The sequence below is a fragment of the Paenibacillus sp. FSL R7-0048 genome, assembly GCF_038004505.1.
Lineage (GTDB): Bacteria > Bacillota > Bacilli > Paenibacillales > Paenibacillaceae > Paenibacillus_AQ > Paenibacillus_AQ odorifer.
On record NZ_JBBORF010000001.1, the window covers coordinates 1,730,144 to 1,845,486 of the forward strand.

Consider the following 115,343-nt stretch of genomic DNA (forward strand, 5'->3'; position numbering starts at 1 on the left):
CCTCAGCACCTAGTGCTCCAAGATCTTCTTCGGTTCCCTTAATGTTGTCGAGCGCAGGGATGAATTGGAATTCCTTAGTGATATATTTTTTTCCGGTCTCGGAGGTGACGAGCCAATTCAGGAAGACCTTGGCCTCCTCCTTAACGGGAGAGTTTTTATTGATAACCCAATTGCTGGGTACGCCTACATAAAGCTTGTCGTTGTCTTCGGGAGTGTCGTCAATGGGCATGGGCAGGATGCCAAGGTTTAGATTGGGATCGATGCCGTCGATCTGCCCTTGTGTCCAGTTACCCTGCTGCATCATCGCAGCTTCGCCGCTCGCTAGCATAGTGACTTGTGTATTATAGTCGGTTGAGAGCGGGTTCTTATTGCCGTACTCAACAGTAAGGTCAAGTAGATCGATCCACTTGGAGAAAATAGGGTCTCCGGCGAAGGTTTTGGAACCGTCTGTAAGTCCGGCGATGAATGCCTCTGGATCAGGCTGCTGGGCGAAAGGCACGTTTACATTATGATTGCCAAGCACGAACCATTCTTGGTAACCATTCGCAAAAGGTGTGATGCCTGCCGCTTTTAACTTCTCGGAGGCTTCGCGTAGAGCGGTTAGCGTCAATGGCTTCTCAGTGATTCCGGCTTTTTTAAATAGATCCTTATTATAGATAAAGCCGTATCCTTCCAGATTCATCGGCATCCCATACAGCTTGCCATCTATAGTCATTTGTTCTGCTGCGAGTGGCTTTACATCCTTGGCCCAAGCTTCGCCGCTCAGATCCTCCAGATATTCCAGCCACATATCACGTTCATTGTTGCCGCCGATGGTAAAGATATCCGGTTCATCTCCGGAAGAGAATTTGGCACGCAACGAGGCGCCATAATCGGTCCCGCCACCCACGCTTTGCACCTCAAGCTTAATATCGGGATGTTCTTTCTCGAATTCGGTCTTGAGCGAAGCCAGCGCTTCAGATATTTCAACCTTGAACTGGTAGATGTGTACGGTTTTGACTCCATCTGCATTGTCGCTGCTGCGTCCGCAACCGGCTGTCAGGGCAGCCAGCAGCAGGGAGCATGCGAGGAGAATTCCACGTTTTGTTCTCATATTCATTCATCCTCTCTGGCTGAAAGCAACATGTATCATTAGCCCTTCACGGAGCCCTGGGCAATGCCTTCAATAATATATTTTTGCATCACTAGGAAAAAGATGACCACCGGCGTAATCCCGAGTACAAGTCCTGGAAGCGCCAAATCCCACTGCTTCGTATATTGTCCGAAAAAGCTATAAGTGGCAATAGGGATGGTGCGAAGCACCGGATCCTGCAGAATAAGCGATGGCATCAAGTAATCATTCCAGATCCACAGGGTATTCAGTATGATGACGGTGACGATAATCGGCTGCATAAGCGGAAGTACAATCCGGAAAAAGGTACCATAAGGACTGCTGCCATCTACTCTTGAGGCCTCCTCGATATCGAGAGGTACCGATTTAACGAAGCCGTGGAATAGAAAAACAGTCATCGGGGCGCCAAACCCAAGATATGCTAAAATCAAACCGGCGGTTGAATCCATGACGCCCAAACCGCTGACGACCTGCACCAGCGGGATCATGATAGATTGAAATGGGATAACCATGGCGGCTACTAATGCAATATAGAGCACACGGTTATACAAGCTGTTGTTGCGGACCATTTTGTAAGCGCACATAGAGCAGAGGAACGCTAGCAGAATATTACTAATCACCGTGATGATAAAAGAGTTCAGGAAGGCGCGAGGGAAATTGGTAGCTTTCCAAGCTTCCGCGTAGTTGCTCCACTGGAGTGCGGAAGGCAGCGCAGCAGAGTCAGAAAGTATTTCACTATAGCTTTTCACTGAGTTAGCCAGTAAAAAGTAAAAGGGCACTAAAAATAGAAGTCCCAGCAGGATTACAATCACTTCGATGAGAAGCAGGGGGACATTAAATTTCTTGGCGGTAGTCTCCATTACAGCTCCACCTCTCTTTTCTTGGTTGCTCTAACCTGTAGTAGGGAGATCACGGCCACGATGACGAAGAAAACCATCGCTTTAGCCGAGCCCATTCCGAACCGGCTGATGGTATAGGCTTCATTGTAAATATTCAAGGCTACAGATTCGGTAGCTTTAAAGGGTCCACCTTTGGTCAGCGACAGGTTGAGGTCAAACAGCTTAAAGGACCAGGAGATAGATAGAAATAGACAAACAGTTACAGCAGGCATGACCAGTGGAAGAGTGACATGGCGCAAGGCCTGAAAACGTCCGGCTCCATCCACTTTGGACGCTTCAATTAGGCTTTGGGGAACATTGTTGATAGCAGAGATGTAGATCACCATCAGATATCCCGCATTTTGCCAGACAAATACGATAACAATCGCCCAGAATGCTGTTCCTCCGGTGCCTAGCCAGGGAAGATTAAAGAAGGACCAGCCGGTGGCCTGCCCGATAGAGGAGAATCCTCTGACAAAAATAAACTGCCAAATAAACCCGAGCAAAAGTCCGCCAATCACATGCGGTACAAAAAATACAGTTCTCAGGACATTACGTGTGAACAGTTTGCGCGTCAGCACATAAGCGAGTGCGAAGCCAAGCAGATTGGTCAGCACTAGACCGAAGAAAGTGAACTTCGCCGTGAACCAGAATGAATTAAGAAAGGAAGGATCCTTGGTGAAAATATGTAGATAGTTCCGTAGTCCGGTCCACTCGACATGCCGCGAGATTCCGTTCCAGCTGGTAAATGAATAATAGAGTCCCAAAAAGAAAGGAATCAGCACAATAATAAAGAAAAACAAGGAAGTTGGCCCGACAAAAATAAACTGCTGCATCAGGCGTGATCTTTTTCTATGGTCCATCGTTCCTCACCCCTTTTGTTAATTTAAACTTTTCATTCTATAACCGAATTGGTGATTAACCGAAACAAAAAGTAATATTACTAACCGAGTATTCTTAACCAGTTGCGGCATCGGGAGAGGCCACAAAGCCTTTGATAACGCCGAAAGTGTGCGATTTGGAGAAAAGAGAGGCCACAAAGCCTTTGATAACGCCGAAAGTGTGCGATTTGGAGAAAAGAGAGGCAAAAATGCCCATGATAGCGCCGAAAGTGTGCGGTTTGGAGAAAAGAGAGGCAAAAATGCCCTTGATAGCGCCGAAAGTGTGCGATTTGGAGGAAAGAGAGGCAAAAATGCCTTTGATAGCGCCGAAAGTGTGCGATTTGGAGGAAAGAGAGGCAAAAATGCCTTTGATAGCGCCGAAAGTGTGCGATTTGGAAGAAAGAGAGGCAAAAATGCCTTTGATAGCGCCGAAAGTGTGCGATTTGGAGAAAAGAGAGGTAAAAATGCCTTTGATAGCGCCGAAGTCGGCTGAGCTTTCTCTGGATAATTTTCATTGGCCCGGAGCGATTTCTTTACGGGCTTGACAGCCTTTTCAAAGAATCGGTATGGTGGACTTGTCAGAGAAATGGGAGGTAGGGTACATGTCAGGATGGCTGGGGAATCATTTTGTTACGCAGATTGGAATTTTGGTGAATGATGTTGAAAAGGTAAGCACGGCTTATGCGGAGTTTTTTGGACTGGAAAAGCCCGAAATTATCGTTACAGATACAGAAGATCAGGCGCAGACTCGGTATAATGGCGAGGCGACGGTGGCGCGGGGGAAGTTGGCTTTTTTTGATATGGGCCCCCTGCAGCTTGAACTGATTGAGCCAGACCAGCAGCCCAGCACATGGCGTGATTATTTGAATGAACATGGTGAGGGACCTCATCATATTGCTTTTGTGGTTGAAGGAATGAAGGAGAAGATTATGCTGCTCGAAGGCAAAGGGTTCCCACTCCAGCAAAAGGGCGAGTATACCGGGGGGCGTTATGCTTATATGGACACGTTCAAGGAGTTAAAGGTGATTGTGGAGCTGCTGGAGAACGATAAAGATAAAGGAGAGGATGTATAGTGAATATTCTAATTACTGGTGCCGGACGTGGACTAGGTTATGAGCTGGCGGCTGAGGCATTGAAGCGGGGGCATGGAGTCATTGCCGGGGTTCGCCGTCCCGATCAGGAACAAACAGCACTATCTCAGCTCGCTGCGACCTACGGGGAGAAGCTGACTGTGGCCCAGCTGGACGTGACGGATGAAGAAGGAATCGCGGCACTTGCTGCAAATCTGCAAGGACAAGGCCGGACGCTTGGTGCCATTATCAATAATGCGGCCGTACTGACTGCAAGGGACACACAGATTGAAGAGCTGGATTTCCAAGATATGCTTACCACGATGGATATTAATCTTTATGGACCGATGCGAGTGGTTAAGCATTTCTTGCCGCTACTCACTGAACCCGAGCTTTCGATCATCAACATATCGTCGGAAGCAGGCAGCATTACTAATGCTTATTCCGGAGACTATCCTTATTCCATCTCCAAAACGGCACTTAATATGTTCTCACAGCAGCTGCATGTATATTTAAAAGAACGCGGGGTACAAGTACTCGGCGTACATCCCGGCTGGATGCATACGGATATGGGCGGGGCAGAGGCGCCAACGAATCCAACCCAAAGTGCTGAGGGCATCATGGACTTGATCGAGAAGCGGACTATACCGGAAGGTCAATTCATGTTTGTAGACTATACGGGTAAGGATATGAAGATTTAATAATGAGTGTTCTAACTAAAAGAGGTAACTCAATAGCCATTCATGGCTTCTGAGTTACCTCTTTTTGATTTTCTATATGCTTATTTATTTCTTAATCAATAAATAAGCGAAATAAGGTACGCCGATCAACGCTACCATGATCCCAGCCGGGATGCCATCAGGGGAGACGAGATTGCGGCCAACGGTGTCCGCGATCAGAAGCAACCAGCCACCCAGCAATACTGCGACGGGAATAAACATCTGATTGCGCGGACCGACCAACGATTTCGCAATATGTGGTGCCATCAATCCGATAAAAGCGATTCCACCTGTTACGGATACCGCGGAGGCGGCAGCTGCGACGGCGACAAGAATCAGGACGATACGTTCGCGCTCCAGATTCAGACCGACACCAATGGCTGATACCTCACTTAGACTGAGCAGATTGAGTCGCAGCGATTTGTACAGGGTAAAGGGAACTAGCAGCAATAACCAAGGCAGTAAAGCCCAGATGAAGGGCCAATCTGTACCCCAAATATTCCCGGCAATCCATTTTGCGATAAAATCAACTTTGGCACGATCTGCGGATGAAATGATTACGATCATAACTCCCGACAGCGCTAGGGAAAATCCGACCCCGACCAAAACTAGCCGAATAGGATCAAGCCCTCTAGTCCGACTATATGAAAAAAGATAAATTAATGCTGCCGTAATTATAGCCCCTATAAAAGCAACCAGCGGCAACGCATAAATGAAGGTTCCAACGCTAACCGGGAAATAGAGAAAAAATACAGCGACAGCCACACCTGCCCCGGAGTTAATCCCAATAATACCGGGGTCTGCTAGATCGTTTCGGGTAACACTTTGCAGAATCGACCCAGATAAGGCCAAGGCCATTCCTGCCAGTAGCGTAATTAGAATACGTGGCAGTCTCACAGAAAATAATACAAAGTCCTCTTTAAAGGTTCCATGACCGAAGAGAACGGGAAGCAGCCTGTCAAAAGACAGGGAAGAGTAGCCGATTCCCATACTGGCAATAGCCGTAAGCAGGATCAGTCCGGTGCATACCCACAGGATAAGACGTTGTTTTCGTACTGGAGCAGAGGAAATCATGAGAGTGTTTGACCTCCTTTACGAACAACGAACAAAAAGAAAGGCAGTCCTAGCATAGCCACGACAGCAACTATCGGCGTTTCATAAGGGGCATGGATTGTACGTCCAATGGTATCTGCAAGTAGCATGAAGGATGCCCCAGTGAATACTGAAATCGGCAGAATATAGCGGTAGTCGGTGCCGACTATTTTGCGGACAATATGCGGAATCATTAGCCCTACAAAAGCCATGTCCCCAATTAGAGCGACCGATGCGCCAGTCAGCAGAATAATGAGCGTGAACAGAATCCCTTTAACCAAAACAAGGTTTTGTCCTAATCCGATCGCTACCTCGTCACTCAAGCTAAGAATAGTCAGCTGGTTAGAAAATATTAATGCCACCACGATCCCGATGAGGATCACAGGTGCAATGGCCTGAAGCTGGCCCCAAGTTGTGCCGATAAGCCCACCGGCAGTCCACATGGATACATCTTTGGATATCTTGAAGGCAATGCTGACACCACTTGCGATAGCATATAGGAATGCAGATACCGCAGCACCAGCGAGTACGATACGGATCGGAGACAAGCCACCTTGGCGCACGGAGCCGAGAATAAGAACCAGAACGGCTCCCAGAGCAGCGCCGAAGAAGCAAGCAATCATGGTGCCAAAATAGTTCAGCCCCGGCATAAATACGAAGGTAAGCGCCAGTGCCATATTAGCTCCTGAAGTTAACCCCAGCAGGCCGGGATCGGCTAACGGATTGCGCGTAACGCCTTGCATAATAGCACCGGATACGGCAAAGGCGGCGCCGATCAGCATGGCGGCCAGTTCACGCGGCAGCCTGATCTCACGAAGAATGAGGACATTGTCTGCCGTTGAACTTGAAGTGATGGCAAGCCACAGATCATGGAGGGTGGTTTCTTTAGCCCCGAATAACATCGCGATCACGAGGCAAATAACCATTACCAGCACGCTACCAAGCAGCTTATAAAAGAATGGAATGGAAGTTTGCTTCGTAGTCATCTTTATTATTTTCCTAGAAAGCTTTTTTCAAAGAATTCCAGTTGATATTCTAAGCTAAGCGGATCGTTAAAATAGAATGCTTTGGCATCAGCTTCGTAAACATGATTATTTTTGACAGCAGGGATGCTTTTGTAGATTTCTGTATCCTGGAAGGAATTATCTTCATCCGCATTTTTACTAAAAATAACGTAATCGCCTAGATAATCCTTCAGCACTTCTGTTGAGAGGGCCACGTAACCATCTGTTTTGGTGCCTTCCTTTACTGTCTCCGGCATACCGAGCTTGAAGTCCCCATAGAGGAGTTCAGTTCCGCGGCCAAAGTTATACCCGTATACATACAATTGCTTATTGAAGGTTTCAATGACAGAGACAGTTGCATCCTCGCCGATCTTCGCTCTGATTTCCTCACCCGCTTTTTTGGTGCGGGCACTAAAGTCATCTACCCAAGCTTGGGCTTCTTTTTCTTTGTTCACCAATTTGCCGACTTCCAGCTGTTGGGTTAAGTAATCAACTTTATTATAAGTATAAGTAACCGTTGGTGCGATTTGCTTGAATTTATCGATGTTCTTAATATCGGAGAGACCGATAATCAGATCCGGCTGCAGCTCAATGATCTTCTCCAGACTTTCATCACTTACAGCTTCTACATCTTTCAATTGCTCTTCAAAGCGAGGATTGGTTTTGGACATTTCATCTACGCCTACAACAGGTACACCTAGAGCCATAACATTACCTGTTAAAAATCGAGTGAGGACAACGACACGCTGAGGATGTGTCGGAACTTCAACAGGTCCATTTTCCGATTCATAAGTAAAAGTCGCACTTTCTGACTCCGCAGCAGGAGCCGAGGATGGGCTGTTTGTAGGACTAACCTCATTCTTCGCCTGATTTCCCCCACAAGCACTAAGGGTAAGCCCTAAAATAAGTACAAACGGAATAAATATCTTTCTCATTTAAATAATTCTCCCCTTTTAATGACTATGTTTCCGTGAATAATTCCATTATTTAATGAATCCCAGGCTGCGCCATAGATTGATTATGAGAATCATTCGCATTTGTAATCATTATAGGGATCACTTATGTGCCTAACCATGCCTTTTTGTTGGAAAAAAGACTTGGACTATTATTGGCCTTCGAATAATGCAACCGCACGTCCAAGCTGCAAACGAATGGAAACTGGATTATAAGGCACCCATTCATCCAGATTAAGCAGATGGATCTTCTTGTTCTGTACAGCAGAAAGCTGGTTCCAATAAGAGGAGTGGAAGATTTCTTCACTGTGTGCAGTGGAGCCTTTTGCGTCTGGAAATACAGTGACTAACAATCGGTCACCGGCATAAGCCTCCAGCTCAGAGACGTCAATCACAAGGGAATGAAACTGGTCGCCGAGTTTATTTATTTGATCCTCAATCAAGGCAGGAGCCTTGAGACCTAGCGATTGATAGATCACATACCCAACATTTCTTGCCCCGTATACGAATAGTCCATCTGGTTTAATGACCAGAAGGGTTACAATCTCGTTAGCCACCGCGCTTTGCTGCACCACGGCCCGAGCTTCCAGCTCCTCTTGTTCAAAATCGTCCAGCCACTGCTCAGCACGTTCGCTACGGTGAATGGCACGGCCGATCAAGCGCAAGTGGTCTTTCCATCCTAGTTCCTGCCAAGAGATTTTAACAATAGGAGCGACCGCCCGCAGCTGCTCAGCGTTCAAGCCGAATTCTTCCAGATGTTGTGTGGCTGCAATAAGCAATTCAATGTTTGCTTCCAGTAATAACGCTTTTATCTGCTCAGCCGAGCTGTTCGTATGGATGAATTTCATAGACTGTGGTGGTTCCTGATCAGAAAGATTTAAATACTCGCTGCTCTCTGAAATGGTAACTGTAGGTTCCAGGCCAAGCAGCAGCAAATGACTGGCATAGGGAGTGAGCATCACCGCTACACGTTGGAAAGGGATAAGATTGTAGCCTGAAGGAGATGCGCCGGTCTGCTGCTTAAAGCGCCGACTAAGATAAAACTCATCCTTGTAGCCCACCTTTAAAGCAATTTCTCTTAGTGTGCTTGAACTATTAAGCAGTAGTTCCTTCGCTCTGTGAACTCTCAACCTGGACAGATATTCATTAGGGGTAAAGCCCGTGAATTGTTTGAATAGCGTTGAATAATGTGAACCGCTCACACCCGCAATTGCAGCTAATTGTTCACGTGATATTTTTTCGCTGAAGTGATTCTCTAAGTATGTGATACTGCGTTCCATTGAGGGCTGCTCACTCACTTCAAATCTTGTTTCCTGCTGCTCCAGCAATTGAAGAAGGATCTGATGGAACAGGATCTGGTTCTGTACATGACGTATTTCACGATCTGGCAACCGGTGAAGATACAATTCCTTCATATTAGATACAATGGCTGGTTCATGAGGAAACAACAGCATATTTGAATTGGATGTCAGTTGGCTTGTCCGCGTCATAGCACTGGAGGGCAGTGCTCGTGTCTGTTCTTGAATCCGGATTGAAAGCTTATAAGCATGAAGCGGCTGCTGGCGATTTGTAATTAGAGAGGCGTAAGTATTCTCGGGGAGAAGGACGACAATGCCTTCCATTAGCTCATAAGTCTGATGATTGACCTCAAGCATACCCTTGCCAGCAGCAATAGCTAGTAGGACGGTTGAATGCTCATGAATCTGAAGTCTTGGCAGATTTGAGGTTCCATACATCGACTGAATACTATCAGCGGTATATAAAGGGAAATGGGACTCCGCCCATTCTGGGACTACGTTATTCAAATCTTAAGCCTCCGTTACCTATAATTCTATGAATGGTATTATATTCTTCACTTCTATGGGACTAATTATAACATCTCTCGTTTGGGACAAGCCGCATAAATGACCACAAAGTAGAAGAGAAACTAATCTCCTAGATGAATCCATTGGTCCAAGAGTCCCTAAGGTCAAGCGAATATAAATACTACTATGATCCTTCATCCATTTTAAAAGAGGTGAATCTAAGATGAAAAGACAGGTGAAACCTAGTAGGAAAAGAAGACCTGCCTCCAGACTGCAGCCTAAACGTAGTTTAATTCTTAAAGCAAAAGCGCAAATCATTAACTTTGCGGTTATTGGTGATAGTCATGTGGGGTATGGAAACAGCTCAAGCATTTTTAGTAATCTTTTGCCTAAAGCTGTGAATAACGGGAATAAGAGATTTGTTATTTTTGGAGGAGATAATACGCAAGCGGGAGCTAATCATGGAAATAATGCGAATGCTTACTACAAGGACTTCAAGGATACGGTAACAAGCACGCTTGGGAGTATTCCTTATAAAGCATCTATAGGAAATTGGGAGGCAAGCACACAGTCCTTATTCACACAATATTTAGGTGCTGTTGAAGGTCAAATGAATTTTCCGGGTACGCAGGGGAAGGTCAAGTATGTATGGCTTAATTGTGCGCTTGGACGGTTTACTCCGGGTAGTATAAATTTGTTGAGAAATTTAGATGATAGTTTTTATTATATTATAGATTTTCATTGGCCTCTCAAAGTAAGTGGGATTACGGTGGACCCAACCCATGTATTAAGCGCATCGGAGACGAATAAGTTTTTTTCATCCATTCCTACAAAAGTGAGAGATAAGGTGTTAGCTATTTTTACGCATCATGGACATCTGTTTTACCGAAAGCTTAGTAATATATATCCCGGTTACAACAAAACTAAATTTTTCGTATGTGGATGTTCTGGGGAATATAAATGCAAAACAAATGGTGATCGGGGTTATTACAATGCCACATTATCCATCAACGGGACAACATTTAATGTAGATGCTTTTAAGGTAGCGGTAATTTAGTGAAAACTAAGCTGAAGCTGATTTTCGGGAGAAACCGGGGTCAGCTTTAGTTTTTTTAGCAAATAGTTAATAGAAACTCAACAATCCAGTCACAGGATAATAGTAAGCTAGCAGGATTATTTAATATATTTGTATAATAGTTTATATATGTATTAAATGAATCATATTGGAGGGCTACCGATGAGAGGGTTAGTATTTAATTCTTTAGAACAGGCGGGTGTCTCGGCTTTTGGTGTGGAGCGTATTCGTACAGCAGCCGCACAAATGGTTGAAGACAATATCACACCTGCGCAAGTTATTGTTGCTGCGAGAAAGGGGACGCTGCTGGTCCATCAAGCGAATGGAAAATTCGGACCTGAAGCAGACGCAGCAGATTTAACAGCGGATGCTATATTTCCACTCTGTTCCATCACAAAACTATTTACTGCAACCGCTATTATGATGTTAGTGGAACAAGGGAAAGTGGGCCTAAATAGGCCGGTTTCTGATTACATCCCCGAATTTACAGGGGAGAACAAAACAAAAGTATGCGTACATCATTTGTTGACACATACCTCTGGAATTGAGGTTAATGGCGGTTATGATGCACCACTAAGCCACGAGCCAGGTACTGTGATGTCTTACTGTGGATATGGTTATGAGCTGTTGGGTGAAATTATACGGCGAGTTAGTGGACAAGCTTATGATGTATTCGTAAAGGAAACCATTTTTAAACCGCTTGGAATGGAAAATACATATTATCGTGTGCCAATGGAAGTGCGGAACAGAGTAGTTAGACGTGCCCCTGAGGCAGCATGCGCGGAATGGGTAGACAGCGAATACAATTTGAATTCTGTATCTGCGGGGGGCGGCGCTTACTCAACGGCTATGGATTTGGCTGTTTTTGGCCAGATGTTCCTTAACGGCGGAATTTATAACGGAGTACGATTGCTTAGTCCGGTAACAGTAAAAGAAATGACCCGCAATCAAATTCCGGGCGTATCCTCACAATATAGAGACGAAGTTTTCCCTGAAGCATACTGGGGGTACGGATGGGCGATTAATGGCACGAAGCGTGACGGTGGAGATCTGCTCTCTGCAGATGCCTATTCACACTGGGGAGCGGCAGGTCCTTTCCTCTGTGTGGATCCGATTTATCAGACAGTGACGGTTCATTTATCCGTAGAGCTGGATCACCAGAAGCCATTTAAAAATATGTATGTTGATTACTTCAACAATACTGTTCTTGCAGCAATCACAGAGCTGTGATGTCGGCTGCTATTTTCATATCCATTTTGAATTTTTGTTGTGTCTACTTTTCTTAAAGTGTGTTTTCCCTATTTGTTCTAAATTGTTTAGGGGTGATTCCGGTATATTTCTTAAACACTTTGGTAAAGTAGCTCTGATCATTAAAATGTAGGCGTGAGGCGATGTCCGATAAGCTTATCTCTGGAACTTCTATTAGTCGTTTTGCCTCTTCAATCCGCTCCAATTGAATAAAATCGCTGATGGTGATGCCGGTCTCCTGCTTAAATAATAGGGAGAGATAACTTCTATTTAATCCTGCAACCTCAGCCAGTCTATCTAAGGAAAGTTCCTCATATAGGTGATTGAAAATATAGTTCTGACAGAGAGCCACGGTGCGCGACAGTTTCGCCATCCGGCTCTCTTTGACATGGTCTGCGAAATCGCAAAGGGCATTAAGAACGGCATGATCTACAGCGGGAATATCTTTTAGTTCTTCGATATGCTGGATATGAAAGTCGCTTAGGGTATAAGAAATTTCCCAGTACAGCCCTCCATCTATAGCTGCACGTGTAGCGAGTGTAATACAAGAGATTGCCAGATTCTTTTTGTTACGTAATTGGCTCCTTTTAGAGAGAAGCCCGTAACTCTCTTCAGAGAACGAAGCTTGAACGCGTAGCAGCTCAGTTTTATTGCCTTTTTTGACATAGTGAAAGAGATTTTTTTCTAGCATAGGCTCGTGGTGCAGCCACGTATTCTCACGGCGATAAGAAATATCCAAATCCAAACTGCCTGAGGGCAGTTGTTTATAGGCAAGAATGCGGGAGTCCAGCAGCAGTTCGCTAAGGGTCAAGGTTTTTCCAGTAACGAGCGAGTATAGCAGCATAGCGGTATGGTATAGTCTCATTTTATTTAACACGGTCAGGCTGCGGTAATATTTAAGCCATAGCTCCTGAAACTTAAGCGGAACTTCATGATCGCGCATCAGACTTGCCACGTTATCCTCCGTAGGTTGAGCATACAATGAAGGGCCAATCACAATGCTTCCCCCGTTACTGTTGTCTGAGGGTAGATGGAGAATAATGTAATTCTCCAGAAAATTTGTGGTACGAACGATTGGTACGGTAGAAGTCGGTCCATTGCCATTAGAGTTGTTCTCACGATTAGAAGATTTAGTAATTTCAGAAAGTGGCTCATTAAGGTTATGAACCCAAGGGGCGCATTCGAATGAGGAAGGCATAGCAAATTCAATTTCCCGATTGGCGTCGAGCAGGAACACGGGAATTTGCTGTGACTCATACATCACTTTACAGATATACTGGACTCTTTCCTTATCCTCCAAATGATCTAACATTTTATGACCTCCTCGCCCAACAATAATACCAAAAACACGATAATAATGCCATAAATCAAGCATGAAGTATATTAAAATGGGGATAGTATACATTCAGAGGAGGCATTTTTATGAAAACCAAAATTCATGAACTCATATCACAATTGACCCTTGAGGAGAAAGCGGGACTCTGTTCAGGGCTTGATTTCTGGCATACCAAGGGGATTGAACGACTCGGAATCCCTTCTTTGATGGTAACGGACGGACCCCATGGTTTACGCAAGCAAAAAGAGAGTGCCGATCACCTCGGGCTTCATAACAGTGTTCCCGCAACTTGTTTTCCTTCAGCAGCAGGGTTGGCTTCTTCGTGGGATCGGGAACTTATTGAGCGAGTGGGGAAGGCGCTTGGTAAGGAGTGCCAGGCAGAAAACGTTGCGGATCTGTTGGGACCGGGGACGAATATTAAACGCTCTCCACTGAACGGTCGTAACTTTGAATATTTCTCGGAAGACCCGTATCTCTCTGCGGAGATGGGGGGGAATCATATCAAAGGTGTGCAAAGCGAAGGAGTCGGAACCTCGCTTAAGCATTTTGCCGCCAATAATCAGGAACACCGGAGAATGTCGGTAGATGCCGTTATTGATGAACGGACGCTGCGGGAGATTTATCTGGCTAGCTTTGAAGGTGCAGTTAAGAACAGTCAACCTTGGAGCGTAATGTGTTCTTACAACCGGGTTAACGGTGAATACGCTTCTGAGAGTGAAACGCTTCTAACGCGGATTCTTAGAGATGAATGGGGTTTCGAAGGATTTGTAGTTTCGGATTGGGGTGCGGTCAATGAGCGGGTGAAGGCGCTGCAAGCAGGGCTGGAGCTGGAAATGCCGTCAACGGGAGGACTTGGCGATGCCAAGATTGTCGCAGCGGTGAAAAGTGGGGAACTAGCTGAAGAAACGTTAGACCTTGCGGTGGAGCGGCTGCTCACTTTTATTTTTAAGGCGGTAGACAACCGTAAAGATAATAGTTCATTTAATGCTGAAGAGCATCACCAACTGGCACGGAAAGTGGCGCGGGAAAGCATGGTGCTTCTTAGAAATGAGGAGGAAGTTCTACCCTTATCTAAACAAGGTACTATTGCGATCATTGGGGAATTTGCTAAAAATCCGCGTTATCAAGGTGGGGGAAGCTCGCATGTGAATCCAACTCAATTGGATGATGCTTTTGAAGAGATGAGAGGTCTTGCGGGGTCTGCCGAGCTGCTATATGCCCAAGGATATGAACTGGAGCATGATGAGATTAATGAGGTTTTGCTGCAAGAGGCACGAGAAACAGCGGCAAAAGGTGATGTAGCGGTGTTGTTCCTTGGACTGCCGGATAATTATGAGTCAGAGGGTTATGATCGCAGCCACTTGTCTCTTCCAGAGAGCCATAAAGCGCTGATCGATGTGGTGGCTGAGGTGCAGATTAATATCGTTGTTGTACTCAGTAATGGCTCACCTGTAGAGATGCCTTGGATTCATAAAACAAAAGGAGTCCTTGAGGGTTATCTAGGTGGGCAGGCGTTTGGGGGGGCCGTAGCAGATTTACTGTTTGGAGAGGTCAGCCCAAGCGGTAAACTGGCAGAGACGTTCCCCATGAAGCTGAGCGACAATCCATCCTTTCTTAATTTCCCGGGGGAAGGGGATAAGGTAGAGTATAAGGAAGGTTTGTTCGTAGGTTATCGTTATTATGATAAAAAAGAGATAAAACCGCTGTTTCCTTTCGGCTTTGGTCTCAGCTACACAGAGTTTCAATATAGTAATTTAACAATTTCCAAGAGCAGCATAAAGGACACCGAGACTGTTCAGGTTAAGGCTACCGTTAAAAATACGGGCACTCGCGCAGGAAAAGAAATCGTTCAGCTCTATGTTAGTGATGTGGAGAGCAGCGTGATCCGTCCACTGAAGGAACTAAAAGGCTTCAAGAAGCTAGAGCTTCAGCCTGAAGAAGAGCAGGAGGTAACCTTTGAGTTAGATAAACGCTCCTTTGCTTATTACAACGTTAACATTGGTGATTGGCATGTGGAAAGTGGAAATTTTGAAATTGCTATTGGCTCATCATCGCGGGATATTCGTCTGACAACTTGTATCGGAGTAGAATCGACCATTCCGCTTACGATGCGTTATCATCGGAATAGTACTATTGGTGATTTGCTGGATAATCCACGGACAGCGGAAAAAGTGAAGAAATTCAGCAGTGTTTTTGGCTTAGAAGGTGCGATGGATGATAACCCGGAAATGTACATGGCGATGATGAAATATATGCCGCTGCGGGCAATGATCGGTTTCGGCCAAGGGAAATACACGGAAGAAGATTTAGCCAAGGATCTGCAAGAATTTAATACATTGGCTACTAAGTAGAAGTAAGCCAGTGGCACATATTAGTCCTATCTAATATGTGCCACTGGCCTTATTTGTGTAAATTTCTTGTCTGGATACCGTTACCCATTAACTCGATAGGTGTGCCTCAACGTTTCCTTGAAGGAAATCCGTAATCTTTAGCGCGCCACGCTACTAGCAGCGCAAGAATCAATAGTATAAACATTACCCACGGGAAGGAGCGGACACCAAGTGTTTCAATAAGAATTCCGCCTATCACTCCGCCACCGCCAATAGCTAGGTTCCATGCCGTCACCAGCATCGATTGGGCCACATCTGCACTTTCGCCAGCGGTTTCGGCAACGGCTGTCTGTAGCAAAGTAGCTGCTCCTCCGAACGTCAACCCCCATACACCAACCACTAAATAGATCACTATGGGCTGGCTGCTACTAATGCCTAGTACAATGGATGACAAGGCAAAAGCAGCTAGGCTGATCAGAACCAATGGACGCAGTTTGCGGTCGATCAAAATACCGATGACCCAGATGCCAACAAGCGCTGTAATGCCGAAAACAAGCAACACCAAGTCAACCCGCTGGGTTAGCCCGGCCTGAGTAAGATAGGGGGCAATATAGGTATACAAGATGTTGTGTGCTAGTACCCATACCAGAACGACAAACAATACCGGCCGTACCCCCGGAATAACAAAAACCTTGTAGAGAGGGAGCCGTTTTTCAGGGGCTTCTCCTGGATAGTCCGGTAGCTTCCAAAATACCCAAGCGATCAGCATGAGAGCTAATAGCGACATGAACCCGAAGATAGAGCGCCAGCCTACAAGGGTGCCAAGAAGGGTTCCAGCAGGGACACCGAGTGCCAGAGCGAGAGGTGTGCCAACCATCGCTACCGCCATTGCTCGTCCCTTGAGTGACTCCGGCACCATGCGCCGGGCGTAACCTGCTATCATGCCCCATAAGACTCCAGCGGATACGCCGGCGAAGAACCGAGCTGTTAGCGTAAGTATATAATTGGAAGAAAAAGTGGTGACGGTGTTGAATATGAGAAAACCAAGGATGCACATTAGTAGCAGTGGTCGCCGCCGCCATCCACGCGTCACGGTAGTTAAGGGAATCGCGGCCAACAGGGAACCAAGAGCATACAAAGTGACAAGTTGACCGGCAAGGGCCTCGGAGACACCAAGCCCCTCACCTATTTGGAGCAACAAGCCTGCCGGAATCGTTTCGGTAAGAATACAGATAAACCCCGTCATAGCTAAGGCGAGTAATCCAGCCCATGGCAGACGTTCAGAAGAGGGAGTGCTGGGGGCACTTTGTGTGGCAGAAGATGTGTTTTGGCTCATAGAGAAGCCCCTCTCTTATATAATTTTAGCAAACTCAATGATATAGACGACGAATAGGGTCTACTGGACAGAGAGCCTAGGCTGGTTCATTCCGGACCCAGGCTTCTTGTGTTCATGCTCTATTTATTACGTCTATCATAAATGGCATCACAAAGGTCTACAGTAAACTGACCCGACATGCCTTCCAATGCGGTATTAGTGAAAGCGACGACACTGAGGCGTTGCTTGGGATCTACGAACCACGAATGACCATAAGTCCCCCCCATGCGCCAAGTACCCGGAGATTCTGGAGTGTCTGCGGCGACAGGATCCTTTAGTACCGTGATGCCTAGGCCAAAGCCTCGTCCTGGCCAGAAGGCCATTGGCAGATCACCGATCTGGTTGGTCGTCATATCGTGAACCAGTGACTCCGGTAGCAGCGGCGCTCCGCCCTTACGTAATGTTTCCAGCAGTTGCAAAAAATCTCCGGCGCTGCCGACCATGCCAGCTCCTCCAGAAGGATAGGCAGTAGTGTCAAGTGCTCGGCTAGGGGCAAGCAGGAACCCAGCCGTTCCCTCCACAAAGGCAATACTGTCAGGATCAAGTAAGGGCCGTGGCTCTGGAGTATCATTGGCATAGGAAGTGGCCAGCCGTTCTCGATCGACTGCAATAAAACCCGTGTCGCTCATGCCAAGCGGCTTGGTCACGAGTGAATGTACAGCCTCACTGAGCGGTGTTTCTGTGACCTTTGCAATTACTGCTCCCAGCACATCTGTCGCGATGGAATATTTCCACTCGGTACCTGGCGTATAAAGGAGGGGGACAGAGGCAAGACGGCGCAGGTTCTCTTCCAATGTGATGCCGGACTGATCCATACCATCTGATACCCCTGCTGACTGATAGGAACCCTTCTCTTCTTGGAAAAATCGGTAAGACAGGCCCGCGGTGTGCGTCATCAAATGACGAATCGTCAAGGAAGCGAACTCGCCATTCTGCAAACGCGGCTGAAACTCTGGAAGCCAACGATCAACGCGGTCGTCCAGTTGTAGACGACCTTGCGCAACTAATACTAGGGCTGCCGTTGAAACGATAGGTTTAGTAACTGAAGCGAGCCGGAATAAGGCATCTTCTCGCATAAGTCGGCCTAGCTCGCGGTCGGCAAAACCGGCAGCACGGCTATAAACCAGTTCCCCATCTAACGCCATTTTAATGACAGCACCGACCAAGCGCTTGTCAGCGAGGGTTCGATCGATTACTCTATCGATGCGACCTGATAAACATTCTGTAATTATTTTATTTGAATCCAATATACTCAACGGTCTTCATCCCTTCGGAATAGTTAAAGCCAAGAACACTTTACTATTGTAGGGTTATTATATATAACAAGTTATCTTGATTACATAAGGCAACTAAGCTAAATTAGCTTTATAACGGTTAATTACAATCTAGTTAATATAGAAAACCTTAATTTTAAAGGAGGCGATTTTGATGGACCATGTTGATAAGCAAATTCTTTTCCATCTTCAAAATCAAGCAAGAATTTCTATGACAGAGCTGGGGAAATGTGTCGGGTTATCGCAACCTGCGGTTACGGAGAGAGTTAGGCGTATGGAGGAAAAAGGCATCATCAGCGAATATCGCACCATAATTTCTCCTGAAAAGATTGGGAAACAAGCAGCTGCCTACATGTTATTTCATTCTAGGGATTGTAATGCATTCCTTGATTTCTGCCGCTCAAGTCCTGATGTCGTCGAATGTTACCGTATAAGTGGGGAACACAACTACTTATTGAAGGTAGTAACCGACTCTACACGAGCCCTCGAGGAGTTCGGAAATCAATGTGATAAATACGGTACTTACACGATTCTGATCGTGATGTCATCACCAATCGATCATAAATTTCTTATACCCTCGCTTGAAGAAGCAAGCCTAAACTTGCTGAGTTAGATTTTAAACATAATCCGTTAGCCTGTCGTAACAAGAAAAAAAGACTCTTCTATATAAATAGAGGAGTCTTTTTGGTTTAGATATTGTAATAAAAATGATTGCAGCTGCTCCTTTTTCGTAGATACATCATGGACTTTCTATCTTATAAGTCTGGCGGTATTTTAGTGGAGAAAGCCCGGTGATTTCCTTAAATACCCGACCAAAGTGAGTCATATTATCAAATCCAACATTTTCAGCTATCTTGGCTACTTTAAAGGCAGTATTGATTAACAAGGCACGAGCTTCCTGGTGGCGATAAATATAAATAAGCAGCTCAAACATAAGTGTTTTTAAATAGAATTCATAGCCGGGAGGTTGCTTCGTAAATTCAGAGACCCTTTTATTGAATAGTTTCTCGATAAAGTTTTGTTCAGAACCATGAACCTGAACGGGTGGGAGATCAGTTCGAAGAAGTCCGGAAAAACCTGCAGGCCATTGGCTATCGGGAATGGGCTACCTTCGATAAATGGGTTAGAACAATGGTTAGTCTAGACCAACTATAAAATGAATTAAGTAGCTAAGCTAATGCAGCATCGCCTAGTTTCCAACGGCAGGTCATTATCAGCTTCTCACCCTCCAGTTCGGCTGTCAGCGTGCCACCCATTTTATTCATTAGACTTTTGGCGATGGAGAGTCCCAGCCCGGAAGCTTGAGAAGATCGGGTACGGTCTGCGGTATAGAATCGGTCAAATAAGAGGTTAATATCGCTTCCGACTAGTTCCTTCGCATCGTTTACAATTGTTAAGTCAGCTGTTTCCTGCTGTCGTTCGAAACGGATTTCTACATACCCGGTCGCATGTTTGACCGTATTGACAAGTAAATTTTCGACAACTCTCCGCACAGCGGATTCATCGGCGTATACGGATACATCTTCTTCAGGTAGCCGTATATCCGGTGTAATATTGCGTTCGTTGAAAGAATCGTAAAATCCGACCAGAATTTCCGAGAGCAGGGCCGTCATCCCAAGCTTTTCCGTATGTAGAGGATAATCTAGCGATTCGATCAAGGAAAGCTCAAAAAAATCATTCAGCAGCGCCTGCAGCCGTTTCGTCCGATTTTTAACGATGGCAACATATTCAAGCTTTTCATCAGGGGTAATAGACTCATCCTCCAACAGTTGAATATAACCGAAGATGGAGGTGAGGGGTGTACGGATATCATGTGAAATATTCGCCACAGCCTGACGGAATTCTTGTTCGACACGTTTTCGCTGGGCGTCCGCTTCGACGATTAAATCAGATTGACGATTGATTTGTCCTGCAAGCGCCTCAAGCTTCTGGTCGAATAGAGCCACATCAATTTTTTTACCGGTTGCTCGCTCATTGTAGGTATGCAATTGCCCTGTTATCCGCCCTAGCTCTCGCCTTAACATTAATAAACGGAAAAGCAGGAGAGCTCCTGCCACAAACAATATGATTGTCAGAATAAGCAACACTCTCCTGCACCCCCCATTTGCTATTTGATCTCTTTTCGGTGGAATACGAGAATACCGAGTACCCCGGAAACGGCTATTGTCAACAACGGCACGAGTAGAAGTGCTGGCCAATCTCCACTGTCGATACTGGGCTTACCGATATCGCTCACCCGTTTGAAGATGGAATAATCGTACAAATTACTAAAGAAAGAGATCTTCGAACCTATACTAGCCAAAACTGTATCGATCATAAGGAAGAAAATCATTGAGAAGCCGATAGTTTTGCCGCTGTCGGTTAGGATTACGGTGAACAGCGCCCCGATGGCTGCGTAACCAGCCGTGTACAATAACGTTAGCCCGAGGGCTCGCGGTATAAAAAGTGTAGTGCTTCCTTCCGGCAGATGACCGAAACCCGAAAGCAGCGTGACTTCGACTGTGCTGACAATAGGAAAGACGAGCGAAATCGCCATGGCTCCAACTGCGAATACGATTAGTTTTGCTGCGAACAGCCGCCCTCTGGTGTTGCCCGAAGAGGCGATCGTCTTCATGACCCCTGTGGAATATTCGTTAGAGATAAAGAATCCAGCCAGAATGGCTACGCCGAATTTAATAATGTAGGCATTGCTTGAAATAAAGGTAGTCAGAAATTCAGCGCCGGTGATCTGAGGTTCCCCATTGGACCGATGATCAAAATAATATAGCAAAGGGTACGCAAGCGAGAGGACGGAAAGTGCCAATAGAAAAGTCCAAAATGATCTATTCTTACGGAGCTTGAAAAACTCCACTCTGATCAGATTATACATTTGGGTTCCCCCCAATCCGCTTTGTAAAATAACTTTCCAAGTCTTCACCCATAGGCATAAACTTCTCGATCTCGAGGCCCGCAGAGAATAAAGCAGTTGATACTTTGCCTGGCTGCTCAATACGGCTATACAACTTGATGGTTCCATCCTGCATCACTTCGAAATCGGCCGTACCCAGCTCGTTCTGAATGACGGCTGTTGCTTTGCCCGGATCATCCACTTTGATAAATAAATACTGCTGACATTTCTCGTTTAATTCCTCCACAGTGAGTTGTTCAAGCAACTGACCGTGATGAATAATGCCATAATGACTTGCCATTAAATGCAGCTCACTTAGAATATGACTTGAGATCATTATCGTAATGCCTAGCTCACGGTTTAGTCGCTTGAGCAGTTCGCGCATTTCGACGACACCCATCGGATCCAACCCATTAGTTGGCTCGTCCAGAATCAGAAATTCTGGATCTCCCAGTAAGGCGATGGCAAGACCTAACCGCTGCTTCATTCCAAGTGAGAAATTTTTGGCTTTCTTCTTTCCGGCGCCCTGCAGTCCAACTTGCTCTAGCATTCTAGGAACACAATCTTTGCCGGGAATACCACGTAGAATCCGGTTTGCTTCTAAATTTTCACTCGCAGTCATATGGGGGAATAAAGCGGGGCTCTCGATAATCGAGCCGATTCGCTTACGAGCCTGGATCAGGGCTTGCTCTTCACTGGCTCCGAACAGCTCGATCGTCCCCTCAGTCGGAAAAGCAAGTCCGGTCACAATCCGGATTAATGTTGATTTTCCGGCTCCATTTTGTCCAATAAAACCATAAATAGAGCCTTTACGGATTGACAAATTGACTTTGTCCAGCGCTGTATGGCCCTTGAACTTTTTGGATAGCTGATTTGTTTTTAATACATACTCGTACATCTCGTCTTGGCCTCCTTTTCGTGATAGACCAAGTATAGAATTGAAAACATAAGAAGAGCTAAAGCCAAATCTTAAGAATGTCTTAAGGCTTGAGCCGATAACCTATGCCCCATACCGTCTCGATAAATTCGCTTCCTGGTGCGGCCTTGGTTAGCTTGCTGCGCAAATTGCTCATATGGACATTGACCGTATTATCGTCCCCGTAATATGGCTCGTGCCAGACTCTTTCATACAAATTCGCTTTCGTAAACACCTTTTTGGGGGCTGACAAAAGTAACGAGAGAATTTCAAACTCTAGAGCTGTGAGCGTCAGTTCCACACCATTTGCCGTAATCGACATCGCCTCTCGATGAAGTACAAGACCCTGATGCTGGAGCACGTTAGGCAAAGCCGATTGCGTAATCCGCGAATACAAACGCAGATGAGAATCGATCCGTGCAGAGACTTCCTCAACGTCGAAGGGTTTCGTAATGAAATCATCCGCCCCCGCCCGCAGGGCAGACACCTTGGTCTGGGGCTCACCCTTGGCAGAAATGATAATTACCGACATATCATCCCGCCCGGCAATCTTCTCAAGTAGTTCCTCACCCGACATGCCTGGCAGCATCAGATCCAGTAGCAGCATGCTCCATTGACGTTGCTCCAGATAGAGAAGTGCCTCCGTTCCCGAGTAAGCAGGTTGGGGAATATAGCCGCTTTTCTTGATAATGTTGCACAGCAATCGGTTGATGTCGCTGTCGTCCTCAGCAACAAGAATATGTATCGGGTTATTCATTTAATCTCCTTTTTTTACCTGAAATAGGTCGTTGTTCGGATGAATGCCTATTAAATAGGATAGCAGGTTTTAGATTCTGTATCCAGATCCAGCCAATTTCTGCATTTTGGTTATTCAGATCTATATCACCGATTCTCGTGAGTTCATTTTTATATAAGAAAGAGACTCTTCTATTTAAATAGAGGAGTCCCTTTGCGATGTTAAGGTATTTAGATAAATAGATTATGACCCGACTGATCGGCTTGGCCGAGGTAATAACCAACGCCGCCGATTCCGACACCGTCAATCAGTTCTTCACGAGTGATGCCCATAAGATCCATGGACATTTGGCAGGCGACGATTTCCACACCTTGGTCGATAGCCATCTGAATCAATTCCTCCAAGGAAGAGATATTTTTGCTCTTCATTAGAGAGCGGATCATCTTCGAGCCCATGCCCATCATGTTCATATTTGAAAGCGTCAGCTTCCGGCTGCCGCGTGGCATCATGGCACCGAACATTTTACCGATGAAGTTCTTGTTCACAGCCACCTTTTCATCCTTGCGGATAATATTGAGGCCCCAGAAGGTAAAGAACATTGTGACTTTTTTGCCGCTGGATGCTGCTCCGTTGGCAATGATGAAGGAAGCGATCGCTTTATCCAAATCCCCGCTAAAAACAACCATTGTGCTTGCATTGCTAGTTTGAATTACTTGTGCGCCTGCTCCGGTTGGTGCTGATGCTGAAGTCTCGATAACTCCTTTGCGCAGATAAGCTTCGATCATGCCAGTAGGCAGCTTTGTTAGCTGCAAAAGCGTATTGTTGGACATACGAGCCCAAGCCTTGATATCCTCATAAAATCCGGGATCGGAAGCAGTGACCTTCAGGACTTGCCCGTCCAAGAGCGGGTCCATGCTCATTTTAACTTGGATTAGCGGCCCTGGGCAGCACAGTCCGCAGGCATCAAGCACGGAATCAGGTGTTGTGAAAGCTGTAGCGTTAACGGTTGGTGTAACTGTGCCAGTTCCAGTCTCTGTCCCAGTTCCAGTTCCAGTTCCAGTCTCCGTCATTGCTCCCGTTGCTGCGATTTCTTTACTGGCTGCTGGTGTACCAACGTTTGGCGTCAAGTTATCTTTTTTTTTAGGCGTAAATTGGCTCATCTGATAGGTTTTATAACCGCCGGTCAGGTTTTTCACACGGTAACCTTTTTGCTGTAAAATCCGGGAAGCGGTGTAGCCTCTGAGTCCAACTTGGCAATACACCCAAATTTCTTTACTAGAGTCAAGCTCGCTTAGCCGACCACGCAGATCATCCACAGGGATGTTAATGGACCCTTCAATATGACCATTAGCATGTTCGATTTCCGAACGTACGTCAACTAAAATGGTATTGTTTTTGTCACGACCTTCTAAATCCTTAGGGACGAATACCGTAGTCAAACCATGCAAAATATTTTCAGCGGCAAATCCAGCCATATTCACCGGATCTTTAGCGGAAGAATAAGGAGGGGCATAAGATAGCTCCAACTCCGTCAAATCAGTGACCGTACCTCTAAAACGAATAACTGTAGCGATATCGTCGATACGTTTGTCTACACCACTGTAACCTACAGCTTGTGCTCCTAGCACCGTACCTTTTGGATCAAAAATCAGTTTCATAGATATCGGGGTTGCCCCTGGATAATAGGTTGCGTGTGAGCTTGGATGTATATAAATCACGTGATACGGCAGACCCAAACGTTGTAATGTTTTTTCGTTATTTCCGGTAGAAGCACCTGTGACTCCAAAAACCTTTATAATAGAAGTCCCTTGTGATCCTTTGTAAGTTGTGCCGAGACCACTGACGTTGTCCGCAGCAATCCGCCCTTGCTTATTGGCAGGACCAGCTAGTGGAATAGCGGTTTTTGTTCCGTTTACGAAATCAACCACCTCAACCGCGTCACCTACAGCGAACACTTGATCCAGATTAGTCTCCATCCGCTCATTGACTAAAATATGGCCGCGGGGACCGAATTCTAAGCCACTGTCCTTCAGAAAAGAGGTATCCGGAGAAACGCCGATAGCCAGCAGAACCATATCACTTTGCAGTACAGTGCCACTTGCTAATTGCACCTGTATTTGTTCTCCCACCTCAGCAAACCCTTGGACCATATCGGAAAAAATAAGATTAACACCATGCTCGTCGAGTTCTTTTGCCAAAATAGAAGACATTTCAGTATCGAATGGAGCTAATATTTGTGGTCCTGCTTCAATTAAGGAAACTTCCAGACCAGCTTCTCTAAGGTTCTCAGCCATTTCCACACCGATAAATCCACCACCGATCACCACGGCCGAACGTGTGCCTTCCGCAGCGACTTTAGCTTTGACTTTGTCAGTGTCGGGAATGTTACGCAACATGTGTATTTGGGAACTCTCGATACCGGGCAGATTCGGACGAATCGGTTTAGCACCTGGCGATAAAATAAGCGCATCATAGCTCTCTTCATAGGAGCCTTTTTCTATGCTTTCTACTCGCACTTTTTTGTTCACGGGGTCGATAGACACGACTTCACTTTGAATCCGGACATCGATGTTAAAACGTTTATGCATCGCCTCCGGTGTCTGCACCAGCAGCTTGGAGCGGTCCTGAATGGACCCGCCGATATAATAAGGAAGTCCGCAATTGGCAAAAGAAATGTACGGATCACGCTCAAACATTACAATATGCGCATCTTCATCTAATCTCCGAAGTCGGGCGGCTGCTGACGCGCCTCCTGCAACACCGCCAACAATTAATACTTTTTTACTCATGATGACTTATTCCTCCCCTAAAAATAACTGAATCAGATGTTTGATTTTTTCGTCTTTAACAGAATAGTTAATCTCCAGCCCATTACGTTCGGTTTCAACGATGCCTAGTGATCTAAGCTTCTGTAAATGCTGGGACACCGTAGATTGTGGAAGATCGAGGCAGTCCTGCATGAAGCTCACGTTGCAGCTGCCCTTTTCCAGAAGTCCTTTAATGATGCACAAGCGCACGGGATGAGCTATAGCCTTTAAGGTTTCGGCGGTTTGGTTATAGGCTTTGAAATTTTTGTCCATGGTAACGAACACCTCACTTTACAATATCCTTATATCGTAATATTATGATATAGTGATATGAAAATCAAGTTATTTTTATAAAGGTGAAGGAGAGATGCTCAATGTCTTTTAAAATTTCAAAGGAAATTACCCCACAGCAAGTGGCGGAACGCTTGAAGAATGGCGAAACTCTTACCATGTTGGATATACGCGAACCCGCCGAATGGGTGGAGGGACATGTAATGGGTGCTAAACATATTCCGCTTGGACAGCTATTGATGCGCACAGATGAACTGGATTCTCATGGCGAGATAATTGTGATGTGCTTAAGTGGTGGCCGTAGTGGACTGGCTTGTGAGCTGCTGAGTGAAAAGGGGTATAACGTTGTGAACATGACGGGTGGATTAGGCGCTTGGACGGATGATTTTTTGGTACGGGAGTAATGATATGAGCATGATGGTTCGGATCCTACTGAGTATTTTAATTGTCTTTAGTATTGTGAGGTTTTTGCGTTATGCTTGGCCTGTTCGTTCACTTACTTATATAGAAGTTCGTGAGGTTCGCGAATTAGCGGATCAATCATTGGCTATGAAAATGCTCGATGTCAGGGATGCCGTTGATTACCAGAAGGACAGTATCCGTGGTTCGATAAATATTTCGCTGGGGCGGTTACCCTATGTCTGGCAGCACTGTCTATCTCCGGGCGACTCGGTTCTAATTCTTGCAGGAAGTTACTACAAAAGAAATAAAGCCGCGAGAATTCTTTATAAGCAGGGATTTCGTAAGCTATATGCGGTAAATGGTGATTTGTTAGGGAACAAAAGAACGCTCTCCGACATTTCTGTGAAAGGTTGTTGTGAAGGATAATGGATAATGGATTTAAGGTCATTGATTTCCCGTCTCGGATTGAAGCTGGGGTGTCGAAGTCAGGGTGACGATGGAATGATCTCTTTTGATGCCTATGGGCAAGGCGCTCGGGCTGCACGTTTGCTAGGTGAGGGAAGGCAGTGAAGAGGGAGCAATATGTCACTCTAGTTGAGCCGCTATATTAATGTTGCTAAGTCGCAATCCAGTCAGCCTCATCTCGAACTCAGTTTTAATTGCATTTTGTGCAGTTAAACTTCAGTAGTTTTAGGAAAAGTAACAATTAACTGCACTTTGTACATCTAAATTTGATCATTTACGCTTAACTACCTAATGTTTCCTTTTTTAGTTGTAGAAAGTACAACTAAATGGACTTTTAGGGGGATAAGAGTTAAATAGTTGCATGAAATACAATTAAATAGAAAAAGCACAGGTCGATAGCCAGTGAATAGTGGAGAATGGGAGACGATTTCGGACAATTTCAAAAAGGTAGGTCGAATAATATTATTCGAGCGGAACTTAGTCAAACCGAGATTACTTTAACGGAACTACTATACAAAACCTACCTATATTGAGCTAAATCTAGTCGTCTAACTCAAATGTAGTTTACTTAACCAAGATTGCTCTTACTGAGTTAATTCTAACTGAACTGTAGTGATCTAACTCTAGCTGAACTAACTTTAGTGATCTGACTCTAAATGAACTTACTGTAATGAGCTAACTGTAACTGAACTTACTTTAATGCGACTCACTTTAACCAATGTGATTTTTTAATAGGTAAGCATATTTAGCTCGAGTACTATCGTTGAATGTAGAGTGTCATTGACAGCATAAGAAGGCGAATACTATACTTCTGAGTAATAGGACGAAGCACGTCCCGCATCCATAATTGGGTGCGGGATTTTTTTATGCCAAGGAGGAGGGGGACGTTATGGGATTTACGGAAGAACATCGTAAGTGGGTGGAAGATCATATTAGTCGAAGAACGGGAGAAAGACGGGGGAGATTGGAGCGGGGACATGGGCATGGTGAGCGAATGTTTGCGGAGAAGGTTTGGTGGCCAATGATGGGTCATTTTAATGATCTTCATCCTGAATATGAAGTGTTGGATTGGCGGGGATGGCCTTATTTTGTTGATTTTGCGTGGAAGCCTGGGCAGGTTAAGTTTGTTTTTGAGGTAAAAGGGTACGGCCCACATGTGCAAAACACAGATCGGACGCGTTATCGGCAGGAATTGAATCGAGAGACTTATCTACAAATCGCGGGATATCGGGTAGTGGCGATACCATATGATGATCTGGAAGCGAGTCCTGAGAATACTATTTTTTTGTTGAGATCATTACTGATGCCGTACCTCGCTTTAAGGACAGAAGAGAAGGAGGCGTTTAGTCGACTGGAGCGTGATATTTTGCAAATTGCGGTGCGTTCGAACGGGGACATTCGGCCTGTTGATTTGGTGAGAGAGCTTGGCATTGATCTGCGTACAGTTAGGAAATGTATGAGGTCACTTTGTGAGAAAGGTAAGTTTAAGCCGATAGTTTCCCAGGTGAGTGGGAGGGTTTGTCGCTATGAATATGTACATTCACTTAACGATATTCAGCTGTGGTGAATAAACGGTATAAATCCCGTAGATTGTGTGCGTGGAGTGGGAATCGAGTAAATGTGCGGTATAAATCCCGCAGATTGGAGGCGTGCAGCGAGAATAGGGCAAATGAACGGTATAAATCCCGTAGATTGTGGGCGTGGAGCGAGAAGTGAGCAAATGAACGGTATAAATCCCGCAGATTGTGGGTGGGGAGCGGGAATAGGGCAAATGAACGGTATAAATCCCGTAGATTGGAGGCGTGCAGCGAGAAATGGGCAAATGAACGGTATAAATCCCGTAGATTGTGGGTGGGGAGCGGGAATCGAGCAAATGTGCGGTATAAATCCCGTAGATTGTGTGCGTGGAGCGGGAATTGGGCAAATGAACGGTATAAATCCCGCAGATTGGAGGCGAATAATGAGCAAACCCATGCACTCACACTCACATCTTCCCCCTAAATCTCTAATTATGACCTGATTTCTATTTAGATTGTTAAGGTGTTGCGGAGGAGGGGAATCTTCTATGATTAGATGGATAGGACGTATGGGTGTTTTTTCGAAGGATTGTCCTCGAGAATGAATGAAACCGCTATCAACAAGAGACGAAGGAGCGATTTTGATGGGAACAGATATAGCTAGATATCCATTTCAACAGATTGATTTACCTTTAAATGAGCGAGTGCAGGATCTGATCTCCAGATTAACACTTGATGAAAAAGTAAGCCTGATGCCTCAGTATCAAGCTGCCATAGAGCGTTTGGGTGTTGGGGCCTACAAGCATGGTACGGAAGCGGCGCACGGGATTTCTTGGCTTGGAAAAGCGACTTCTTTTCCTCAGCCGAGCGGACTGGCTTGTACTTGGAATCCAGAGCTGCTGAAGGAGATTGGTTCGGCCATCGGAGATGAAGCTAGAGCCTTTTACAAAAAGAATCCAACGGTGAACGGTCTGACATTATGGGCGCCAACGGTGGATATGGAACGTGACCCGCGTTGGGGAAGAACCGAGGAAGCTTACGGCGAAGATCCAGAGTTGACCGGACGCCTCAGCACATCACTTGTGCAGGGAATCCAAGGTGATCACCCGGTCTATTTGAAGGCGGTAGCAACGCTGAAGCATTTCCTCGGCAACAATAATGAGATTGAACGCGGGAACTGCTCCGCGAGCATCGATCCGAGAAATATGCGGGAGTATTATTTGGAAGCGTTTAAGCCTGCTTTTCAAGAAGGTGGCGCACAGTCCATGATGACCGCTTATAACTCGGTGAATGGCGTGCCTGTTATTCTTCATCCGGCAGTAATGGATGTGGTCAAAGGCGAATGGGAAATGGATGGCTTTATCGTAAGCGATGCCGGCGATCTTTTTGGGATTGTGAAGGATCACAAGTATTATGAATCTTTTGCACAATCGATGGCTGAATCTATCAAAAATGGAATTGACAGCGTAACAGAAGAAACCGCAGAGACAATCAAGGTTCTTCACGAAGCACTAGACCAAGGCCTCTTAGCAGAGGAAGATTTGGATCGTGCGCTTGCCAACACTTTCAGAGTTCGTTTCCGTCTGGGAGAGTTTGATCCGGCTGAAGGGAACCCATACGCAGCGATCGACGATTCCGTTGTACTTAGCAAAAAACATACCGCACTCTCCTTGGAAGCAGCGAAACAATCGATAGTATTGTTGAAGAATGACCAAGGTACATTGCCATTGAGCAAAAGCAGTCTGAGCAAATTGGCGATTATTGGTCCACTTGGTGATGAAGCCTTTAGAGACTGGTATTCTGGCACATTACCTTATGGAGTGACTCCGCTGCAGGGGGTTAGCAAAAAGCTGCCTGGTAAACACGTTACTTTTGAGAGTGGCGCAGATCAGATCATTCTTACTTCAGCTGCAAACGGCCAAGCCATTGGAATCACAGGTGAGGACGGAAGACTGGCTGTACAGCATGACATAGCAGCGCACGGGGAATTGTTCCAACATACAGCCTGGGGCTGGACTAGCAATACTCTGAAGTCGACAAGTCGCGGTCAGTATGTAACTTTAAGCGAAGCAGAGACTCTTACAGCATCTGCTGAGGAAATTTACGGCTGGTTTGTAAAAGAATCGATTAACATCGTTCCGGAAAGCGAAGATACGGTATCTTTGCGGACCTGGAATGATAAAATGATCTCGGTGAATCCGGAAGATGGAACGCTGCAGGCGGCAGATCAGGATGCCAATGCGCAAGCACGTCTTTTCAAAAAGAACATCGTAACTAACGGCATAGAGGCTGCAGTAGAAGCTGCCAAGGCGGCTGAAATCGCTGTGGTTTTTGTGGGCAACCATCCACTCCTTAACGGAAAAGAAGAAATCGACAGACCGGATATTGTGCTTCCAGAGGAGCAAGAGCGACTGGTCAAGGCTGTCTATGCAGCGAACCCGAATACAGTTGTAGTCATTGTCGGCAGTTACCCGATAACTTCCACTTGGATTGACGAGAACATCCCGGCTGTATTGTATACCTCCCACAGTGGACAAGAGCTGGGCAATGCGGTGGCAGAAGTTCTTTTCGGCGATTACAGTCCTTCCGGCAAGCTGAACATGACTTGGTTCCGTTCTGTAGAACAGCTGCCTGAGCTGATGGATTATGATATTATCAAAGGCAAAAGAACATATATGTACTTTGACGGAGAGCCACTGTATGCGTTTGGACACGGCTTAAGTTATGCCCAAATTTCCTACAGCAACCTAAGCCTAAGCGCTAAGGAGCTGCAAGCGAATGAGACGCTGAAAATTTCTGTTCAAGTAGAGAATACAGGCGTTGTTGATGGGGACGAAGTGGTGCAGCTATATGTGCAAGCTCTGAATTCCCGGGTCAAACGTCCGATTAAACAGTTGAAGGGTTTTGAAAAAGTAAACCTAACCGCAGGTCAATCGCAAACCCTAGAGTTTACGTTACCGGTTGCCGAGCTGGCATTCTGGGATGTTACCCGTGAGCAATATTGCGTGGAAAATGGAGAGTACATGGTTCTGATCGGCCGTTCATCTGCTGATATCCAATTATCCGCTCACCTATCAGTTCAAGGGGACGTTATTCCGTCGCGTAATCTGTATATCAATACCAAAGCAGAGAATTACGATGACTACGAAGGCGTATATCTGGACGAGTGCAAAGCAGGCGGTGCTTCCATACATCCGGTAAAAGATGGCGCTTGGATCGCTTTTAAAGATGTATTGTTCGAGCAAGGGGCAGGAGCTTTTGAAGCCTTGGTATCCTCTGCAAAAGGTGGCACCCTTGAGATCAGAACGGGCAGCCCAGCAGGGAAGCTGGTTGGATCTGTGACTGTACTGTCGGGTGGCGTGTTGCAGCAGTGGAACACACTTACTGGTGAAGTGTCCGTGGAATCTGAAACTACCGATGTTTATCTCATTTTTAATGGTGAGGTACTGCTTAGCCGTTTTCAATTTAATCAATAAGATAAGCTAGAACGCGCTTAATTTCTTCGGATGGAGTGGTGGTGCCTGTATGGATTGTTTGGGTTGTCGAATCGCTAACGGGATTGAGGCTAACGTAAACGTAGTATACGAGAATGAATTTGTAACTTGTGTGCTCGACATTGCTCCATTTAACGAAGGACATCTCCTAATTCTCCCTAAAAAGCATTATTGGGATCTCGAAGATATCGATTCAGAAACATCTTATGCGATTATGGACGCTTCAAAGAAGCTATCAGTCGTCCTGAAGGTTTTGTTTGAACCTGCTGGCATCAGCATTTGCCAAAATGGCGGGAAGTTTAACGACCTGACTCACTATCATATGCATCTTATCCCTAGATACGAAGGAGATGGCTTCGCTTGGAGCGAACCAATCCATCCGCACGGTGCCGAAAAGTTATTAAGCCAAACTCAAGCTAAAATTCTCAGTATCATAAATGAGCATTAAAAAAAGGGCATTCCTGAAGGATCAGGGATGTCCTTTTCTTTTCGTTTCTTTTCAATTAATCACAACCGCCCCCGCCAGCATCTCCACCCCCACCGAAGTCTCCACCGCCACTATGTCCGCCGTCTCCACCCCAGCTATGCCCCCCGCTGTCAGGTCCAGAATGGTGATGCGAGTGATCTCCGTGGTGATTATGGTGGTGGTTAGAATGATTAGAGTGGTTAGAGTGGTTTGGATCCAGCAGATCCGGATGACTGGCAGCCATAAAAGACATGTTGGCGGCATCATGTTGCCTATTTCTATCAAAGGTACTTTTGTTTGAGCTCGAGCCATTACGTATTACGGCTTGTATAATAATAAATACAGCAACACCTACAAATAGTATCCCAAAAACCATAACGAACCGCTCCTTTCAACTCCAAAAATTAGTTACTAGCTGCTTTCGTCAAAAACTCAAGATTTCTGTAAAAAATACTCCCATAATTCCAGCCCAGATAAGGCTCGGGAATTTCTATATGGTTCACATTCACATTCATGTCTTCGCGTATCAATGATTCGCTAATATGGATTATATCATTTATATACCGTTTTATTTGCTGTAGATAATGTTTTTGAGTAACGGGCCCATGACCGGGAACAATTATGTTCACATCTAAGCGCTCGACATAAGTAAGTGCCTCCAACCAGGATAAGGGATTACCGTCTACTACTAATGGATGATTATCAACTGCGACAATATCTCCAACAAAAGCTAAAGAATCGGATGGAGAAAATAGAATAGAATCGCATTCCGTATGGGCAGTACCCACCGATAGGAGTTCAACGGTCCTTGCCGAGCCATGTATAGTCATTTTGCGGTCATAAGTTAGTTGGGGAAGGGTTACTTCAAGCGTTAGTATAGACTCTTTGGTTTCTTGTAAATAACCTATTTGCGAAAGGAGCTCTCGTTGTTTGGAATCGTTCAGTTCGAGCTCGAGAGATGTATTAAGCTTCGTAAGATCTTCTTCAAGATTAGGAAGCAGTTTCTTCATTCGGGCAAGCCAGTCTGGTTGAGTTTTTATCATGAGCTCTCTAGTTCTACTGGAGGATATGATTACTTCATCCGAGAAGAATTGGTTCCCTCTAACGTGGTCTCCATGCCAATGGCTGTTGACGATGTATTTGATAGGTTTATTAAAATAATACAGAGCGGCATCCCTAAGATCTTTGCCAGCTTGTGGAGTGTTGAATGTATCAAAGATTAATGTGTAATCACCCATATCTATCAAACCGGCATTACTCATGGCTCCGCCTTGCTCCTTCGCTTCAAGGCAATAAATGCCTTCCACTAGAGGGACGCAGTTAAAATGTCTGGAAAGAAACATGAATTACCCTCTTTTCCTAGATAATCGAATGAAATTTATATCTATTTTATAATTTTATGGAATTTTATACTATGATTTAATTACGCTCGGAATAGAAAAGGTTGCTTTTATACGCCCGATTTGCTACCATACGATGTAACTTAATCATTTATTTGTTTTCTAGGGTTCCGCAGCGGGTGCACAGCTGGTCTGGTCCGAGGGAAAACGCACGAACATTAAGTTTGTGTCTACACGGAGGGATAAAAGCCCGGGAGGTATCGCCATTTGGCGATGACCTTCCGGGCTTATTTGTTTGTCCGTGGGCAATCATAAGTTATGGAGAATTGAAGGAGGGCTTGAAATGAAAAAGAATTCAGAGTGGCTGAAGGTAGTTGGCGCTGCGATTTTCGAAGTCATGTGGGTCATAGGTTTAAAGCATGCTTCAAGCGTATGGGAGTGGCTGATTACAGTTGTAGCCATAATCATAAGTTTCTATGTCATTATTTCAGCAAGCAGTAAATTACCGGTGGGTACCGTATATTCTGTATTTGTTGGGCTGGGGACGGCAGGAACAGTCATTGCGGACATGGTTTTATTCGGTGAACCCTTCAAGCTAATGAAGCTGGTACTGGTGGTTATTTTGCTGGCAGGAGTTATAGGTCTGAAAATGGTAACTAACGAAACCAAAGATATCAAAGAAACTGAAATAAAGGGGGAGTCTTAAATGGCATGGGCATTTTTGGTTGTTGCAGGATTGTTTGAAATGTTCGGAGTGGCTATGATCAACAGGTTGAATAAATACCGGAATCTGCAGTCGTTTTTGCTGCTCTTCCTTGGTTTTGGAGGAAGTTTTCTTTTTCTATCATTTGCAATGAAAAGTTTGCCTATGGGCACAGCTTATGCGGTATGGACGGGGATCGGTGCATCCGGTGGAGCAATTTTGGGGATGCTTTTATATGGGGAGGCCAAAGACTGGCGGCGGGTTATCTGTATTTTTATGATACTGGGAGCGGCAGTGGGGCTGAAGTTGATAGCGTAGTTAGCAATCAATTTGTTACTTTTTCTCTCCTAAAGGATTTCTCCTAAAGGAAAGATAAGTTATAAATTAGACACGATTCAGATGTTTCGAAAGGGTCATAAAGGTCGTATAAAGTAAGTATACAATTTATCGGTAAGGAGATTTTTACAATGACTAAGGATTCAATCGAGCATTTGGCTGAAATTGTGAAAGTGAACCGAGCTAACCGCATGCTGCTTCCAGACGGTACCTCTGTGCCTAGAATAGGACAGGGAACTTGGAATATGGGTGATGATGCTTCCCGTAGAGAGGAAGAAATTGCTGCTCTTAGATTAGGCGTGGAATTAGGCATGGATTTGATAGATACGGCGGAGATGTATGGGGAAGGAAACTCAGAGCTTTTAGTAGGTGACGCTATTAAAGGAATTCGGGATGACGTTTTTCTGGTATCCAAAGTATACCCACATAATGCCGGCAACGAGAATCTTATTCGCAGCTGTGAAGAAAGCTTGCAACGACTGAATACGGATCATCTGGATCTCTATTTACTGCACTGGAGGGGAGATATTCCGCTTGAAGTGACTGTGGAAGGCATGGAGAAACTGGTCTCTCAAGGTAAAATAGCAAGATGGGGTGTATCGAACCTCGATGTTGACGATATGAAAGAGCTGCTTAGTATAGCTGGGGGAACTCACTGTGCTATGAATCAGGTGCTGTATCATTTAGGGTCGAGAGGCATCGAAGCTGAATTGCTGCCATGGCAGAAAAGTCACCGCATGCCCGTAATGGCGTACTCTCCGCTTGCACAAGCAGGCGCGCTCCGCAAAGGGGTTATCGAGAGTGAGGCAGTTCAGGAAATTGCCCGTGTTCATAACGCAACCCCACTACAAATTATGTTAGCTTGGACGATTCGCGAGGAGGAGATCATTACGATTCCGAAAGCTTCTTCACGTGAGCATGTAATTGAGAATGCTGCTGCAGGTTTAATTACGCTGAGTGAAGAAGAAAGATGGAAGCTGGATGAGGCTTTCCCGATACCTTCGTGGAAAGTGCCGCTGGATATGAGTTGATATAGCTGTCTGAGAATTGTCAAAGAGCTCGCCGTTGAGGCGGGCTTTTTTTATATGAAAAGAGATAGGGGGAGTCTCTATAGGACACAGATGATCTTAAACGCAGAATTATGCCACTTTTGGAGGAATATCGGACACCATAGTCGCTATTAGCATAAATGACACCGATTATGAGCCCATTTCTCTGGAATAGTGTCACTGAGGTCCGCAACTTTACTCAAAAGGCTCTAAATTAGCAAATAGCGTCATCTGAGTCCGGAAGCAACGTTGTGAGCGTAAGCAATAAACAACGTGGGTTCGTAAGCATCATGGGTCCGTCGTAGTACCTATAGCGGGATCAGCGGGCAACGGGGTTCATGAGCATAAGCACAATTGGTTTTTAAAAGTAATATCGGGGTTTGTAAACACCACTGGGGCGCAAGTGGCACAGGTCCGTAAGCCCCGGCCCAAAAAAGAGCAGCAATCCTTCAAAAAGGATCGCTGCTCTTTTAAAAATAAGAACTTAGCTGTTCTCAATAATCGTTTGCAGTGTAGTGTGGTCGAGGCCTTCTACCAGTTTAACTAACAGCTCTTTAGCAGCTTCGTAGTCATCGCTATGAATAACTGATGAAGCAGTATGAATGTAGCGGGAGCATATTCCGATGACTGCGGAAGGAACGCCGATGCCACTTACATGAACCTGACCTGCATCTGTCCCACCTTGGGAGACAAAATACTGGTATTTGATCTTGTGAGTATCCGCTGTGTCTTGTACATATTCGATTAAGCCGCGATGTGTAACCATCGTAGGATCATAAATGCGCAGGAGAGCGCCTTTTCCCAAATGGCCAAAGGCTTGGCTATCCCCGGTCATATCGGCAGCAGCGCTCGCATCCAAGCCGAAGAAAATGTCTGGGGACAGAAGATTAGCGGCTGTACGTGCTCCACGAAGTCCGACTTCCTCTTGTACAGTAGCACCAGCATAAACAGTATTAGGCAGCTTTTTGCCGTGTAATGACTTAACCAGCTCAATGGCGAGACCTACACCGTAACGGTTATCCCACGCTTTAGCCATGATTTTTTTAGGGTTGGCAAGCGGGGTGAACGGACAGATCGGCAGTATTTGTTGACCTGGTCTGACGCCAAAGCTTTCCGCTTCTTCACGGCTGTCTGCACCGATATCAATATACATTTTGCTAATTTCGCCCGTCTTGCCGCGTTCTTCTGCGCTTAGTAGGTGGATAGGCGTGCTGCCAACAACACCGGTCAATGTGCCTTTTGGTGTAATGATTTGGAGACGCTGGGAAGCAACAGCAGAAGCAAGCCATCCGCCTAGCGGTTGAAAACGAATCATCCCGGTGTTAGTAATTCCGGTGACCATAAAGCCCACTTCGTCAAAATGTCCAGCGACCATAATTTTTGGCCCGTTTTCCTCACCGCGCAATACGCCGAACAGACTTCCGAGACGATCCTGCACGAACTCTTCGGTATAAGGTGTCATAGCATCCTTGACGTAAGCGCGGAGTTCGCGCTCAAAGCCCGGGGCTGCAGGGAATTCGGTAAGTGTTTTGAATAGATCCAATGTTTCTTGATTCATTTGAAATCACTCCTTTATTAAAATATAAGGACGTATAAGCTTTGCGTTATACATCATCCTTATAGTTCTACGAGAAACGGTTGCCATCCAAAATGGACGACAACGTTATTTCTTCCTGCCACTTAGTATGAACATTGTGAGCTCACTTGTCCATGCTAAAGAGACAAATGAACACCCGGTGAACGCTCCGCGAATACAATGCAATAGGGGCTCTGGTGGCAGGAGCTTTAGAAAGGATGCGAAGGAAATGAGGGTAGCAGGTAGTGTACCCAAAAGAAGGGTGCAGGGAGGATACTCCAAAAGAAACCTAAAGGTTAGCGGAGCGCGCAGACGTTACTGGCGCCACAACTCTCTGGAAAAGGAAGCAGTGCTTATTCTTGTGCTGTTCTTGCTGCTGATAGTTGTGTTACTGTATTTTTCCTGAATTGGAGGGACATAACGAAGCGGGGTATGGCAAACAATAAGGAAAACTTCTAAGCGAAGAAACAACTTGAGGGGCTCAAAGTGAGTACTACTATTATGCTTGTCAGCCCCCTTCGCCTAACTTTCAGGAGGTGCCCTCAATGCCGGCGAAAACGAAAAAATCGGGTGTCAAGCTGAAGCTTGATACCCTGACCCCGCAAGATTACGAGAAATTGTCCAAGCCCTTTGTACCCGCTAGGCCCGTATTCAAAAACTGTGTGCGAGCATTTCTTGCTGGCGGCCTAATCTGTGTAATTGGACAAGGGATTCAGGAGGCTTATATGGCAATATTCGATATGACCTCCAAAGAAGCCGCAAGTCCAACTGTAGCGACGATGATTTTACTTTCTGTAATCCTGACCAGCTTTGGCGTGTATGACAAACTGGCGCAATGGGCCGGTGCAGGAACTGCGGTTCCGGTTACTGGTTTTGCGAACAGTATGTGCTCAGCAGCTCTTGAACATCGTGCGGAAGGACTTGTGCTGGGTGTGGGCGGCAATATGTTCAAGCTGGCGGGTTCAGTCATCGTATTTGGTGCCGTTGCTGCTTTCATAATTGGTATCGTCTATCTCTTTTTAGGCGTTGGCGGAGGTGCACATACATGAAACAGCTTGGCAGTCAGACTTGGGAGTTCACGAGCCGTCCCGTTATTTTAGGCTCTTCCGCTGTAGTGGGTCCTGAAGAGGGAGAGGGTCCATTAACGTCAGATTTTGATTTTATATTTGATTCCTTGGAAATGGGTGAAAAAACATGGGAAAAGGCTGAGCGGGCTCTTTTCGAAAAAGCCTCCCTATTGGCACTGATTAATGCAAACCTGGATAAGGAGAAGCTGGAGTTTTTTGTTGGCGGAGATTTGATGAACCAGATTATCAGCAGCTCCTTCGCGGCAAGAAAATTAGGTGTGCCTTATCTTGGAATTTTTGGTGCTTGCTCCACTTCTATGGAGAGCCTTGCAATTGCCTCTATGATCGTTGATTCCGGAGGCAGCAAATACGTGCTCGCGGGAACATCCAGCCATAACTGTACGGTGGAGAAGCAATTTCGTTATCCTACCGAATACGGTTCACAGAAGCCGCCAACGGCGCAATATACGGTCACAGGCTCGGGCTGTGCTGTAGTAGGTCAGAATGATGGGACTGGCAACAATCCGGTAGTGGTCTCGGCTACCCTTGGACGAATAATGGATCTCGGTTTGACAGATCCTTTTAATATGGGAACAGCGATGGCACCGGCGGCGGCGGATACGATCACTGCGCATTTTCGGGATACAGGACTATCCCCCGGGCATTATGACTTAATTGTTACAGGTGATCTTGCATCTGTAGGCTTGCCCATTGCGAAAACCTTATTAGCTAAAGAAGGGATTCCAATGGAGCAAACAACCTTTGATGATTGCGGTTTGCTTATCTACGATTTGGAGAAACAGAAGTATGTGATCGCCGGAGGAAGTGGTTGCGGGTGTTCCGCGGTAGTGACTTATGGTCATATACTCAAGCGTATTAAAAAAGGTGAACTAAAACGGGTGCTGATTGTGGCAACTGGAGCCTTATTATCCCCATTGTCATACCAGCAGGGAGAGAGCATTCCGTGTGTGGCTCATGCTGTTGCTATAGAAAGTGGAGGTGGAGTTTAATGATGATTTACTTATGGGCTTTTCTGATCGGAGGAGCCATTTGCGTTATAGGCCAGCTGATGTTTGATGTATTGAAGCTGACACCTGCACATACGATGAGTACATTAGTTGTAGCCGGAGCGATTGCTGATGCTTTTGGCATCTATGATCCACTTGTGAAATTTGCGGGTGCGGGCGCAACCATTCCAATCACAAGCTTCGGTAACTCTTTGGTCCATGGAGCATTGACAGAGCTGGAAAGGGATGGCTGGATCGGTGTAGTTACAGGGATTTTTGATATCACGAGCGCAGGGATTTCGTCAGCGATTGTGTTCTCTTTCCTGGCTGCATTGGTTGTTCGGCCTAAAGGATAATGGGATTTTAGCGCTTTAGATTAGAACCTGCGGGACATTTTGTCCTGCGGGTTTTTGGTTTGTTTACACTTCGTAAGCTTCAACAATGTACTTTGGGTCCCCTAATCATGTAAAATATAAATATTACTGCTTATTCTGACCTAGGAGGATCATATATGCCCGTTCGTCAAGAATCAATGCACATCATGAATGCTGTCCGTAATAATCTAGAATCCTGCATACTTGGAAAATCATTTGAAATACAATTGCTGCTAACAGCGCTGCTTGCCGGTGGTCATGTTCTGATCGAGGATGTACCGGGAACAGGAAAGACCCAGCTTATTCGCGCACTTTCCAGATCAATGTCCGGAGAGTATCGCCGGATACAATGTAATCCGGATATTCTTCCGAGTGATATTACCGGTGTATCTGTGTATCATCCGAGAGATGAGATGTTTCATTTCCGCCCAGGTCCAGTGATGACGAATATCCTGCTGGCCGATGAAATTAACCGAGCCACCACAAAGACACAATCCGCCCTTCTGGAAGTGATGGAGGAACGAAATGTAACCGTAGATGGGGAGACCTATCCGCTGCCGCATCCATTTATGTTGTGCGCCACCCAGAATCCGATAGATTTTGAGGGAACCTACACGCTGCCGGAAGCTCAGTTGGATCGGTTTATGCTAAGAATTAGTCTTGGTTATCCTGATGCAGCAACCGAAAAAAATCTATTGCTGAGCCATCAAGAAGGTCAACCGGTGGACAGGCTTACGGCTGTCACTAGTATGGAGCAGATCGCTAGTATTCAGGAGGAAATTCGTGAGATTTATATGAGTGATCCTGTACTGAATTACTTGTTAGATATTGTGCGCCAGACAAGAGAGCATCCGCTTGTATTGCTCGGTGCAAGTCCACGAGCTTCGTTATCGTTTATGCTGGCTTGTAAAGCTTATGCTTTCTTACAGGGAAGAGATTATGTGCTTCCAGATGACGTAAAGGTGCTTACTCCATTTGCCTTGGGTCATCGTATATTGCTGCGTCCAGAGTCGCGCCTAGATAATGTTAGCGTAGATTCACTGCTTCAAAAGCTTCTGCAGAGCATTCAAGTGCCTGTTACGATGAGGCAATAATATGAGACGTTATTTGTCTACGGTGGCAGCTCGCATTCAGCCTACTAAGTTCGCCAGCATCCTTGTAATTTGGAGTATTACTCTCTTATATGTACTATTTCAGGGCGGTAAAACTGCATTTATGTTGTTTATTATGGTCTCTGTACTTATTGCATATCTGATTGCTGGAGGTTTGGGAGGCGTTCGGCGGGCTAAGGGTGTTCGCAGTTTTTATGCCGAACAGGATAAGGGAGATTTGCTCTCTGCCGGTGGGTATCTTCGTGTAGGTCTGAAGGTCACAATCCCGGGGATTTTGCCTTTACCTTATGTAGTTGTTAGGGAAGTTCTGAAACGGCATAATGGCGAATCCTGGGTATTTGAGGAAAGCCTGATTCCCAGCCTCAGAGGACTTGGGGAACTGCGGTTTCAGACACCAGTTCTCGAACGGGGCACTTATACATTTTCAGATACGGATATCATCAGCCAAGATATTTTTGGCCTTGTTGAGCATAAAGGTACTTTTCTGGCTGAAGGCCAGTTTCAGGTGTTGCCTCGTGCAATCTATGTTCCGCGGTGGCAGTTATATGAAAGAAAATCCCGTCTTTCTGGGCCACAGACCTCTGTTGTTCAATCACGACGTGAGACTACCCAAATTAACGGTGTACGCGACTACGTATATGGCGACCGCCTAACACGCATTCATTGGAATGCAACGGCAAAGACAGGCTCGTGGAAGTCCAAAGAGTTCGAGCATGAGTCGATTCCCAAGACCATTCTAGTTCTGGACGGCTCTGCTTCTGCTTATACGAATTCGAATCAATTTGAACTCGCAGTCTCCGTCGCAGCCTCACTACTTGGATTCGGCATTCGAGAGCGAATTGGGATCGGTCTTTGCTGTTTGGATAAGACCACGAAGGTATTTGCACCTGTTGAAGGTGCTGCTGAGCGTCAGAAAATGATTCAATATTTGATCGATCTTAACGCCGAAGGGCACGGTCCACTCATATCCCGTTTGGAAAAAGGTTACCGTATGTTCCCTAAAGGCTCATACTTCGTGCTAATTAGTCCTCAACGTGGTCAGCCTGTACTGGATGCACTACGTTGGGCTGACAGCAGAGGGATGACTCCGTCGCACATTCATATAGGGAATTTATCAGAAACGAATAGCAGCACAGATTGGACAGACGTTCTAAGATCACGGGGGATTACAGGCTACAGCATTAGCTCACTGCAAGAGCTTCCCATAGTATTAGGAGGGGAAGTCTGATATGAGAAACTGGTGGAATCAGATGAAATTCTCCTGGCACCGTTCTTTAGGTCTATTGTGGCTTTTAATTATAGCCCACCAGTGGGTCTCTTATACGGAACCTATCTGGTTAAGACAGACAACTGCTGTTGTGTGGGCTGCATTAATAACGATCACTGTTATTGAAATCATAATTCCTGTAAAAGTTCAGATAAGGCTCTTTATTGAAGCGGCAGCTATTATTTATATCGTTTATCGGATACTTATCAATTATGGTATATACGTTGCTGATCCTTGGGCAACAACCCTCCCGGACAGACTGCAGGATATTGCAGTTCATATGGTGCCCTATATCTGGTTTGCTCTCGGAGCCTCAGCCCTGCTGCTGTTGTCGTCTTGGTGGGCATCCTCAAAAAGACGTATTTTATGGTTTATAGGAATGAACATAGTGGCCTTGGCTGCCTTGGATTCCTTTACATCTATTGTTTTGTGGCAGGAAGTAGCCTGGACGGTATTTGCGGGGATGGGCTGGCTGGTCAGCCAGCATCTGAGAAGCTTCCAGCTTCAATATCCGCGTGGTTGGGTGCATCTGCTGAAATATCCCACGAAAATAGTCATTAATATTGCCATCGTCTTCTCTTTGGTCATCCTAATTGGAGTGAATATGCCTGGGGTAAGGCCTACCCTAACCGATCCTTATACCGCTTGGCAAGAATGGAATGGGATTGGGAAGTCTTCTGGGAAGGGCACAGTTGGGACCACGAAATCTGAGATGGGTTCTGTCTCCCCTACTAACAATACTTCGTCAGGCTACAGTCTGAATGATGATCAACTAGGTGGCGGCTTTACCTTCGATTATACACCGGTGATGACAGTAGTTTCTGATTTGCGTATTTATATGCGGGGAGAAACGCGCAGATTATATTCCGGAAGAGGTTGGGTCGATAGAGACCGGTTAAATCGGGGACCTCTAGAAGCGGTGGATGTAGGTGAAGCTTTAGAGAGCAGTGTGGGTTCTAAAGTAAATACACGAACACTGAAACAAACAGTAACCGTGCTTAATAATAATGAATTTCCCGTACTATTTGGCACTTATTCAGTATCTTCGGTGGATTCTTTAAATGGGGAAAAAGTTGGAGATGGACTCTCCTGGAGAAGCCGAGACAGCGAGCTGATCTGGGATGTGGATGGGAAAAAACTCGCTTATCCGTCTACTTTTGAGGTGACGTCTGAGGTTCCTGTAATTCCTGTTCAAGAATTGACAACAAAGACGTATGAGGAGCTATATAAAGGGAACGATTTGGAGAAAATGTTTCTTCAACTGCCTAACGATTTTCCTAAAAGAGTCAGGGAGCTGGCTGAGGAAATCACGGCTGAAGGAAAAACGCCGTATGAAAAAACAGCGCTTTTGCAACAATACTTACAACAAACCTTTCCATATACCAATAATCCAGATATATCACGTGTCACAAGCAACGATTTTGTAGAAGGGTTTTTGTTTGAGTTAAAGGAAGGTTACTGTGATTATTATTCTACGGCACTGGTTACTATGGCGCGCTCTCTGAACATCCCTGCACGATGGGTTAAGGGGTACGCACCTGGGGAACAGCCAGAAATCCCAATGAATCCGGCACAACAGCAATCCGGCACAGTGAATAATAACTATACAATTACCAATGCGGATTCCCACTCTTGGGCTGAGGTTTATTTTGGTGATTATGGTTGGATTCCAGTTGAAGCTACACCTGGATTTAATATTCCGCTTCTAACTCAGAGTGAGCAAACCCCTGAAGTCGAGCCAGAAGATCAAGAAGAGCAGGCAGAACCTACACCAGCGCCTGTGAATAATGCACAAGAAGATCAAGGGTTTCATGTAGGTCTATGGGTTGTTGTGGCAGCTGTAGTGGTTTTGCTGTCCTGGGCGATTTTTATAGTTTGGCATAGACGCTTTAAGCTTCGCTTCTTCATGCAGCAGCTGCGCAATGGCCGGCCTTTAACGCCAGATCAGAAAGTAGTGGCGGAAACTGAGCGTTGGGTAAGGTATTTGCATCGCAAGGGAATGCTAAAAGAAGAACACGAAACTTTACGTGAAGCCGTAGATCGCTGGAGTGGAGAACGGCCGGCAGTGGCTGATCATCTATACTCACTACTAACAATGTTCGAAAAGGCGAAATATAGCCCTGAGGTTATTGAAGACAAAGACTGGCAGAGCGTGTATACTGAAGCTTTGTGGGTGCGGAGAAAAATGAGATCCAAGAAATAACACTTTGCGTGAAAGTATAGCTACAGATTTATTTGCGATGCGCAAGGAGTATGTTATAGTTTTTTGTATGAAATCGAGGTGAACGTATTGTTTGAAATGTTAGTTCCCAAACTCCGGGTGAATACGGTATTCGATATTGCTCTGGACGAGCTGTATAGACAGGGATATCGCGGAATCATCACGGATCTGGATAACACACTGGTCGGTGCCAAAGCGCCTGTGGCTACTCCGGAGCTGTTGTTATGGTTCGAAAAGGTGAAGGAACTGGGCTTTAAGCTCATCATCGTATCTAACAATAACATGGAACGGGTGTCCCGCTTTGCAACACCGCTTAATATTGAATTTGTGCACCAGGCTCGTAAACCGAGTAATGCTCCTTTTCTCAAAGCGATGAAGCAGATGGAGCTGCCCCCTGAACAAACGATTGTGGTGGGAGACCAAATGCTTACTGATGTATACGGCGGCAATCGCCTTGGCCTGTATACTGTTTTGGTACTGCCAATCTCCGTCAAGGACGAGGGGTTCGGCACAAGGTTTAATCGCCGGGTAGAGCGGGTTGCTCTGACACGGCTTCGCAAAAAAGGATTGTGGCACGAGGAGGATAAATAGTAATGAACGAACAAAGCGAAACACAGCGTCCTGAGAAGTGCAGCGGTTGCGGCATCAAGCTTCAGACGGAACATAAGGATCAACCAGGATACCTTCCGGAGGTTGCACTTGAACGTGACCCGGTGATTTGCCAACGCTGTTTCCGGATTAAAAATTATAATGAGGCTTCATCTGTTTCGGTGAATCAGGATGAATTTCTTCGCCTGCTGAGTGGAGTAGGAGAGAAGAATGCGCTTGTTATTCATATTGTCGATATCTTCGATTTCGAAGGCAGTCTGATTTCCGGCCTGCAGCGGTTTGTTGGCAATAACCCTGTTATTCTTGCAGTGAATAAATGTGACTTGCTGCCGAAGGTTACAAACTGGAACAAGTTGCGTAACTGGATGCAGCAGCGCTGTAAAGAGGAAGGCTTGCGGACGGCTGAAATCGTACTTTGCAGTGCGAAACGCAATCAAGGTTTTGACCGTTTGCTGGAAGCCGTAACGGAGTTGCGCGGTCAACGCGACGTATATGTAGTAGGTGCTACCAATGTGGGCAAATCCACGCTTATTAATCGTCTGATTTCGGACTATAGCGATTTAGAGCAGGAGTTAACGACTTCACGTTACCCTGGCACAACACTCGATACAGTCAAAATTCCATTGGATGACGGCCACTACATTATAGATACTCCAGGGATTGTGTATCCTTGGCGTTATAGTGAATTAGTTGAGCGTCAGGATCTGGATGCAGTTATGCCTGCCAATCCTTTGAAGCCGACAGTCTATCAGTTGAACGAAGGACAGACTCTTTTCTTCGGTGGATTGGGACGTTTTGATTTCGTACAAGGCCCGCATCAATCCTTCACTTGCTTTATTAGTGGTACTTTAAAAATCCATCGCACGAAGCTGGAACGCGCAGATTCCCTCTATCAGGATCATCGCGGTGAAATGCTGTCTCCACCGGGAAGTGACCGGATGGACAAGCTGCCACCTTGGCAGCGGCATGAGTTCCGGATTAACCGGGGCAGCAGAACCGATCTGTATATTTCGGGTCTGGGCTGGATTAAGGTTAATGGGACTGAAGGTGCAGTTGTGGCCATTCATGTTCCGCGTGGTGTGAAGGTGCTTACCCGCCCTTCGATGATTTAACGAGGGAGGATAATCTATTGTCTACAACTGCAGTCGAAGGCTACAATAGCGGTAATATTCTACTCGGTGTAATGGGAGATCCTATTATACAATCCAAATCTCCAATTATGCATGAAGCAGCGCTGCAAGCGCTGGGAATTCCGGGTGCTTATGTACCGCTTCACATCCTCCCGGAGAAGCTGGGCGATGCGGTGCAAGCGATCCGTACGCTTGGTTTCCGTGGAGTGAATGTGACGATTCCGCATAAGGTTGCGGTGATGCAATATTTGGATGTATTAGATGAGAGTGCAGTTACCGTTGGTGCAGTCAATACGATTGTTAATGATAACGGAGTGCTCACCGGATATAATACGGATGGGATCGGTTATGTGCGTTCGCTCAAAGCGGAAGCTATTTCTGATTTGTCTGGTGTGAAGATTATGGTTATCGGGGCCGGTGGAGCAGCAAGAGGAATTGTTGCCGCACTACTTCAGGAGAAGCCTTCTTCAATCATTATTGCTAATCGCAGTGTTGATAAGGCAGAGGACTTGGCGTCAAAGTGCCGGAGCAAAGGGAATGTCATCGGGATTAGCATGAACGAAGTAGCAGAAATGCTAAGTGGTGTAGACGTGCTGATCAATACTACCTCCGTAGGTATGTATCCTCATATGGATGAGACACCGATAGATCCTGGACTGCTTCGTGAAGGAATGGTCGTAAGCGATCTGATTTATAATCCGCTGCGCACGCGGCTATTGTTGGAAGGACTCGAACGGGGCTGTACGATTCATGGAGGCCTTGGTATGTTTGTCTATCAGGGAGCTTATGCTCTGGAGTATTGGACAGGGAAGCCTGCACCTACGGAAATCATGCGGCAGACTATTCTCGATTGTTTGGGTGGAAATGAGTAAGAAATGGATTCATCAAGTTAGGGTAATAATAGGTAATAATATATGTTAATTAAGGAGTTATTCATTTATGTTAACTGGTAAACAAACACGGTATCTTCGTTCATTGGCGCATCATCTCGATCCTATTTTTCAAGTGGGCAAAGGTGGAGTAAACGATCACCTCGTACGCCATATTGAAGAAGCTATTGAGAAGCGCGAGCTTATGAAGATTAGTATACTGAGCAATAATATTGAGAATCCCAAGGAAATCGGTGCTGCTCTGGCTGAACAATCGGGTTCTGAGCTTGTGCAAGTGATCGGTAAAACTGTCGTTCTATACAAAGAATCACGTGATAACAAAACCATTGAGCTGCCGCGTTAATAGCTGTAAGTATACCTTACCGAGGAGGTTGTCCTCTTGAAAGTTGGAATTATGGGAGGTACCTTTGATCCTCTTCATATCGGTCATATGATGGCAGCGGAAGCCGCAAGAGATACTTATGGTCTGCAAGAGGTATGGTTTATGCCTTCACATATCCCGCCTCATAAACATGAGGCGGGTGTATCTGGAGAAGACCGACTAGCCATGGTGCAGGAAGCGGTGAAGAATCACGAAGCTTTTTGCACATTAGATTGGGAAGTTGTCAGAGGTGGCGTCTCCTATACCTATGAGACCATAAGACGTCTGCAAGAGGAGTATCCGCATTTCGATCTTTATTTCATCATTGGAGCGGATATGGTTCAGTATTTGCCGAAATGGAACGAGATTGAAGAACTGGTGCAGCGGCTTACATTTATTGGTGTGGGTCGTCCGGGGACACCTCTTGATCTAGATGCATTGCCAGACTTTATAGCAAAAAAGGTATTGCTTGCAGATATGCCACTGGTTGATATTTCGTCAACGATGTTAAGAGAACGGGCGGCAGCAGGTAAATCTATTCGTTATATGGTTCCAGAGGCAGTGTTCGATTATGTTCAAAGGAGTGGATTGTATGGCATACAGCCGCGAAGCACTGATTGAAGCGGTCTCCGCACAGATGCCTGATAAGCGCTGGAAGCATACACTCGGCGTGATGGAGACATCTATTCAACTGGCGAAGCAATATGGTGCTGACCCTGAGCGTGCAGAGACAGCAGCAATTCTGCATGATGTGGCTAAGTATTGGCCGGTTGAGCGTATGAAGGAGATCATTGAACAAAATCAATTAAATTTGGATCTTCTGGTGTATGACAAGCAGATGTGGCATTCGGAAGTAGGCGCCTTTGTAGCTGAGAAAGACTATGGGATTACGGATCCTGATATTATCAATGCGATTCGTTTCCATACCTCAGGCCGTGAAGACATGAGTTTACTTGAAAAGATCGTCTGCCTAGCTGACTACATCGAGCCTGGGCGTGATTTTCCCGGGGTTGATAAGATACGCGAGAAGGCACAAGTAAGTTTGGAAGAAGGATTAGTCGCTGGGTTCGATTCTACGATTAGTTTGTTACTGGAGAAACGCCGGGTGATTTTCCCCTTAACGGTACTGGCGCGTAATGATTTAGTTAGAATATTGGAGGATAAAATATGAGTGTACAACCAAGCAAGCTGTTAGAACTGGCCCTTAAGGCTGTTGAAGATAAAAAAGCAATGAACGTCGTGGCACTAGATCTACGTAATGTTTCACCAATCAGTGATTACTTTATCGTATGTCACGGTAACTCGGATATTCAGGTACAGGCGATCGCTACCGAAGTCCGTAAAGTGGTTCATGAAGCAGGCGGAGTGATCAAAGGGATTGAAGGCATGGATTCAGCACGCTGGGTGCTGATGGATCTTGGCGATGTTATCGTTCATATATTCCACCGCGATGAGCGTGAATATTACAATATCGAGCGTCTGTGGTCCGATGCCAAGGTTGTGGAGACTGTATGAGCCTGATTGCAGGAACTACGGTTACACTTCATGTAGAGCGGGAAGTTTCCCCATACGGATTTTTTCTGAATGCTGGAGACCAGGATGTTATGCTGCATTATACGGAGCTGACAGAGAAGGTAAAAGCCGGCGATAAAGTTGAAGTTTTCATTTTCTTTGATACCGAGGACCGTCTTGCGGCAACGATGAAAAAACCATTTCTGACGCTGGGCGAGATGGCGTTATTGGAAGTGGCTGATATTCATCCGCGTCTGGGCTGCTTTTTGGAGATGGGCCTTGGACGTCAGCTGTTGCTGCCTATCCGTGAGCTTCCAGAGCTTCCAGAGCTGCGTCCGCAGGTGGGGGACTATGTGTTTGCGATCATGGAGCATGATAAACAGGGGCGTCTACGTGCCAAGCTGGCCGGAGAACAGGAGCTTGCTCCTCTAGCTCTGCCTGCACCTGAATCTTGGATGGGACAGACTGTAACAGCCCGAGTGTATAAGCCGCTGCAAATGGGTACTTTTGTACTTGTGGATGCGGGTGTGCTAGGCTTTGGGATTATCGGTATGGTCCATTCATCGGAGCGGAGCCGTCTGCTGCGTCTTGGTGAGCAGTTTGAAGCACGTGTCTCTCATATCCGTGAGGATGGACGTGTTAACCTTTCTATGGGTCTTCGTAAAGAAGTGGGGATGGATGTAGATTCCGCCGCACTTTTGGAGTTCTTAAATGCTCGTCCAGGTGGAGCGATGCCTTATTCGGATGCTACGCCGCCAGATATTATCAAACAACGGTTCGGAATCAGTAAATCCGCCTTCAAGCGTGCACTTGGGAAGCTGATGAAGGAAGGCCATATTACTCAAAAAGAGAACTGGACGTATCTTGTTGCTAAGGATAATGAAGAAGGAACAACCGAAGGGCAAGAAGAAACGACGGATTAAGCTTACGATTCAATAGACGGAATTTATAAAATGTTGTTATAGAAAGCGGTGTAATTGTGTCTTCCTATGGGAAATTTGCTTATGTATACGATGAGCTTATGGCAGATATGCCGTATCCAGATTGGATATCCTTTGCTGAAGCCGCATGGAGTAAATACGGCAAACCGTTAACTGTAGCCGAGCTTGGCTGCGGAACAGGAAGTATTACAATTCCTTTGGCGGGTTCAGGATATCATATGACTGGAATCGATTTATCTTCTGACATGCTCTCAGTGGCACAGCGCAAAATGGAGGAGCATCCCCAGGGACGGCGCTTTTTGCGCGAAGGCAGTGTTCGTTGGATTAGACAAAACATGAAGGAATGGGAGCTTCCGGAGCTGGTGGATTCTGTGATTTCCTTTTGTGATTGTCTGAATTATGTGTTGGAAGAGGATGACATCAGCGCTGTTTTTGCCAGTACCTATGCAGGGTTAAAGCAAGGCGGAACCTTCCTGTTCGATGTGCATCATCCAAACACACTAATTCGTTATGAAGAAGAACAGCCCTTTATTCTGGACGAGCCATCTGTTTCTTATATTTGGACTTGTGAGATGGATGTTCCACGCCGCGAAATTGAACATCATCTGTCCATTTTTGCCCGTGAAGACGGACATAGCGATCGCTATCGCCGATTCGAAGAGACCCATATTCAGCGCGCCTACGATCCTAACTGGATGAAGGAAGAGCTGCTTAAGGCTGGGTTTAGTGATGTGAAGATCTACGCCGATTTCGAGTGGGTAGAGGCAGAAGATGATGCTGAACGATTATTTTATGTAGCTATAAAATAATTATTCAAAATGTTAAGAGGGGCTGTCCCATAAGCTATGAAAATAGCTGCTGGGACAGCCCCTTTTTTTGACTTTAGCTTATTGCTGGGGGAAGCGAGTGGAATGCTGCTGTTGGAAGCACCTAGGTTGACGCTGCCGGAAACAAGTAGGTTGCCGCTATTGAATGCTCATGCATTGCCGCTTTGCGGAAGCGTGTAGGTTCCCGCAATCGAATTCTCATGCATTACCGCTTTGCGGAAGCGTGTAGGTTCCCGCTATCGAATGCTCATATATTGCCCATTGCGGAAGCGTGTGGGTTGCCGCTATCGAATGCTCATGCATTATCTTTTACGGAAGCGTAGGTTCTCGCTCTCGAATGCTCATGCATTACCGCTGTCGTAAACATGTAGGTTTTCACTACCCAACACTCATGCATGCACAACTACCATCAGATATACGTATTAGTAGTAGCGATCGGACCCAGCAGACCTTATACGCAGCATTTTCCAATATTTTGGGTGCTATCGGACTCCATTGCAGCTATTGGCTTGAAAAACGTCCAATATTGGTCATTTTCCAATGGATAGCGTCACTGGAGTCCGAAAACATGCTCCAAGAGCTAAAAATATGCAAATAACGTCATCTGGGTCCGTAAGCCACGTAAGCCGCGTAAGCCAGTAAGCCGCGTAAGCCGCTAAGCCGCGTAAGTCACGTAAGCCGCGTAAGCCACGTAAGTCACGTAAGCCGCGTAAGTCACGTAAGCCGCGTAAGTCACGTAAGCCTCGTAAGACACGTAAGCCACGTGAGATGATGGAGACAAGGTTGGAGCAACCAGCCAGCGCCCCAAACATAAACAGCGCTTCTCTCATATCAGGAGAAGCGCTGTTTTTTTATGACGTCATCCGTTGGAGCAGCTTGTAATTGCGCCAACATAAGAAATACAAAATAAACCGGGCAGTGTTCATACCACCCGGCATCTTCCAATCCTTACCGATGCTCAAACAGATCAATGGCACCCAATACGACATGAGCCAGACCAAATCCAAGTACGCCTGTTGCTGCCATCTTATACTTGCTTCCAAGAAAAGCGGCGCTAGAAGCGGTTACGACGGTTCCAAGAACAGCGGGAATTAGACCTTCACGCATTCGAAACACTCCTTCTCGGTGGTTTGGGAGACAAAGTTATTATGGTTCAATATCGAAAAAATATACGAAGCACAAAAAGACCCTAAATCAGCGTTAGCTGAATCTAGGGTCTTTTTATTTAAGCAGGGTTGTTACTCTGCTATTATAACAGCGTTACGAGGGAGGCCCTCTCCAACTTCATGTACATCATACAACACACGTGCCAGTAGGTCCTGGCTATAATTGCCGAAATGTTTTCCGTAAATCGTGAGTCCACGTTTGTTTGTAGGTTTGTCGGTTACTGCGATACGGAAAGTGAGTTCACTCTTGTAATCCAATTGGATATCATCAAGGGTCACGTCAGAAATCCGACAGCCATCAATAAAGCTGCCTTCATTATTGATACGGATCAGCTTCAGCATACCGTATTGGTTTAGGTGCGGAGGCCACCAATCGGGGTTAAATGTTCCCCGGGTATCTCCGAAATCGCCAGGGCTAGTCCAGAATCCGATTTCAATTCCATTTAAATAGAAATAAAGGTCGGACGGATAGTTATCGTTAGACCCAGGAGCTTCAGAGCCGATCTCCATCGAGAACTGAATTTCGCGGAACGTTTGGTTGGCTTTAAGGTAGTTCGGAATTCTATATTCGAGGAACCCTTCAGCCATCCAAATAATTTCGGATTCAATTCGCTGCGGATCTGCAAAATAACGCGGCTCGTCGAAATCCCCGATGATGCTGTCTTTGGTAGCCAGTCCACAAGTTGGAACAGCCTGATAGTTGCTGTAATGACCTACTTGAATTTCTACTTCGTAAAGATTATCAACATCCTTGCTGCGAAGGTCAACAATAAGCTTGTCCTTATTTAAATAGCAGACCTTTTGAATACCGTGCTTACCCACTGATGTGTTTATCTCAATGAGACCGCTTTCTTCTAACTTTTTAATATGCATGGTGATGGCGCCGTTGCTGAGGTTCAGTTTCTTGGCAATTTCATTCAGGTTCAAGGCTTGATTGGTGGCAAGGAGCTCTAAAATGAGAATTCTGATTTCTGAGCTTAGTGCCTTAAAAATTTCTAATCCACTCATTAAATCTTTAATATAGATCATTTTATCAATACCTTCTTCCGATTACGTCATAAATTATACTATTTTATAAAATTATAAACTAATAAGGCATATAAATAAAGTATACTTCCTTATTTTGTAGAATGTACGAATATAAGAGGGATTTTTGGCATGATTTTTATTTGATTTAGTAAAATTTAAACATATAAAGAATTAATCTAAAGAAAAAGGCTGTTATTTCGCCCTAATTCATTTATTTCGAGTTTAATTTCATATAAATATAAAAAGGTTTATAGAAATATATTTACAAGGCTTTTTATATATGTTATTTTATATTGTAAGCGAATACATATTTTTTCATTTTAAATTTAATATTTATTGCTGTTCAATCTGTTGCTATTTCTGAGGTGATAATTTAATGGTAAAAAAAACATCAGATCTTGTCTTTCCAAGTTCCCCGGGGAACATGCCAATGTATGATCTATCAGTGATTGATATCGAGTCTTTATGGACGATTCACAACACACATGATCCAGGCATTATTAAAACAGATGAGGGTTACTATGTTTTTTCTACCGACATAAGAGTCGGAGGAGAATTACGTCCAGGCGTAATGGTTCGGAAATCACAGGATCTTATCCATTGGGAATGGGTTCATTATGCGCTGCCGGGAATTCCCCAAGTTGCGAAGGAATGGGCAGGGGCTACTAATTTATGGGCACCCGATGTGGTGAAATACGGTGAACAGTATCGAATGTATTACTCGGCCTCATCTTTCGGAAGTAGACAATCACTAATCGGACTTCAAACTTCAGCTTCTATTGAGGGACCTTGGACCGATGAAGGTGTAGTGATTCAGACGCGTGCTGAAGATTCACTGAATGCGATTGATGCCAATGTGCTTACGGATGCAGATGGGCGAATGTGGATGGTGTATGGTTCTTTTTTTGGTGGAATTCATATCATTGAGCTGAATGCGGAAACGGGCAAACCGAAGCAAGAAGGTTTTGGTACGCTGATCGCTAAACGGGATAACACCATTAAAGATGGAGCAGTTGAAGGACCGTACGTAGTGTATAACGAGCAATTCAAAAAATACTATTTGTTCGTCTCCTATGACTCTCTGTTTGAGGATTATAACGTTCGTGTCGCTCGTGCAGATACTATTACCGGCCCATATGTGGATTATAACGGACGAGATATGACTGATAGTGCGCATCAACCCCGATATGAGGTCGGCAATAAAATACTGGGTGGCTATCGCTTTGGACAAGATCCAGGTTGGATTGCTCCCGGCCATAACTCAGTTCTTCATGAGGATGGCAGCTATTATATAGTTCATCATGCACGTGGTGAAATCGATAAACATTGGTCCTATTTACAGATTCGTCGAATTCTGTGGACAGAGGATGGTTGGCCTGTTGTATCTCCAGAACGGTATGCGGGTGAAGTGGAACAGGATATTCCAGAACAGCTAATCGCAGGACAGTGGGAATGGATTGTAATGGACCCCTCAGCGGATGGCCAGATTCAGTCTGCCGTCATAAGTCTATCCTCTGACTTTAAGCTGGAAGGTGCGAATGGAAAGGGAAGCTGGTCTTTTGATGGATGCAGAGTCCTGACCTTGGTCTGGAATGATGTTGTCGAGGGTAGAGGCCGGATAGAGAAGGTGCAATTGCTTCCGTCATGGGATTGGGAGAAAGAAACTCAGACCCTTGTATTTACTGGATTAAATGAAAATGGAATTTCCATCTGGGGTAAGCAAAAGAATGGAGAAGAGAATAGATGACTACGATCAAGCTACATGCAGGTAAAGGAATTAATAAAATCAGCAAATATCTATATGGTCATTTTGCCGAGCATTTGGGCAGATGTATCTATGACGGGATCTATGTGGGGGAAGATTCACCGATTCCGAACACCAAGGGCTTCCGCAATGACATCCTAGCAGCACTCAAAAAAGTTAATATTCCTGTCCTTCGTTGGCCGGGGGGCTGTTTTGCCGATGAGTATCATTGGAAGGATGGCGTCGGTCCAAAAGAAACCCGTAAGCGGATGGTGAATACGCACTGGGGCGGTGTCGTCGAGAATAATCATTTTGGGACGCATGAGTTTTTTGAATTATGTGAGTTGCTGGATTGTGAACCGTATATCTGCGGGAATGTTGGCAGTGGCACTGTTCAGGAGATGTCGGAGTGGGTTGAATATATGACCTTTGAAGGCGAATCACCGATGGCGGACTGGCGTCGTGAAAATGGGCGTGAAGAGCCGTGGAAGTTGAAGTATTTTGGTGTAGGTAATGAGAACTGGGGCTGCGGCGGCAATATGCGTCCAGAATATTATGCAGATTTGTACAGACGTTACCAGACATATGTGCGCAATTATGGTGAAAATCAGATCTATAGAATCGCTGGTGGCGCCAACGTTGATGATTATAATTGGACGGAAGTGTTAATGCGCGAAGCTGGACGGTTTATGGATGGTCTCAGTCTTCATTCATATACGATTCCTGGAAGCTGGGAAGAGAAACGTTACGCTTTAGGTTTTGATGAAGCCGAATGGTTTGAGACTATGCAAAAAACCTTGCATATGGATGAATTGATTACTAAACATTCAGCGGTTATGGATAAATATGACCCGGATAAGCGGGTTGGAATGATTATAGATGAGTGGGGAACTTGGTTCTTAAGTGAACCTGGTACGAATCCAGGGTTCCTGTATCAGCAGAATACACTCAGAGATGCATTGGTAGCAGGGGTAACGCTGAATATTTTCCAAAAGCATAGCAGTCGTGTGCAAATGGCGAATTTGGCTCAAGTGGTCAATGTACTGCAAGCCCTTATCCTGACGGAGGGCGACAAGATGATTCTAACGCCTACCTATCATGTATTTGAAATGTACAAAGAGCATCAGGATAATGAACTGCTTGAAGTTACTATTGAGAGCCCTGATTATACGTTTGGGGAGCTTACAATTCCACAGATTAGCGTTTCTGCATCTCGTGATACGAATGGCAAAGTATATGTTTCACTCTGTAACCTGAGCCATAAGGACAGCGCATCGCTAAGTATTGGTATTGAAGAGGTTAGCTTTAGCAAAGTGACAGGTCAGATTTTAACGCATTCCGTGCTGGGAGCGCACAATACGTTTGAGGCACCGGATACAGTTACTCCAGTAGCTTTTGAGGGTGCGTCTTTATTAGGTGAAAAGCTGAGCTGCGAGCTTCCACCTGCTTCCGTGGTAGTCTTGACTCTGGAATAACATCATGTCAGAGAACCAAGAAAAAAACCGTCGCTGCAAAAGCTGTGATGAGAACATGAGAATAAGCCCAGAAAAACTGGAGCGTTTAATAGAAATAGCCACTAGAGAAAGACCTTTAGCGCCGGAGGAGCAATATTTGCAGCGTATTGAACATTGCCGAGATTGCTCTGGCCTGCAATTTGGTAGCACTTGCCGTTATTGCGGCTGTCTCGTAGAGGTAAGAACAAGATTGCAGGACTCTACTTGCCCCTATCCCTTGGCACCTCGCTGGGAGTGAATACTAAGTTTTTGAAAAGGACGTGAAAATCATCACACAAAATTTGTTAGCTGCTACGCCCCCGATGGGCTGGAATAGTTGGGATTGTTACGGAGCCAGTGTAAATGAAGAAGAAGTAAGAGGCAACGCAGAATATATGGCTACCCATTTGAAGGACTTTGGTTGGGAATATGTAGTTGTGGATATTCAGTGGTATGAGCCTGGAGCAAATTCTTCGCAGTACCGCAACTTTGTACCGCTGGTTATGGATGAGTACTCCAGACTTCAACCTGCTGAGAACCGGTTTCCTTCCGCAGCGGGAGGCAAAGGGTTTGCGCCACTCGCTGAATATGTACATGGATTGGGTTTGAAATTCGGCATACACATTATGCGCGGAATCCCGCGTCAGGCTGCTCATGCGGCCAGTGCCATTCTAGGATCTGAGCAAACCGCACGCGATGTGGCTCATCCAAATTCTATTTGTCCATGGAATACGGACATGTATGGAGTAGATGCTTCAAAAGAAGGCAGTCAGGCGTATTATGACTCGCTGTTCCAGTTGTATGCCAGTTGGGGTGTGGATTATGTGAAAGTGGATGATATTGCCGCTTCTCGCATTTATGGATATCACAAAGAAGAAGTTGCTATGATCCGTAAGGCTATTGACCGCAGCGGTCGCGAGATGGTACTCAGTCTTTCGCCTGGACCTGCTCCAGTGGAAGAGGCTGAACACTTAGCCGGACACGCTAACCTTTGGAGAATGACCGATGATTACTGGGATCATTGGCATTTGCTGCGCGGGATGTTTGAGCGCTGTGAGAAATGGGCTCCTTATGTGCAGCCGGGCCATTGGCCGGATTGTGACATGCTGCCGTTAGGTCATCTGGGCATTCGTTCTGTAGATGGCGGGGGAGACCGGTTCACGCGGTTTACTCATGACGAGCAGGTCACCATGATGACACTATGGAGTATTTTCCGCTCCCCGTTAATGTTTGGAGGAGAACTTCGGGACAATGATGATTGGACATTATCTTTATTGACCAATAAGGAAGTGCTTCATCTGCATCGTTATGGTAAAGGCGGCAGTCAGGTAGCGCTAAATGAGGCGCATGCGATCTGGACATCTGAGGATGAACAAGGTAACCACTATGTAGCTTTGTTTAATCTTAGCGATGAAGCTTTAACGCTTCAGGTGTCGTTCGAGCAGCTTAAGGTTTCAATTCCTAGTACTATACGTGATCTATGGCAAAGCCGCGATTTGGAAGTGGTTAACGAAGGTATTTCTCAAACTCTTCCACAGCATGGTTCTGTATTGTTAAAGTTTAAATAGAGGAGAGAGATTATGAATACGAGTGTAGAATATAAAAATCCATTGGTGGAGCAACGTGCTGATCCATGGGTATATAAACATACAGATGGTTATTACTACTTTATTGCTTCTGTCCCAGAATACGACCGGATCGAAGTACGGAGAGCAACAACAATCGAGGGATTGGCTGCTGCAGAACCGGTTGTAGCTTGGCGTAAATATGAGACGGGTCCGCTTAGTGCAAACATTTGGGCACCAGAGCTCCATTATATTGACGGGAAATGGTACATTTATTTCGCGGCGGCGCGTACTACGGAGACGAAGGATGGATTATTCGATCACCGTATGTTTGCTCTTGAGAATGAATCTGCCAATCCTTTAGAAGGAACATGGGTAGAAAAAGGCCAGGTAAAAACCGCTTGGGAATCCTTTGCATTGGATGCAACCACCTTTCAACACAAAGGAAAATTGTATTATGTATGGGCACAGAAGGATCTGAATATTGAGGGGAATTCTAACCTGTATATTTCGGAAATGAGTAATCCATGGACGCTAACCGGTCCTCAGACCATGATTGCTACTCCTGAATATGACTGGGAGATTATTGGGTACAAGGTAAACGAAGGAGCTGCAGTGCTTAAACGTAACGGCCGTATCTTTATCAGCTTCTCGGCTAGCGCTACGGACTTCAATTACTGCATGGGACTTTTGGTTGCAGATGAGGACAGCGACCTGCTGGATGCCACTTCATGGACCAAACTGCCGGAACCGGTATTCCAGACCAATGAAGAGAATGGACAATATGGACCGGGTCATAACAGCTTTACTGTAAATGAAAATGGGGAAGATGTACTCATCTACCACTGCCGCAATTATAAAGAAATTACCGGCGATCCGCTGTACGATCCGAACCGTCATACTCGTGCTCAAGTCTTCCATTGGAATGAAGATGGTACGCCGAATTTTGGGGTTCCCGTTAAGGATGCAGCTAAACAATAATTCGTTAAGGAAATAAAAAAAGAGGGTTACTTATAAGCCATTGATATGCTCCCCATATAGTAGACAGGTGAAATAATAAAAACCTGTCGCTGTATGGGGAGCATTTTTATGGAACAAAAGAAGTTTACAGCACTGGAAAAGTTAACGATTCTCCAAGAAATTGAACGGGGCGACATTGGTTTGAAAACTGCGGCCCGGAAGTATGGAATATCCAAAAACTCATTAGTGAAGTGGCGGCAACGTTATCAATTGTATGGATACGAAGGGCTGGAAGTCCGAAGCTACAATCGTACATATTCTGCAGAACTTAAACTCCATGCCGTTAAGGACTATCTCGAGGGAGGATTGTCGCAAAACCAAATCATCTGCAAGTATAAGATTGCAAGTTCAACCCAACTTGCCAACTGGATTAGGAAGTATAATGGTCATAGCAACAGCTTAACAGCTCATTCAGGAGGAACTAAAGCTATGACCAAAGGACGCGTAACCACTTGGCAGGAACGGATAAATATCGTGCTGTACTGCCTTTCGAACAGAGAAGACTATGCGAAGACGGCAAGCCATTTTCACGTGTCTTACCAACAAGTATATAGCTGGGTAAAGAAGTACGAAGCTGGTGGTGAAGAGGCGTTACGAGACGGTAGAGGACGCACTAAAGCGCCTGAAGAACTTACGGAAGCAGATCGCCACAAACTCGCGATGCAAAAGCTGGAATACGAGAATGCACGCCTGCGTGCGGAGAATGCTTTTCTAAAAAAGTTAGAGGAACTCGAAAGGAGGAGGCGTTAAGAACCATTCGCCAGGTGAACATCTACCTGGCCATTCAGGCCGTACAGCAGGAACAGTCTTGCTCCATTCGGCTTTTGTGTGACATCGCAGGGATTTCACGGTCAAGTTATTACAAATGGTTGAATCGCAAACCCAGTTCTCGAGAGGCTGACAACGAGAAACTGACAGAGGCTATGCTCCTCTTGTATGAGAAGGTGGAACGAACCTTTGGGTATCGCCAATTGACCCTGCATTTGCGCAGACAAATGGATAAATCTATTAACGCAAAGCGAGTGTACCGGCTGATGAGATGCCAAGGCATCCAATCAGTCATCCGCAGAAAGAGAAAGAAGTATGTAGGCTCCACGCCTCAGCAGGTTGCAGAGAATGTGCTGAACCGTAATTTTGAGGCTGAAGCTCCAAACCAAAAATGGGTAACGGATGTAACGGAATTCAAATACGGAAACGGCAAGAAGGCGTATTTAAGTGCAATAAAAGATCTGTATGACAAGTCGATTGTTGCTTACGTTCTGGGTCATTCCAATAATAATTCGCTAGTTTTTAACACACTGGAATTAGCTTTGAAGGCAGCACCGGAGAGCCGAACCTTACTCCATAGCGACCGTGGTTTTCAGTATACCTCTCTGCATTTTAAAAAGATGCTGGACGATGCAGAACTGAAGCAAAGCATGTCCCGAGTAGGCTGCTGCATTGACAATTCGCCGATGGAATCCTTCTGGGGAACATTGAAATGTGAGAAGTACTACTTACATACCTACCAGACCTTTGAAGAACTCCAAACAGATATTGATACCTACATTCATTTTTACAATAACGAACGGTTACAGGCAAAACTAAACGGCCTCAGTCCCATTGAATTTAGGACTAAGGCCGCTTAAACTACTTTTATTTTTTGTGCTGTCTACTTGACGGGGTGCAGTTCACATTTACATGGCTGCTGAGTAACCCTCTTTCTTATGTTGCACCTTAAGGTATATATTGTTGAACGATAGAAGTAATTACGCCGTCCTGAACGGTGATGTGATACGGGAACTGGCTCAAGTCGATGACATCCGTTTTATTAAATTGATCCATAAATTGCTGTAAGGTGATGGACTCATTCCAGTTGATATCCAAGTCATCCATATTGCCAGTGTGATCAAAAATTTGCATCGTCACTGTGGCGTTATCCGCAATCGGATAAGTTGTCAGAGTATCAACATCATTTACAATATAATAACTGTCTGGAGCTCCGCCTATTTCTGCTGCAGCTTCTGGATCTCTTTCAGCAAAGATTCGATCGGCATCAGCACCCTGATACCAGTTTATTTCATCGGTCGTACCGGAGAGCTTGCCATGGTCGGATTCAATAGTATGAAAGTAAACTGTTTGATGCTGGGTCTTGTCACTATCTTGCGCATCTACCCGTGTTCCAATGGTACTTGCAGAAGTAATGAGGGAAAGAAACAACAGAACAACAACCGGTAACACATACGCTGACTTTTTCTTAAACATTATTAATCTCCCCCTTGAGATATGTAAGACGTTGTATAGAACTTATTACCCGCTCTGTTTTTTCTTAAACGGGTTTATATTACTCTTTACGTGAGAAGAGCAGTTTTTGTTGCATTTTTTTAAAAGTTTTTTTAAAAAGCAATGAGAAGTCATGAGTTCCCTAAAATGAATAGTAAAAGCTTGTCTCCTCGGGCATATTAAAATATCAAAACATGCAGATTAGGGGGAGCAGCGAATGGGCGGAATACTACGGATTTATAGGAACGATTGGCGTAATTTATTCAGAGTTCCTGTGGCCGTATTGCTGGTTGCCGCTTTGGTGGTATTGCCCTCCGTGTATGATTGGGTGAACGTTGCGTCAGTATGGGATCCTTATAGCAATACTTCTGGCATTAAAATTGCTGTTACCAGCTTAGATGAAGGTACTAAGGTGCAGGAGAAGGATTTTAATATCGGCAATGAGGTCATGGAAAGTCTTCGGAGCAATAAAAACTTGGGCTGGACCTTTGTAGATGCAGAGAGTGCACATAATGGTGTCAAACGCGGAGATTACTATGCCAGTATTGTTATCCCTGCTAATTTCTCCAAACGAATGACTGGAATTCTTGAAGGAACGATTGTGAAACCAGAGATCGAATATACCGTCAATGAGAAAATAAATGCGATTGCTCCTAAAATCACAGATAAAGGCGCCACTTCAATCACCACACAGATCAGTGAGAATTTCACGGAAACGATTAGTGAGACGGTATTTACTGTTTTAAGTCAAATTGATAAGGAATTTCAATCTGAATTGCCCATTATACGCAAGGTAGAAAAAGGATTGTTTAAATTAGAGGCGAGCCTGCCAGAAATTGAAACCGCAGGTAAACGTGTATTAAAAATTCAGGAAAATTGGCCGCAGATTCATGCCTCAGCAGAGCGTATTTCCACATTGGAGAATAAGCTGCCAGAGGTGGAAAAAGCGGGTGAGGCTTTAGAGAAAATTGCTGAGCATTGGCCGCAAATCGCGAGTACCTTAGATCATTTAGGGGGGCTACAGGACAAGCTGCCCAAGATTGAAGAAGCGGCACAGCTAATCATTCAACTTGATAACCATTATGGTGAAGTTGAACAGATCATGGCTCAGGCCTCGCAAGGTCTTACGGAAGCGCATAAAATCGTTAATGCTGCCTTAACAGCACTGCCTGAGGCAGAAAAGATTGCTACAGCCGGAAATGATTTTGTTCTGGAGCTTCAACAATTTTTGGAGAAGAGCAGTGCTGCATTTGAAGCTGTTCCAGCAGCTGTCAAACAGAATCTTAATCTCCTACAGCAAACGGAGAGCTCAGTGGTCAAGCTTGCTGAACAGTTAAAGGGAGAGGATAACGAGCCACAAGCTGTACGTGAGCAGTTGGAGTTACTCTCAGCACAGTTGGCTGCAGGAAGCAGCGTGATTGAACACACACTTTCTATGTTAAATGCATTGAACACATTTTCACCTGAAACAGTGTCTATTGCTGAGCTTGCGGCATTGAAAGGTGTAGACAGTGTTTTGAACAGTCAGAAGTCCTTGGTAAATGCTATGACGGCTGACCTTCAGAATAAGGATAACGCTGATTCCAGTGCAATTAACCAATTGTTCCTAAAGTCTGGTCTTGGGAAGCTGGCGATTGCGAAGCTTATCTCAGGATATGATTCGTCGACTATCCCTGCCATAAAAAATAAACTGGAGCAAATAACTTCGGCGGCAGATGTCACAGCCACCGCATTGCAGCAGGTGCCAGATCGTTTACCCGCGCTGGGTACCCTGCTGGAAGAGACAATGTCGGCGATTGAGTTCGGGCAGACAAGCTTAGCTAGTCTGCAGCAGGATTTGCCAGCTATACGCGAAGCGGTCCACACAGCAGCCAGTGGGGTTGCCGATCAGACCCAGGGCTTTGGTGCTTTCATCCGAGATACACTTCCGCTATTGGAGAGCAGCTTACCTACTGCTGGGGAAAAGATACAGCAAGCTGCGAATTTCGTGCGTCAGGATCTGCCTACTGTAGAAGAGCGGGTTCATCAGGTCTCGGAGCTGATTCGTACAGGACTCCCCCGTGCAGACAAAGGAGTGGCGCTTGCCGCAGATTTGGTGAGAAATGATCTTCCAGTACTGGAAGACTCGATTCGAAAAGCCGCCTCCACGATCCGCCAAATTAAAGAAGAGATTGATCTGGGGGAAATTGCGCAACTGCTCGGAGGAGATATTAAGAGCAAAAGTGATTTTTTGGCCAATCCGGTAGTGTTAAAAGAGAATAAGTTATATCCCATTCCGAATTACGGCTCAGCAATGACTCCTTTTTATGTCGTACTTTCCTTATGGGTCGGAGGCACACTGCTTGTCTCTCTTCTCCGCACAGGTGTGGATACGGGGGGGCTAACGTACAAAAGATATCAATTGTATTTTGGCCGCCTGCTGACCTTCCTTACGGTGGGGATTCTTCAGGGGCTGGTGGCTGTCCTTGGCAACATTTTTATTTTGCACTGTTATGTGGTGAATAAGGTGTGGTTTGTACTTTTTGGAGTGTTAATCAGCATCGTGTTCGTAACCATTGTATTTACGCTTGTCGCTGTATTTGGCAACCTGGGAAAAGGAATAGCAATCGTGTTCATGGTGCTTCAATTCTCTAGCTCCGGCGGTACATTTCCGATTAGTACGACTGGGCGTTTTTTTCAAATATTAAATCCGTATATGCCGTTTACCTATGCAATTAGTCTGATGCGGGAGGCGGTTGGGGGAATTCTGCCGGAAGTGGCGATTCGTGATGTGATTTATTTGATTATCTTCGGTGTGCTGGCACTCTTGCTGGCATTACTCCTCAAGAAACCACTGGAGCCTTTTATCCATAAGGCTTCTGAACAAGCCGAAGAGTCTAAATTGATTTCTTAAAGAAAAAGAGGATGTGCCTAAGCCATGGTGATGGCTTTTGGCACATCCTCTTTTGTGTACTATATGGCAAGTGTGCAATAGGTTATCTTGCAGGAGCAAAATCAGCTACCGGCTTAAGAATCTCCTCGATTTGCTGTAAAGTATCTGCGGAGAGTACCGTATCTACAGCTTTGGCATTTTCTGCAACTTGCTCTGGTTTACTGGCACCAATTAATGCTGAACTTACACCAGGCTGGCGTAGAATCCATGCCAATGCCAATTGCGAAAGCTTCAGGTCTAAACTGTGAGCGAGTTCATCCAGCTGTCCAACCACAGACAACACATCATCACGGAGGTAGCTGGAGATCACACCATTAACTGAATTATCCGCTGCACGGGTTCCTGCTGGAGGTTGTTGCCCCGGTTTATATTTGCCAGTCAGAATTCCTTGCGCTAGTGGAGAGAAGACCACTTGGCCCAGCCCCTCACGCTGGGATACTTCAAGGACCTCGTCTTCAATATAACGTTCGAACATATTATAGATAGGTTGATTCGAGATCAGTGGACGCAGATTCAGTCTGCGGCTGATACCAGCAGCATTGGAGATTTGGGCTGCGCTCCATTCGCTAACAGCGGAGTAGAGAATCTTACCTTGAGCCGTCAGATCATCCAGCGCGCGTAGAGTCTCCTCTACAGGGGTCTCTGTATCAAAGCGATGACAAAAATATACATCAATATAATCGGTGCCTAAGCGGCGGAGGCTGGCTTCACATTGCTCCATAATATGCTTGCGGGACAAACCACGGTTATTAACATCGTCTCCCATGGGGAAAAAGACCTTTGTACTTAGCACATAAGATGATCTTTCATAGGAGCGTAGAGCAGCACCCATCGCTTTTTCGCCTTCACCACGGTTATATGCATTAGCCGTATCAAAGAAATTGATACCGCATTCAAAAGCTTTGCTGATACAAGCATCGGCTGCCTTTTGCTCTGCTGCTGTTCCATATGTAAGCCAACTGCCTAGTCCGATCTCACTGATTTTGAGCCCTGAATTGCCTAGTCTTCTATATTTCATTTTTCTCTTTCCTCCTTGTATTCTATATGATAACTTTACTTGTATTATAGGAGACATTCAAGTTGAATGATTAATATACTAGTAATCAAGGAGATGAAAGATTCAATGACTAATCCAGCTACTAAAAAATCAAAAGTGATCTTATTTCAGGGTGACTCCATTACGGATGGGAATCGGGGTCGTGATGAAGACCCGAATCATATTCTTGGACATAGCTATGCGTATATCATCGGTGGCAAGCTAGGGAATGAGCGGGCAGAAGAGAATCTGGTATTCTATAACCGCGGAGTGAGTGGAGATCGAATCTCCGATTTATATGCACGCTGGAATGAAGATGCAATTAGCTTGCAGCCTGACATCATTAGTATATTGATTGGGGTTAACGATATTTGGAGAATGATGAAAGGGGAACCAAGTGGAGTTACGGACCGTTTTGAACGCGCTTACCGTCACGTACTTGAAGAAACACGTGAAGTTCTGCCACATACGAAGCTGGTTTTATGTGAGCCTTTTATTTTAAATACCGGAGCTCCAGCTGAACAGTGGGCAGAATGGGAAGCGAAGATAACACATTATCAGGGAGTGGTTAAGCAGCTGTCTGAGCAATTTGATACGGTCTATGTACCTTTACAGGATGCTTTCAATGCAGCTGTGGAGAGAGCAGAAGCAGCCTACTGGCTGTGGGATGGCGTTCATCCGACGACTGCCGGGCATGATCTGATTGCTGGGGAATGGCTGAAGGTCGTCTTGGAAAGTGGTCTTTTAAACAACTAAGTTATAAAGTTATTATCTCTCTTTATCTATGCACCTGCTGATCACTCAGCGGGCGCATAGATAAGAGATACATGGTAATTATTTAAGAAATCGATCCATTCCTCAGAAGGCTTCTGATCTGTAACGATATAATCCACTCTATCAAAGCTGAACAACTTAATGAACGCAGTCCGGTCAAATTTGGAGTGATCTACGAGCAGAACCACTTTATTTGCCTGCTGCTGCATAAGCACCTTCAGTTCACTTTCTTCTTCATTTGAATCACTTAGCCCGCCTGTCATGGACAATGCTTTACAGCTGAATATAGCTACATCCACATTATATTTTCGAATCGTCTGTGAAGCGGTATTTCCAACAAAGGAGCTGGTCTCGGGACCTAAAATTCCACCTGTGGAAATCAGCTTTTGACCGGAGTGTTGAAATTCGGATAATACCACCAGAGAGTTCGTAATAATTGTCAGATTGTTTTTCTCCTCAATAATTCTACGCAAGGCTTCAAACACCGTTGAGCTCGTATCTGTCACCAAGCTGTCTCCATCATTGATTAATTGCAGTACATTATCGGCTATGATTCGCTTTGCTTCAATATTGACCTGATGTCTGCTGATGTAGGAAGGATCTTCATTGGTATGGGCGTTGAGAATGGCTCCACCATAATTTTTTTTGGCAAGACCTTCTTTGTCCAGTTTATCTAGATCCCGCCGAATGGTCTCTTCCGAGACGTTGAATTTTTGCGCTAGCTCTGCGACATGGACCTTCTTCTGTCTGTAAAGCTCTTTAATAATTAGATCCCGTCGTTCAAATGCTTTCATTCGTTCACTCACCTTTATATATAAATCGTCTGCTTTCTAGTGTACTACATTGTTGTTTAAATCTAAAAATAATTACATATTCACATAAAACCACAATATATAATAATTATATCACATAAAACCACACTTTTGTTTAGGTAATATGTTGTTTTGTGTTGACTAAAGCGCTTGCAGATTTTATGATGAAGGAGAAATAGATCTATTAACGATGACTCTAAGATGATCTTGAGGAGGAACGGCATTGATAGAAAACTATCCGAAAATTGGTATCCGCCCAACCATTGATGGCAGAAGAAGAGGCGTTCGTGAATCACTGGAAGAGCAAACGATGGGCATGGCTCAGCGGGTGGCTAAGTTTATTGAAGCGAATTTAAGGTATCCGAATGGGAGTCCTGTAGAGTGCATCATCGCCGATTCTACGATCGGTGGAGTTAAAGAAGCTGCTGCTGCGGCTCAGAAATTCTCCGGGGCTAACGTAGGGGTGTCGATCACCGTGACGCCTTGCTGGTGTTATGGCTCAGAGACAATGGATATGGATCCATCCATTCCGCATGCCGTGTGGGGATTTAACGGAACGGAACGGCCGGGTGCTGTGTATCTAGCTGCTGTTCTCTCGGCGTATGCTCAAAAGGGAATTCCTGCGTTTGGTATCTATGGTGAAGATGTTCAAGAGTCTAGCAGTGAAGAGATTCCAGCGGATGTGCAGTCTAAATTGCTGCAGTTTGCTAGAGCAGGCTTAGCAGTTGCTCAAATGAAGGGGAAATCATATTTATCTATGGGTTCTGTTTCGATGGGGATTGCGGGTTCCATTGTGAATGAACAGTTTTTCCAAGAGTATCTGGGCATGCGCAATGAATATATAGATATGTCTGAATATGTCCGGCGCTTTGAAGAAGAGATTTATGATAAAGAGGAATTTAAGCGTGCGCTAGCGTGGACTAAAGAAAACTGCCAAGTTGGCGCCGATAATAATCCGCCGCATCTGCAAATCAGTGCAGAAGAGAAAGAGAAGCAGTGGGAGACCTGTGTGAAAATGACATTGATCGCCCGCGACCTGATGATCGGCAATCCGGTTCTCGCTGAGCTTGGTTTTGAAGAGGAAGCTAACGGCCACAATGCAATTGTTGGCGGTTTCCAAGGCCAGAGACAATGGACGGACCATTTCCCTAACGGCGATTTCATGGAGACGATGTTGAATTCTTCTTTTGACTGGAACGGCAAACGTGCACCTTATCTCGTAGCGACAGAGAATGACAGCTTGAATGGGGTAACGATGCTGTTCAATTATTTGCTTACGAATACAGCACAAATCTTTGCGGATGTCCGAACCTTCTGGAGTCCCGATGCTGTGAAGCGAGTGACGGGTCATCAATTGGAAGGAGAAGCAGCTCACGGAATACTGCATCTGATCAACTCTGGTTCGGCAGCGCTTGATGGTACAGGTGAGCAAAGGATAGAGGGTAAGCCTGCAATCAAACCTTTTTGGGAGATTACAGACGAAGAGGCTGAGGCTTGTCTAAGCAATACACAATTCCGGCCAGCTTCTCAAGAATATTTCCGGGGAGGCGGCTTCTCTACCGATTATTTAACCCAAGGCGGAATGCCGGTTACTATGGCTCGTTTGAACCTGGTGAAGGGGCTTGGACCTGTTCTTCAGCTTGTTGAAGGTTACACCGTAGAGCTGCCTGAAGAGGTTCATCATACTTTGGATCAAAGAACAGATCCGACATGGCCGACGACCTGGTTCGCTCCTAAGCTAACTAACAGTGGTTCATTCCAATCGGTATATGATGTCATGAATAATTGGGGCGCGAATCATGGGGCGATCAGTTATGGCCATATCGGGGCGGATCTGATTACGCTGGCGTCGATTTTACGCATTCCAGTAAGTATGCATAACGTTGAGGAATCACGTATTTTCAGACCACGGGTGTGGTCGTTATTTGGGACGGAGAATCTGGAAGGAGCAGATTACAGAGCCTGTCAGAATTTCGGACCGCTATATTAAAATCTTCTTGTGGAGCAGGTGTGCTTGAAATGGGTGATACGATTAAGCTTCTGGCTATGGATCTTGGCGCCAGTTCCGGAAGAGTGATGTTGGGATTGTATGACGGTAACACCCTTCGCATAGAAGAAATTCATCGGTTTGCTAATACGCCGGTGTATGTTGGCGGGCATTTGTATTGGGATGTTTTGAAGCTCTTCCACGAAATGAAAAAAGGAATCCAGAGAGCTTATAGGGCGCATGGAAAATTGAGGTCTCTAAGCGTGGATACGTGGGGAGTCGATTACGGTTTTATTGATAAAAGAGGGATGTTGCTCTATTCCCCCCATCATTATAGGGATAGGAGAATGGGAAGCCATCGTCTAGGGTTGGAGGCGCTGCTTCCACCAAGGGAGCAATTTAGCATTACAGGTATTCAACCGAGCTTGATTAATACGGTTTATCAGCTGTTTGCTGATTTTCAGGATAACGATTCTCTGCTAGAGGTTGCAGATACTATTTTAATGATGCCAGACCTGTTCCACTATTTATTCTCTGGTATCGCGGCAGCAGAAAGCACGATTTGGAGTACAAGTGGCTTAATGGACGCTGTATCTGGTGAAGTCTCCACTGAAGTATTCAGCAGGCTTAATATCCCGGTTGGTATAGTGCCACAACGGGTTCAAGCGGGAACGGTTATTGGTTCTATCCTTCCGGTAATTCAAGAGGAGCTTAGCGTAGGTTCAACGGAGGTAATTGCGGGTGCTTCTCATGATACGGCTTCAGCAGTAGCTTCTATTCCTTATTCTCTAAAGGAAGATGCAGCATTTATTAGCTGTGGTACATGGTCGTTAGTGGGCATGGAGACGCCTAAAGCTGTCATTACAGAGAAAAGCTATGAATACGGATTCACAAATGAGCAGTGTTACGGCCAATCTAATCGTTTGCTCAAAAATATAACGGGACTATGGATTTTGCAGGAGCTGCAAAGGAATTGGGCCGAAGCGGGAAAATACGTCAGCCAAGGCCAAATGGTTGAGCTAGCCGAAACCATAAATCATGCTCCAGCAATTATTGATCCGAATGACGAGCTGTTCAGTACACCCGGTGTGATGACCCAACGGATTAGAGAATATTGCGAACGAACAGGCCAGCAAGCCCCTTATACGAAAGCTGAGATTATACGCGTCATACTTGAGAGCTTAGCAGAGTCCTATCGCCATACGATTGACGAAATGGAAGAGATCACCGGCAAAAAAATCAATATCATTCATATGGTCGGTGGTGGGATTCAGAATGAACTGCTCTGTCAGCTTACTGCTAATATTACGGGGAGAAAAGTTGTAGCGGGGCCTGTGGAAGCCAGTGCAATTGGCAATATAATTATTCAACTGGCTGCCCTAGGGGAACTGGAAATCTCCGGGGGCAAGCAGGTAGTGGAAAGATCTTTTGCCTTTAAGACATATCAGCCTTCTTTGGTGAAGGTTTGTGAAAAATAGGATACGAGGAGAGAAACCCTATGGATACCTTGGAACAAAAATTACGTTTGCAGATTTGTGATATCGGGAGAAACCTGTTTAATAAAGATTTTATCGCGGCTAATGATGGGAATATTTCTGCTCGCTTATCAGAGAATGTAATTCTGACTACCCCCAGAGCGGTGAGTAAGGGATATTTAGAGCCTCATATGCTTGTAAAAGTGAATCTGCAAGGTGAAGTCCTTGAAGCAGCTGAAGGCTACAGACCCTCAACGGAAGCAAAAATGCATCTAAGAATTTATAATGAGCTGCCAGAGATGAAGGGTGTGGTCCATGCACATCCCCCGTATGCTACTGCATTTGCCATAAAAGGTGAGGCGCTCGACAAGATGATGATGCCAGAGTCGGTGATTATGATCGGAGATATTCCGTTGGCGGAATATGGAACACCATCGACGGAAGAAATTCCAGATTCACTGATGCCTTTCCTGGGCAAAAAAACTGCGGTTCTGCTCGAGAATCACGGAGCCCTTACTTGGGGAGAAGATGTTATGGAAGCATATCTGAATATGGAGCGGCTTGAGTATACCGCCAAGCTCACCTTCATTACCCGGATGATTGGCGGGGAGAGAGAATTGCCACAGCATCGGATTGATGAGCTGGTAGCGTTGCGATCATTTTATGGGAAGTAAAGAGGTGCCTTATGTTAAAAGGAATTCCTAAGCTGCTGTCTCCGGAGCTGGTACGCATTCTGATGGAGATGGGTCATGGGGATGAGCTTGTATTGGCTGATGCGAATTATCCCGGACATTCGTTGAATCCGAGGGTACTGAGATATGATGGCATCGGTATTCCCGAACTGCTGGATGCCATCTTAGAGTTGTTACCTCTGGATCATTACGCAGAGCAACAGGTGGCTTTTATGGCAGTGGTTGCAGGAGATCCAACTGTGCCGGTCATTTGGACCACATACGAGACTATCATCGCCAAACATGATGCTGAAGCCACGATTAAACAGGAGGAACGTTTTGATTTCTATAACCGTTCTAAGCAAAGTTATGCAGTGATAGTTACAGGTGAGGAAGCGTTGTATGGGAACGTTATTCTTAAAAAAGGCGTTATAAAAAGTTGAAATAACGGAAACGAAGCCGCTAACCGCTTGGGTGACCAAGGAGTTAGCGGCTTTTTATGCTGCAAGGATAAGTATTTATAACCGGATTACTCGGTACTCATATGCACCAAGGGAGAGGGGGCCGCAGGCCACGGATTTGCCTGAGAGAACATCATGTCCGTCCCGCGGGAGTGTGAGACTTCCCCCGTGTCCATCCATATTTACAAGGGTCCAGACTTCGGCAGCCTGGTCATCGCTTCTAGGGCAGACAAGGGTTCCCTTAGTGACATTACTGCGTAGGGTGACACCAGCACGTTCTGCATAATGATCAATGAGTTTATATAACATTAGGTCGCCTTCTTCACCGGCAGGCATTGAACCCAGCATAACAATAGTACCTTGTCCGTAAGGCTGCTCCGTCAGGAAGGACAACCCCGGCGTCACCCCCTCCGTAACCATTCCGATACTGGAAACGGACTCTGAAACGGGTTCAAAAACAGAACTCCACAAGGACAAGGGAGCAGATACCCCAAAAGCGTGTCCAATCGTGCCTGTTGATTCCAGCGGATAGGTAAACTTAGTTTTGACGCCTGCTAACCGCTCCAATTCACCAAGTCCGGCATTCGTATGAAGGGTATGCTCCTTCGTTCGTCCTCCGGTAAGAGGACCGACAATCCAAATCCCGCCAGCTGCTGTGAAGGCCAGGGCACTTTGCACATACTCGGGGGACAAATAATGTACGAATGGAGTGAATAACAGCTTGTATCCGGTTAAGTCTCCGCCTTCGGGCAGCAGATCCCTGTGAATGCCCATATGAAGAATTCTTTTGTAGAAATCGCCCAGCAGACTACGATAATTTAGCTTCCGATGAGGTTCAGTTGCGAGATAAGCTTTGGTTCTGTCCGAATAGGTGATCGCAACATCTGCCCGAAGGGGCCGGGTGGAGAGCATAATTTGTTCAATTTCCCGCCGTGCTTGATTGGCCTCCAGCACATTAACGTACCCTAGAGATGGTTCTCCCCAGGCACTAAGGATCGAGCTATGTGTTTGTTCACTTCCGGAAGTATGCTGGCGCCAGAGCCAATAGCAAAATGCACCTGCACCCAGCGCATAGGCGGCAACCGCTTCTGCCTTCAGATATCCGTTCGGATGTGGCACACCAAAACTCACTAGAGATGCGGCAAACGAGGGTCCGGTCTCCATTATCCAGAAATCTTTTCCCGGCTTGAAATTTCGCCACAGATCACAGTTAAGCAGATAAGCATGCATATTTTCCTGTGAGGCATAGGTGTCGTAGGCAGCAAAGTCGAGATTTTGAAATAGCCGCTCATTATCTAGATGAAAAGCGACACTGCTGTTGTGGGTAATTGGCGCAGTGGAGTGGCGGCGGATAATATCAGCCTGTTCATCGGCGAATTCAGCGATCTTTTCCATTGAAAATAAGCGGTACATCGTCCGCAGGGATGAATTGTGGAGGAAAGGTGCGGGTCCTGGCTGTGGCACCTGATCAAAACGTTGATAAGTTTGGCTCCAGACGGCTGTTCCCCATGCCTCATTCAACCTTTCAATGGAGCTGTAGCGCTGCTGCAACCAGATATGCCATAAGCCTTTACAGGTCTCACACATACACTCCGCCACATGCGCTTTGAATTCGTTATCAAGCTGCCAGGCGGTTAACCCCGGCAGTGCTCCGGTCTCCTTGGCAATATGCTCCGTAATAATGGCTGCCCGCTCACGAAAATAAGGATTGTTCGTACAGATATGCTGCCGTGCTCCATGTCCCATTACCGTTCCGCTTTCATCCACATAACAGCGCTCAGGATGTCCATGAGTAAGCCAGATGGGGGGTGTCGGTGTCGGCGTACACATTACTGTGTCAATTCCGTTTCTATGTAACCTTTCGATATATTTCACGACGGGGCCGATATCAATCTTATCTTCTTCTGGCTCCAAAGCAGACCAAATGAATTCTCCGATTCGTACGATATTAATCCCCGTTTCTTTCATTAGAAGGATGTCCTGCTTAAGCACCTCTTCACTCCATAGCTCGGGATACCAAGCAGCACCGTAGTATAGCTTGTTCTTCAATTCAGTTCCTCCTTTAAGGCAAACATTTGCTGGAAATCATCACTTGGAATCATAGGTGCTTAATGTCTTACGGACAATAGTAAACTTTTGCGCGGTTTGGACTTTTTAGATAAAATGGGATTTTTAGCTTATATAAAGCGTTCAAAAAAGTCCGATTGCTGGAAAAAATCACTAGCAGCATAATAGGAGTCGCAGTAAGGGTGATTGCAGTAATCCATGGCTACAGTAATCGCGAGCTGTACATGACAAATGGAGGTGAACAGGATGAAGCACGTAACAGTTCCGGGAACTTCAGAACAACAGCCAAAGCCGCAGACCTATCGAAATATCCGGGTAAGAAGATGGAAACGTTTTAAACGTGATAAATGGTTATATATTCTGCTGCTCCCTGGAGTCCTTTATTTTCTTGTTTTCAAATATGTTCCGATGTGGGGCGTGCTGCTGGCTTTTAAGAATTACCAGCCGTTTCTTGGTTTTCAGAAAAGTGAATGGGTAGGTTTTGAGCATTTTCGTGTTTTTTTCCAGAATCCTGATTTCTTTATGCTGCTGCGCAATACGTTATTGTTATCGTTTTATAATTTGATTTTCTTTTTTCCGGCGCCGATTATTCTGGCACTGCTTCTAAACGAAATACGGCTTTCCTTCTATAAAAAGACGATACAAACGATGATTTATGTTCCGCACTTTATATCCATGGTCATTGTGGCCAGTATGAGCTATGTATTTTTAACTACGGAAGGCGGGACTGTAAATGAGTTTTTGTATACGTTTACAGGCAGGAAAATAGACTTTCTAGCTAATCCTGACTGGTTCCGTCCATTGATTATTCTCCAGACGATCTGGAAGGAGTGCGGTTGGGGGACGATTATATTCCTGGCAGCGCTGGCCGGTGTAGATGTGGAGCAATATGAGGCTGCGGTAGTAGATGGTGCGAACCGGTGGCGGCAGATTTGGCATATTACGTTGCCTGCTATCCGCAGTACAATCGTTATTTTACTTATTCTTCGGATGGGAACGATTTTGGATAACGGTTTTGAACAAATTTATTTAATGATGAATGCTCTTAATCGTGAAGTAGGTGAGGTGTTCGATACCTATGTATACGCACTGGGGATTACCCAGGGAGCTTTTAGTTACAGCACGGCTGTTGGATTATTTAAATCAATAATCGGTGTGACGCTTGTGCTCGGGACGAATTGGATCGCCAAAAAATTTGGTGAATCTGGACTTTATTGAGAAGGGAGAAGCTTGCTGTGGCCAAACAATACAAGAGTACGGGTGGAACTGCATTTGATATATTCAATTATATATTTTTAGGGATTATCGGGATCGTAGCGATTCTCCCTTTCCTCTTTGTGGTTTCGGGCTCCTTCGCTACAGATGCGGAAATTACTAAACGTGCCGTATTCCTGATCCCGACCACGATTTCATTTGACGCCTACCGATTTATCTTTTCAACAGATACGATTATGCGCAGTATAGGGGTTTCTATTTATGTTACGGTAATCGGAACTGTCGTTAATTTATTCTTCACGGTAACTATGGCTTATCCGATGGCAAAACGATATCTGATGGGCCGTAATTTGGTACTCAACCTTGTTATTTTTACGATGCTGTTTGGTGGAGGAATGATTCCAACCTATCTCGTCATTCGGGAGCTGCATCTGCTGGATACGCTCAATTCTCTTATTTTACCGGGAGCAATTAGCGCCTTTAACCTGATTATTGTCAAAAACTTTTTTCAGGAGCTGCCTATAGAAATGGAAGAAGCGGCGCGTATTGATGGTTGTTCTGAGCTGGGCTTGTTGTGGAAGATAGTCCTTCCTTTATCCAAACCGGTTCTCGCTACATTTACGTTGTTCTATGCTGTGGGACATTGGAACAATTTCTTCTCGGCACTGCTCTATATTACGGATCCGACAAAATGGCCTTTGCAGGTGATGCTGCGACAGATCGTAATGTTATCCCAATCTGCGGCTGGCGATATGAGTTCTATGGATCCAAGCTTTGTGCAGCCACCGGAGCAGTCGATTAAAATGGCGGTTATTGTAGTAGGTACTCTACCAATTTTATGTGTGTACCCATTTCTGCAAAAACATTTCGCTAAAGGGGTGATGCTGGGTTCTGTTAAAGGATAACAAACTTAACTTATTCCAATTTGGAGGTATAATAATGGAAGCTAATCGTTCGGTAAAAAAGAAGCGCTGGTTGTTACTTTTACTTGTGGCTATGATGGTTACAACTGTTGTTGCAGGTTGCTCAGGTAATGAATCTGCAGGTTCTAACAGCAAAAGTGAGGGAAGTAGTAATACTGGAGAAGAGAAAAGCGAGTCCCCGCTGGATCTGACCCTCATGCTGCCGATATTCAAAACAAATTATCCGAAGGATGGCAGTCCGGTTGCTGCTGAACTGGAGAAACAGACCAATACAAAAATCCACTTTGAGTGGGTCCCGAACGCATCTTATGCAGATAAATTTAATATTACGCTAGCTTCTGGGAAGCTGCCGACCATTATCTACGTGGGGGATGTTAAGGCTTCTAGTTTTGTGAACGCTGCCAAATCGGGTGCATTCTGGGAAGTAGGGCCTTACCTTAAGGATTATCCGAATTTAAGCCAAGCGAACCCGGTTATTCTGAAAAACTCGGCCATTGATGGGAAGAATTACGGGATCTATCGGGGGCGTGTACTCGGCCGTAACGGTATGGTTTTCCGCAAGGATTGGCTGGAGAAGGTGGGGTTGCAAACACCGCAGACGGTGGATGATTTCTACAATATGCTGAAAGCGTTCAAGGAAAAAGATCCAGACGGCAATGGTAAAGAGGATACGTATGGCATGGTGCTTGTCAAATGGAGCGGCCAGTGGGCCAGCGGTTTTGATACCATTAAGTTATGGTTTGGAACACCGAATAAATGGGGAGTGCAAGATGGCAAGCTGGTGCCTGAGCATGAATATCCAGAATATTTGGAAGCGCTTAAGTTCATGAAGAAGCTGTATGATGAGAAATTGATCAACTCCGACTTTGCTGTAATGGACAGTGCCAAATGGACAGATCCGATCGTGAACAATAAGGCAGGAGTAATCGTCGATGTGGTCGATACAGGCGCCCGGGTGGATGATAAAATTCACGCTGCGCTAGAAAAAGAAGGCAAAGACGAACCGGATAAACATTATGTAGATGTAAGCGGGGGCGTAACAGGTACGGATGGCAAGCTACACACATTGCCGACCTCTGGTTTCTCGGGCATGCTGGCTATTCCAAAATCATCTGTGAAGAGCGAAGAAGAACTGAAACGGGTACTGGCTTTTCTAGATCAAATCAATAATCCGGAATTACAAACGATGTTAGGTTTTGGTTTGGAAGGTACTCACTACACTATGGTGGATGGTTTTATTGAACGCTCCAAAGACACTGTACTTGTGGAGTCAGAAGTGGAAGGTCTAAACCAAATATTGGCTTATATTCCTGAGGATAAGTCCAAGACTGTAGCACAAACGCCGCTGCGTCTTAAACAAACTGAAGTTCAAAAGGCAAATGAAGCTTCGATCGTGGTTAATCCGGCAGAGGCCTTTATTTCCACAGTATATTCGCAAAAGGGTGCTCAACTCGACAATGTAATTAACGATGCACGCATAAAGTATATTGTAGGACAAATTGATGAAGCTGAATTGAAATCAGCATTTGACGTATGGAGAAAAACAGGTGGAGATGATTTAGTTAAGGAAATGAACGAATTATACGCTAAGGCTGACCACTAGATCCTTCCTAGTGCTTTTATCCGGCTGGAAAGGATCTGAGGAGCAAAACGAATGTGGTTCGATTGCACTTCAAATTTATCCGATTCGGCTGGTGAGAGCATAGTGATGAGAAATGTGGCGAAATGGAAGCGTTATACAAAAGGCTGGTCAGGCTGTAAAGGCCGGTATTATCGGAAAAACCTGATCATTATGCTGGTGGTGTCATCCATTCCGGGGTTTATTATTGGTGCGCTTGTCTACTGGATGGCAGGGGGACGTCTGGAGAGCGAGCTGCTGCAGATGCATAACAGGCAGATTGAACAGCGGGCGGCTAATATTGATGATCAGCTGTCCAATCTGGAGCTGATGCTGGCACATTGGGCTTTTGATCCCAAGTTTGATTACAGCTTGAATGGCCTTGATTTTATTCAGGATCATGAGCGGGCTTGGGATATTACGAAGACACTCGTAGTGATGCAGGGCTCGAACACGATGACGAGTAACGTTGAACTCTATCTATCAGGAGATCATCCATTACTATTTAATCCCGAATATGGCACGATTGACTCCAGCATGGTTTCTGGTCAATATGACAAATTGATTGATACTGAACAAAGCACCTATTGGACGCAGTGGGCATTCGATCCCAATAAACCAAATGTCAAAGAATTAACGCTTGTCCATCATATTCCGGGCGGAAGCTTGAAGCCCTTCGGGGCTCTTTTGCTCCGCATGGATACGGAGAAAGTAGCTGCGATGCTACGAACTATGACACCTTATAATAGCGGCGAGACATTTTTGCTGCAGACGACGGGGGATTTGTACGTATCTGCTGGAGACAGTGCCGAGGATTCTCCCTTACTTACCGCATTGCATAATGAGATTGTGGAACGGGGCGCGAACCATGAGTCAAATCTTGAGTCCTCTTTTCTCTTCGACTGGGGTAAGGCTACATATGCAGTGACTTATGGTGAGTTTTCCCGACTCTCCGCAGACTGGCTCTATGTGTCCGCTTCACCGATAACCAGCATAACTTCACCTGTCGTCTTCATTTCAAGACTGATATTTTTAGTTAGCTTTAGTGCTTTGCTGCTGGCGGCGATTCTGTCTTGGTTTGCTTCCCGTAAAATCTATTCACCGATAGGACGTTTGCTGCAGACTTTGTTGCCTGACCAAGCGGCGGCTGCGAGTAGGGAGGATGAGTTCATTCTGATTGAACGGCATTGGCAGAACTTGCACGGGGAGAGCCATGCCCTGAAGTACACTCTTTCCGAGCAGCTTCCACATGTGAAGGAAAGCTTCCTGCATCAGCTGTTTCAGGGGTATTTATATTCTTATTCTGAGCAGGATCTGCAAAGCCGGATGCGGCGCTTTAAGTGGGAAGTAGAGGATTGTCATTATATTATTCTTTATATTCAGCTTACAGGCATCTCCAGCCAGGAGGGGAAGTTCCGCAACGGTGATGAAAGTCTTGTATCATTCGCCGCCGTCAATATTATCGGAGAATTGTCTGCCGAGCACTTTAAGCAGGCTGATATTATCAATTTCCATGATCTCACGGCAGGATTACTTCTTATCGAACCCGTTGCGAATCCATCGCTGGAAGCGGTGCAAGCCTTTAGCGAAGAACTGACAGGAACGATTAATCGCATGTTAAAAATGAGGGTAACAGTGGCGTTTAGTGCACCGGTTGGAAGGATATCCGGTATTCCGCTAGCGTTCGAGGCTGCGAAGCAAGCCGCTAGTTATCGCCAGTTTGGTGGTGAGAACCAGATTATTAATATGGAGCTACTGGATCGTGAGGGGCAAAGTACGCCAGAACCGCAATATTCGTTCACTTTGGAGCGCGGAATGATTCAGGCCCTGCGCACAGGAGAAGCGGAAGAGGCTTACCGGCTGTTGGAGGAATTTCTGGAGGCACTGTGTGCCAATGGGGCAAAAGTGATTGATGTGCAGCAGGGCATGCTTCATTTGTTAGGCAGTATTCAGCACGCCATTATGGTCTCAGGCATTCATCCAAACCAACTGTTCAAAGGGGCTAATCTGTACGCGGCACTGTCGCAAATTCATGAGCCGAAGCTTATCCTTGCCTGGTTTCAGGAAAAGGTAGTCGCACCGTATCTGACGGAGCTGAGTGAGCGTTCTGATGCCGGAATCAAACGGACGATTGAGCATGCCATGATGTATATCAATGAGCATTATATGGATAATATTTCGCTGGATGGATGTGCGGATTATACAGGGATCAGCCCATTTTTACTGAGTAAATCATTCAAACGGGTCACCGGGAAAAATTTCATCGATTATCTGACCGAATTACGGCTTGATAAAGCCAAGGAGCTGCTGCGTGATACCTCGCTGCGAATTAACGATGTAGCTGAACAGGTGGGTTATCAGCATAGCTATTTTAACCGGATTTTTAAGAAACAAGAGGGAATAACCCCAAGCCGCTATAGAGAGCTAAGCCATAATAATGAAGCTCTTTAAAAGTAAAGAGGACGTGCGGCGAAGAACGTATGAAGGAGATGGTTGTTGTGCCTACGGCTCTGCCGATTGGCCTGCATTGGCTAAAAAAGCCCGCTATTGATGTGGGTGTTACCTGGGGGGTTCCTTGGAAAAAAGGAGCGCTCGACAGGGAAGCGTTAAAGAATCTCTGCTTAAGTATGCCGAAGAACGAAAAGCATGTGCCGCTGCAAAGCTGGCCAGCAGCTTTTTGGCCAGACGGGAGCATCAAATGGTCCACGCACTCGGTAGTAAACAAAAATTCGGATGTTCAGCAGGATTCATTAGCGACAATGACAATAAATCAAGCGACTCCAGCTACGGAAGTGACTGAGCGACTCACTGTGCAGGAAACAGAGGAAGCTTTCATTATAGATACAGGTGTTATTATTTGCACGGTTAACAAGCAGGGGAAGGGTCTTATCCGCAGTATTGTGCGCAGAAATCCGGCGGACACGGAAGGAACCGAAGTATGCAGTAATGGCGAGCTTGTATGTATACGTGAACAGAGAGATGAGGGTGCTGGCACCCTGAGCATACGTGAGGAGCGATTCGCAGGACGAACGTTAAGTGCCATCCTTGAACAGGGCGGACCTGTTCGCGCAGTGGTGAAGCTAGATGGACTTCACCAAGCTTCGCACAGTGCTCGTGAGTGGCTTCCCTATACGTTACGTTTATATTTTTATGCTGGGCTGGAGTCTATTCGATTAGTTCATACGTTTCATTATGACGGTAATCCACAGCAGGATTTTATTAAAGGATTGGGAATAGAATTCACAGTGCCGATGCGTGGACCTCTTTACAACCGCCATGTTCGTTTTGCCGGAGATAGCGGCTTGTTTAGCGAGTCTCCTAAGACGTTGCATACACGGCGAACCAAAGGTAAGTACCGTGATTTATTCCTCGATCAGGTAGCAGGATGTGCTGTGAAATTTAATCCAGAAGAGGATGCCTATTTCCTTAATTTATTGGATGACTCCGCCACTTGGGGCAGCTTTCGGCTGGTTCAAGATTCTTCCGAGCATTATGGGATCTGGAAGCGGACAGAGGATGGCTGCGCTTGGATCAAGGCAGCAGAAGGCCGCCGGGCAGGTGGGCTTGGTTATGTTGGGGCAGAGGGCGGAGGGCTAGCAATCGGGATGAAGAATTTCTGGCGTAAGCATCCGGCAGGAATGGAGATTGGTTCCACTGCCACTGACGCGGCAGCACTTACTGTCTGGTTCTGGTCACCTGATGCGGCAGCTATGGACTTGCGGCATTATGATACGAAAACACATGTGGAATCCTCGTATGAAGGTGCAGAAGAATTACGGGCCACTCCATTTGGTATCGCTAATACTAGCGAGCTAACATTCTGGTGTACGGCGCAGACTCCCGGGCCTGAATTGTTGCAGCGGATGCAGGCAGAAGCTGAAGAACCTTCATTGCTGGTTTGCGAACCAACTTATTATCATGAAGCGGGTGCTTTTGGTTTCTGGAGTTTGCCTGATCGGAGCACGCCAGCCAAGGCATATCTGGAAGAGCGGCTGGACGGGATCATCTCCTTTTACCAGGAAGAGATCGAGCAGCGCAAATGGTATGGATTCTGGGACTATGGAGATTTCATGCACAGCTACGATCCGGTCAGACATGTATGGAACTATGATCTTGGCGGCTGCGCCTGGCAGAATTCCGAGCTGGTGCCAAATATGTGGTTGTGGGTAACGTTTCTCCGGTCCGGGAGAGCGGATGTGTTCCGTATGGCCGAAGCTATGACCAGGCATACGAGTGAGGTAGATGTATATCATTTTGGCGAATACGCCGGACTAGGCTCGCGGCATAATGTCATCCACTGGGGCTGCGGCTGCAAAGAGGCTCGTATCGCCATGGCGGGTCTGCATCGCTACTATTATTATCTGACCGGAGACGAGCGGGTCGGCGATATTATGGACAGTGTAAAGGATGCTGATTATTCAACAGTTACTCTGGACCCGATGCGGGCGTATTTTCCGAAGGATGAATTCCCGACTCATGTTAGGGTCGGTCCGGACTGGGCGGCTTTTAGCTCTAATTGGATGACCCGCTGGGAGCGGTTCGAGGATACCGCTTATCGTGACAAGATTATATCAGGCATGGATTGCATCAAAAGGGCAAATTTACGGCTATTATCTGGTCCCACATATGGTTATGATCCTGCAACTGGCCTATTGTCGGGAATGGGCGACGATAACTGGGGGCGTCATCTAGCGATTAGCATGGGAGGTCCGCAGGTGTGGTTCGAGCTGGCGGCAATGCTGGAGGACCCGGACTGGGAAGATATGCTGGCTGAGTTCGGTGTATTTTATAATTTGCCACAAGAAGAGAAGGACGCATTTACAGGAGGGTTGATTTCAGGAAAACTCCGTTTTGAGCATCCTGTACTCAGCGTAGCCATTGCTGCATATGGAGCATATTACCGCAAGGATCCAGCGACGGCAGAGCGGTGCTGGTCGATTTTGCTGGAGAATCCGTTTGGTGGTGTGAATCTACAGGAGGAAGCTGATCAGGTCACTTATATGACTGAGTTAAATGAGATCGATTGGATGAATACAAATGAAGCCTCGCAGTGGTCTTTAAATACGATCATTGCCTTGGAATTAATCGGTAGTGCTTTACCGGAACGCGCGAATTAAAGGCTTCATTGTGGGGAGGAATGTTTTATGGCTAGGCCGATGCAGGACACGGGTATAGGTGGTTTGATCCCTGAAGCATGGAAACCAATCTACCATAATCCCCTCGCTTCAACTAGTGATATCGCTGGATTCAAGATGGAGGGAGCGGGAGCGGTTTCCTTCCCTTTGCAGCGAATGAGACTGGAGAGTACTATCCATGCAAGGGCCGGACAACAAGCAAATGTCGTTCTCTGGTGTCCAGAAGAGTTCCCGGCAGACCTCGCCGTATCTTGGAATTTCCGCCCATTGCGTGAGCCGGGGTTGGCGATTTTGTTTGTAGCGGCCAAAGGAGAGGGTGGGAAGGATTTATTTGATTCCACGCTTGCTCGTCGTACGGGTGAATATGATCAATACCATCATGGGCAGATAGACACGTATCATATCTCGTATTTTCGCAGGCGTTGGGTGGAAGAACGTGAATTTCATACCTGTAATTTGCGTAAAAGCTATGGTTTTCATCTGGTTATGCAGGCAGCCGATCCGCTTCCGGACGTAAGCGACATGACTGAGCCCTACCGGATGTTAGTGGTAAAGCGTGGTCCTATGCTGTCTTTTGCAATCAATGAACTGCCGATTTTTACATGGATAGATGATGGTGAAACCTATGGGCCGCTACTGACAGGCGGGAAAATTGGGTTCCGACAGATGGCACCCCTGATGGCTGAATACTCAAATCTGACGGTTTTTGGACAGTAATGCGAAGGAGGCTTCAGATTGATGTCTATTATTTATTATTGTTACCCTGAAGGCAGACATAAGGCGCTTACAATGAGCTATGATGACGGCAGACGGGCTGACGAAAGATTGGTAAGACTATTTAACCGCCATGGGATTAGAGGAACATTTCATCTCAATTCTGGCCTGCTGGGTGAAGGTGATCGTATTGCGGCAGATGAAATAACTGAGCTGTACCAGGGACATGAGGTATCTGTTCATACGCAACACCATCCGACGATGGCCCGTTGTCCGCAGGAGCAAATCATCCATGAGATTATGGAGGATCGAAAGTGTTTTGAGACGCTGCTCCAGGTGCCGATACGGGGAATGTCTTATCCTAACGGTTCCTTTAACAAGGAGATAAAGAAGCTTTTGCCTCGTTTAGGCATGGAATATGCCCGTGTGGTACAGACCACTGGCGGCGGCTTTGGGCTGCCGGAGGATTGGCTGGAATGGCGGGGGACTTGCCATCATAATGATCATTTGCTGGAGCATGCGGAGCAGTTCGTGAAGCTGCATAAACGGCAGTATTTATATCTGATGTATGTGTGGGGCCATAGTTATGAATTTGATAACGATAATAACTGGGAGCTGATGGAAAGCTTCTGTGAAGCAGTGGGAGGACTAGAGGAAATCTGGTACGCGACAAATATTGAACTCGTTCATTATATGAAGGCTTGTGAAGCCCTTATTTTCTCCGCTGCTCGGGATTTTGTATATAATCCGGGAGCGCTATCTGTCTGGCTGGAAATCGACGGTGTGATTATAGAAGTAGCAGGCGGACAAACCGTCCGTTTCCCAGAGATCTAATCGAAGAGAGAAGACAGGAGGATTCTAATGAAAACGAAGGACACACAATTAGTCTATCAGCTGGCAAAAGTAGATATTTCCGCTGCCGGTCCACGCTGCAAAATGCTTATTGGCGATCTGAATGGGGATGGACGTGCGGAAATGCTGCTGGTTCAGCCGGATAATCGCCAGGATGTACGTTATATTCCCCATCAGGTGCAATGCCTGACTGCTTTTGATATGGATGGCAAGTTGCTGTGGCAGGTGGGCACACCCGATCCTGATGCTGGCAGCCAAGGCTCGGACTATCCAGCGCAAATTTATGATTTAGATGGTGATGGGGCGCTGGAAGTATTATGTGTAATGGATGGACGGTTTCATATTCTTGAAGGTTCAACAGGAACGGTTAAGTCGATATACGACTTACCTGCTGAACATGCACATGATTGTATTATCATCGCCAATCTAACAGGGCAAGAACACGCTTCCGACATCATTCTGAAGGACCGTTATCATCAACTGTGGGCCATGGATCAGGATTTCAATTTATTATGGACGCATAAAGCCAATGTAGGACATTATCCGTGGGTTTACGATCTTCATGGAAATGGACAGGATCAAGTGATGGCAGGTTATGATCTGCTTGATTCTAAAGGTGATTTATTATGGAGCTGCCATGATCTTGATGACCATGCGGACTGTATTTGGGTTGGCGATGTGAATGGAGATGGCTATCCTGAACTGGTTGTCGGCGGAAGCGTAACGGTGATGTATGACCGGGACGGACAAGAGCTTTGGCGTTATGATGGCTCCATCGAGTCACAGCATCTGGCGTTAGGCCGATTCCGGCCTGAACTGCCTGGCCTTCAGGTCGCCGGGCTGGACCGAATGATCCGCGAAGATGACGGCAAAGGGCTGAAGGGCAAGGATGCGTTATTTCTTCTAGACTGTAATGGCAAGGAACTTTGGAAAGAAGAACGTACAAGCGACGGTTGGCTGACTATAGTTGAAGCCGTGAGCAACTGGCAAGCGGGTTCTCCGGATTATATTCTCGCGTACCGCCGGGGAGGCGGAGTATATCCTGCTTTGTACGATGGACATATGCGGGTTGTAGCTGAATTCAAGGAGGAAGGTTATGCCGTTCACGGCGATCTTCTGGGATGTGGCAGGGAACAGGTTGTAATTTATAATGATGAGTCCGCAACGGTATATTCAAGCGAGTGGATAGATATTAGTACCTGTGCCTCTGAGAAATCGTTACCTCAGCCTAAAAGATTGTACAACTCGACGCTGTATCCCGGTGGAGAAATAACGGTATGAAGGAGGATACGCTTAGTGAGTACTTATATTACAGAATACTTTCCTGATCCTGATTGTATTGCCAAATATAATGGGGGCAAAATCGAAAATGTACTGGCCGCTGTGGCCAGCCGTTTTATCGGTGCCTATCCCCCGCAGCCTCCGGTGTACCGGGTACATTCGCAGAGTGGTTTCAACCGGCTCCGCGACTGCCGTTACGATATGAATCTGGAAGAACGACTGCCGGAGCTAGCGGCAGGACAATTCGTATATGTGTGGGGAAAGCTGTGGAGTGACAATGAGGTAGATGCCCCTTTCTCAGTTAGTTGCTACAGTCCAGTTAAGGTTTACATAAATGGACGGCTGGTGTTTAGCTCCAATCTAAATGATGATGTGTTTCCGGACAGAAGGACGTTTTTTCGGGCGAGCATGGATAAAGGCTGGAACCATCTTGTACTGGAGTATGTTGCAACAGGTACAGGTTGCGGAGGGGTTTTTGGAACGGGCAGTGTCAAAGGTGCACCAGTACACTTTCTTACTCCAACGGCGCAGTTAAGCGGTTGTGAAGGTTGGATTTATAGTGGACCCCAGCAGACATCTTGGGCAGCTTGGCTGGAAGCTGAATTCACTGAAGAGCAAATGACAGCTCGCTGCGTTTGGTTTCCGACACAGCAATGGTCGCCACAGGAACAGGCAACTGGCAACTGTTCACGCATATTTGGGGAAATGCTGGGAGCCAAGGCGTATGCTTGGTGTAAGCTGGAAGTTAACAGCCTACAGAAAGACGACATTCGTCTGCAAGGTAGCTATCGTGGAATGGCTGAAATCTCTATCTATGTGAATGGAAAACTTGTAGCTGAGCATCAGAACGTGAAAGGTATGCTTGATATCCAACTGGAGCTTGGTTATGGACTACATGATCTGGTCGTGGAGTCCATCTGTGGAGAGGGGAATTGGGGATTTGAACTGGACGTACGGTCTGGTGGTGTTCAGAGTAGTCTCGTGCAACCATATCCCGTTGAAGGATTAACTGATCCATGGTTGTACCTTGGACTATTCACCTCGGGGACAGCGCCGAAAGTCTTAGAACTGACCTCTATGGATACTTTATTTGGGGAAGCGGATGAAGTAACCTTTTGGCGTGTAGACCAACCGAATAGCTGGGTTAGGCCTTATTTGGAGAGTGTTATGTTTGGGCGCTGGAATTACCCTCTAGGCGTAACCCTGTACGGATTGCTGAGAACAGGAGTAGAGCTTAAGGCCCCCCATTATGCCGAATATGCACAACACCATATTGAGCAATGTACAGGGCTGCATGAATATGCCTTATGGGACCTTGAACGTTATGGCGCTCCGGGCATCAATCATCAGCTGGCGCTGATGGATTCGCTGGACGACTGCGGATCCTTCGGGGCAACGATGCTGGAAGCACATAAGCTTCGTCCACTACAGGGCGCACCGGAAGCTGCTGCTGAAATTGCCAATTACATTACTAAAGTGCAGAGCAGGCTGCCTGACGGAGCTCTGTATCGGACCAGTGGCACAGTTGATTTTATGCAGCAGACGATGTGGTGTGATGATCTGTATATGAGCACGCCATTTCTAAGCAAATATTATGAAATGACCGGAAATGCGGCTTATCTTGATGATGCGGCGGTGCAGTTTTTACATTACAAGGAGCGGCTGTTCCAGCCGGAGCTTGGCATTATGCATCATGTGTATGATTATAAGTTTAATAAACCCAATGGCGTGCCTTGGGGCAGAGGTAATGGTTGGGTGATTTTTTCGCTGACTGAGCTGCTTGAAGTTATGCCTGAGCAACATCCGTTGCGAGCTGATTTGCTTGATTATTTCCGCGAGCTTAGTAAAGGCTATCTTAAGCTGCAAGATGAGCGGGGCCTATGGCATCAAGTGTTGACGGATCCTGAGTCCTACGCGGAGGCTTCTTGTACCTCTATGTTTATTTACGCTTTTGCTAGAGGCGTACGCTGCGGCTGGCTGCTGGAACCAGAGTCATACGTAACCTCTGCAATCAACGGCTGGAGCGGCTTAACCCGTTATTGTATTGACAAACAAGGCAATGTTTACGGTGTCTGCCGCGGTTCGGGTTATTCGTTTAACAAACTGTATTATAAAGATGAATTGACCTGGCAATTAAACGATACACATGGGATTGGCATCGTGCTGCTGGCCGGAATTGAGGTTCACAGGCTCGTACGAGATTTGGAAATGAAATCACATGACGAAGCAAAATGAATGGCATGATGAGGAATGAGACGACCGTATTAATCACAAAATTACAGCGGAGCAGCGATACTCCATTAGTGGGGATCGCTGCTCTTTGTTATGCGTTACAGTGCTGCTTAAACCCCCGAAACCCCCCGGCCCCCCGAAACCGCCGATTACTCCTGCTAGACAAAGTTATGCGGACTCAGATGACGTTATTTGCAGATTTATCGCCTTTTGGGGCCATTTTCGGACTCCAGTGACGTTATTGCTTCGAAAACGGCTAATATAGGTAGCTTTTTATGCTAATAGCGACTATGGGGTCCGATAAAATCCCAAAATAGCGATTATGCTGCGAATAAGGTCCACTGGGTCCGATAGCCTCATGAGCTTTGTTCGCGCGAAAAGGTAATCTAGTGACGAGATATTGTTGTTGCTCAGATGCCCCAGATGCCCCAGATGCTCCAGATGCCAGATGCCCGATGCCAGATGCCAGATGCTCCCGATGCTCCCGATGCTCCCGTCCCAGATGCCCCCATGCCCATGGCAGTTCACATAAGGTACTTTTGATCGACGGAGCGGCTACAAAGAGAACTGGTTGTGATTTCTAGCTGTGGATCAGCGGTTTTGCTTGCGATATTGCAAAGGCGAACGTTTAACGATTTGTTTAAACACACGCCCGAAGTGGGCGATGCTGTCAAAGCCGGTATCCTCGGCGATGTTCGTAACTTTAGCGTTGGTGCTCTGCAAGAGACGTTGGGCTTCCTTGATCCGAATGTAGTTTAGATATTCTACGATGGTGAAGCCAGTTGTCTGCTTGAACACACGGCAGAGATAGGTGCTGCTGATGAAAAAAGTCTCAGATAGCCGCTCCAATGTAAGCTTTTCAGCATAATGTGTTTGTAAAAAATCGATAATTTCGTAGACTTTTAGCTGCTTCTCACTGCTCTCAGGGGCAATGGGCTCGCGGCTTATTTCCTGTATTCTGTTCATTTCAATAAATAGTTGGATGAGCAGCGTCTGCAGATAGGGGGATTGCTGTGTCCGTGGTTCTGTTTGTTCTTTTAGCATGCTGAAAAGAAGATATTCAATGACCCCCTGCTCATGTACTCCGGGCCGCAAAAGCAAGCTTTGTGTAGCCATAAATGGAAAATGCAGCTCGAAATGTGCCAATGTCTTTTGCAGAAAGCTTTCCTCAAAGTTAATTAAGATCCGTTCATGGCTTGCAGAGCCTTTAGAGGTGGTACGATGGAGCTCGTTCTTGTTAATAAAAATCAGATCACCTTTACGCAAGGTGTAGATCAGATTGTTAATGTAATAACTGCGTTCCCCGGCGAGTAAATAATAAATTTCATAAGTATCGTGATAATGGTCGGAATCCATGCTGAATGGACCGGCTCTTTTTATTTGCTCAATTATAAAAGGAGGCTGAGGCTCCTGTTCCATACTAAATCTGCTCCTTTCTGATAATGAGGATAATATTTGCAAAGTTTTTGTTATTTCTGCTAAGAATCGCTTAGATTAAGATATATTTTATACTATACACTATAAGAAGAAAACGCTTTTAAATCAATAAGTGATGGAGTGATCCTGATGTCCAACAAGAAATATGCTTTCGTAGGAACCGGCGGCCGAGCGGAGTTTTTTTATGGTGAGATCACCACGAATTATCGTGAAACCTCTGAGATTGTAGGCTTTTGTGATGTGAATGGAGCAAGAATGGATTATGCGAACCGTTTGCTGGAGGAAAAATATAAATATCAAGCGGTTCCTACCTATAAAGCTCATGAGTTTGACCGTATGATTGAGGAAACCAAACCTGACACGGTTATTGTCACGAGTATTGACCGCACGCATCATCGTTACATTATCCGGGCGATGGAGCTTGGCTGCGATGTTATTTCGGAGAAACCGATGACAGTGGATGAAGAGAAATGTCAGGAAATTCTTGAAGCGATTGAGCGGACTGGGAAAAAGCTGCGTGTGACCTTCAATTACCGCTATGCCCCACACAACACCAAAATCCGTGAACTCATTATGGACGGCGCGATTGGAGAAGTGCTTTCCGTCAACTTCGAGTGGCTGCTAAATACGCAGCATGGGGCGGATTACTTCCGCAGATGGCATCGTGATAAACGGAACAGCGGAGGTCTGTTGGTTCATAAATCCACACATCATTTCGATTTGATGAATTTCTGGCTGGGTTCGCGCCCAGATACGATTTATGCGATGGGTGATCTAAGATTTTATGGCAGAGAAAACGCGGAGAAGCGCGGGGTGACTGAGTTTTATCAGCGTGCTCATGGTAGCAGTGCGGCGGAAAATGATCCGTTTGCCCTGCATCTTAAAGATAATGAGCAGTTAAAGCAGATGTATCTGGATACGGAGCATGAGGATGGCTACCTGCGTGACCAAAGTGTGTTCGGTGACAATATCAGCATTGAGGATACGATGGCGGTTATGGTCAAATACAAAAATAAGACGATTATGAATTATTCACTTAATGCTTATCTGCCTTGGGAGGGTTTCATTGTGGTATTTAATGGGACCAAGGGGCGGATGGAAGTAAAGGTCGTCGAACAGTCTTATGTAAATGCCGGAGGAAATAAGGAAGATGAAGGGGCGTTAAAAGACAAGCGGATCACGGTCTTCCCTCATTTCGCAGCACCTTATGAAGTGGAGATTGAAGAAGGAGTTGGGGGGCACGGAGGCGGAGATCCTGTGATGCTGCGTGATATTTTTGAACGTCCGCTGGAGGATCGCTTTAATCGTGCAGCATCCCATGTGGACGGAGCGTTGTCTATTATGACCGGGATTGCGGCAAATCGTTCAATAGCTACTGGACTTCCAGTTAAGGTAGATCAGTTAATAAAATTGTAGTAGCCCGTTTATGAACAAGCGGCTTTGGGTTCGTAGGGAGCGTTTCTCCAGAATCCCGGAGGGCCCTCCGCTCTGTCCACATGTTAAGCCAACTTCTACTCTTAGATTGAGCTAAAAAAAGTGAAAATAAAAGGCTGTCTCCAAAATCATCGTAGATGACTAAGAGACAGCCTTGTTTATTTTAGCTAAAACTCAATTATTGTTTGACGACGTTAAAGCCATCTTTTTGCAATTGGGTCACGATACCATCGTCACCGAGCATATGCAGCGCGCCAACGACGACAAGGTAAGTCGCTTTTTTATCACTATTCAAATATTCTTTTACATGCTTCACCATGTTGACGTTACGATCCGAAACCAGGCCTTTATAATACTCTGGCTCTTGCGCGACCGCTTTTGTCATCGCTACGAGCGACTGCTCATCACCTTGCATCCACATTTGGGATAGTGCATCCAGCGAAGCTGCTGCGGAAGTATTGTCCGTTTGATTGAGGCTGCCGAGTGTGTCGACAAGAAGCTTTTCTTGCAATCCATCTGAGAACTGGTCGAACATATTCAGCTGCAATTGTGTGTTTTCCAGTTCAATAATAGGTTTGTTCAGCTTGCCTGCTTTTTGTAAAAAATATAAATCAATGCCGGTATCCGCCGTATAACTTGTAACTTGCATCTGTAGACTTGAGACACCTTGGGTAACGACCCACGGTTTGAAGGAATCGAATGCATTTTCCGCCAGACCATTTGCTTTTAGCAGCTGAGTTACTTTGTTATATGTATCTGCGGATACATGATCCTTGAGCTTGGTTCCATCTGTATAAGAGCCTTTTTCCAAAATAAACTTTTGGATCTCAGCTTGATCAATCTTAGAGATATCTACTTCGACACCTAAATATTGCGAGGCTTCAAAAGCAGCTTCAATCTCCGGACGCAGCGGGTACATTTTGTCGTTAGCCACATGGATAGAACCAAGCAGATAGACGGTGTTGCCGTTGTTCTCCACTTTCCATAAGAATCCGGTGCTTCCGGCAGCTTGAGTATCGGCCACAAAAGTGATGGTGCGCAGCGCTGGACTCCACTCCACCTTATAGCCGATCGTTTCTCCTATAAAGCGGACAGGAACATAGGTGACATTGTTGATGGTTTTAGGAGCCACCTCTAGTTTTTTCTTCTCCCCGTTTACCGTTGCGGTTGTGCTACCGATGGTCAGTGAGAGGGCCAGTCCATTTTTGGTCCCTGTTACGGTTTGGGTTTTTTTATTCCAATTAATATTTACATTAAGCTCCTCTAGCAGGGGACGCATAGGAACTAGGGTCGTTCCTTTTTCTACAACAGGGTTAGAATTGCCTAACTTTATTTCGGTTCCATCAATCCATACACCGACAGGCTTTTCAGCAGCATGCGCAGTGGTAAAGACAGACATAACCATGAAAATGGATAAAAATAATGCACCTAGCTTTTTCATTAATAGGACACTCCGTTTCTAAAAAAGAATGAAAGATGTAAGTCACTCTCTGATTTTAACGTATTTTCCCATAGACAGTTATACCTTTTGTTACTATATTGATTTGATGCCTATGATTGGAAAGTAAACTTACAGTACTTCACGTCATTCAAAAGTCAAAATAATGCACATCAAAGCAAAAATCGCCCCTATTAGATCCTGTTCACTCTCCTTATCATGAAACGTAAGAAACGAAGAGCCTGAAGGGAGCAAGGAACTTATGTGGAGCAGTGCGATTGAAGATGCGATAGAGAAGGTACGTAAGAACATAGACCGGTTCGGGGGCAGTTTCCCTCATGTCAGCAGGAATGGAACTTATCAGCTCAATAACAACGACGACTGGACGAACGGATTTTGGAGCGGCATGTTGTGGTTGTGTTATGAATATACGCGGGATGACAGCTTCCGTATTGCGGCATCCCATACCGTAGAAGATTTCCGCCGCCGTTTCGCGGCAAAGACCGTGCTTGATCATCACGACATTGGCTTCCTGTATTCGTTATCCTCTAAAGCCCAGTGGATTATAGATAAAGACGAATCAGCGCGTCAACTGACATTGCAGGCGGCAGACCTGCTGCTGAAGCGCTGGCGTACAGCTGGCGGTTATATTCAGGCTTGGGGACCGGAGGGGGATACTCAGGAAGGCGGGCGGATCATTATTGATTGTCTGTTAAATCTTCCCCTTTTGTATTGGGCAGAAGAACAGACCGGTGATTCCGTATACAGGGAAGTGGCGGTCATGCAGGCGGAGAAAACGAGACGGTATCTGGTACGGGGAGATGACAGCTCTTACCATACGTTTTTCTTCGACCCGAAGACCGGAGAGCCGATTGGCGGCGCCACTCATCAGGGCTTTACTAACGGATCGACCTGGACGCGCGGGCAGGCTTGGGGTGTTTACGGTTTTGCGTTATCCTACCGCTATACCAAAGATCCGTTGTATTTGGAAACGTCCAAGCGGATGGCCCGCTATTTTCTGGAGCATTTGCCGCAGGATCATGTCGCTTACTGGGATTTTAATGCTCCGGTATCTCCGGATACTTACCGGGATAGCTCGGCCTCAGCAATAGTAGCAGCCGGACTACAGGAACTGCTGGAGCTTATGGATGGGGGGGATTCGGAGCGGGCTTATTTTCAGCAGGGATTAGTGCAGTCGATGACTTCGCTTGTGCAGAACTATTCCACGCTCGGTGAAGAGGCGGAGGGGCTGCTGAAGCATGGTTCTTACCATGTGCGCGGCGATCTGTCTCCAGATGACTTCATGATCTGGGGAGATTATTTCTATCTTGAAGCATTGATGCGGTTGCAAAAAGGCAATAAGGGGTACTGGTATGAACACTGATGTCAGACAAATTTCCCCCTATGCCGTCTTTGCGCTGCTCGACCTTGAGTTGCCCGCTTTAGCTCTAGTGAAGAATGCACTCAGCCAAGCGCGTCAGGACGATGCGCTGACTGAATTACATCGGTATTTGACCCGACGGAGCACGCCGGGCTGGCGGAAAGAGGATAACCGGAAGCAGCTTATTGACTATGTACGGCTTTATTGTGCAGACGAGCTGGAAGCTGTAATGAAGACAGCGGATGAAGTTGTGGAGCAGACGTTTCTCTTTCGTTTTCCCTGGGATATGGAGCGCAGCCGCATTCCGGTTACCTTTGAGGAAGAAATTGACTGGCGTCATGTTCCGGACAAGGATGTAGAATGGGCTTATATGCTGAATCGCCACCGCTACTGGGTGGCATTAGGACAAGCGTATGCGATAACAGGTAAAGAGGTTTATGCGAGAGCATTTTGCTGCCAGCTTGAAGATTGGATAGACCGTACCCCCGTTCCAGACAAGCCTACGAATGATACGCTGACATGGCGCACAATTGAAGCGGGCCTTCGTTGTGCTAACTGGATTAAAGCGCTGTCTTATATACAGGATAGTCCGCTGCTCACACCGACGCTGCTGGCCAAAGTGATGATATCTCTGCATGAACACGGCCAATATTTAGCTTTATCGTTTACGGGCTGGAAGAAGATCAGCAACTGGGGGGTGCTGGAGACTTGTGGTTTGTTCCAAACTGCGCTCTACTTCCCTGAGTTCACTAGCGCCAATAACTGGCGACAGCTCAGTGAGGAGAGATTGGGAGAGACGGCGCGAATTCAGATTATGGCGGACGGCATCCACTGGGAGCAATCGCCTACCTATCACCATGAGGTTTTGGTATGTTTCCTCGACTGCATCCGCTTAGCCCGATTGAACGGACTGGAGCTTCAGGAAGAATTTCAGCAAAAGGTTCAGCAAATGGCTGTCGCTTCATTATATTGGGCCAAACCGAATCACCGGCAGCCGATGCTTGGCGATAGTGATGACAGCGATATCCGTTCGCTTTTGACTTATGCGGGCTGGTTATTTCAGGATGCTGTACTCCGTTTTGGCGGATACGATCAAATGGATTATGACAATGCCTGGTTGTTTGGGATAAATGGAGTTGAGGGCTACGAGCGGCTGAATGCGGAGCTACCGCCAAACTTGTCACGCTCTTATGCACATTCCGGTCATTATGTGATGCGAACGGGCTGGGACGAGCAGGATTTGTACCTATATTTTCACTGCGGACCACTTGGGGGTGGACATGGGCACGCGGATCTGCTACATTTCGATCTGTATGCCTATGGGCGGGATCTGCTTACCGATCTTGGCAGATACAACTATAGTGATCATACACCACTTAGAAAAGCGCTAAAAGAAAGCGCTGCCCATAATACGACCACTGTGGACGGAATTGGATTTACCGAAGTCACGGATACATGGTCCTTCTCTAAGATTGCGAAGCCAACGGGCTGCCAATGGATCAGCCATCCGGACTTTGATTATGTAGAGGGCAGCCACGACGGCTACCGTCATTGGGATGATCCGGTCTACCCGTTAAGGAGGATCCTATTTATTAAGCCTTTTTACTGGCTTCTGGTGGACAGCTTCAGTTCCCGGCAGGAGCATACATTTTCCCAGCATTTTCATTTTGCACCCGGAACGGTTCAGATGGAAGATGGAACGCTAATATGCCGTACAAAAAATGAGCGGGAAGCCAATCTTTGTATCCTTCCTGTTCATGTTGATGGTCTTCAGGGCAGGGTTGATGCTGGGGTAATCTCCCGCGAATATAATCTGCTGGAACCCAATCAGTATGCTGTGTACTCCCGAAAGGGGAAAGGAACGGTCTCGATCATGCAGGTGCTGTACCCGCAGCCTGCGGGTGAGTTGTTCTGTCCGCTGGTCGAACAGGTGCCGATTTACCGCCATACGGGTGAACCGGTGGCTGCTGCACAGGCGGAGGCCTGCCGCATCATCCTCCCCGAAAGGAATGAGGAGCATATTATCGTGATCAGCCACGAGATTCCATCCAGTCATTTAGATTCCTATGTAGTGGAAGGCGTACAAATTTTTGGAGAAGTAGTGCTTATGGTTTCTGCAGACGGTCAAAAGAAAGTCACGGTAATCAGATAATGTATGAATACTGGACAACGGGCTGATAGAATAAAAGAAAAGAGCATGAGAGAGGCGCGGAGAAAACATGTTCAAATTCACTTACTATAGACGTATCCAGGTTTCATTTCTTTTGCTGATTTTTATCCCGCTGATTGCAGTATCGATCATCTCCTTCGTGCTCATCCGGGATACGATGGTAGAGAAGCTGCAGCTCAGCAACGATAACTTCCTGAACGTTATGATTGACGAACTAAACAAAACTATTGATGATGTGACGTTCGCTTCCCATTTTATTGTAAACGATACCAATTTCCGCGCTAATCTGAAGTCATTTGCGGATACTGAGCGGCTAAATAGCTATCAGGATTACGTACATTTTACGCAAATTCAAGATGTGTTTTCGCTCATTAACTCTAAGCCGTTGAATAATAATATTCGCATGTATTTGGTCAACCGGAAACACTTTGTGATCTCCTCTGGGACGGAGAATTTATCTGTAATCAATGCTAACCTGGACAAGCTGATGAGCCGTGTCAATATCCACGAACCGGAGATCTTGCAATGGCTTGGGATGGCTGACAGCGGTTCCGGTAAAAGCAGCAGCTATTATATTGCCAGAGTAATCTATGACAGCCGGGAGAAACGGCAGGTGTCCGTGCTGCTTATCTCAATTCCTGAATCCTATTTCAATAAATTGCTCGGACCCGTCGAATTTGGCAAGGTTGCATTATTTGATTCTGGAGGAGGCTTGATCGCTGGGAACTCAGAATTGGCTCCAGAAGGCAAGGAAGCGAGAGGAAGCGTTCGTACAGCCAGAGCTATCGACAAATCCAATTGGCAGCTGATCTATGAAGCTTCGGAGAAAGAATGGTCGGGCCAGATCTCGCGGACGTTTTATAGTGGCATTGGCTTGGTACTCCTCTTATTTATTGTCTTTTCGGCTACCTCCATGCTGATTGCCAAAAGATTGCATAGTCCGATCATGAAGCTGCAGCGCGTTGTGCGCCAGTTCGGGATGGGGAATCTTGATGTCAGGCTGGAGGTCAAGGGCAAGGATGAAATCGCTGAGCTGGGGCAGACGTTGAATACTATGCTGGACCAGCTGCAAGGACTGATTCACGACATCGAGCTGGAGCAGGAACAGAAGCGGGTGATGGAGCTGGAGGCGCTGTTTATGCAGATTCGCCCCCATTTTTTGATCAATACGTTGAATTCGATTAAATGTAGCCTTATTTTGGCCAAAGATAAGCTGCATAGCGGGATCATCGATTCATTAATGAGTCTGCTCCGGGCTTATTTGAAGGTCAATGAACCGGCTACCTTGCAGGAAGAATGCAAACTGCTTGGTCATTATATCGATATTATGAAGATCCGTAACGAAATCCCTCTTGAACTGGAGGTCGATCTGGAAAAGGATACAGAGAAGCTCATTGTCCCTAAGCTAATTTTGCAGCCCCTTGTAGAAAATGCAATCGTCCACGGATTGGTTGACCACCCGGCACCGCGTATTGTCGTTCGCTCGCGAACGGTCCCTGATGGGATCATGATTGAAGTTGAAGATAATGGCTGCGGTGCAGGGGCTGAAGTTCTGGCGGGCCTGAACCGCAGGTTACTGTATAAGGACGATGAACAGGATGAAGCTTATCAAAGGGTCGGGTTAATGAACGTGGTTCAAAGGCTGAGGCTGACCTATGGTCAGGATACCCGCTTGTCGCTGCATAATCTGCCGCAGGGTGGGGTGTCCGTTTCTCTGTATTTGCCGCAAGGCAATCATCAGGTTAATCTGTCAGAGAGAGAGGGATATTGATGTATAAAGTGATGCTCATAGACGATGATGTTCCTATGCTCAAAGTGCTTCAGCAGATGATTGACTGGGAGGCACATAGCTTGCAGATTGTCGGCAGCACCTATTCCAGTGCCAAGGCGTTATTAATGTTTGAGGAAGTGCAGCCTGACATTGTGATCACGGATATTGGTTTGCCGCAAAAGAACGGGATTGAGCTAGCCGATTGCTTCACCCGCATGAAGCCGGAGGTCAGAATTATTTTCCTGACCTGTCATGAGGATTTCCATTATGCTCAGCAAGCGGTAAAGCTGAAAGTGGATGATTATTTAATCAAGGACCAGCTTACAGAAGAGCAACTGGAGAAAAGCCTTGCCAAGTCCGTACACTTGCTTAAGTCGAAGATCGGGTTGATCAGCCATGGGGAGACAGGCTACAACAGCCAGCTCTTCCGGCAGAACCTGCTGCAAAGGGTGATTGGCGGTGCTCCGCCTGAAACCACACTGGCCTATGCGGCGCAAATCGGCATATCCTGGACGTATCCGTGGTTTATGCTGGGCACGGTCAGTATTCATTTTTCCAGTTTCGACAAGCGATACAAGCAGAGTGAGTATCCACTTATTCTATATGCTATTTACAATATAGCCTTGGAATTGTCCGAAACGTGTGAAGGGGTTACGCCTTTCTTGGAGCAAAAGAATATTGTGATTTTATATAATTACCGTGTGAATCTGGCGCAGAATGCCAGTCTTCATTTTCACGATTATTTACAGCGGCTGTGTTCTGAATGCTCCCATCTTCTTAAGATTCAACCGGGCATTATTGCCGTCACAGAGAAAATGGAGCTACAGACGATTGGCCAGATCCATCGGCAGATTGTTCAGGACAAATGCGAGTTCTATGCAAGTGCGGATTACACGGTTCTGGATACTTTGCAAATCGCTTCTCCACGTTTCCAGCCTGCTCCCCAAGGATTTCTGGACAGCTATATCCCGCAGATGGAACGGGCCGTGATTAAAAAAGACCTTGAAGCCATCCGTGGCACTCTACAGGAAATCGCTAGGACTGCAAAAGCAATGTCTATTCATCCTGGCGATTTCGCCCGGGATTTATCCTTTATGCTCCGCGGCATCGAGTTAATGTTTACGAGCCTGATGTTCGATGAGGATCTGTTCGTCTATCTCGTGCAGACCCGCACACTTGAAGATACGATGGAACTGGTGGAGAGAAAGCTTGTACAGATTACAGGCAGCAAGCAGCAGGTGGCAGGAACTTCTCCGCAGGAGCCCAAGCTGCAGCTTATCCAGCAGTATATCGACCAGCATCTAGGCGATAATATCACTTCAATTGATATGGCACGTTATCTGTTTCTGGATCCAAGCTATTTTTCGCGTTATTTCAAGCGCATGACTGGCCTGACCTTTACGGACTATGTGCATCAGCACAAGATGAAGGTCGCTACCAAAATGCTGAAAATCTCCAGCCAGAACCTGGAGTCGCTGGCCGTCGGCCTGGGATATTCGGACAGAACCTATTTTTCAAAGGTGTTCAAAAAATATGTAGGAACAACGCCAAGCGAATATAAATCCAAACATTCGGTACGCTGAGAAGCACAATTGTTAATGATATGAACAGACGCGCCGCCCCTTTAGGGCGGTTTTTTGTTGTCGGCGGACAAAGGTCAAAATCTTGCACATTCCGGGTCATAATCACTCCTTCTTGCGGAAGGCGGATGTATTACTATAATGACAAATCAAATTGTCGAGGTGATACAACGTGGAGGCTGCAAAACAACCTGTGCCAAAAATTCTGCAAGAGAAGCGGAAATTCTGGACTCCGCAACGGAAAGAGGCTTTAACCGGGTGGCTGTTTTTGGCACCGGAAATTGTCGGGATGCTTTTTCTTAATGTATTTGCGCTTGGATTCTCACTTTATTTGAGCTTCTCGAAATGGGATCTATTGTCGGGAGTCAAAGGAATCGAGTTCATCGGATTGGATAACTATATCAAAATGTTCCATGATCCGAGTATCATTCAAGCTTTGAAGAACAATGCTTTTTATATGATTATGACCGTGCCGATACCGATTGCGATTGCGCTGGTGCTCGCGGCATTGATTCAAAACAGTGTGTTCCTCAAAAATTATTTTAAAGTGGCTTTCTTTATTCCTTATATTTCTTCGATTATTGCGATAGCTGCCGTATGGAGTGCATTGTTCCATCCGTCTCTTGGACCGATCAATCAGTTGCTGATGGAGTTTGGAATTTCCAGCCCTCCGAAATGGCTAGTTGATCCAAAGACCTCACTGTTATCCATTGCTATTATCAGTTCTTGGGCGAGTCTTGGCTACACCATAATTATCTATATGGCTGGCTTGACGAATATTTCCGATGAAATCTACGAAGCCGCCGAAATAGATGGCGCCAGCGCGTTGAAAAAATTCTTTGCCATCACAGTTCCGATGCTGCGTCCGACCACATTTTTCCTGCTTATTACCATGCTGATTGGCTCGTTTAAGGTGTTCGACATCATCGCCTTTTTGACCGAAGGCGGCCCGAATAATTCTTCTACCGTGCTTGTGTTCAGGATCTATGAGGAAGGGTTCAAATACTACAACATGGGCTACGCTTCTGCAATTTCCTGGCTGCTATTCGCTGTCATCGGCTTGATTACCGCAGCCACTTGGAAAATGAAATGAAGAATAAAGGGGGGAGATTAACATGCAACTGATTAGAAAAAATATGTCCAGAGTGATCACTACCTGCATCATGGGGGCTTTGTCCATTGTATTTCTTATCCCGCTGATCTGGATGATTTCCGCAGCCTTCAAATATGAAAAAGATGTAATGCGCTTCCCGATCCAATGGATTCCCGAGAAGATCAATGTAGCGTATAATTTCAAGATGGTTTGGATGGGACGGGTACCTTTCTCCCATTTCTATTTAAACTCCTTTAAAGTTGCGATTATTACAACCTGCATCACACTGATCATTTCATCTATGTCGGCGTATGCCTTGACCAAAATCAAGTTTAAAGGACGGAATATGGTCTTTCTGGCGCTGCTGTCATTCATGATTATTCCTGACCAGGCCACGCTGATTCCGCGTTTTCTGCTGATTCGTTGGTTCGGCCTCTATGATACTCATGCTGCTATCGTATTAATGAGTATGTTCTCCATCTACTTCACGTTCTTGCTGCGGCAATTTATGATTGGTATCAGCGACGAATATATTGAAGCGGCGCGAATTGATGGTGCAGGCCATTTGCGGATATTCTGGTCTATCATTGTTCCGCTCTGCAAGCCGGTGCTCGCTACCGTGGCGATCATTAAATTTATCTGGACCTGGAATGACTACCAGAATCCGCTGATCTTCTTGCTAAACAAGAATCTGTACACTATCCCACTCGGTATGACACTGTTCCGGGATGATTATTCGAACAACTATGCGATTATGATGACGGCAGCCGTTTCGGCGATCATCCCATTGGTCATCGTGTTCATTGCCCTGCAAAAGCAAGTCATTAACGGAATCTCCTTGGGGGGCGTAAAGGGCTGACTTGCGGGTATGCAAAAGAGGGTAAAAGTCAAAAATGTGATCCTACTACAGCAAAATTGTGCACTTGGCTTGTACAGCGGGTGCCTATAATAAGAAATGAACAAGGCACTATACTTAAATTTCAGTGCGGGGGGAAGTAAAATGAAAACAAAGGGCAAAAAAAGATTATCCGTTGTACTAGGCTCCATGCTGGCGGTTTCCTTAACGTTAAGCGCCTGTGGAAATTCCGGAAATTCAGAGAAGAATGGCGGTGCTGAAGCCAGTACGAATGCCGGGAACACCAAGGTGGACAAGCAAGTCGCCATCAAATATTACAACTGGGACAATGAAGCCCAATCAGCAGGCACGGATGCCATGCTGCAGGAATTTATGGATCAGAACCCAAATATCAAGGTAGAGCATGTGACACTCGTTCCCGGTGATTCTGTGGAGATGCTGAAGAAACTCGACTTCCTGATTTCATCCGGCGAAGCGATTGACGTTGTTCAGGTACCAAGCCTTGGAGGCGTACTTGAACGGGCGACCCGGGGAGCGCTTGCCCCGCTGAACGAATTCTATGAGAAGGATAACCTCGTTCCTGAGGATGAATATTATGTGAATGCTAAGGTAGACAGCAACTATTATGGGATGCAATATACCAAGAGCAGCAACTATGTAATGCTGAACAAAGATGCACTGGATGAAGCTGGGCTGCCTGTACCTACTTTTGGCTGGACATGGGATGACTATCGCGACTATGCCAAAAAACTGACCAAAGGTGAAGGCGTAGACAAACGTTACGGCACATACTTCCACACCTGGGAGTTGTATATGAACGCACCGGCCCAAACGATGATGAAAGATCCATTCGTGTATGATGACGGGACGACCATTTTCGCGGATCCAACCTATAAATACTTCTTCCAGCTGCGCAAAGATATGGAGTCTGCTGATAAATCTGCGAAAACTTATGCAGACGCTTTAGCGGCTAAGCTCAATTACCGCACGGAATTCTTTAATGAAGAAGCCGCTATGATTCTGGCTGGTAACTGGACGATCGCTGATCCGGGCAATACAGAGCAGTATCCGCATGATTTCAAGACAGCTTTTGCTCCGGTACCGGTGCCTCCGGCAGGATCGGAACCGAAAGAATACGAGGGCAAATACTTCACCAGCGGCAATATGCTGGCGATGGGCGCTACTTCGAAGAACAAAGAGGCGTCTTTCCAACTGATGAGATTTATGTCAACGGCTGTTAGTGATAACAGACTGGAATTCTCCGGTTATAAAAAAGCGGATAATGAAGCCTTGCTGACCAAACTGGTAGCTGGCAAAGAGGATATGTATGATATGGATTCACTCAAATATACACTCTTTGACAGTGCAATCCAGTTCCTTGATGGTGCGCAGGTGATGACGACGGCAACGTCCGAATTGACCAAAATAATCGATGACGGCTTCAGCAGATTTATGCTTGGAAATGAATCGATTGATAAGGTGCAGCAATGGATGGTTGATGAAGCAACAAAAATTATCAACGAAAAAGGTGTCATCAAATAAACAGGGAATAAGCAAGTATCACAAGTTGTGGACGAGGCTTTGGAAGGTCATCAACTGGCTTTCCAAAGCCTTATTTATATATTGGGTCTACACAAACATATGGGAGAGTGTAGCAATGATGGAAAGCAGATTTTCACAGAACAAGCCGGAAGAGAAATTGGCGCTGCCTTCTAGGGAACAGCTGGAGTGGCAGGACCTGGAGCTGGGGATGTTTTGCCATTTTGGCATCAATACGTTTTGCGATCAGGAGTGGGGAGAAGGCAATGATTCACCTGCGGTCTTCAATCCGCTTCATTTGGATGCCCACCAATGGGTTAGTACAGCCAAAGAAGCTGGATTCCGTTATTTTATACTGACAGCTAAACATCATGATGGCTTCTGCTTGTGGCCGACTGCGACAAGTACTTATTCTGTGGCTTCTAGCCCATGGAAAGAAGGGCGAGGCGATGTCGTCAAGGAATGCGCGGAGGCTTGCCGTGAACTTGGAGTTGGCTTCGGCATTTATTTGTCTCCGTGGGACAGACATGAGCCCTGTTATGCAGATCCGCAAGCGTACGATGATTTCTATGCCCTGCAATTGCAGGAATTGCTTACGGGCTATGGTCCGCTTACGGAAATTTGGTTCGACGGCGCAGGGTCGGAGGGCCGCAATTACGATTGGCAGCGGATTATGGATCTGATCAAGCGCCATCAGCCAGGCGCCATGGTGTTTAATATGGGGGCACCAACGATCCGCTGGGTTGGCAATGAGGATGGCGTTGCTCCTTATCCATGCTGGAACACTGCGAATTCTGCGCGGGGTAGCATGTTCAGTGAAGCTTCATTGAACTGGCTTCCCGGAACGCCGAGCTGGGTGCCTGCGGAATGCGATGTGCCCATCCGTAAAGACCGCTGGTTCTGGCATCCTGAGGAGGAGCATCTGCTGCTGTCTCTGGAGCAGCTAATGGATATTTATTATCGTTCGGTTGGACATGGGGCAACTTTGCTGCTCAATGTAGCCCCTGACAAACGCGGGCTGTTTCCGGAGGCTGATGTGCAGCGGCTGCTGGAATTCGGCAAGGAGATAAGACGCAGATTTGACAAGGCTCTGGCGGTAACCGCAGGTACTGGAGATATTGTTGAACTGGAATTGCCAGCAGCTACTGTGATTGATCATGTCGAGATTATGGAGGATATCGCTTACGGCGAAAGAGTAGAAGGATATATGCTGGAAGCGTACAGCAACGGAGCGTGGCTGGAGTTGAAGCGTGGCAGTTCGATTGGCCATAAGAAAATCGATGCCTTCCCTCCGGTTGTCGCAGAGAAAATCCGCTTACGGGTGTCAGAAGCTGCCGTAAGCCCCAAGATCAGACGGCTTGCCGTCTACCACTGCGGGGAATCGTTAGAATAAATATTAATAAAGGAGGTTGTCGATAATGAGCCTGCTCACCTGGAACGACGGACACTATTTGCTGGACGGACAGCCTTATCGTATCGTATCGGGAGCCATTCATTATTTTCGGGTTGTGCCTGAATATTGGAAAGACCGGCTGCTGAAATTGAAAGCCTGCGGATTCAATACCGTGGAGACCTACATCGCCTGGAATATACATGAACCTAAAGAAGGGGAGTTCGTATTTGATGGCATGGCCGATGTGGTATCTTTTATCGAGCTGGCTGGGGAGCTTGGGCTTCATGTTATTGTCAGACCGAGTCCATTCATCTGTGCGGAGTGGGAGTTCGGAGGCCTGCCGGGCTGGTTGCTAGCTTACGGGGAACTCCAGCTTCGCTGCTGTGACCCTCTTTATTTAAGCAAGGTAGACCGTTATTACGATGAGCTAATTCCTCTGCTGGTTCCGCTGCTCTCCACACATGGCGGACCAATTCTGGCCGTTCAGGTAGAAAATGAATATGGCAGCTATGGTAATGACAGTGGCTACCTGGGCTATATGCGTGATGGACTGGTCAGCAGAGGGATCGATGTGCTGCTCTTTACTTCCGACGGGCCAACCGATGAGATGTTGCTCGGCGGAACACTGGAGGATGTGCATGCGACAGTCAATTTCGGCTCCAGTACAGAGGAATCCTTCCGCAAATATCGGGAATACCGCTCTGAAGAGCCGCTTATGGTGATGGAATACTGGAACGGCTGGTTTGATCACTGGATGGAGGATCATCATGTACGCGATGCCGGGGATGTAGCAGGTGTTCTGGATGAGATCCTGACCCAGGGCTCCTCATTTAATATGTACATGTTCCATGGTGGAACTAATTTTGGTTTCTATAATGGTGCGAATCATATCGTCACCTACGAGCCGACGACTACAAGCTATGACTATGATGCCCCGCTCACGGAATGGGGAGATACGACGGCGAAATTTGAAGCTGTCCGGTCGGTACTCAGCAACCATGGATTTGCCCCGACTTGTCCATTCCCTGAGCCGATTCCGAAGATTTCTTACGGGAAAGTCGCTTTGACGGAAAGAGCGGAACTATTCACGGCTTCCAATCTGGAGAAGTTATCAGAGACGGTGAACAGCGTGTGTGTACAGCCGATGGAGAAGCTCGGACAATCCTATGGTTTTATATTGTACAGCACTTATGTGAAAGGGCCGCGCTCTAGACAGAAGCTTTACATCGAGGGCGTGCGCGATCGGGCGCAGGTCTTCCTGGATGGACAGGTGCTTGGGGTGATTGAGCGCTGGAATCCGCTGCCACTGGAACTTTCCATCCCCGCTGGGGGAGCACAGCTGGATATCCTCGTCGAGAACATGGGACGAATCAATTACGGGCCGCTCATTCGCGATCCGAAAGGGATTCTGGACGGGGTTCGGATTGATAACCAGCTGCAATATAACTGGACGATTCGTACTTTGCCGTTGGAACAGGAACAGCTGGCTTCACTAGCGTACAAGAAGCACCCGGTGGAGAAGCAGCAAGCTGCGACCCTTTCGGGTCTGCCCGGATTCTACCGGGGCAGCTTCGAGGCGGAGGAGATTGGCGATACCTTTCTACGATTCGATGGATGGAATAAAGGGGTCGCCTGGATTAACGGATTTAATCTGGGCCGTTACTGGAACGTTGGACCGCAGCGGGCGCTATATATCCCTGGTCCACTCTTGCGCAAGGGGAGCAATGAGCTGGTTCTTTTGGAGCTGCATGGTTGTGCGGAGACTTGCGAGATTGAGCTTGTGAACCTTCCTGATCTGGGAAGAACTTCGGCCGTCGATGACGCCGTGTTGAATTTTGTGCAGGATGATAACTTGTAGATGCCTTTAGCTTTAACCAATTCTAAGATTGGGGTGAACAAATGCGTAAACCAAGTCTATTTTTAGTATTAGTTCTCATTGTTGATCTTTTTTCTTCCTGTGGGGGAGTTCTTTATCCCTCGCATAGCAGGGCATCTGCGGCTGCATCAAATCTTATGCTTAACGGAAGCTTTGAGAATACAACGACAGCCCTTGACTCAACCTGGACAGGGGTTACAGACGCTGCTCCGGTGGGCTGGAGCTTATGGGTCCCTACAGGTAGCGGGAAAGGCACGAATAAAACAGCGAATATCAAGATAGACGCTGGCACTGCGCATGAAGGAACCCGGTCCATGCTGTTCGATGCCTTTGCCACAAGCAGGATTTCCATCAATCAGGGGGTAACTTCGGTTATCCCCGGTAAATCCTACAGGCTTAAAGTCTGGCTAAAGACGGACAACGTCACTGGACAGGGAGCCTACTTTAGAACACAGTATTACAATACTGCCAAAGTGGGAGATGGACCTTCCTCTCCCAAAATAACAGGCACACAGGACTGGAGTATGCAGCAAGTACTTCTAACTATGCCGGCTAACGCGACGAAGCTAGTCATCGAGCCTTTTTTGGAGACTGGAAAAGGAAAGCTATGGATAGATGATATCGCATTGGAGGAATATGCGGGTCTTACAGGAATTGTGCTAGACCGTACGGCCTTTTCTATGGTCAAAGGGGACACGGTTGCACTTCTGCCGACTTTATCCCCTATAACGGCGGTGGATAAAACGGTAGTGTGGACTTCGAGCAATCCAGAAGCTGCGACTGTGGACGCACTTGGTAATGTAATGGGTACGGGGATCAGTTCTTCGACCATCAAGATCGCCACACCGGATGGTAGCCTTGCAGCTGAATGTCTGGTTACTGTCGAAGCTCCCGACACGATACAGGCCTACAATAAACTGAGGCTGAAATGGTACGACCGATTAAGTGGTGGTCAATACGATGGGAGTGATCCTGATATAGCTGCTAGTATTAGCGCTCAGGCTGCATCGGCTGCTGTACTTTGGGAGAGTATGGATAAATCCTCCGGCCGCACCTCTTTGTGGAGTGATACCGCGAGCACTACAGATTCGCAGTTTATTACAAGCGCTTACAATCGCTTGAAGACTATGGCATTGGCCTATTCTGTGGAGGGATCGGAGCTTTACGGCAACAGCGTTTTGGCGAATGATATTGTAAGCGCAATCAATTGGATGTATACAAACCGCTATAATCCGAGCAAAAGCGCTTATGGGAACTGGTGGGACTGGGAGATTGGCACGCCGCAGATTGTGAATGATCTTATGGTGCTCATGTATGACCATCTAACACCGCAGCAAATCAATCAGTATCTTGCGGCTATTGATGCCTTCTGTCCAGACCCCAAAGTAGGGTCGGTGCTTGGCGTTAAAGGCACGAAGATGACGGGAGCAAATCTACTAGATAAAGCACTTGTGGTCACGGTAAGAGGTGTGATTGGCAACAACAGTGCAAAGATCATTCAGGGCCGTGATTCCATTGGCTCCGAGTATGTGTACACGACCCATGGTGACGGTGTGTATAAGGATGGTTCCCTCGTTCAGCATAATAATATTGCCTATACGGGAGGATATGGTTCGGTCTGGCTCAAAGGGACGGCGGACATGTCTTATCTGCTGACCGATTCTCCATGGCCAATAACGGACCCGAATGTTCTGAATATTTACGAATGGGTGGCTCAGACTTACGAGCCGGTGATCTACAACGGTCAATTTATGGATTCGGTAAATGGCAGAGGTATATCTAGAAAAGGAAGCGGCAGCGCAAGAGGGTTGATTGTCACCTTGCTGCGGATGGCTGAAACTGCTCCGGAGAATATTGCAGTATCCATAAAGCAAGCGGCGAAGGAATGGATTTCAGCGAATATGACATCCGGCAATTATTATGAAGGGTTGTCGCTTGCCGATATAACGATTGTGAAAAAGCTGATGAATGACGGAAAGATCAATCCAAGAGGAGCTCTCATTAAGAATCAGGTATTCGCCGGCATGGACCGGGTGGTTCATCTACGCGAAGGTTACGGCTTCGGCTTGAGTCTGTTCTCGAATCGTATCTCGGCGTTTGAGAAAGGGAACAACGTGAACCTGAAAGGATGGTATACGGGGATTGGGATGACCTATTTATACAATCAGGATCTGACCCAATACCGGAATGACTTCTGGCCTACCGTCAATTCCTACCGCTTGTCTGGCACGACAACGGATGGATCGGGGCAGGGGATGGTGCCTGTGGAATGGAAAAGTTACATGAATCCGAAAACCTGGGTGGGTGGATCGTCGCTGGAAGGCCTATACGGTGCAGCAGGTATGGATTTCTCACTCTCCCAAGTGACCGGTAGCGATTTGCAAGGCAAGAAATCCTGGTTTATGTTCGATGATGAGATTGTGGCGCTTGGTTCGGGAATTTCTAAATCAACTGCCGGCCCGCAGTCTGTTGAGACGATTATCGATAACCGGATGCTTAACGAAGTGGGAAACAACAAACTTCTAATCAACGGAGCTGTAGAACCGTCACAGTCCGGATGGTCAGCGACGTTAAAGAACGTTCAATGGGCCCATCTGGAGGGTAATGTGCCAGGTGCCGACGTGGGCTACTATTTCCCTGAAGCTCCAAGTATACTGGCGCAACGTGAAGCCAGAACCGGCAGTTGGAAAGAGATTAATGCCACTCAATCCGATGTTCCCATTACACGCAACTATTTAAGCCTGGCAGTTGAGCATGGAGATACGCCTACGAATGGCTCATACTCCTATGTTCTGTTGCCTAATCGTGACATTTCAGGTACTGAGGATTACAGTGGCAACCCGGATATCGAAGTGCTGCGCAATACAGAGGATGTGCATGCGGTCAGAGAGAAGAAGCTGGGCATAACCGCCGCTAATTTCTGGAATCCAGGAACAGTAGATTCCATCAAGGCACTCAATCCAGCTTCCGTGATGATTCGGCAGATCGATCAGGAGCTTGTCGTTTCGGTGTCTGATCCTACTCAGTCGCAAAACCTATTGTCCCTGGAACTGGATATACCGGGGTTGACACTGCTCAGCAAAGATAGCAAGACGGATGTAGTGCAAGCTTCGGGAAATACAGTTATAACGGTGGATGTGAAGAATTCTATAGGAGCAACGCATGTATTGAAATTTAATATTACTGAAGGAGAGACTCCAAAAGACGAATATGACGAGCTTCGTGGAAGATGGGTGGAGTATTTGACCGGAGGGCAATCCTTCGACCCGAATAACCCGGACATTGCCAAGTCTATAAAGACTTTATCCGATAAGATCAGTAATCAGGAGCGAACTGGATTCTGGGATACGATGAACAAGCAAATGAACCGTACTTATTTATGGAGCGATAAGCCGGGCAGCACAGCGGATGCTTTTGATACGGCAGCCTCTTATAACCGGTTGAAGGATATGGCTATTGCCTTTTCGACATCCGGCTCACCATTGTACGAGAATATGCAGTTGAAATCAGATATTCTGGATGGTTTAGATTTCTTATACGCGAATTGGTATAACGAAACTAAACTGGAGAAAGGCAATTGGTTCGAATGGGAGATCGGCATTCCGCTTGCATTGGGAGATACGATGGCCTTAATGTTCGAGTATTTGTCAGCCGATCAGATTACCAAATATACCAAAGCCATTGATAAATTCTGCCCGGACCCAACCAAACGGACCAATCAACCCTCGTTGATGGAAACCGGCGCGAATCGGCTGGATAAAGCACTGGCAGTGGTCTTGAGGGGCATTCATAATCGTGACAGTGCGAAGATCAAACAAGGGCGGGATGCGGTTAGCCAAGTATTACCCTATGTGACCCGCGGAGACGGATTTTATGAGGACGGCTCCTTTATCCAGCATAATAATATTGCTTATACCGGCAGTTATGGGGCTGTATTGCTTGGCGATATGATGAAAATGATGACTTTGCTGACAGGGTCCTCTTGGCCGCTGACTGATAACAATATGAAGAATTTATACAACTGGGTAACGGATTCTTATGAACCTCTTGTCTACAGAAAATTAATGATGGATATGGTGTTCGGTAGATCGATAGCCCGGGGAAACCGGCAGCTCGTGCCTTGGTCGCATATTTTGCGGCTGGCTTCTTCCGCGCCACCGGAGCAAGCGGCTCGATTTAAATCGATGGTGAAGTATTGGTTCGAAGCCGATACGGTAGTAGAAAGTTATTACGACGGTCTAAGAGTAGCCGATATTGTTCTGCTCCAGACGCTTATGGACGATCCAGAGGTGCAGCCATCAGGAGACCTTACTGTGCATAAGCAGTTTTCGGCTATGGACCGGATTGTCCACCATCGGCCTGGATATGCCTTTGGGATCAGCATGTCTTCGGCCCGAATTGCCAACTATGAAGCGGGCACAGAGAATCTGAAGGGCTGGTATACAGGCGAAGGCATGACCTATCTGTATAATCAGGATCTGGATCAATATGCAGATGCATTCTGGCCGACCGTGAACGCTTATCGTCTGCCTGGGGTTACATCGGATGGGGCGAGTCGCGGTGCAGCCAAGACTACATCTAAAACATGGGTGGGAGGATCATCCATAGACGGGCTTTATGGAGCGGCCGGCATGGATCTGGATCCGGATAACAGCACATTGTCCGGTAAAAAGTCCTGGTTCATGTTCGATGATGAAATCGTAGCACTTGGGGCAGGCATTACAAGCACGGATAACCGCAAGGTGGAGACCATCGTAGATAACCGTAAGCTCAAGGCGAGCGGAGACAATGTACTTACGGTCAACGGAGAGGCCAAGCCATCCGCGCTGGGTTGGTCTGAGTCAATGAATCAGGTGCATTGGGCACATCTGGAAGGCAATGTTCCCGGCTCGGGAATCGGTTATTATTTCCCTGATGCCCCAACGATAGACGGTCTGCGTGAGTCTCGGACTGGCGCATGGAAGGATATTAATCAAGGGGGATCAACGGAGCCGATTACGAGAAATTATGCCAGCCTGTCGATTGCTCAGGGAACGAATCCGGTGAATCAATCGTATTCGTATGTGCTTCTGCCGAATCAGGATGAAACGGCGACAGCGCGCTACAGTAGTAGTCCTGACATCGAAATTATAGCCAACACGGATAGTGTGCAAGCCGTCAAGGAACAGAAGCTGGGACTTACGGCTATGAACTTCTGGGTACCGGGAATGATCGAATCCGTGCGCGCCAATCATCCAGCCTCCATTATTATCAAGGAGTCTGGAGATGAACTGACGATAGCCATTTCGGATCCGACACAGTCTCAATCTGTGGTGAATGTGGATGTCGGCAGAATCGCGCTGGAAGAGCTGATGAAAGATCCAACCGTAACGGTACTGCAGACCTCGCCGAGGATTGAACTCGCAATTCATACCAGCGGGTCCAAAGGAAAAAGCCATGTTGTCAAGTTCAGAATTGATCCGAATGCCGAACCTTCTGAGCCTTCCGATTCGGAACCAGACGAAGCGGCAATAACGAAGCTGTATGTTTCTGAAGATGCGTATGTCAATGGAGGATCGAAAGCTGCAGTCAATTATAGTTCGGTCAATTACTTGCAGATCAGAAATGGCAGCGGGGACACAGACAGAAGGGTTTATCTAAAATTCGATCTGAGTCCATTTCTCGGTGAAGTCGGTTCTGTGAAGCTGAATGTGTTCGGAAAGACAAATGACGGGGCAGGCACTTTGTCCGATATCGGTGTATTTGGAGTCCAAGATGATGATTGGACGGAGGCAACGCTAAATTACAATAATGCTCCAAAAATCGGTACTCAAGCTGCGCTGCAGACTTTTTCCGGACCGGAGCAGTGGCGGCAGTTCGATATTACCTCATGGGTTGGCACGGAGTTCCCTTCCGATCCGGTGATAAGTCTGGCTCTTAGGCAGGTAGGCTATAATCTCGCCACAGACATAAGAAGCCGTAAGAATGAGAATGGCAAATATGCCGCGTATCTGGAAATTTTGCCGAAAGATACAACACCTCCAGTCACGAAGGCTACCATACTTGGAGAAACAGGAGAAGGGGGCGCATATAAGGGCAAAGTCAATATCACTTTTGATGTCACCGACCAATCCAATGGGGGAGCTGTCGGCTGGGGAGTCAAGCGGACAGAATACCGGCTCAATGGTGGTTCATGGAGTACGGTTACTCAGAGCGTATATATCGAGAACCCCGGAACCTTCGGGATCGATTATCGTTCGGTGGATAAGGCTGGAAATGTAGAGCCTTTCCGACAGCTTCAGGTGACAGTCATGGAGCCTACAGAAAGAGTCTCAACGGCAATTAGCGGCCCGGAAAGCCTGGCTGTCGGGGAGAACGGAACGGCGGTTACTTCGGTAGTGTACAGCGATGGCAGCCGTTATATAGTAACCGAAGGTATAGTCTATGAGAGCAGCGATCCTAACGTCGCAAGTATAGGCAAAGATGGCCATATTGAAGCTAAAGGACCGGGCGTTTCGGTTATTTCATCCGTATATGACAACATGACCGCTTCCTATTTATTAAAGGTGTATGGACAACTGCCGGAGCTCGTCTCTATTTCGTTAAGCGGTCCGACATCCTTGGAAATAGGGCAGAGCGGTAAGGTGGTCACAACGGCGGTATATAGTGATGATAGCCACCTTACGGTAACCGAGGGTGTGATCTACGAGAGCAGTAACAGGAAGGTAGCCACAGTAACGGCAACGGGGCAGCTGCAAGCACTTGATCCGGGCATGACTGTGATTACTGCAAGTTACGGAGGACGGCAGAGCAGTCTGAGGCTTCAGATTCTACAAGCGGAAGAGACTACTTCAACTGTTCCGAGTCCGCAACCACAAGTGCCTTCCGTACCGGAGGTAACGGCGGGGCGGCTGCAACTAAACGCAGCTTCGTTGAACGATCTTTCGGAAGCCATTGTCTACGAGGGTAAATTGAGAATGCTAGTATTGCCGGGGATGGCAGCAGACATGCTCAAACAGAAGCCGCTTCGGGTAGAGGCTTCTAACTTTAATCTGACCCTTCCGGCAGCGGTGCTTCAACAATTGCGGGGTTTGATTCCTGCGGAGCAATTGGCCGGCAGCCAGATCTTTCTGGAGGCTTCTGAGGTGAATGGGGAAGCGGCGCAGAGAATACTAGCTAGCGCAGAGAAGAAATCTGGTGCAGTGCTAAACCAGGCAGGAGAGTTCCTTCTCTTTAACCTGTATATTGTTGCTGGTGACGGTACAAGAAGCATACTTCCCCAATTTGTTGAGCCCGTTACATTAGAGCTTAACGCCTACCCTGAGGCCAAAAGGAATTTGCTCGGCGGCTATTATTTTCCGGATTCCGGAAATATAGAGTATGCGGGCGGTTCCTGGCTGAAGGGCAAGGTGGCTCTGCGCACCGAACACTTAGGCACATATGCCGTGCTGGAATACAACAAATCGTATGACGATGTTCCTTCTGGACATTGGGCGGCGGCGGTTGTACAAGAGCTAACGGCCAAACATCTGATTCAAGGAGTCGGACTTCGGAATTTCGAGCCGAACCGCTCTCTGACCCGTGCAGAATTTACAGCTATGCTGATCCGCTTGCTAGGACTTGAAGGGAAATCATCTACAGCATTTGCGGATGTATCTGCGGATGAGTGGTATGCGGAGGAAGTGGCGCAGGCTGTAGAGGCGGGGATAGTCCATGGAGTGAGTGAGACTCGCTTCTCTCCAGAAGCCCCTATTTCCCGCCAAGAGATGGCGGTCATGGTGATGCGAGCCTACGAATATGTCAGCGGGAAAAAGGTGGAACCGAAGCCTGTAATCCAATTCGGTGACTTGCGTGCGGCTGCCTCATGGGCCCGTGAATCGATCATTGCTGCCCAAGCCCTTGGACTTATTCAGGGTCGAAGTGACCAGCGATTCGCTCCGGGAGGCTCAGCAACTCGAGCTGAGAGTGCAATGGTTCTATACAATCTTTTAGCAATTAAGATTGAAAAGTAAGAATTTGAAGCCAGGGCTTTGGGAAGGTTCAGTAGAACCATTCCAGAGCCCTTTTGGCGTTTAGAGAAATCGGCAGGTTTGGATGGGCAGAGCTTTCGTTGAGGTTTCATTTCTACTCGGTTTGTGAATAATGGAGGATTGAATAGGAAGGGAGCATTAGAGATGCAGGTGTATATGGACATTGTGCTTAGGGCCTTTGTTGCTATGATCATGCTTTTGCTGATCGCCAAAATATTGGGAAAACAAACGTTATCTAACTTGACCTTCCACGATTTCGTGACGGGTATTATATTGGGCTCAATAGCCGCGAACTTGGCGTTTAATAAACAGCTGCATTCTTCCTACATGATCCTGGCGCTTATAGTCGTTACCGTTACATCTTTTTTACTATCTATCATCGCTTTAAAAAGTCGTAAAATGAGAAGCTGGATTTCAGGTTCACCCACTGTACTTATTGAGGATGGGAAAATTCTTGAGCAAAATATGAAAAAGGTAAGGTATTCGTTGGATTCTTTGGATCAGGCCTTGAGAGAAAAGGAAATTTTTAATCTAGAGGTAGTAGAATACGCTGTGCTGGAAGATAACGGAATGGTGTCTGTATTAAAGAAACAAGAGTACCAATATGTTACCCGAAAAGATCTAAAGCTGTTGTCCGTTCCTCAGAGCTTTCCCGTTGAATTGATTATGGATGGAATAGTGCTTGCAGATAATCTTAAGGATAATGGCCTGACCCAAGAGTGGCTGGAGAACGAGTTAAGGCGTAAGGGAAAACAAATTTCTGATGTGTTTTACGGGGTAAGAGGAACGCAGCAGCAGCTGATTTTTGACTATTATGAAGACGGGATAAAGAAACCTATTGATAAAGAATAGCTTTTGTTCATATTGGAGATTGACGGATACCTAAGCAGCGTCTTATAATGTTTATATAATTATTAATTAGTTAATAAAAATATAAACGTTGAGAGGCGGTATTTAACCATGGCAGAACGTGCGATCCTTAATACTGACATTCGCAAAGGGACGATTAACAGAAATATTTACGGACATTTTTCTGAGCATCTTGGCCGTTGCATTTATGAAGGGATTTGGGTTGGAGAAGATTCAACTATTCCTAACACCAACGGTATTCGTAATGATGTCGTGAAAGCGCTTAAGGAAATTAAAATTCCTGTACTACGCTGGCCAGGCGGCTGTTTCGCGGATGAATATCACTGGAAAGATGGTATCGGAGCCCGTGAAGGTCGTAAACGTATGATTAACACTCACTGGGGCGGAACGGTTGAGAACAACCATTTTGGTACGCATGAATTCATGGAATTATGTGAGATGCTGGAATGTGAGCCTTACATTAACGGTAATGTGGGCAGTGGTACCGTTCAAGAGATGTCCGAATGGGTGGAGTATTTAACCTTTGGAGGCGTATCTCCAATGTCCGAGCTTCGCCAGCAGAATGGTCATCAAGAGCCTTGGGCTGTGACTTATTTTGGCGTGGGGAATGAGAACTGGGGCTGCGGCGGGAATATGCGTCCAGAATATTATGCAGATCTTTATCGCCAATATCAGACGTATGTACGAAATTACGGGGACAATCGTATTCACCGGATTGCTTGTGGTCCTAACGTGGATGATTATCACTGGATGGAGGTTCTGATGCGTGAGGCAACACGCTTTATGGACTCGATTACCCTGCATTATTATACAATTCCTGGTCCAGCATGGGAGAATAAAGGTGCAGCTACAGGCTTTGAAACGAGTGAATGGTTTAGTACATTAGAGAAAGCCCTTCGCATGGATGAGCTGATCACCAGACATGGCGTTATTATGGATAAATATGATCCGGATAAAAGAGTAGGTCTTATCGTAGATGAGTGGGGAACTTGGTATGATGTAGAGCCGGGGACGAATCCAGGATTCCTGTATCAACAAAATTCAATTCGGGATGCTCTTGTAGCAGGCGTGACCTTGAATATTTTCCATAAACATAGTGACCGGGTACGGATGGCAAATATTGCGCAGACGATTAACGTACTTCAGGCAGTTATATTGACCGAAGGGGAAAAGATGGTGCTGACCCCAACGTATCATGTATTTAATATGTTTAAAGTCCATCAGGATGCGGAGTTGCTGGATTTAGCACTGGAAAGTGGCACTTACAGCTTTGAAGGCCGTGAGATTCCTGAAGTATCTGCTTCGGCTTCCGTAACTGCTTCTGGAATCATCCATGTCAGTCTTTGCAACTTGAACCATGCTGCTTCTGCTGCTGTTCCACTTGAGCTTCGTGGTCTTTCCGGGAAGAAGGTTGAAGTGACAGGCACAACACTTGCCGGTGATAAAATTGATGCTCACAATACCTTCAGCCAACCGGAGGCGGTAGTGCCGCAAGCCTTCACTGCCTTCACTCTGGAGGGCGATCTTCTTAATGTTGAACTGCCTCCAATGTCAGTAACTGTGCTGGAGATTACGCCG

Annotated in this window: 96 protein-coding genes and 1 riboswitch (2 of these 97 running past the window's edge); of the genes, 67 read left to right on the top strand and 29 right to left on the bottom strand. The window is 46.3% G+C overall.

The annotated features are described in order from the left end of the window. The 3 genes in view from NSQ91_RS07435 to NSQ91_RS07445 are tightly spaced (at most 32 nt apart) and all read right to left on the bottom strand, a layout consistent with a single transcriptional unit that may run on beyond the window. A protein-coding gene (locus NSQ91_RS07435) for an ABC transporter substrate-binding protein (RefSeq protein WP_143763921.1) crosses the window boundary here: on the bottom strand, positions 1-1,099 show its 5' portion. Its footprint begins 173 nt before the window's first position; 1,099 of the gene's 1,272 nt are visible here — the first part of the coding sequence; its start codon is at positions 1,097-1,099; its stop codon lies off the left edge, out of view. Positions 1,100-1,131: 32 nt separating this feature from the next. Beyond that, entirely contained in the window at positions 1,132-1,971 is an 840-nt protein-coding gene (locus NSQ91_RS07440; protein ID WP_036675762.1) for a carbohydrate ABC transporter permease, read from the bottom strand. Further along, positions 1,971-2,852, bottom strand: a complete 882-nt coding sequence (locus tag NSQ91_RS07445; protein WP_076125253.1) for a carbohydrate ABC transporter permease — start codon at positions 2,850-2,852, stop codon at positions 1,971-1,973. Before NSQ91_RS07445 ends, NSQ91_RS07440 begins: the two co-directional genes overlap by 1 nt. Positions 2,853-2,983: 131 nt before the next feature. Here NSQ91_RS07445 and NSQ91_RS07450 point away from each other — a divergent pair, with 131 nt between their 5' ends. Genes NSQ91_RS07450 through NSQ91_RS07460 form a run of 3 tightly spaced genes read left to right on the top strand, consistent with a single transcriptional unit; the run spans position 2,984 to position 4,641 of the window. After that, positions 2,984-3,415 (top strand): hypothetical protein, encoded by a 432-nt coding sequence (locus tag NSQ91_RS07450; RefSeq protein WP_340012106.1) that lies wholly within the window; start codon positions 2,984-2,986, stop codon positions 3,413-3,415. A gap of 57 nt (positions 3,416-3,472) precedes the next feature. Then, a complete protein-coding gene (locus tag NSQ91_RS07455; protein ID WP_076305031.1) occupies positions 3,473-3,943 on the top strand; it encodes a VOC family protein in 471 nt (156 codons plus the stop codon). Beyond that, positions 3,943-4,641 carry an SDR family oxidoreductase gene (locus tag NSQ91_RS07460; protein ID WP_076305032.1) on the top strand — a complete coding sequence of 233 codons (699 nt, stop codon included), beginning with the start codon at positions 3,943-3,945 and terminating at the stop codon, positions 4,639-4,641. The genes NSQ91_RS07455 and NSQ91_RS07460 overlap by 1 nt, the downstream gene beginning before the upstream one ends. 84 nt (positions 4,642-4,725) lie before the next feature. Here the strand turns inward: NSQ91_RS07460 and NSQ91_RS07465 are convergent, their stop codons facing one another. The 4 genes from NSQ91_RS07465 to NSQ91_RS07480 form a co-directional block, all read right to left on the bottom strand. Continuing rightward, complete coding sequence (locus NSQ91_RS07465) at positions 4,726-5,733, bottom strand: FecCD family ABC transporter permease (RefSeq protein WP_076125241.1); 1,008 nt, start codon at positions 5,731-5,733, stop codon at positions 4,726-4,728. Then, positions 5,730-6,737, bottom strand: coding sequence for a FecCD family ABC transporter permease (locus NSQ91_RS07470; protein WP_076185325.1), 1,008 nt, complete (start codon positions 6,735-6,737; stop codon positions 5,730-5,732). Before NSQ91_RS07470 ends, NSQ91_RS07465 begins: the two co-directional genes overlap by 4 nt. 5 nt (positions 6,738-6,742) lie before the next feature. After that, the gene (locus NSQ91_RS07475; RefSeq protein WP_076279578.1) at positions 6,743-7,690 is read right to left on the bottom strand and encodes an iron-hydroxamate ABC transporter substrate-binding protein; all 948 of its coding nucleotides are present in this window, start codon (positions 7,688-7,690) and stop codon (positions 6,743-6,745) included. 170 nt (positions 7,691-7,860) lie between these two features. Next, the gene (locus tag NSQ91_RS07480) at positions 7,861-9,513 is read right to left on the bottom strand and encodes a helix-turn-helix domain-containing protein (protein ID WP_076305033.1); all 1,653 of its coding nucleotides are present in this window, start codon (positions 9,511-9,513) and stop codon (positions 7,861-7,863) included. A 223-nt stretch (positions 9,514-9,736) separates the two neighbouring features. On the opposite strand from NSQ91_RS07480, the gene NSQ91_RS07485 reads away from it, so the two are divergent. Beyond that, positions 9,737-10,570 carry a metallophosphoesterase family protein gene (locus tag NSQ91_RS07485; RefSeq protein WP_076125230.1) on the top strand — a complete coding sequence of 278 codons (834 nt, stop codon included), beginning with the start codon at positions 9,737-9,739 and terminating at the stop codon, positions 10,568-10,570. Positions 10,571-10,750: 180 nt separating this feature from the next. Continuing rightward, positions 10,751-11,818: a serine hydrolase domain-containing protein gene (locus tag NSQ91_RS07490; protein ID WP_076193439.1), complete on the top strand. Its 1,068-nt coding sequence runs from the start codon at positions 10,751-10,753 to the stop codon at positions 11,816-11,818. 52 nt (positions 11,819-11,870) lie between these two features. On the opposite strand, the gene NSQ91_RS07495 is transcribed toward NSQ91_RS07490, so the two are convergent. Continuing rightward, the gene (locus NSQ91_RS07495; protein WP_076305034.1) at positions 11,871-13,148 is read right to left on the bottom strand and encodes a helix-turn-helix transcriptional regulator; all 1,278 of its coding nucleotides are present in this window, start codon (positions 13,146-13,148) and stop codon (positions 11,871-11,873) included. Positions 13,149-13,258: 110 nt separating this feature from the next. Between NSQ91_RS07495 and NSQ91_RS07500 the strand changes: the two genes are divergently transcribed. After that, positions 13,259-15,523, top strand: a complete 2,265-nt coding sequence (locus NSQ91_RS07500; RefSeq protein ID WP_340917200.1) for a glycoside hydrolase family 3 C-terminal domain-containing protein — start codon at positions 13,259-13,261, stop codon at positions 15,521-15,523. Positions 15,524-15,629: 106 nt separating this feature from the next. Here NSQ91_RS07500 and NSQ91_RS07505 read toward each other — a convergent pair whose 3' ends face one another. Beyond that, positions 15,630-16,838: an MFS transporter gene (locus NSQ91_RS07505; RefSeq protein ID WP_076279583.1), complete on the bottom strand. Its 1,209-nt coding sequence runs from the start codon at positions 16,836-16,838 to the stop codon at positions 15,630-15,632. Positions 16,839-16,957: 119 nt separating this feature from the next. Further along, positions 16,958-18,133 carry a serine hydrolase domain-containing protein gene (locus NSQ91_RS07510; protein ID WP_256716042.1) on the bottom strand — a complete coding sequence of 392 codons (1,176 nt, stop codon included), beginning with the start codon at positions 18,131-18,133 and terminating at the stop codon, positions 16,958-16,960. Between the two features lie 172 nt (positions 18,134-18,305). On the opposite strand from NSQ91_RS07510, the gene NSQ91_RS07515 reads away from it, so the two are divergent. Further along, positions 18,306-18,764, top strand: a complete 459-nt coding sequence (locus NSQ91_RS07515; RefSeq protein ID WP_076185318.1) for an Lrp/AsnC family transcriptional regulator — start codon at positions 18,306-18,308, stop codon at positions 18,762-18,764. Positions 18,765-18,890: 126 nt separating this feature from the next. Here the strand turns inward: NSQ91_RS07515 and NSQ91_RS31985 are convergent, their stop codons facing one another. From NSQ91_RS31985 to NSQ91_RS07545, 7 genes are all read right to left on the bottom strand, one after another. Then, positions 18,891-19,085 carry a helix-turn-helix domain-containing protein gene (locus NSQ91_RS31985; protein WP_076193432.1) on the bottom strand — a complete coding sequence of 65 codons (195 nt, stop codon included), beginning with the start codon at positions 19,083-19,085 and terminating at the stop codon, positions 18,891-18,893. Between the two features lie 235 nt (positions 19,086-19,320). Continuing rightward, entirely contained in the window at positions 19,321-20,238 is a 918-nt protein-coding gene (locus tag NSQ91_RS07520; RefSeq protein WP_256716586.1) for a sensor histidine kinase, read from the bottom strand. Positions 20,239-20,258: 20 nt separating this feature from the next. After that, the gene (locus NSQ91_RS07525; RefSeq protein WP_076141190.1) at positions 20,259-21,020 is read right to left on the bottom strand and encodes an ABC transporter permease; all 762 of its coding nucleotides are present in this window, start codon (positions 21,018-21,020) and stop codon (positions 20,259-20,261) included. Continuing rightward, positions 21,013-21,936, bottom strand: coding sequence for an ABC transporter ATP-binding protein (locus NSQ91_RS07530; RefSeq protein WP_076305036.1), 924 nt, complete (start codon positions 21,934-21,936; stop codon positions 21,013-21,015). The genes NSQ91_RS07525 and NSQ91_RS07530 overlap by 8 nt, the downstream gene beginning before the upstream one ends. An 82-nt stretch (positions 21,937-22,018) precedes the next feature. Next, a complete protein-coding gene (locus NSQ91_RS07535; protein WP_076125214.1) occupies positions 22,019-22,711 on the bottom strand; it encodes a response regulator transcription factor in 693 nt (230 codons plus the stop codon). A gap of 209 nt (positions 22,712-22,920) precedes the next feature. Further along, positions 22,921-25,479: an FAD-dependent oxidoreductase gene (locus NSQ91_RS07540; RefSeq protein ID WP_076305037.1), complete on the bottom strand. Its 2,559-nt coding sequence runs from the start codon at positions 25,477-25,479 to the stop codon at positions 22,921-22,923. A 6-nt stretch (positions 25,480-25,485) separates the two neighbouring features. Beyond that, positions 25,486-25,770, bottom strand: a complete 285-nt coding sequence (locus NSQ91_RS07545; RefSeq protein ID WP_036675735.1) for an ArsR/SmtB family transcription factor — start codon at positions 25,768-25,770, stop codon at positions 25,486-25,488. A 101-nt stretch (positions 25,771-25,871) separates the two neighbouring features. On the opposite strand from NSQ91_RS07545, the gene NSQ91_RS07550 reads away from it, so the two are divergent. The 4 genes from NSQ91_RS07550 (at position 25,872) to NSQ91_RS07565 (ending at position 28,222) form a co-directional block, all read left to right on the top strand. After that, positions 25,872-26,192: a rhodanese-like domain-containing protein gene (locus NSQ91_RS07550; protein WP_076185313.1), complete on the top strand. Its 321-nt coding sequence runs from the start codon at positions 25,872-25,874 to the stop codon at positions 26,190-26,192. A 4-nt stretch (positions 26,193-26,196) separates the two neighbouring features. After that, positions 26,197-26,616 carry a rhodanese-like domain-containing protein gene (locus NSQ91_RS07555; protein WP_076185312.1) on the top strand — a complete coding sequence of 140 codons (420 nt, stop codon included), beginning with the start codon at positions 26,197-26,199 and terminating at the stop codon, positions 26,614-26,616. Between the two features lie 6 nt (positions 26,617-26,622). Further along, complete coding sequence (locus NSQ91_RS07560) at positions 26,623-26,760, top strand: hypothetical protein (RefSeq protein WP_179088225.1); 138 nt, start codon at positions 26,623-26,625, stop codon at positions 26,758-26,760. A 784-nt stretch (positions 26,761-27,544) separates the two neighbouring features. Then, positions 27,545-28,222 carry a winged helix-turn-helix domain-containing protein gene (locus tag NSQ91_RS07565; protein ID WP_076305038.1) on the top strand — a complete coding sequence of 226 codons (678 nt, stop codon included), beginning with the start codon at positions 27,545-27,547 and terminating at the stop codon, positions 28,220-28,222. Here NSQ91_RS07565 and NSQ91_RS07570 read toward each other — a convergent pair. Beyond that, the gene (locus tag NSQ91_RS07570) at positions 28,196-28,633 is read right to left on the bottom strand and encodes a hypothetical protein (RefSeq protein WP_143759868.1); all 438 of its coding nucleotides are present in this window, start codon (positions 28,631-28,633) and stop codon (positions 28,196-28,198) included. The two genes, NSQ91_RS07565 and NSQ91_RS07570, sit on opposite strands and share 27 nt — an antisense overlap. A gap of 183 nt (positions 28,634-28,816) precedes the next feature. Between NSQ91_RS07570 and NSQ91_RS07575 the strand changes: the two genes are divergently transcribed. Together NSQ91_RS07575 and NSQ91_RS07580 are read left to right on the top strand one after the other, a co-directional pair. After that, positions 28,817-31,648: a glycoside hydrolase family 3 protein gene (locus tag NSQ91_RS07575; RefSeq protein ID WP_076305039.1), complete on the top strand. Its 2,832-nt coding sequence runs from the start codon at positions 28,817-28,819 to the stop codon at positions 31,646-31,648. Between the two features lie 49 nt (positions 31,649-31,697). Then, positions 31,698-32,114: an HIT family protein gene (locus tag NSQ91_RS07580; protein ID WP_076185309.1), complete on the top strand. Its 417-nt coding sequence runs from the start codon at positions 31,698-31,700 to the stop codon at positions 32,112-32,114. Between the two features lie 55 nt (positions 32,115-32,169). On the opposite strand, the gene NSQ91_RS07585 is transcribed toward NSQ91_RS07580, so the two are convergent. Together NSQ91_RS07585 and NSQ91_RS07590 are read right to left on the bottom strand one after the other, a co-directional pair. Next, entirely contained in the window at positions 32,170-32,508 is a 339-nt protein-coding gene (locus NSQ91_RS07585) for a hypothetical protein (protein ID WP_076305040.1), read from the bottom strand. Positions 32,509-32,536: 28 nt separating this feature from the next. After that, positions 32,537-33,475, bottom strand: a complete 939-nt coding sequence (locus NSQ91_RS07590) for an MBL fold metallo-hydrolase (RefSeq protein ID WP_076305041.1) — start codon at positions 33,473-33,475, stop codon at positions 32,537-32,539. Between the two features lie 148 nt (positions 33,476-33,623). Next, a riboswitch (guanidine-I (ykkC/yxkD leader) is annotated at positions 33,624-33,731 on the top strand. Between the two features lie 84 nt (positions 33,732-33,815). Here NSQ91_RS07590 and NSQ91_RS07595 point away from each other — a divergent pair. From NSQ91_RS07595 to NSQ91_RS07605, 3 genes are all read left to right on the top strand, one after another. Then, the gene (locus NSQ91_RS07595; RefSeq protein WP_036675723.1) at positions 33,816-34,178 is read left to right on the top strand and encodes a DMT family transporter; all 363 of its coding nucleotides are present in this window, start codon (positions 33,816-33,818) and stop codon (positions 34,176-34,178) included. Further along, positions 34,179-34,493, top strand: a complete 315-nt coding sequence (locus tag NSQ91_RS07600) for a DMT family transporter (protein ID WP_076125196.1) — start codon at positions 34,179-34,181, stop codon at positions 34,491-34,493. Positions 34,494-34,702: 209 nt separating this feature from the next. Next, positions 34,703-35,542 (top strand): aldo/keto reductase, encoded by an 840-nt coding sequence (locus NSQ91_RS07605; protein ID WP_197740363.1) that lies wholly within the window; start codon positions 34,703-34,705, stop codon positions 35,540-35,542. Between the two features lie 502 nt (positions 35,543-36,044). Here the strand turns inward: NSQ91_RS07605 and NSQ91_RS07610 are convergent. Beyond that, positions 36,045-37,118: a M42 family metallopeptidase gene (locus NSQ91_RS07610; protein ID WP_076305042.1), complete on the bottom strand. Its 1,074-nt coding sequence runs from the start codon at positions 37,116-37,118 to the stop codon at positions 36,045-36,047. Between the two features lie 247 nt (positions 37,119-37,365). Between NSQ91_RS07610 and NSQ91_RS07615 the strand changes: the two genes are divergently transcribed. From NSQ91_RS07615 to NSQ91_RS07695, 17 genes are all read left to right on the top strand, one after another. After that, a complete protein-coding gene (locus NSQ91_RS07615; RefSeq protein WP_155288103.1) occupies positions 37,366-37,542 on the top strand; it encodes a hypothetical protein in 177 nt (58 codons plus the stop codon). 139 nt (positions 37,543-37,681) lie between these two features. Next, positions 37,682-38,185 (top strand): stage V sporulation protein AC, encoded by a 504-nt coding sequence (spoVAC, locus tag NSQ91_RS07620; protein WP_076125192.1) that lies wholly within the window; start codon positions 37,682-37,684, stop codon positions 38,183-38,185. Continuing rightward, positions 38,182-39,213, top strand: a complete 1,032-nt coding sequence (gene spoVAD / locus NSQ91_RS07625; protein ID WP_076305043.1) for a stage V sporulation protein AD — start codon at positions 38,182-38,184, stop codon at positions 39,211-39,213. Before spoVAC ends, spoVAD begins: the two co-directional genes overlap by 4 nt. Positions 39,214-39,215: 2 nt before the next feature. After that, positions 39,216-39,566, top strand: coding sequence for a stage V sporulation protein AE (gene spoVAE, locus NSQ91_RS07630; protein WP_036675923.1), 351 nt, complete (start codon positions 39,216-39,218; stop codon positions 39,564-39,566). A 155-nt stretch (positions 39,567-39,721) separates the two neighbouring features. Beyond that, entirely contained in the window at positions 39,722-40,678 is a 957-nt protein-coding gene (locus NSQ91_RS07635; RefSeq protein WP_076125188.1) for an AAA family ATPase, read from the top strand. Between the two features lies 1 nt (position 40,679). Beyond that, positions 40,680-41,924, top strand: a complete 1,245-nt coding sequence (locus NSQ91_RS07640; protein ID WP_076301931.1) for a DUF58 domain-containing protein — start codon at positions 40,680-40,682, stop codon at positions 41,922-41,924. Position 41,925: 1 nt separating this feature from the next. Further along, positions 41,926-44,166, top strand: coding sequence for a transglutaminase domain-containing protein (locus NSQ91_RS07645; RefSeq protein WP_076305044.1), 2,241 nt, complete (start codon positions 41,926-41,928; stop codon positions 44,164-44,166). Between the two features lie 87 nt (positions 44,167-44,253). Beyond that, positions 44,254-44,775, top strand: a complete 522-nt coding sequence (locus NSQ91_RS07650) for a YqeG family HAD IIIA-type phosphatase (RefSeq protein ID WP_036675921.1) — start codon at positions 44,254-44,256, stop codon at positions 44,773-44,775. A gap of 2 nt (positions 44,776-44,777) precedes the next feature. Next, complete coding sequence (gene yqeH / locus NSQ91_RS07655) at positions 44,778-45,905, top strand: ribosome biogenesis GTPase YqeH (protein ID WP_076104718.1); 1,128 nt, start codon at positions 44,778-44,780, stop codon at positions 45,903-45,905. 71 nt (positions 45,906-45,976) lie between these two features. After that, positions 45,977-46,795: a shikimate dehydrogenase gene (aroE, locus tag NSQ91_RS07660; RefSeq protein ID WP_081391927.1), complete on the top strand. Its 819-nt coding sequence runs from the start codon at positions 45,977-45,979 to the stop codon at positions 46,793-46,795. A 67-nt stretch (positions 46,796-46,862) separates the two neighbouring features. Further along, complete coding sequence (gene yhbY / locus NSQ91_RS07665; protein ID WP_036675703.1) at positions 46,863-47,156, top strand: ribosome assembly RNA-binding protein YhbY; 294 nt, start codon at positions 46,863-46,865, stop codon at positions 47,154-47,156. A 36-nt stretch (positions 47,157-47,192) separates the two neighbouring features. Beyond that, the gene (locus tag NSQ91_RS07670) at positions 47,193-47,795 is read left to right on the top strand and encodes a nicotinate-nucleotide adenylyltransferase (protein ID WP_076125178.1); all 603 of its coding nucleotides are present in this window, start codon (positions 47,193-47,195) and stop codon (positions 47,793-47,795) included. After that, entirely contained in the window at positions 47,767-48,345 is a 579-nt protein-coding gene (yqeK, locus tag NSQ91_RS07675) for a bis(5'-nucleosyl)-tetraphosphatase (symmetrical) YqeK (protein WP_076125176.1), read from the top strand. The genes NSQ91_RS07670 and yqeK overlap by 29 nt, the downstream gene beginning before the upstream one ends. Beyond that, a complete protein-coding gene (rsfS, locus tag NSQ91_RS07680) occupies positions 48,342-48,689 on the top strand; it encodes a ribosome silencing factor (RefSeq protein ID WP_036675699.1) in 348 nt (115 codons plus the stop codon). Before yqeK ends, rsfS begins: the two co-directional genes overlap by 4 nt. After that, the gene (locus NSQ91_RS07685) at positions 48,686-49,609 is read left to right on the top strand and encodes a CvfB family protein (RefSeq protein WP_036675697.1); all 924 of its coding nucleotides are present in this window, start codon (positions 48,686-48,688) and stop codon (positions 49,607-49,609) included. Before rsfS ends, NSQ91_RS07685 begins: the two co-directional genes overlap by 4 nt. A 56-nt stretch (positions 49,610-49,665) precedes the next feature. After that, entirely contained in the window at positions 49,666-50,436 is a 771-nt protein-coding gene (locus NSQ91_RS07690; protein ID WP_038569469.1) for a class I SAM-dependent DNA methyltransferase, read from the top strand. Positions 50,437-50,472: 36 nt separating this feature from the next. After that, positions 50,473-50,634: a hypothetical protein gene (locus tag NSQ91_RS07695; RefSeq protein ID WP_175623606.1), complete on the top strand. Its 162-nt coding sequence runs from the start codon at positions 50,473-50,475 to the stop codon at positions 50,632-50,634. A 768-nt stretch (positions 50,635-51,402) separates the two neighbouring features. Here NSQ91_RS07695 and NSQ91_RS07700 read toward each other — a convergent pair. Together NSQ91_RS07700 and NSQ91_RS07705 are read right to left on the bottom strand one after the other, a co-directional pair. Continuing rightward, entirely contained in the window at positions 51,403-51,561 is a 159-nt protein-coding gene (locus NSQ91_RS07700; RefSeq protein WP_036675694.1) for a hypothetical protein, read from the bottom strand. 131 nt (positions 51,562-51,692) lie between these two features. Next, the gene (locus NSQ91_RS07705) at positions 51,693-52,649 is read right to left on the bottom strand and encodes an ArsR/SmtB family transcription factor (RefSeq protein ID WP_036675692.1); all 957 of its coding nucleotides are present in this window, start codon (positions 52,647-52,649) and stop codon (positions 51,693-51,695) included. Positions 52,650-53,073: 424 nt separating this feature from the next. On the opposite strand from NSQ91_RS07705, the gene NSQ91_RS07710 reads away from it, so the two are divergent. The 6 genes from NSQ91_RS07710 (at position 53,074) to NSQ91_RS07735 (ending at position 60,099) form a co-directional block, all read left to right on the top strand. Then, positions 53,074-54,396, top strand: coding sequence for an arabinan endo-1,5-alpha-L-arabinosidase (locus NSQ91_RS07710; protein WP_370510820.1), 1,323 nt, complete (start codon positions 53,074-53,076; stop codon positions 54,394-54,396). Continuing rightward, entirely contained in the window at positions 54,393-55,868 is a 1,476-nt protein-coding gene (locus NSQ91_RS07715; RefSeq protein WP_076125169.1) for an alpha-N-arabinofuranosidase, read from the top strand. The genes NSQ91_RS07710 and NSQ91_RS07715 overlap by 4 nt, the downstream gene beginning before the upstream one ends. A 4-nt stretch (positions 55,869-55,872) precedes the next feature. After that, positions 55,873-56,145, top strand: a complete 273-nt coding sequence (locus NSQ91_RS07720; protein WP_076125168.1) for a DUF6171 family protein — start codon at positions 55,873-55,875, stop codon at positions 56,143-56,145. Between the two features lie 31 nt (positions 56,146-56,176). Then, on the top strand, positions 56,177-57,454 hold the full coding sequence (locus tag NSQ91_RS07725; protein ID WP_143763971.1) for a glycoside hydrolase family 27 protein: 1,278 nt from the start codon (positions 56,177-56,179) through the stop codon (positions 57,452-57,454). Positions 57,455-57,466: 12 nt separating this feature from the next. Further along, a complete protein-coding gene (locus NSQ91_RS07730; protein ID WP_076125166.1) occupies positions 57,467-58,432 on the top strand; it encodes a glycoside hydrolase family 43 protein in 966 nt (321 codons plus the stop codon). 108 nt (positions 58,433-58,540) lie between these two features. Next, a protein-coding gene (locus NSQ91_RS07735; protein ID WP_340917237.1) for an IS3 family transposase occupies positions 58,541-60,099 on the top strand; the annotation gives its coding sequence in 2 pieces (ribosomal slippage) (positions 58,541-59,174 and positions 59,174-60,099; 1,560 coding nt in all). Positions 60,100-60,187: 88 nt separating this feature from the next. Here the strand turns inward: NSQ91_RS07735 and NSQ91_RS07740 are convergent. After that, positions 60,188-60,715 carry a hypothetical protein gene (locus NSQ91_RS07740; RefSeq protein ID WP_076142484.1) on the bottom strand — a complete coding sequence of 176 codons (528 nt, stop codon included), beginning with the start codon at positions 60,713-60,715 and terminating at the stop codon, positions 60,188-60,190. A gap of 235 nt (positions 60,716-60,950) precedes the next feature. On the opposite strand from NSQ91_RS07740, the gene NSQ91_RS07745 reads away from it, so the two are divergent. Next, positions 60,951-63,626 carry a YhgE/Pip domain-containing protein gene (locus NSQ91_RS07745; protein ID WP_076303802.1) on the top strand — a complete coding sequence of 892 codons (2,676 nt, stop codon included), beginning with the start codon at positions 60,951-60,953 and terminating at the stop codon, positions 63,624-63,626. 82 nt (positions 63,627-63,708) lie between these two features. Here the strand turns inward: NSQ91_RS07745 and NSQ91_RS07750 are convergent, their stop codons facing one another. Then, positions 63,709-64,683 carry an aldo/keto reductase family protein gene (locus NSQ91_RS07750; RefSeq protein ID WP_076280513.1) on the bottom strand — a complete coding sequence of 325 codons (975 nt, stop codon included), beginning with the start codon at positions 64,681-64,683 and terminating at the stop codon, positions 63,709-63,711. 66 nt (positions 64,684-64,749) lie between these two features. On the opposite strand from NSQ91_RS07750, the gene NSQ91_RS07755 reads away from it, so the two are divergent. Next, on the top strand, positions 64,750-65,457 hold the full coding sequence (locus tag NSQ91_RS07755) for an SGNH/GDSL hydrolase family protein (protein ID WP_076220130.1): 708 nt from the start codon (positions 64,750-64,752) through the stop codon (positions 65,455-65,457). Positions 65,458-65,498: 41 nt separating this feature from the next. Here the strand turns inward: NSQ91_RS07755 and NSQ91_RS07760 are convergent, their stop codons facing one another. Then, complete coding sequence (locus tag NSQ91_RS07760) at positions 65,499-66,269, bottom strand: DeoR/GlpR family DNA-binding transcription regulator (protein ID WP_076185292.1); 771 nt, start codon at positions 66,267-66,269, stop codon at positions 65,499-65,501. A gap of 241 nt (positions 66,270-66,510) precedes the next feature. Here NSQ91_RS07760 and NSQ91_RS07765 point away from each other — a divergent pair, with 241 nt between their 5' ends. The 4 genes from NSQ91_RS07765 to fucU are packed head-to-tail and all read left to right on the top strand — an operon-like array spanning position 66,511 to position 70,863. Beyond that, positions 66,511-68,277 (top strand): L-fucose isomerase, encoded by a 1,767-nt coding sequence (locus tag NSQ91_RS07765; RefSeq protein WP_076301925.1) that lies wholly within the window; start codon positions 66,511-66,513, stop codon positions 68,275-68,277. Positions 68,278-68,306: 29 nt separating this feature from the next. Then, the gene (locus tag NSQ91_RS07770; RefSeq protein WP_076303803.1) at positions 68,307-69,752 is read left to right on the top strand and encodes a rhamnulokinase; all 1,446 of its coding nucleotides are present in this window, start codon (positions 68,307-68,309) and stop codon (positions 69,750-69,752) included. A gap of 20 nt (positions 69,753-69,772) precedes the next feature. Next, a complete protein-coding gene (locus NSQ91_RS07775) occupies positions 69,773-70,423 on the top strand; it encodes a class II aldolase/adducin family protein (protein ID WP_038569477.1) in 651 nt (216 codons plus the stop codon). A gap of 11 nt (positions 70,424-70,434) precedes the next feature. Next, a complete protein-coding gene (gene fucU / locus NSQ91_RS07780) occupies positions 70,435-70,863 on the top strand; it encodes an L-fucose mutarotase (protein WP_076185289.1) in 429 nt (142 codons plus the stop codon). A 75-nt stretch (positions 70,864-70,938) separates the two neighbouring features. Here the strand turns inward: fucU and NSQ91_RS07785 are convergent, their stop codons facing one another. Next, complete coding sequence (locus NSQ91_RS07785; RefSeq protein WP_076303804.1) at positions 70,939-72,930, bottom strand: beta-galactosidase; 1,992 nt, start codon at positions 72,928-72,930, stop codon at positions 70,939-70,941. 264 nt (positions 72,931-73,194) lie between these two features. Between NSQ91_RS07785 and NSQ91_RS07790 the strand changes: the two genes are divergently transcribed. The 9 genes from NSQ91_RS07790 to NSQ91_RS07830 are packed head-to-tail and all read left to right on the top strand — an operon-like array spanning position 73,195 to position 86,921. Next, the gene (locus NSQ91_RS07790; RefSeq protein ID WP_076142502.1) at positions 73,195-74,166 is read left to right on the top strand and encodes an ABC transporter permease; all 972 of its coding nucleotides are present in this window, start codon (positions 73,195-73,197) and stop codon (positions 74,164-74,166) included. A 17-nt stretch (positions 74,167-74,183) separates the two neighbouring features. Next, entirely contained in the window at positions 74,184-75,068 is an 885-nt protein-coding gene (locus NSQ91_RS07795) for a carbohydrate ABC transporter permease (protein WP_076130713.1), read from the top strand. 34 nt (positions 75,069-75,102) lie between these two features. Continuing rightward, positions 75,103-76,689, top strand: a complete 1,587-nt coding sequence (locus tag NSQ91_RS07800) for an extracellular solute-binding protein (RefSeq protein WP_076130714.1) — start codon at positions 75,103-75,105, stop codon at positions 76,687-76,689. A gap of 51 nt (positions 76,690-76,740) precedes the next feature. Continuing rightward, a complete protein-coding gene (locus tag NSQ91_RS07805; RefSeq protein WP_081386502.1) occupies positions 76,741-79,155 on the top strand; it encodes a helix-turn-helix domain-containing protein in 2,415 nt (804 codons plus the stop codon). Positions 79,156-79,184: 29 nt separating this feature from the next. Further along, the gene (locus NSQ91_RS07810; protein WP_370510743.1) at positions 79,185-81,821 is read left to right on the top strand and encodes an exo-rhamnogalacturonan lyase family protein; all 2,637 of its coding nucleotides are present in this window, start codon (positions 79,185-79,187) and stop codon (positions 81,819-81,821) included. 27 nt (positions 81,822-81,848) lie between these two features. Further along, a complete protein-coding gene (locus tag NSQ91_RS07815; RefSeq protein ID WP_179088138.1) occupies positions 81,849-82,556 on the top strand; it encodes a DUF1961 family protein in 708 nt (235 codons plus the stop codon). Between the two features lie 21 nt (positions 82,557-82,577). Next, a complete protein-coding gene (locus tag NSQ91_RS07820; protein ID WP_076303805.1) occupies positions 82,578-83,387 on the top strand; it encodes a polysaccharide deacetylase family protein in 810 nt (269 codons plus the stop codon). Positions 83,388-83,414: 27 nt separating this feature from the next. After that, positions 83,415-84,686, top strand: coding sequence for a rhamnogalacturonan lyase family protein (locus tag NSQ91_RS07825; RefSeq protein WP_076303806.1), 1,272 nt, complete (start codon positions 83,415-83,417; stop codon positions 84,684-84,686). Between the two features lie 15 nt (positions 84,687-84,701). Continuing rightward, positions 84,702-86,921 carry a glycoside hydrolase family 88/105 protein gene (locus tag NSQ91_RS07830; RefSeq protein ID WP_256716472.1) on the top strand — a complete coding sequence of 740 codons (2,220 nt, stop codon included), beginning with the start codon at positions 84,702-84,704 and terminating at the stop codon, positions 86,919-86,921. Between the two features lie 588 nt (positions 86,922-87,509). Here the strand turns inward: NSQ91_RS07830 and NSQ91_RS07835 are convergent. Continuing rightward, positions 87,510-88,337: a helix-turn-helix domain-containing protein gene (locus tag NSQ91_RS07835; RefSeq protein WP_076141354.1), complete on the bottom strand. Its 828-nt coding sequence runs from the start codon at positions 88,335-88,337 to the stop codon at positions 87,510-87,512. Positions 88,338-88,484: 147 nt separating this feature from the next. Between NSQ91_RS07835 and NSQ91_RS07840 the strand changes: the two genes are divergently transcribed. Then, positions 88,485-89,771: a Gfo/Idh/MocA family oxidoreductase gene (locus NSQ91_RS07840; RefSeq protein WP_076141355.1), complete on the top strand. Its 1,287-nt coding sequence runs from the start codon at positions 88,485-88,487 to the stop codon at positions 89,769-89,771. A gap of 196 nt (positions 89,772-89,967) precedes the next feature. Here NSQ91_RS07840 and NSQ91_RS07845 read toward each other — a convergent pair whose 3' ends face one another. Then, positions 89,968-91,230, bottom strand: coding sequence for a TraB/GumN family protein (locus NSQ91_RS07845; RefSeq protein WP_076303807.1), 1,263 nt, complete (start codon positions 91,228-91,230; stop codon positions 89,968-89,970). Between the two features lie 259 nt (positions 91,231-91,489). Between NSQ91_RS07845 and NSQ91_RS07850 the strand changes: the two genes are divergently transcribed. The 12 genes from NSQ91_RS07850 to NSQ91_RS07905 form a co-directional block, all read left to right on the top strand. Beyond that, positions 91,490-92,611, top strand: a complete 1,122-nt coding sequence (locus NSQ91_RS07850) for a glycoside hydrolase family 88 protein (RefSeq protein WP_076126249.1) — start codon at positions 91,490-91,492, stop codon at positions 92,609-92,611. Then, the gene (locus tag NSQ91_RS07855) at positions 92,601-94,760 is read left to right on the top strand and encodes an alginate lyase family protein (RefSeq protein ID WP_340917254.1); all 2,160 of its coding nucleotides are present in this window, start codon (positions 92,601-92,603) and stop codon (positions 94,758-94,760) included. The genes NSQ91_RS07850 and NSQ91_RS07855 overlap by 11 nt, the downstream gene beginning before the upstream one ends. 67 nt (positions 94,761-94,827) lie before the next feature. After that, entirely contained in the window at positions 94,828-96,549 is a 1,722-nt protein-coding gene (locus tag NSQ91_RS07860; protein WP_340917257.1) for a sensor histidine kinase, read from the top strand. Continuing rightward, complete coding sequence (locus NSQ91_RS07865) at positions 96,549-98,132, top strand: response regulator transcription factor (protein ID WP_076303810.1); 1,584 nt, start codon at positions 96,549-96,551, stop codon at positions 98,130-98,132. Before NSQ91_RS07860 ends, NSQ91_RS07865 begins: the two co-directional genes overlap by 1 nt. A 169-nt stretch (positions 98,133-98,301) precedes the next feature. Further along, the gene (locus NSQ91_RS07870) at positions 98,302-99,222 is read left to right on the top strand and encodes a carbohydrate ABC transporter permease (RefSeq protein ID WP_076303811.1); all 921 of its coding nucleotides are present in this window, start codon (positions 98,302-98,304) and stop codon (positions 99,220-99,222) included. Between the two features lie 22 nt (positions 99,223-99,244). Then, a complete protein-coding gene (locus NSQ91_RS07875; RefSeq protein WP_036675652.1) occupies positions 99,245-100,081 on the top strand; it encodes a carbohydrate ABC transporter permease in 837 nt (278 codons plus the stop codon). 141 nt (positions 100,082-100,222) lie between these two features. After that, complete coding sequence (locus NSQ91_RS07880; RefSeq protein WP_076303812.1) at positions 100,223-101,620, top strand: ABC transporter substrate-binding protein; 1,398 nt, start codon at positions 100,223-100,225, stop codon at positions 101,618-101,620. 115 nt (positions 101,621-101,735) lie between these two features. Continuing rightward, positions 101,736-103,010, top strand: coding sequence for an alpha-L-fucosidase (locus tag NSQ91_RS07885; RefSeq protein ID WP_256716473.1), 1,275 nt, complete (start codon positions 101,736-101,738; stop codon positions 103,008-103,010). A gap of 25 nt (positions 103,011-103,035) precedes the next feature. Then, entirely contained in the window at positions 103,036-104,868 is a 1,833-nt protein-coding gene (locus NSQ91_RS07890) for a glycoside hydrolase family 35 protein (RefSeq protein ID WP_076279770.1), read from the top strand. A 41-nt stretch (positions 104,869-104,909) separates the two neighbouring features. Further along, a complete protein-coding gene (locus tag NSQ91_RS07895) occupies positions 104,910-112,877 on the top strand; it encodes a polysaccharide lyase family 8 super-sandwich domain-containing protein (RefSeq protein WP_340917264.1) in 7,968 nt (2,655 codons plus the stop codon). Positions 112,878-113,039: 162 nt separating this feature from the next. Then, positions 113,040-113,747: a DUF421 domain-containing protein gene (locus NSQ91_RS07900; RefSeq protein ID WP_076184726.1), complete on the top strand. Its 708-nt coding sequence runs from the start codon at positions 113,040-113,042 to the stop codon at positions 113,745-113,747. A 108-nt stretch (positions 113,748-113,855) separates the two neighbouring features. Beyond that, on the top strand, positions 113,856-115,343 hold the 5' portion of the coding sequence (locus NSQ91_RS07905) for an alpha-N-arabinofuranosidase (protein ID WP_076104908.1). It continues 9 nt past the right edge of the window; the window shows 1,488 of its 1,497 coding nt (coding positions 1-1,488); the start codon lies at positions 113,856-113,858; its stop codon lies beyond the right edge, outside the window.

What these genes read in the sequence shown, in the direction of transcription:
- NSQ91_RS07845 (WP_076303807.1), bottom strand. Translation starts at nt 91,230, where the DNA reads ATGAAAAAGCTAGGTGCATTATTTTTATCCATTTTCATGGTTATGTCT.
- NSQ91_RS07840 (WP_076141355.1), top strand. Translation starts at nt 88,485, where the DNA reads ATGTCCAACAAGAAATATGCTTTCGTAGGAACCGGCGGCCGAGCGGAG.
- NSQ91_RS07545 (WP_036675735.1), bottom strand. Translation starts at nt 25,770, where the DNA reads ATGGACAAAAATTTCAAAGCCTATAACCAAACCGCCGAAACCTTAAAG.
- NSQ91_RS07880 (WP_076303812.1), top strand. Translation starts at nt 100,223, where the DNA reads ATGAAAACAAAGGGCAAAAAAAGATTATCCGTTGTACTAGGCTCCATG.
- NSQ91_RS07595 (WP_036675723.1), top strand. Translation starts at nt 33,816, where the DNA reads ATGAAAAAGAATTCAGAGTGGCTGAAGGTAGTTGGCGCTGCGATTTTC.
- NSQ91_RS07575 (WP_076305039.1), top strand. Translation starts at nt 28,817, where the DNA reads ATGGGAACAGATATAGCTAGATATCCATTTCAACAGATTGATTTACCT.
- NSQ91_RS07530 (WP_076305036.1), bottom strand. Translation starts at nt 21,936, where the DNA reads ATGTACGAGTATGTATTAAAAACAAATCAGCTATCCAAAAAGTTCAAG.
- NSQ91_RS07705 (WP_036675692.1), bottom strand. Translation starts at nt 52,649, where the DNA reads ATGATCTATATTAAAGATTTAATGAGTGGATTAGAAATTTTTAAGGCA.
- spoVAC (WP_076125192.1), top strand. Translation starts at nt 37,682, where the DNA reads ATGCCGGCGAAAACGAAAAAATCGGGTGTCAAGCTGAAGCTTGATACC.
- NSQ91_RS07555 (WP_076185312.1), top strand. Translation starts at nt 26,197, where the DNA reads ATGAGCATGATGGTTCGGATCCTACTGAGTATTTTAATTGTCTTTAGT.
- NSQ91_RS07895 (WP_340917264.1), top strand. Translation starts at nt 104,910, where the DNA reads ATGCGTAAACCAAGTCTATTTTTAGTATTAGTTCTCATTGTTGATCTT.
- NSQ91_RS07875 (WP_036675652.1), top strand. Translation starts at nt 99,245, where the DNA reads ATGCAACTGATTAGAAAAAATATGTCCAGAGTGATCACTACCTGCATC.
- NSQ91_RS07640 (WP_076301931.1), top strand. Translation starts at nt 40,680, where the DNA reads ATGAGACGTTATTTGTCTACGGTGGCAGCTCGCATTCAGCCTACTAAG.
- NSQ91_RS07485 (WP_076125230.1), top strand. Translation starts at nt 9,737, where the DNA reads ATGAAAAGACAGGTGAAACCTAGTAGGAAAAGAAGACCTGCCTCCAGA.
- NSQ91_RS07855 (WP_340917254.1), top strand. Translation starts at nt 92,601, where the DNA reads ATGAACACTGATGTCAGACAAATTTCCCCCTATGCCGTCTTTGCGCTG.
- NSQ91_RS07455 (WP_076305031.1), top strand. Translation starts at nt 3,473, where the DNA reads ATGTCAGGATGGCTGGGGAATCATTTTGTTACGCAGATTGGAATTTTG.
- NSQ91_RS07580 (WP_076185309.1), top strand. Translation starts at nt 31,698, where the DNA reads ATGGATTGTTTGGGTTGTCGAATCGCTAACGGGATTGAGGCTAACGTA.
- NSQ91_RS07710 (WP_370510820.1), top strand. Translation starts at nt 53,074, where the DNA reads ATGCCAATGTATGATCTATCAGTGATTGATATCGAGTCTTTATGGACG.
- NSQ91_RS07445 (WP_076125253.1), bottom strand. Translation starts at nt 2,852, where the DNA reads ATGGACCATAGAAAAAGATCACGCCTGATGCAGCAGTTTATTTTTGTC.
- NSQ91_RS07770 (WP_076303803.1), top strand. Translation starts at nt 68,307, where the DNA reads ATGGGTGATACGATTAAGCTTCTGGCTATGGATCTTGGCGCCAGTTCC.
- NSQ91_RS07615 (WP_155288103.1), top strand. Translation starts at nt 37,366, where the DNA reads ATGAGGGTAGCAGGTAGTGTACCCAAAAGAAGGGTGCAGGGAGGATAC.
- NSQ91_RS07775 (WP_038569477.1), top strand. Translation starts at nt 69,773, where the DNA reads ATGGATACCTTGGAACAAAAATTACGTTTGCAGATTTGTGATATCGGG.
- NSQ91_RS07755 (WP_076220130.1), top strand. Translation starts at nt 64,750, where the DNA reads ATGATTAATATACTAGTAATCAAGGAGATGAAAGATTCAATGACTAAT.
- NSQ91_RS07865 (WP_076303810.1), top strand. Translation starts at nt 96,549, where the DNA reads ATGTATAAAGTGATGCTCATAGACGATGATGTTCCTATGCTCAAAGTG.
- NSQ91_RS07515 (WP_076185318.1), top strand. Translation starts at nt 18,306, where the DNA reads ATGGACCATGTTGATAAGCAAATTCTTTTCCATCTTCAAAATCAAGCA.
- NSQ91_RS07590 (WP_076305041.1), bottom strand. Translation starts at nt 33,475, where the DNA reads ATGTTTCTTTCCAGACATTTTAACTGCGTCCCTCTAGTGGAAGGCATT.
- NSQ91_RS07525 (WP_076141190.1), bottom strand. Translation starts at nt 21,020, where the DNA reads ATGTATAATCTGATCAGAGTGGAGTTTTTCAAGCTCCGTAAGAATAGA.
- NSQ91_RS07900 (WP_076184726.1), top strand. Translation starts at nt 113,040, where the DNA reads ATGCAGGTGTATATGGACATTGTGCTTAGGGCCTTTGTTGCTATGATC.
- NSQ91_RS07745 (WP_076303802.1), top strand. Translation starts at nt 60,951, where the DNA reads ATGGGCGGAATACTACGGATTTATAGGAACGATTGGCGTAATTTATTC.
- NSQ91_RS07465 (WP_076125241.1), bottom strand. Translation starts at nt 5,733, where the DNA reads ATGATTTCCTCTGCTCCAGTACGAAAACAACGTCTTATCCTGTGGGTA.
- NSQ91_RS07810 (WP_370510743.1), top strand. Translation starts at nt 79,185, where the DNA reads ATGAAGGAGATGGTTGTTGTGCCTACGGCTCTGCCGATTGGCCTGCAT.
- NSQ91_RS07550 (WP_076185313.1), top strand. Translation starts at nt 25,872, where the DNA reads ATGTCTTTTAAAATTTCAAAGGAAATTACCCCACAGCAAGTGGCGGAA.
- NSQ91_RS07495 (WP_076305034.1), bottom strand. Translation starts at nt 13,148, where the DNA reads ATGTTAGATCATTTGGAGGATAAGGAAAGAGTCCAGTATATCTGTAAA.
- NSQ91_RS07835 (WP_076141354.1), bottom strand. Translation starts at nt 88,337, where the DNA reads ATGGAACAGGAGCCTCAGCCTCCTTTTATAATTGAGCAAATAAAAAGA.
- yqeK (WP_076125176.1), top strand. Translation starts at nt 47,767, where the DNA reads ATGGCATACAGCCGCGAAGCACTGATTGAAGCGGTCTCCGCACAGATG.
- NSQ91_RS07760 (WP_076185292.1), bottom strand. Translation starts at nt 66,269, where the DNA reads ATGAAAGCATTTGAACGACGGGATCTAATTATTAAAGAGCTTTACAGA.
- NSQ91_RS07815 (WP_179088138.1), top strand. Translation starts at nt 81,849, where the DNA reads ATGGCTAGGCCGATGCAGGACACGGGTATAGGTGGTTTGATCCCTGAA.
- NSQ91_RS07635 (WP_076125188.1), top strand. Translation starts at nt 39,722, where the DNA reads ATGCCCGTTCGTCAAGAATCAATGCACATCATGAATGCTGTCCGTAAT.
- rsfS (WP_036675699.1), top strand. Translation starts at nt 48,342, where the DNA reads ATGAGTGTACAACCAAGCAAGCTGTTAGAACTGGCCCTTAAGGCTGTT.
- NSQ91_RS07605 (WP_197740363.1), top strand. Translation starts at nt 34,703, where the DNA reads ATGCTGCTTCCAGACGGTACCTCTGTGCCTAGAATAGGACAGGGAACT.
- NSQ91_RS07560 (WP_179088225.1), top strand. Translation starts at nt 26,623, where the DNA reads ATGGATTTAAGGTCATTGATTTCCCGTCTCGGATTGAAGCTGGGGTGT.
- NSQ91_RS07890 (WP_076279770.1), top strand. Translation starts at nt 103,036, where the DNA reads ATGAGCCTGCTCACCTGGAACGACGGACACTATTTGCTGGACGGACAG.
- NSQ91_RS07885 (WP_256716473.1), top strand. Translation starts at nt 101,736, where the DNA reads ATGATGGAAAGCAGATTTTCACAGAACAAGCCGGAAGAGAAATTGGCG.
- NSQ91_RS07505 (WP_076279583.1), bottom strand. Translation starts at nt 16,838, where the DNA reads ATGAGCCAAAACACATCTTCTGCCACACAAAGTGCCCCCAGCACTCCC.
- spoVAD (WP_076305043.1), top strand. Translation starts at nt 38,182, where the DNA reads ATGAAACAGCTTGGCAGTCAGACTTGGGAGTTCACGAGCCGTCCCGTT.
- NSQ91_RS07645 (WP_076305044.1), top strand. Translation starts at nt 41,926, where the DNA reads ATGAGAAACTGGTGGAATCAGATGAAATTCTCCTGGCACCGTTCTTTA.
- spoVAE (WP_036675923.1), top strand. Translation starts at nt 39,216, where the DNA reads ATGATTTACTTATGGGCTTTTCTGATCGGAGGAGCCATTTGCGTTATA.
- NSQ91_RS07540 (WP_076305037.1), bottom strand. Translation starts at nt 25,479, where the DNA reads ATGAGTAAAAAAGTATTAATTGTTGGCGGTGTTGCAGGAGGCGCGTCA.
- NSQ91_RS07695 (WP_175623606.1), top strand. Translation starts at nt 50,473, where the DNA reads ATGAAAATAGCTGCTGGGACAGCCCCTTTTTTTGACTTTAGCTTATTG.
- NSQ91_RS07715 (WP_076125169.1), top strand. Translation starts at nt 54,393, where the DNA reads ATGACTACGATCAAGCTACATGCAGGTAAAGGAATTAATAAAATCAGC.
- NSQ91_RS07475 (WP_076279578.1), bottom strand. Translation starts at nt 7,690, where the DNA reads ATGAGAAAGATATTTATTCCGTTTGTACTTATTTTAGGGCTTACCCTT.
- NSQ91_RS07805 (WP_081386502.1), top strand. Translation starts at nt 76,741, where the DNA reads ATGTGGTTCGATTGCACTTCAAATTTATCCGATTCGGCTGGTGAGAGC.
- NSQ91_RS07585 (WP_076305040.1), bottom strand. Translation starts at nt 32,508, where the DNA reads ATGGTTTTTGGGATACTATTTGTAGGTGTTGCTGTATTTATTATTATA.
- NSQ91_RS07470 (WP_076185325.1), bottom strand. Translation starts at nt 6,737, where the DNA reads ATGACTACGAAGCAAACTTCCATTCCATTCTTTTATAAGCTGCTTGGT.
- NSQ91_RS07600 (WP_076125196.1), top strand. Translation starts at nt 34,179, where the DNA reads ATGGCATGGGCATTTTTGGTTGTTGCAGGATTGTTTGAAATGTTCGGA.
- NSQ91_RS07500 (WP_340917200.1), top strand. Translation starts at nt 13,259, where the DNA reads ATGAAAACCAAAATTCATGAACTCATATCACAATTGACCCTTGAGGAG.
- aroE (WP_081391927.1), top strand. Translation starts at nt 45,977, where the DNA reads ATGGGAGATCCTATTATACAATCCAAATCTCCAATTATGCATGAAGCA.
- NSQ91_RS07490 (WP_076193439.1), top strand. Translation starts at nt 10,751, where the DNA reads ATGAGAGGGTTAGTATTTAATTCTTTAGAACAGGCGGGTGTCTCGGCT.
- NSQ91_RS07860 (WP_340917257.1), top strand. Translation starts at nt 94,828, where the DNA reads ATGTTCAAATTCACTTACTATAGACGTATCCAGGTTTCATTTCTTTTG.
- NSQ91_RS07730 (WP_076125166.1), top strand. Translation starts at nt 57,467, where the DNA reads ATGAATACGAGTGTAGAATATAAAAATCCATTGGTGGAGCAACGTGCT.
- NSQ91_RS07740 (WP_076142484.1), bottom strand. Translation starts at nt 60,715, where the DNA reads ATGTTTAAGAAAAAGTCAGCGTATGTGTTACCGGTTGTTGTTCTGTTG.
- NSQ91_RS07800 (WP_076130714.1), top strand. Translation starts at nt 75,103, where the DNA reads ATGGAAGCTAATCGTTCGGTAAAAAAGAAGCGCTGGTTGTTACTTTTA.
- NSQ91_RS07790 (WP_076142502.1), top strand. Translation starts at nt 73,195, where the DNA reads ATGAAGCACGTAACAGTTCCGGGAACTTCAGAACAACAGCCAAAGCCG.
- yqeH (WP_076104718.1), top strand. Translation starts at nt 44,778, where the DNA reads ATGAACGAACAAAGCGAAACACAGCGTCCTGAGAAGTGCAGCGGTTGC.
- NSQ91_RS07565 (WP_076305038.1), top strand. Translation starts at nt 27,545, where the DNA reads ATGGGATTTACGGAAGAACATCGTAAGTGGGTGGAAGATCATATTAGT.
- NSQ91_RS07610 (WP_076305042.1), bottom strand. Translation starts at nt 37,118, where the DNA reads ATGAATCAAGAAACATTGGATCTATTCAAAACACTTACCGAATTCCCT.
- NSQ91_RS07825 (WP_076303806.1), top strand. Translation starts at nt 83,415, where the DNA reads ATGAAAACGAAGGACACACAATTAGTCTATCAGCTGGCAAAAGTAGAT.
- NSQ91_RS07850 (WP_076126249.1), top strand. Translation starts at nt 91,490, where the DNA reads ATGTGGAGCAGTGCGATTGAAGATGCGATAGAGAAGGTACGTAAGAAC.
- NSQ91_RS07750 (WP_076280513.1), bottom strand. Translation starts at nt 64,683, where the DNA reads ATGAAATATAGAAGACTAGGCAATTCAGGGCTCAAAATCAGTGAGATC.
- NSQ91_RS07820 (WP_076303805.1), top strand. Translation starts at nt 82,578, where the DNA reads ATGTCTATTATTTATTATTGTTACCCTGAAGGCAGACATAAGGCGCTT.
- NSQ91_RS07685 (WP_036675697.1), top strand. Translation starts at nt 48,686, where the DNA reads ATGAGCCTGATTGCAGGAACTACGGTTACACTTCATGTAGAGCGGGAA.
- NSQ91_RS07720 (WP_076125168.1), top strand. Translation starts at nt 55,873, where the DNA reads ATGTCAGAGAACCAAGAAAAAAACCGTCGCTGCAAAAGCTGTGATGAG.
- fucU (WP_076185289.1), top strand. Translation starts at nt 70,435, where the DNA reads ATGTTAAAAGGAATTCCTAAGCTGCTGTCTCCGGAGCTGGTACGCATT.
- yhbY (WP_036675703.1), top strand. Translation starts at nt 46,863, where the DNA reads ATGTTAACTGGTAAACAAACACGGTATCTTCGTTCATTGGCGCATCAT.
- NSQ91_RS31985 (WP_076193432.1), bottom strand. Translation starts at nt 19,085, where the DNA reads ATGTTTGAGCTGCTTATTTATATTTATCGCCACCAGGAAGCTCGTGCC.
- NSQ91_RS07440 (WP_036675762.1), bottom strand. Translation starts at nt 1,971, where the DNA reads ATGGAGACTACCGCCAAGAAATTTAATGTCCCCCTGCTTCTCATCGAA.
- NSQ91_RS07700 (WP_036675694.1), bottom strand. Translation starts at nt 51,561, where the DNA reads ATGCGTGAAGGTCTAATTCCCGCTGTTCTTGGAACCGTCGTAACCGCT.
- NSQ91_RS07535 (WP_076125214.1), bottom strand. Translation starts at nt 22,711, where the DNA reads ATGAATAACCCGATACATATTCTTGTTGCTGAGGACGACAGCGACATC.